Annotated in this window: 99 protein-coding genes and 2 tRNA genes (2 of these 101 cut by a window edge); 55 read left to right on the top strand and 46 right to left on the bottom strand. The window is 51.1% G+C overall.

The features are described 5' to 3' along the window. The 3 genes from IPM52_07975 to IPM52_07985 form a co-directional block, all read left to right on the top strand. Window positions 1–1,078 carry the end of a T9SS type A sorting domain-containing protein gene (locus IPM52_07975; GenBank protein ID MBK9291548.1) on the top strand. The gene continues 2,621 nt to the left of window position 1, outside the view, so only the last 1,078 of its 3,699 coding nucleotides appear in the window; its start codon lies off the left edge, out of view; the stop codon is at window positions 1,076–1,078. Window positions 1,079–1,173: 95 nt separating this feature from the next. After that, window positions 1,174–2,925, top strand: coding sequence for a lysine--tRNA ligase (gene lysS, locus IPM52_07980; protein ID MBK9291549.1), 1,752 nt, complete (start codon window positions 1,174–1,176; stop codon window positions 2,923–2,925). Between the two features lie 205 nt (window positions 2,926–3,130). After that, on the top strand, window positions 3,131–4,363 hold the full coding sequence (locus IPM52_07985) for a hypothetical protein (GenBank protein MBK9291550.1): 1,233 nt from the start codon (window positions 3,131–3,133) through the stop codon (window positions 4,361–4,363). 208 nt (window positions 4,364–4,571) lie between these two features. Here IPM52_07985 and IPM52_07990 read toward each other — a convergent pair whose 3' ends face one another. Next, window positions 4,572–6,569, bottom strand: a complete 1,998-nt coding sequence (locus tag IPM52_07990; protein ID MBK9291551.1) for an agmatine deiminase family protein — start codon at window positions 6,567–6,569, stop codon at window positions 4,572–4,574. A gap of 102 nt (window positions 6,570–6,671) precedes the next feature. Here IPM52_07990 and tatA point away from each other — a divergent pair, with 102 nt between their 5' ends. The 3 genes from tatA to IPM52_08005 all read left to right on the top strand — a co-directional run bounded on the left by tatA (window position 6,672) and on the right by IPM52_08005 (window position 9,830). Further along, window positions 6,672–6,866 carry a twin-arginine translocase TatA/TatE family subunit gene (tatA, locus tag IPM52_07995; protein ID MBK9291552.1) on the top strand — a complete coding sequence of 65 codons (195 nt, stop codon included), beginning with the start codon at window positions 6,672–6,674 and terminating at the stop codon, window positions 6,864–6,866. A 183-nt stretch (window positions 6,867–7,049) separates the two neighbouring features. After that, window positions 7,050–8,783, top strand: a complete 1,734-nt coding sequence (locus IPM52_08000) for a LysM peptidoglycan-binding domain-containing protein (GenBank protein MBK9291553.1) — start codon at window positions 7,050–7,052, stop codon at window positions 8,781–8,783. A gap of 6 nt (window positions 8,784–8,789) precedes the next feature. Further along, the gene (locus tag IPM52_08005; GenBank protein ID MBK9291554.1) at window positions 8,790–9,830 is read left to right on the top strand and encodes a DUF4837 family protein; all 1,041 of its coding nucleotides are present in this window, start codon (window positions 8,790–8,792) and stop codon (window positions 9,828–9,830) included. Here IPM52_08005 and IPM52_08010 read toward each other — a convergent pair whose 3' ends face one another. Both IPM52_08010 and IPM52_08015 read right to left on the bottom strand, forming a co-directional pair. After that, window positions 9,831–10,241 (bottom strand): hypothetical protein, encoded by a 411-nt coding sequence (locus IPM52_08010; GenBank protein MBK9291555.1) that lies wholly within the window; start codon window positions 10,239–10,241, stop codon window positions 9,831–9,833. It lies immediately after the preceding gene. Beyond that, complete coding sequence (locus IPM52_08015; protein ID MBK9291556.1) at window positions 10,235–11,533, bottom strand: cysteate synthase; 1,299 nt, start codon at window positions 11,531–11,533, stop codon at window positions 10,235–10,237. The genes IPM52_08010 and IPM52_08015 overlap by 7 nt, the downstream gene beginning before the upstream one ends. Before the next feature lie 109 nt (window positions 11,534–11,642). Between IPM52_08015 and IPM52_08020 the strand changes: the two genes are divergently transcribed. The 4 genes from IPM52_08020 to IPM52_08035 all read left to right on the top strand — a co-directional run bounded on the left by IPM52_08020 (window position 11,643) and on the right by IPM52_08035 (window position 14,033). After that, window positions 11,643–12,236 carry a DUF2179 domain-containing protein gene (locus IPM52_08020; protein MBK9291557.1) on the top strand — a complete coding sequence of 198 codons (594 nt, stop codon included), beginning with the start codon at window positions 11,643–11,645 and terminating at the stop codon, window positions 12,234–12,236. A 51-nt stretch (window positions 12,237–12,287) separates the two neighbouring features. Then, window positions 12,288–12,689: a hypothetical protein gene (locus IPM52_08025; protein ID MBK9291558.1), complete on the top strand. Its 402-nt coding sequence runs from the start codon at window positions 12,288–12,290 to the stop codon at window positions 12,687–12,689. Continuing rightward, entirely contained in the window at window positions 12,686–13,306 is a 621-nt protein-coding gene (locus IPM52_08030) for a redoxin domain-containing protein (GenBank protein ID MBK9291559.1), read from the top strand. Before IPM52_08025 ends, IPM52_08030 begins: the two co-directional genes overlap by 4 nt. A 61-nt stretch (window positions 13,307–13,367) precedes the next feature. Continuing rightward, window positions 13,368–14,033 carry an outer membrane beta-barrel protein gene (locus tag IPM52_08035; protein ID MBK9291560.1) on the top strand — a complete coding sequence of 222 codons (666 nt, stop codon included), beginning with the start codon at window positions 13,368–13,370 and terminating at the stop codon, window positions 14,031–14,033. A gap of 31 nt (window positions 14,034–14,064) precedes the next feature. On the opposite strand, the gene IPM52_08040 is transcribed toward IPM52_08035, so the two are convergent. The 3 genes from IPM52_08040 to asnS form a co-directional block, all read right to left on the bottom strand. Further along, on the bottom strand, window positions 14,065–14,688 hold the full coding sequence (locus tag IPM52_08040; protein MBK9291561.1) for a hypothetical protein: 624 nt from the start codon (window positions 14,686–14,688) through the stop codon (window positions 14,065–14,067). Window positions 14,689–14,694: 6 nt separating this feature from the next. Continuing rightward, window positions 14,695–16,188 (bottom strand): RNA polymerase factor sigma-54, encoded by a 1,494-nt coding sequence (rpoN, locus tag IPM52_08045; protein MBK9291562.1) that lies wholly within the window; start codon window positions 16,186–16,188, stop codon window positions 14,695–14,697. Window positions 16,189–16,316: 128 nt separating this feature from the next. Then, window positions 16,317–17,756, bottom strand: coding sequence for an asparagine--tRNA ligase (gene asnS, locus IPM52_08050; GenBank protein MBK9291563.1), 1,440 nt, complete (start codon window positions 17,754–17,756; stop codon window positions 16,317–16,319). A 180-nt stretch (window positions 17,757–17,936) separates the two neighbouring features. On the opposite strand from asnS, the gene IPM52_08055 reads away from it, so the two are divergent. Next, complete coding sequence (locus tag IPM52_08055; GenBank protein MBK9291564.1) at window positions 17,937–19,052, top strand: bifunctional 3-deoxy-7-phosphoheptulonate synthase/chorismate mutase type II; 1,116 nt, start codon at window positions 17,937–17,939, stop codon at window positions 19,050–19,052. Window positions 19,053–19,082: 30 nt separating this feature from the next. On the opposite strand, the gene IPM52_08060 is transcribed toward IPM52_08055, so the two are convergent. From IPM52_08060 to mutY, 5 genes are all read right to left on the bottom strand, one after another. After that, window positions 19,083–21,428 carry an immune inhibitor A gene (locus tag IPM52_08060; GenBank protein MBK9291565.1) on the bottom strand — a complete coding sequence of 782 codons (2,346 nt, stop codon included), beginning with the start codon at window positions 21,426–21,428 and terminating at the stop codon, window positions 19,083–19,085. A gap of 133 nt (window positions 21,429–21,561) precedes the next feature. After that, on the bottom strand, window positions 21,562–22,149 hold the full coding sequence (locus IPM52_08065; GenBank protein ID MBK9291566.1) for a gliding motility lipoprotein GldD: 588 nt from the start codon (window positions 22,147–22,149) through the stop codon (window positions 21,562–21,564). After that, entirely contained in the window at window positions 22,136–23,374 is a 1,239-nt protein-coding gene (gldE, locus tag IPM52_08070; GenBank protein MBK9291567.1) for a gliding motility-associated protein GldE, read from the bottom strand. Before gldE ends, IPM52_08065 begins: the two co-directional genes overlap by 14 nt. 191 nt (window positions 23,375–23,565) lie before the next feature. Then, window positions 23,566–24,048, bottom strand: a complete 483-nt coding sequence (gene ssb, locus IPM52_08075; protein ID MBK9291568.1) for a single-stranded DNA-binding protein — start codon at window positions 24,046–24,048, stop codon at window positions 23,566–23,568. Window positions 24,049–24,072: 24 nt separating this feature from the next. Then, window positions 24,073–25,152, bottom strand: a complete 1,080-nt coding sequence (gene mutY, locus IPM52_08080; GenBank protein ID MBK9291569.1) for an A/G-specific adenine glycosylase — start codon at window positions 25,150–25,152, stop codon at window positions 24,073–24,075. A gap of 131 nt (window positions 25,153–25,283) precedes the next feature. Here mutY and IPM52_08085 point away from each other — a divergent pair, with 131 nt between their 5' ends. The 15 genes from IPM52_08085 to IPM52_08155 all read left to right on the top strand — a co-directional run bounded on the left by IPM52_08085 (window position 25,284) and on the right by IPM52_08155 (window position 41,109). Continuing rightward, complete coding sequence (locus IPM52_08085; protein ID MBK9291570.1) at window positions 25,284–25,565, top strand: integration host factor subunit beta; 282 nt, start codon at window positions 25,284–25,286, stop codon at window positions 25,563–25,565. A 248-nt stretch (window positions 25,566–25,813) separates the two neighbouring features. Further along, window positions 25,814–27,367: an Rne/Rng family ribonuclease gene (locus IPM52_08090; protein MBK9291571.1), complete on the top strand. Its 1,554-nt coding sequence runs from the start codon at window positions 25,814–25,816 to the stop codon at window positions 27,365–27,367. A gap of 67 nt (window positions 27,368–27,434) precedes the next feature. Continuing rightward, window positions 27,435–28,430 (top strand): tryptophan--tRNA ligase, encoded by a 996-nt coding sequence (gene trpS / locus IPM52_08095; GenBank protein ID MBK9291572.1) that lies wholly within the window; start codon window positions 27,435–27,437, stop codon window positions 28,428–28,430. Between the two features lie 23 nt (window positions 28,431–28,453). Next, window positions 28,454–28,834: a hypothetical protein gene (locus tag IPM52_08100; protein ID MBK9291573.1), complete on the top strand. Its 381-nt coding sequence runs from the start codon at window positions 28,454–28,456 to the stop codon at window positions 28,832–28,834. 13 nt (window positions 28,835–28,847) lie between these two features. Further along, on the top strand, window positions 28,848–30,041 hold the full coding sequence (gene hflX, locus IPM52_08105; protein MBK9291574.1) for a GTPase HflX: 1,194 nt from the start codon (window positions 28,848–28,850) through the stop codon (window positions 30,039–30,041). A gap of 90 nt (window positions 30,042–30,131) precedes the next feature. After that, window positions 30,132–31,757: an apolipoprotein N-acyltransferase gene (lnt, locus tag IPM52_08110; protein MBK9291575.1), complete on the top strand. Its 1,626-nt coding sequence runs from the start codon at window positions 30,132–30,134 to the stop codon at window positions 31,755–31,757. A gap of 4 nt (window positions 31,758–31,761) precedes the next feature. After that, a complete protein-coding gene (locus IPM52_08115; protein MBK9291576.1) occupies window positions 31,762–32,763 on the top strand; it encodes a tRNA-dihydrouridine synthase family protein in 1,002 nt (333 codons plus the stop codon). A gap of 59 nt (window positions 32,764–32,822) precedes the next feature. Next, entirely contained in the window at window positions 32,823–34,334 is a 1,512-nt protein-coding gene (locus IPM52_08120; protein MBK9291577.1) for a hypothetical protein, read from the top strand. Between the two features lies 1 nt (window position 34,335). After that, on the top strand, window positions 34,336–35,751 hold the full coding sequence (locus IPM52_08125) for a sigma-54-dependent Fis family transcriptional regulator (GenBank protein MBK9291578.1): 1,416 nt from the start codon (window positions 34,336–34,338) through the stop codon (window positions 35,749–35,751). A 183-nt stretch (window positions 35,752–35,934) separates the two neighbouring features. Then, window positions 35,935–36,534, top strand: a complete 600-nt coding sequence (locus IPM52_08130) for a hypothetical protein (protein MBK9291579.1) — start codon at window positions 35,935–35,937, stop codon at window positions 36,532–36,534. A 205-nt stretch (window positions 36,535–36,739) separates the two neighbouring features. Beyond that, a complete protein-coding gene (locus IPM52_08135) occupies window positions 36,740–37,840 on the top strand; it encodes a L,D-transpeptidase (GenBank protein ID MBK9291580.1) in 1,101 nt (366 codons plus the stop codon). A gap of 133 nt (window positions 37,841–37,973) precedes the next feature. Continuing rightward, a complete protein-coding gene (locus tag IPM52_08140; GenBank protein MBK9291581.1) occupies window positions 37,974–38,561 on the top strand; it encodes a L,D-transpeptidase in 588 nt (195 codons plus the stop codon). Window positions 38,562–38,571: 10 nt separating this feature from the next. Continuing rightward, entirely contained in the window at window positions 38,572–39,456 is an 885-nt protein-coding gene (locus tag IPM52_08145) for a hypothetical protein (GenBank protein MBK9291582.1), read from the top strand. Window positions 39,457–39,478: 22 nt separating this feature from the next. Further along, complete coding sequence (locus IPM52_08150) at window positions 39,479–40,492, top strand: NAD-dependent epimerase/dehydratase family protein (GenBank protein MBK9291583.1); 1,014 nt, start codon at window positions 39,479–39,481, stop codon at window positions 40,490–40,492. 92 nt (window positions 40,493–40,584) lie between these two features. Then, the gene (locus tag IPM52_08155; protein ID MBK9291584.1) at window positions 40,585–41,109 is read left to right on the top strand and encodes a flavodoxin domain-containing protein; all 525 of its coding nucleotides are present in this window, start codon (window positions 40,585–40,587) and stop codon (window positions 41,107–41,109) included. 13 nt (window positions 41,110–41,122) lie between these two features. Here the strand turns inward: IPM52_08155 and IPM52_08160 are convergent, their stop codons facing one another. Next, entirely contained in the window at window positions 41,123–42,574 is a 1,452-nt protein-coding gene (locus IPM52_08160) for a transporter substrate-binding domain-containing protein (GenBank protein ID MBK9291585.1), read from the bottom strand. A gap of 242 nt (window positions 42,575–42,816) precedes the next feature. Here IPM52_08160 and IPM52_08165 point away from each other — a divergent pair, with 242 nt between their 5' ends. From IPM52_08165 to IPM52_08175, 3 genes are read left to right on the top strand one after another with little or no spacing between them, the layout of a single operon-like run. Further along, window positions 42,817–43,512, top strand: coding sequence for a hypothetical protein (locus IPM52_08165; GenBank protein ID MBK9291586.1), 696 nt, complete (start codon window positions 42,817–42,819; stop codon window positions 43,510–43,512). A 19-nt stretch (window positions 43,513–43,531) separates the two neighbouring features. Continuing rightward, entirely contained in the window at window positions 43,532–45,184 is a 1,653-nt protein-coding gene (locus tag IPM52_08170; GenBank protein MBK9291587.1) for a hypothetical protein, read from the top strand. A gap of 59 nt (window positions 45,185–45,243) precedes the next feature. Further along, on the top strand, window positions 45,244–47,367 hold the full coding sequence (locus IPM52_08175) for a tetratricopeptide repeat-containing sensor histidine kinase (GenBank protein ID MBK9291588.1): 2,124 nt from the start codon (window positions 45,244–45,246) through the stop codon (window positions 47,365–47,367). 47 nt (window positions 47,368–47,414) lie between these two features. Here the strand turns inward: IPM52_08175 and IPM52_08180 are convergent, their stop codons facing one another. Together IPM52_08180 and lnt (IPM52_08185) are read right to left on the bottom strand one after the other, a co-directional pair. Further along, window positions 47,415–47,858 carry a DUF2147 domain-containing protein gene (locus IPM52_08180; GenBank protein MBK9291589.1) on the bottom strand — a complete coding sequence of 148 codons (444 nt, stop codon included), beginning with the start codon at window positions 47,856–47,858 and terminating at the stop codon, window positions 47,415–47,417. A 68-nt stretch (window positions 47,859–47,926) separates the two neighbouring features. Then, complete coding sequence (gene lnt / locus IPM52_08185) at window positions 47,927–49,519, bottom strand: apolipoprotein N-acyltransferase (GenBank protein ID MBK9291590.1); 1,593 nt, start codon at window positions 49,517–49,519, stop codon at window positions 47,927–47,929. 69 nt (window positions 49,520–49,588) lie between these two features. On the opposite strand from lnt (IPM52_08185), the gene IPM52_08190 reads away from it, so the two are divergent. Both IPM52_08190 and IPM52_08195 read left to right on the top strand, forming a co-directional pair. Continuing rightward, window positions 49,589–50,890 carry a tyrosine--tRNA ligase gene (locus IPM52_08190; protein ID MBK9291591.1) on the top strand — a complete coding sequence of 434 codons (1,302 nt, stop codon included), beginning with the start codon at window positions 49,589–49,591 and terminating at the stop codon, window positions 50,888–50,890. A 71-nt stretch (window positions 50,891–50,961) separates the two neighbouring features. After that, window positions 50,962–51,597 (top strand): outer membrane beta-barrel protein, encoded by a 636-nt coding sequence (locus IPM52_08195; protein MBK9291592.1) that lies wholly within the window; start codon window positions 50,962–50,964, stop codon window positions 51,595–51,597. Between the two features lie 11 nt (window positions 51,598–51,608). Here IPM52_08195 and IPM52_08200 read toward each other — a convergent pair whose 3' ends face one another. The 3 genes from IPM52_08200 to ruvB are packed head-to-tail and all read right to left on the bottom strand — an operon-like array spanning window position 51,609 to window position 54,196. Beyond that, window positions 51,609–52,163, bottom strand: coding sequence for a thioredoxin family protein (locus IPM52_08200; protein MBK9291593.1), 555 nt, complete (start codon window positions 52,161–52,163; stop codon window positions 51,609–51,611). Window positions 52,164–52,165: 2 nt separating this feature from the next. Next, window positions 52,166–53,140 (bottom strand): tRNA epoxyqueuosine(34) reductase QueG, encoded by a 975-nt coding sequence (queG, locus tag IPM52_08205; GenBank protein ID MBK9291594.1) that lies wholly within the window; start codon window positions 53,138–53,140, stop codon window positions 52,166–52,168. Window positions 53,141–53,158: 18 nt separating this feature from the next. Then, window positions 53,159–54,196, bottom strand: coding sequence for a Holliday junction branch migration DNA helicase RuvB (ruvB, locus tag IPM52_08210; protein ID MBK9291595.1), 1,038 nt, complete (start codon window positions 54,194–54,196; stop codon window positions 53,159–53,161). Window positions 54,197–54,376: 180 nt separating this feature from the next. On the opposite strand from ruvB, the gene IPM52_08215 reads away from it, so the two are divergent. The 4 genes from IPM52_08215 to IPM52_08230 all read left to right on the top strand — a co-directional run bounded on the left by IPM52_08215 (window position 54,377) and on the right by IPM52_08230 (window position 59,929). Beyond that, window positions 54,377–55,207 carry a universal stress protein gene (locus IPM52_08215; protein ID MBK9291596.1) on the top strand — a complete coding sequence of 277 codons (831 nt, stop codon included), beginning with the start codon at window positions 54,377–54,379 and terminating at the stop codon, window positions 55,205–55,207. A 4-nt stretch (window positions 55,208–55,211) separates the two neighbouring features. After that, on the top strand, window positions 55,212–55,640 hold the full coding sequence (locus tag IPM52_08220; GenBank protein MBK9291597.1) for an SPOR domain-containing protein: 429 nt from the start codon (window positions 55,212–55,214) through the stop codon (window positions 55,638–55,640). After that, the gene (locus IPM52_08225) at window positions 55,637–56,488 is read left to right on the top strand and encodes a universal stress protein (protein ID MBK9291598.1); all 852 of its coding nucleotides are present in this window, start codon (window positions 55,637–55,639) and stop codon (window positions 56,486–56,488) included. The genes IPM52_08220 and IPM52_08225 overlap by 4 nt, the downstream gene beginning before the upstream one ends. Window positions 56,489–56,638: 150 nt before the next feature. Continuing rightward, complete coding sequence (locus tag IPM52_08230) at window positions 56,639–59,929, top strand: PD40 domain-containing protein (GenBank protein MBK9291599.1); 3,291 nt, start codon at window positions 56,639–56,641, stop codon at window positions 59,927–59,929. An 80-nt stretch (window positions 59,930–60,009) separates the two neighbouring features. On the opposite strand, the gene IPM52_08235 is transcribed toward IPM52_08230, so the two are convergent. From IPM52_08235 to IPM52_08250, 4 genes are read right to left on the bottom strand one after another with little or no spacing between them, the layout of a single operon-like run. After that, complete coding sequence (locus tag IPM52_08235) at window positions 60,010–60,690, bottom strand: lycopene cyclase domain-containing protein (GenBank protein ID MBK9291600.1); 681 nt, start codon at window positions 60,688–60,690, stop codon at window positions 60,010–60,012. A 21-nt stretch (window positions 60,691–60,711) separates the two neighbouring features. Next, entirely contained in the window at window positions 60,712–61,365 is a 654-nt protein-coding gene (locus IPM52_08240; GenBank protein MBK9291601.1) for a carotenoid biosynthesis protein, read from the bottom strand. After that, on the bottom strand, window positions 61,362–62,876 hold the full coding sequence (gene crtI, locus IPM52_08245; protein ID MBK9291602.1) for a phytoene desaturase: 1,515 nt from the start codon (window positions 62,874–62,876) through the stop codon (window positions 61,362–61,364). The genes IPM52_08240 and crtI overlap by 4 nt, the downstream gene beginning before the upstream one ends. Then, window positions 62,854–63,222 carry a DUF2237 domain-containing protein gene (locus tag IPM52_08250; GenBank protein MBK9291603.1) on the bottom strand — a complete coding sequence of 123 codons (369 nt, stop codon included), beginning with the start codon at window positions 63,220–63,222 and terminating at the stop codon, window positions 62,854–62,856. The genes crtI and IPM52_08250 overlap by 23 nt, the downstream gene beginning before the upstream one ends. A gap of 184 nt (window positions 63,223–63,406) precedes the next feature. On the opposite strand from IPM52_08250, the gene IPM52_08255 reads away from it, so the two are divergent. From IPM52_08255 to IPM52_08265, 3 genes are all read left to right on the top strand, one after another. After that, entirely contained in the window at window positions 63,407–64,096 is a 690-nt protein-coding gene (locus IPM52_08255) for a response regulator transcription factor (protein ID MBK9291604.1), read from the top strand. A 9-nt stretch (window positions 64,097–64,105) separates the two neighbouring features. Continuing rightward, the gene (locus IPM52_08260; GenBank protein ID MBK9291605.1) at window positions 64,106–65,161 is read left to right on the top strand and encodes a sensor histidine kinase; all 1,056 of its coding nucleotides are present in this window, start codon (window positions 64,106–64,108) and stop codon (window positions 65,159–65,161) included. A 103-nt stretch (window positions 65,162–65,264) separates the two neighbouring features. After that, window positions 65,265–66,551 carry a T9SS type A sorting domain-containing protein gene (locus IPM52_08265; GenBank protein MBK9291606.1) on the top strand — a complete coding sequence of 429 codons (1,287 nt, stop codon included), beginning with the start codon at window positions 65,265–65,267 and terminating at the stop codon, window positions 66,549–66,551. Between the two features lie 23 nt (window positions 66,552–66,574). On the opposite strand, the gene IPM52_08270 is transcribed toward IPM52_08265, so the two are convergent. The 7 genes from IPM52_08270 to IPM52_08300 all read right to left on the bottom strand — a co-directional run bounded on the left by IPM52_08270 (window position 66,575) and on the right by IPM52_08300 (window position 71,454). Beyond that, on the bottom strand, window positions 66,575–67,276 hold the full coding sequence (locus IPM52_08270; GenBank protein ID MBK9291607.1) for an SOS response-associated peptidase: 702 nt from the start codon (window positions 67,274–67,276) through the stop codon (window positions 66,575–66,577). Between the two features lie 4 nt (window positions 67,277–67,280). Continuing rightward, a complete protein-coding gene (locus tag IPM52_08275; GenBank protein MBK9291608.1) occupies window positions 67,281–67,730 on the bottom strand; it encodes an NUDIX hydrolase in 450 nt (149 codons plus the stop codon). Between the two features lie 196 nt (window positions 67,731–67,926). Then, window positions 67,927–68,250: a hypothetical protein gene (locus tag IPM52_08280; protein ID MBK9291609.1), complete on the bottom strand. Its 324-nt coding sequence runs from the start codon at window positions 68,248–68,250 to the stop codon at window positions 67,927–67,929. A 432-nt stretch (window positions 68,251–68,682) separates the two neighbouring features. Beyond that, window positions 68,683–69,684, bottom strand: coding sequence for a ketoacyl-ACP synthase III (locus IPM52_08285; GenBank protein MBK9291610.1), 1,002 nt, complete (start codon window positions 69,682–69,684; stop codon window positions 68,683–68,685). A 2-nt stretch (window positions 69,685–69,686) separates the two neighbouring features. Continuing rightward, window positions 69,687–70,661, bottom strand: coding sequence for a phosphate acyltransferase (locus tag IPM52_08290; GenBank protein MBK9291611.1), 975 nt, complete (start codon window positions 70,659–70,661; stop codon window positions 69,687–69,689). A gap of 37 nt (window positions 70,662–70,698) precedes the next feature. After that, window positions 70,699–70,887, bottom strand: coding sequence for a 50S ribosomal protein L32 (gene rpmF / locus IPM52_08295; protein MBK9291612.1), 189 nt, complete (start codon window positions 70,885–70,887; stop codon window positions 70,699–70,701). Window positions 70,888–70,914: 27 nt separating this feature from the next. Beyond that, window positions 70,915–71,454 carry a DUF177 domain-containing protein gene (locus IPM52_08300; protein MBK9291613.1) on the bottom strand — a complete coding sequence of 180 codons (540 nt, stop codon included), beginning with the start codon at window positions 71,452–71,454 and terminating at the stop codon, window positions 70,915–70,917. Window positions 71,455–71,792: 338 nt separating this feature from the next. Here IPM52_08300 and IPM52_08305 point away from each other — a divergent pair, with 338 nt between their 5' ends. The 4 genes from IPM52_08305 (at window position 71,793) to glmS (ending at window position 76,868) form a co-directional block, all read left to right on the top strand. Then, window positions 71,793–72,668 carry a proline dehydrogenase family protein gene (locus IPM52_08305; protein MBK9291614.1) on the top strand — a complete coding sequence of 292 codons (876 nt, stop codon included), beginning with the start codon at window positions 71,793–71,795 and terminating at the stop codon, window positions 72,666–72,668. 146 nt (window positions 72,669–72,814) lie between these two features. Continuing rightward, window positions 72,815–73,627 (top strand): glycogen/starch synthase, encoded by an 813-nt coding sequence (locus IPM52_08310; GenBank protein ID MBK9291615.1) that lies wholly within the window; start codon window positions 72,815–72,817, stop codon window positions 73,625–73,627. Window positions 73,628–73,641: 14 nt separating this feature from the next. Next, window positions 73,642–74,997, top strand: a complete 1,356-nt coding sequence (locus IPM52_08315) for a DUF4270 domain-containing protein (protein ID MBK9291616.1) — start codon at window positions 73,642–73,644, stop codon at window positions 74,995–74,997. Window positions 74,998–75,026: 29 nt separating this feature from the next. Then, window positions 75,027–76,868: a glutamine--fructose-6-phosphate transaminase (isomerizing) gene (glmS, locus tag IPM52_08320; protein ID MBK9291617.1), complete on the top strand. Its 1,842-nt coding sequence runs from the start codon at window positions 75,027–75,029 to the stop codon at window positions 76,866–76,868. Window positions 76,869–76,900: 32 nt separating this feature from the next. Here the strand turns inward: glmS and IPM52_08325 are convergent. Then, window positions 76,901–76,974, bottom strand: a tRNA-Ile gene (locus tag IPM52_08325). A gap of 100 nt (window positions 76,975–77,074) precedes the next feature. Between IPM52_08325 and IPM52_08330 the strand changes: the two genes are divergently transcribed. Further along, on the top strand, window positions 77,075–77,731 hold the full coding sequence (locus tag IPM52_08330; GenBank protein ID MBK9291618.1) for an HAD family phosphatase: 657 nt from the start codon (window positions 77,075–77,077) through the stop codon (window positions 77,729–77,731). On the opposite strand, the gene dusB is transcribed toward IPM52_08330, so the two are convergent. Further along, window positions 77,691–78,749 (bottom strand): tRNA dihydrouridine synthase DusB, encoded by a 1,059-nt coding sequence (gene dusB / locus IPM52_08335; GenBank protein ID MBK9291619.1) that lies wholly within the window; start codon window positions 78,747–78,749, stop codon window positions 77,691–77,693. The two genes, IPM52_08330 and dusB, sit on opposite strands and share 41 nt — an antisense overlap. Before the next feature lie 94 nt (window positions 78,750–78,843). On the opposite strand from dusB, the gene IPM52_08340 reads away from it, so the two are divergent. Further along, entirely contained in the window at window positions 78,844–79,734 is an 891-nt protein-coding gene (locus IPM52_08340; GenBank protein ID MBK9291620.1) for a CPBP family intramembrane metalloprotease, read from the top strand. Between the two features lie 297 nt (window positions 79,735–80,031). Here IPM52_08340 and IPM52_08345 read toward each other — a convergent pair whose 3' ends face one another. From IPM52_08345 to IPM52_08380, 8 genes are all read right to left on the bottom strand, one after another. Then, window positions 80,032–80,499: a biopolymer transporter ExbD gene (locus IPM52_08345; GenBank protein ID MBK9291621.1), complete on the bottom strand. Its 468-nt coding sequence runs from the start codon at window positions 80,497–80,499 to the stop codon at window positions 80,032–80,034. Window position 80,500: 1 nt separating this feature from the next. Beyond that, entirely contained in the window at window positions 80,501–81,076 is a 576-nt protein-coding gene (locus IPM52_08350) for a biopolymer transporter ExbD (GenBank protein MBK9291622.1), read from the bottom strand. A 6-nt stretch (window positions 81,077–81,082) separates the two neighbouring features. Beyond that, on the bottom strand, window positions 81,083–81,499 hold the full coding sequence (locus IPM52_08355; protein ID MBK9291623.1) for a hypothetical protein: 417 nt from the start codon (window positions 81,497–81,499) through the stop codon (window positions 81,083–81,085). A gap of 6 nt (window positions 81,500–81,505) precedes the next feature. Beyond that, window positions 81,506–82,312, bottom strand: coding sequence for a MotA/TolQ/ExbB proton channel family protein (locus IPM52_08360; protein ID MBK9291624.1), 807 nt, complete (start codon window positions 82,310–82,312; stop codon window positions 81,506–81,508). Between the two features lie 88 nt (window positions 82,313–82,400). Next, window positions 82,401–82,488 (bottom strand) — tRNA-Ser (locus IPM52_08365). Between the two features lie 155 nt (window positions 82,489–82,643). After that, window positions 82,644–85,751, bottom strand: a complete 3,108-nt coding sequence (locus IPM52_08370) for a M28 family peptidase (GenBank protein ID MBK9291625.1) — start codon at window positions 85,749–85,751, stop codon at window positions 82,644–82,646. Between the two features lie 115 nt (window positions 85,752–85,866). After that, a complete protein-coding gene (locus IPM52_08375) occupies window positions 85,867–86,901 on the bottom strand; it encodes a type I asparaginase (protein ID MBK9291626.1) in 1,035 nt (344 codons plus the stop codon). After that, the gene (locus IPM52_08380; protein ID MBK9291627.1) at window positions 86,898–87,680 is read right to left on the bottom strand and encodes a TatD family hydrolase; all 783 of its coding nucleotides are present in this window, start codon (window positions 87,678–87,680) and stop codon (window positions 86,898–86,900) included. The genes IPM52_08375 and IPM52_08380 overlap by 4 nt, the downstream gene beginning before the upstream one ends. Before the next feature lie 51 nt (window positions 87,681–87,731). Between IPM52_08380 and IPM52_08385 the strand changes: the two genes are divergently transcribed. After that, window positions 87,732–88,739: a glycosyltransferase family 9 protein gene (locus IPM52_08385; GenBank protein ID MBK9291628.1), complete on the top strand. Its 1,008-nt coding sequence runs from the start codon at window positions 87,732–87,734 to the stop codon at window positions 88,737–88,739. Here IPM52_08385 and IPM52_08390 read toward each other — a convergent pair. Continuing rightward, complete coding sequence (locus IPM52_08390; protein ID MBK9291629.1) at window positions 88,736–89,380, bottom strand: MBL fold metallo-hydrolase; 645 nt, start codon at window positions 89,378–89,380, stop codon at window positions 88,736–88,738. The genes IPM52_08385 and IPM52_08390 overlap by 4 nt on opposite strands. 157 nt (window positions 89,381–89,537) lie before the next feature. Here IPM52_08390 and IPM52_08395 point away from each other — a divergent pair, with 157 nt between their 5' ends. From IPM52_08395 to IPM52_08405, 3 genes are all read left to right on the top strand, one after another. Then, window positions 89,538–92,819 carry a PD40 domain-containing protein gene (locus IPM52_08395; GenBank protein MBK9291630.1) on the top strand — a complete coding sequence of 1,094 codons (3,282 nt, stop codon included), beginning with the start codon at window positions 89,538–89,540 and terminating at the stop codon, window positions 92,817–92,819. Window positions 92,820–92,837: 18 nt separating this feature from the next. Continuing rightward, window positions 92,838–93,197: a sulfite exporter TauE/SafE family protein gene (locus IPM52_08400; GenBank protein MBK9291631.1), complete on the top strand. Its 360-nt coding sequence runs from the start codon at window positions 92,838–92,840 to the stop codon at window positions 93,195–93,197. Between the two features lie 348 nt (window positions 93,198–93,545). After that, window positions 93,546–96,176 (top strand): adenosylcobalamin-dependent ribonucleoside-diphosphate reductase, encoded by a 2,631-nt coding sequence (locus IPM52_08405; protein MBK9291632.1) that lies wholly within the window; start codon window positions 93,546–93,548, stop codon window positions 96,174–96,176. Window positions 96,177–96,221: 45 nt separating this feature from the next. Here the strand turns inward: IPM52_08405 and IPM52_08410 are convergent, their stop codons facing one another. Further along, the gene (locus tag IPM52_08410) at window positions 96,222–97,802 is read right to left on the bottom strand and encodes a glycosyltransferase family 39 protein (GenBank protein MBK9291633.1); all 1,581 of its coding nucleotides are present in this window, start codon (window positions 97,800–97,802) and stop codon (window positions 96,222–96,224) included. Between the two features lie 258 nt (window positions 97,803–98,060). On the opposite strand from IPM52_08410, the gene IPM52_08415 reads away from it, so the two are divergent. The 3 genes from IPM52_08415 (at window position 98,061) to IPM52_08425 (ending at window position 101,200) form a co-directional block, all read left to right on the top strand. Further along, window positions 98,061–99,404, top strand: coding sequence for a sigma-54-dependent Fis family transcriptional regulator (locus tag IPM52_08415; protein ID MBK9291634.1), 1,344 nt, complete (start codon window positions 98,061–98,063; stop codon window positions 99,402–99,404). Further along, entirely contained in the window at window positions 99,404–99,763 is a 360-nt protein-coding gene (locus IPM52_08420) for an Hpt domain-containing protein (GenBank protein ID MBK9291635.1), read from the top strand. The genes IPM52_08415 and IPM52_08420 overlap by 1 nt, the downstream gene beginning before the upstream one ends. 129 nt (window positions 99,764–99,892) lie before the next feature. Then, on the top strand, window positions 99,893–101,200 hold the full coding sequence (locus IPM52_08425; GenBank protein ID MBK9291636.1) for an MFS transporter: 1,308 nt from the start codon (window positions 99,893–99,895) through the stop codon (window positions 101,198–101,200). Here the strand turns inward: IPM52_08425 and IPM52_08430 are convergent. From IPM52_08430 to IPM52_08455, 6 genes are all read right to left on the bottom strand, one after another. Beyond that, window positions 101,197–104,496: an exo-alpha-sialidase gene (locus tag IPM52_08430; protein MBK9291637.1), complete on the bottom strand. Its 3,300-nt coding sequence runs from the start codon at window positions 104,494–104,496 to the stop codon at window positions 101,197–101,199. The two genes, IPM52_08425 and IPM52_08430, sit on opposite strands and share 4 nt — an antisense overlap. 152 nt (window positions 104,497–104,648) lie before the next feature. Then, a complete protein-coding gene (gene uvrC / locus IPM52_08435) occupies window positions 104,649–106,466 on the bottom strand; it encodes an excinuclease ABC subunit UvrC (GenBank protein ID MBK9291638.1) in 1,818 nt (605 codons plus the stop codon). A 7-nt stretch (window positions 106,467–106,473) separates the two neighbouring features. Then, complete coding sequence (gene thiL / locus IPM52_08440; protein ID MBK9291639.1) at window positions 106,474–107,526, bottom strand: thiamine-phosphate kinase; 1,053 nt, start codon at window positions 107,524–107,526, stop codon at window positions 106,474–106,476. Window positions 107,527–107,604: 78 nt separating this feature from the next. Continuing rightward, the gene (locus IPM52_08445) at window positions 107,605–108,042 is read right to left on the bottom strand and encodes a nuclear transport factor 2 family protein (GenBank protein ID MBK9291640.1); all 438 of its coding nucleotides are present in this window, start codon (window positions 108,040–108,042) and stop codon (window positions 107,605–107,607) included. A gap of 24 nt (window positions 108,043–108,066) precedes the next feature. Beyond that, the gene (locus tag IPM52_08450; protein ID MBK9291641.1) at window positions 108,067–110,493 is read right to left on the bottom strand and encodes an ABC transporter permease; all 2,427 of its coding nucleotides are present in this window, start codon (window positions 110,491–110,493) and stop codon (window positions 108,067–108,069) included. A 67-nt stretch (window positions 110,494–110,560) separates the two neighbouring features. Then, a complete protein-coding gene (locus tag IPM52_08455) occupies window positions 110,561–111,253 on the bottom strand; it encodes an ABC transporter ATP-binding protein (protein MBK9291642.1) in 693 nt (230 codons plus the stop codon). 261 nt (window positions 111,254–111,514) lie between these two features. On the opposite strand from IPM52_08455, the gene IPM52_08460 reads away from it, so the two are divergent. The 4 genes from IPM52_08460 to aspS all read left to right on the top strand — a co-directional run. After that, window positions 111,515–112,891, top strand: coding sequence for a sigma-54-dependent Fis family transcriptional regulator (locus IPM52_08460; protein MBK9291643.1), 1,377 nt, complete (start codon window positions 111,515–111,517; stop codon window positions 112,889–112,891). After that, window positions 112,881–114,236 carry a GHKL domain-containing protein gene (locus IPM52_08465; protein MBK9291644.1) on the top strand — a complete coding sequence of 452 codons (1,356 nt, stop codon included), beginning with the start codon at window positions 112,881–112,883 and terminating at the stop codon, window positions 114,234–114,236. The genes IPM52_08460 and IPM52_08465 overlap by 11 nt, the downstream gene beginning before the upstream one ends. 119 nt (window positions 114,237–114,355) lie before the next feature. Then, window positions 114,356–115,021: a methyltransferase domain-containing protein gene (locus IPM52_08470; GenBank protein MBK9291645.1), complete on the top strand. Its 666-nt coding sequence runs from the start codon at window positions 114,356–114,358 to the stop codon at window positions 115,019–115,021. A 98-nt stretch (window positions 115,022–115,119) separates the two neighbouring features. After that, a protein-coding gene (gene aspS / locus IPM52_08475) for an aspartate--tRNA ligase (protein MBK9291646.1) crosses the window boundary here: on the top strand, window positions 115,120–115,343 show its start. 1,543 nt of this gene lie beyond the right edge of the window; the window shows 224 of its 1,767 coding nt (coding positions 1–224); the start codon lies at window positions 115,120–115,122; its stop codon lies beyond the right edge, outside the window.

The following is a 115,343-nucleotide window of genomic DNA, read 5'->3' on the forward strand; positions in this document are numbered from 1 at the left end:
TCAAACCCAAAATCTGACCATAATACCCGATATTACAGATAGTTATACCCTTACCGCCTTCCGACAAAACGACTCACTCACCAGTAATCCTGTGAATGTGGTGGTGCACGCCTTGCCGGAAGTGGCCCTCGGTGAGAACTTAAGTTTATGTGGCCACCATACCCTTGAGTTTGATGTGTTTAACGAAGGCGCATCCTATCTTTGGTCAACAGGCGACACAACTGCGCAGCTGAACCTTTCTACCGAAGCCTTTGGTTGGGGAACCCATCAGATCTGGGTGCAGGTGACCAGTGCCAACGGTTGTGTGGTGATCGATTCACTTGAAGTCACATTAAAAGAACCACCCGTGGTCGCACTTTCGGGTCCTCTGACTGCCTGTGGCAGCGATGCGCTCACCTTCGATGCCGGCAATGCCGGTGCCCAGTTCCTGTGGTCAACAGGCGATACCACCCAGATAATTCAGGTAGGATCGGCCCAGCTGGGCTTTGGTACACACCAAATCCAGGTGCTGGTGACCAGTCCGAACGGCTGTCAGGCCTCCGACAGCGTGCAGGTGAGTCTGTTCGAAGCCCCACCGCAGATCAGCCTCGGAGCGGATACAGTGATGTGCGCCGGAGCCATCAAAACCTTGCGCGCCAATGTCCAGGGATATACCTTCAACTGGTCAACCGGGGCAAGCACTTCCGAAATCACTGCCGATACCCTTGGTTATGGGGTAGGTTTCCGGACCTATTGGGTCGAACTGATAAGTGCCGACGGCTGTGTAACCCGCTCGCAGGAAATCACCATTGAGTTTCGCGACTGTACCGGCCTGAACGAAAGCGCCCTGACCGCACTGCAGGTGATGCCCAATCCCGGCGATGGTCGGTTCAACCTGGTCTTCCCGATAGGAACCACCGAAAAGGTGAATATTGCTGTGCTCAATTCAGCCGGCAAAATGGTTTATCAGCAACGTGGATTCCAGCTCGACGGACGAAGCAACTACCCGCTCGACCTGAGCAACCTGCCTCCAGGCAATTATACCTTGGTGGTTGACGGGCGAAGCAGAGTAAGTAAAAAACTGATTATCAACAGATAACACACATTGTATCGCAAACAGGGAGGCCACACAAGCCTCCCTGTTTGTTTTAGTACACGCTGCATCATGTGGATTGGGTATCTTTGCAAAAATTTTTGAACCGCATGATACTCAGCGAGCAGGAAATTGTACGGCGCAATGCACTGGCCGAACTCCAACAACTTGGCATCAACCCCTATCCGCAGGAAGGATACCCGGTAACCGTCACCACTATGCAGATTCATAACGAATTTGATCAGCAGCCAGATGCCTTTCAGAACGTCAGCATTGCCGGGCGAATCATGAGCCGGCGCATCATGGGTGCAGCCTCCTTCATGGAACTGCAGGACTCCGAAGGTCGCATACAGCTCTATTTCAAACGCGACGACCTTTGCCCGGGTGAGGACAAAACCCTTTACAATACCGTCGTAAAACGCCTGCTCGACATAGGCGACATCATTGGCGTGACCGGCTTTGTGTTTCGCACCCAGATGGGCGAAATCACCATTCATGTAACCAGCATGAAAGTGCTTGCCAAATCGCTCCGCCCGCTCCCCATTGTCAAGGAAAAAGACGGGCAGGTTTATGATGCATTCACCGACCCCGAGCTGCGCTACAGAATGCGTTATGTGGACCTGATTGTGAACCCGCAGGTGCGCGAAACATTCATCAAACGCACCAAAACCATCAACGCTATGCGGCAATTTTTCAACGAACAGGGCTACCTCGAAGTTGAAACCCCCATCCTGCAACCCATTCCTGGTGGCGCCGCAGCACGGCCATTCATCACCCACCACAACGCCCTCGACATTCCGTTGTACCTGCGCATAGCCAACGAGCTTTATCTCAAAAGGTTGATTGTCGGTGGTTTCAGCGGGGTATATGAATTTGCCAAAGACTTCCGTAACGAAGGCATGGACCGCACCCACAACCCGGAGTTCACGGTCATGGAAATCTATGTGGCCTACAAGGACTACAAATGGATGATGGACTTCACCGAAGAAATGCTCGAACGGGTAGTAACCGAAGTGACCGGAGGCACCACCATTCAGGTCAATGGCGTGGATATCAGCTTCAAACGTCCGTTTGAAAGGGTGCCCATTCTTGAAGCCATCAAAAAACACACAGGCTTCGATCTCAGCGGAATGACCGAAAAAGAGTTGCTCGAAGTGTGCCGGAAGCTCGAAATTGAAGTAGATGCCAGCATGGGCAAGGGCAAGCTGATCGATGCCATATTCGGTGAAAAATGCGAGCACCACTACATCCAGCCAACCTTCATCACCGATTATCCTGTGGAGATGTCGCCCCTGTGCAAAAGGCACCGCGACAACCCGGAGCTCACCGAACGCTTCGAACTCATGATCAACGGCAAGGAAATTGCCAATGCCTACACCGAGCTCAACGACCCCATCGACCAGCGGGCACGGTTCGAAGAACAGCTCAGGCTTTCGGAAAGAGGCGACGACGAAGCCATGTTTATCGATTACGACTTTTTGCGTGCACTCGAATTTGGCATGCCTCCCACAGCAGGCATGGGCATTGGCATCGACCGTCTAGTGATGCTGCTCACCAATCAGGCCTCCATTCAGGAAGTACTTTTCTTCCCCCAGATGCGGCCCGAAAAATTCCGCAAACCTTTTAGCCCTCAGGAACTTATCGAAAAAGGCGTGAGCGAGGCCTGGGCCGAACACCTGGTGAAAGCCGGTTACACCTCAGCCGATGAAGTGATGAACGAAAAACCTCAGGTGCTGCAACAAAAATTGAACGGATACCGCAAAAAAAATAAACTCGATCTGCCTGCGCTTCAGCTTGAGGAAATCGAACAATGGCAGGAACAATTGCGAAATGCGGCTAACAACGAAGCTTAGTCTTTTGTCCTGGCCTTGTATCTGTTTGTGCCTAATATTGTAACAATTTTCTGTTTTTCATGGTAAAAGTTGGGTGTCAGGCCCGCATAGCGATCTCTGACACTTTATATTTTTGTCGTCTTGAACAGATTTTTCTCCCTAAATAGTTGAAATGTGGTACTTTAGTGATTATTTTCGCACATTGGACCGTAAAACAACAACCAAAATGAACGTTCGGCATCTCTCAAAGGTTCTTGCAACATTGATGATGGGCTTGTTTTTTTGTGCAACAGTAAATGCCCAATCCACGGAAGAAAGCATGGAGGCTGGCGGTGACAACCGGGGCTGGAATGTTTCGGCTGCGGTGGGAACTTCCGTGTTTCTTGGCGATGTGAAAACAAACCCCTTGCTGCCCACATTACGCGACAGAGGCGAACTGCGTTACGTCGCCGCACTTGGCGGTGAGCGACGTGTTAACGACTGGTTAGCTGCGCGGGCACATCTCGCATACACCCATGTGGTGGGCACACGCAAGGCCTGGGATGTGCATTTTCAATCGTTTATCTGGGAATCCGGACTCACAGCACTTATCTATCCCGTCAACATTTTCACCGGCTACGACAACACCCGGTTTGCCGATTTCTTTGTGGTTGCGGGGATTGGCGCCATAAACTACAACACGACCCTCTACCAATACAGCACCGGCAATGTGCTTGCCAAGCGCGGATATGGCAACGGACGTGGCATTGGCGGCACAACCCTTTCAGGTATCCTGCTGGGCGGACTGGGTGCCGACTTCCGGCTTTCGGACAAGCTTGACTTTCGGGTAGAAATAACCAATAAAGGCATCGACAACGACTTGCTGGACACCTGGAAATCTAAATTCCGCTATGATGTATATAACCACTTTACGCTGGGGGTTGTTTACAAATTCGGGCAACGCGGTGGAGGTGACGATCTGGCATGGGCGTCGGATAACAACCAGGCCGGACTTGATTTATGGTCGAATCTGCCACCTAAAAAAGAAGAAGAAGAACCTCAGGAGAAGAAAGATGTGACCGACAATATCCAGTTTACTCCCGTGCTCGAACTTCCTGCTGAGACCCCGCAACCTGAACCGGTTACCATAGTCACTCCGGAACAGTCACAGCCTGAAACTATAACCGAAATACCTGTAGCTCAGCCAGTAGCATCAGTTCCAGCAAGCGAATTCAGGGTGCAGATTTTTGCCTCTAATCGTCCATTCAGCAAGGCCACACTGGCAAAACGGTTCAAACTGAACGAAAATGAGATTACCGAAGACCGCTTTGAGCAATTTTATGTCTATTCGGTTGGTTCGTTTTCTACCATGGAAGAAGCAATGGCCATGCGCGACAAATTGCGGCGTGAAAATGGTGTAAGCGATGCTTTTGTCACAATATGGGAAAACGGAAGGCGCACGGGTCCTCGTTTCAGATAATAACTTTAACTATATGAAAAACAGCGAATTCGACTATCAACCCGAAAAAGACGACCTGCCACGCACACTCACATTCTGGATCATCGTGGCTGCGCTGGCTGCTGCCGTCTATCTTTCGCAAGTGCTGGTCTGAGCTGTTCTCACAACGCAAAAGCCCGTCAGACATTTCGTCTGACGGGCTTTTGTGTTTAGAGGAAGGTATAGTGCGTTATTTCCGGATAATCCTGCCTGTTAACACCCCGCTCGCTCCGAGCATTCTGTAAAAGTAAATCCCGGCAGGCAAGGTGGAAGTCTGTATGGTAAATCTGTTTCCGTTGTCAACCACCAAAAAGCGATCCTCCAGCATAAGCGTACCGCGAAGGTCGAACAACTGCAGCTGCATTACGCCCTTCATGCCATATAAGGTAAAACTGAGCTCGCCTTCAAATGGATTGGGATACACCACAACCCTGCCTTGCTGTTCTGCAACCAGTCCGGAAACCAGGTCCTCGTTGACCATGATGGTCACCTGGTAAGTTCCTGCGGAGGAAACAATATCCAGCGTGCCTGTGGCATAGCCCCCGGGATGCTGTGTTGCTACCGGCACTTGCAAATGCACCTCAACAAGCAGGGAATCCAGATGAGAAAGTGAAACCGGAGCCACGCTCCCCTCGAGGTAGGTGTAGGCAAAGTTGTTTTCAACCGAAGTGATGCTGACATTTCCGCCGGTGCGGTTGGTAATTTTTACGGTTTTAAATGGTTCATAAACGTCCCACACCAAGGTATCGGGTTCGATGAGCAGGTTGGCAAACAGCTGCTCCGACATCACAAACTGATGCGGATCGAGGGCGCCCATGTAAGGATGTTTTATGCGCCTGCCAGATGCATCAGCTGCCGAAAGGTAGTAGCGAATGGTATCGAAACTGCTGTAATTTTTAATGAATCCGGTGTACAAATCGCCAATGCCGGGCAGCAGTTTAGCAGTGTAAGGCCCGGAATTGTTGACGGTGTAATGGATCAGCAGGGAGTCGGCGTACAGTTCCTGGCCGGAATAAGGAATAATGCGAGCACCAATGGCTACCGAATCTTGCCAGGCCAGGGTGCCGTATTTTGGACGGTGATCAACGAACAGCATGCCTTTGTCGGCAATCTCGTGGGTGCGGCAATGCAGGGCATCCGTATTCTGCCAGCTGTTGTACTGGATAGGTATGATCTGGTAGCCCGGCATGGCCTGCTGATATACCTGAATGGCCTGGGCATCGTGTGGGCTGCCAGTGGTGGGCACAAACACCTTGTTATTTAAAATGAGTGAGTTGGTATAAGGTGTGGCAGGATTACCTCCAGGGGTAAAAACCCTGTAAACCTTGTAAGGATAGCCCCACGAGCTGGGCGTGGTGGCAAAGTAGTTTGCAACAGCTTCGTAGGCATTGTAACGCGGATCGGTGGGCGCTACCCTACCGATGAGAACTTTGTCGGGAGCCAGGTACTTCCCCCAGCAATCAATGTGCTTGATGTAGTCGCCCAGGGGGTCAGGAAGCACGTCGTAGCGTGAAATGCCAAGATAATCGAGAAACTTCTGCCGGATTTGCGCCTGTGTCAGGTTGGTATTCTCCTCCCACACCAGATCGGTACTGGCGCCTATGCCCAGCCCGTCGGCCATCATATTGCCTCCGGTATGCTTCACATTCATCCCAAACAAATTGATCCCCATATGATTGGCCACCACCGGAGGTATATTGTTATCGTTAGGGCGGGGCCGGTTGTAAGGAAAGTCAACAATACCGGGCTGGTTGTTGCCGTCGAACACAAACCAGGGGCCATAGTCGCGCGTCCAGTAACTGTCGGTCGGAGCGATTAAGAAGCTGCAATTGAGGGTGTTCACATTGTTTTGCTGATACAGGTTGAGCACGGTGTTGGCCTGGCTCTGGCTGGAAACAAGGGTGATGACATTTGTGTAGGCTGCCATTTCGCGTATCAGGCTGTAGGGGATGCCGAAAGGATAGCGGATGAGCACCCCCTGCGCAGGTTCGAATTCGGCCGCCATGCGTACAGGACCCACCGGCGGCGGAGTCTCGACAAAATTGACGTTTGTTGTGACAGGCAGTTCCATTTCCTCGGCCGAGAGGTAATGCAAAGCCCTGAAATCGCGTTCAGTGGCATAGGGCACCTGAGCTGCCGAGAAAAACGGAATGAAAAAAACGATGAACAGTAAAACCCTGGAAATCATTGGCCAAAAGGTTAAGAAAACATAAATATAACTGCCCAAAGGTAAATAAAGCCCCTCGACCCCCGAACGAAATTATTGTATATTTGCCCATAAATCATGCATATGAGTTTAGCTATTCTTCTTGGAATGCTTGGGCCTACCGAGATTATTCTGATTGTGCTTGTGGTACTGCTTCTTTTTGGTGGCCGCAAAATTCCGGAGCTGATGCGTGGCCTGGGCCGTGGAATTAAAGAATTCAAGGATGGCATGAACAGCGACAGCCCAGGTAAGGGAGACAACACCAAAACGGAAAAATGACGGGACCGTCAACCTTTCGCGTGCCTGCAAAGTTCATTTTTTTCGGAGGCCCGGCCTCCGGATCACAACATTTACCTTACTTGTTGCGTTTGCCTGCGGGTTTTGACCTGACAACAAATATTCACTAATATCTTTATGCGCTGAAATCCAATGTGGTTTCAGGCAAAACTTTTGTTTGAAAGGATGATCAAAAAGTTACTCTTTGCTTTTTATCTGGCCATCTGCCTGATGGTGGCGGCCATTGCACAATCGGAATTTGAAGAAATAGAGCCTGATACCTCCAATTTCATCGTAGGCGATACCACAATCAATATTGAAGAAAACTTCCTTGATGAGCAGGCTAAGGTGATTTTTCTCGACGAATCGCCCATTGTGCGCATGCTTGATAGTCTTTACAGAATAAGATATTTCAACGACAGCCTGTATTGGGTTGATCCTTCGACACTTAACCGTTACGGCTATGCTCCGGACGAAGTTCCTACCTTCTCCGACAGTGTCTATCGCGCACGCATCGAGGCGCTCGACCGTCAGACGCCTATCCCGCTCACCTATAACCAGCATGTGCGCAGCTTCATCGACTTGTATGCCGTGCGAAAGCGCGGCCTGACCAGCAGAATGCTCGGTTTGTCGTACGTGTATTTTCCAATGTTTGAGGAGATGCTCGACAGGTACAACATTCCACTGGAAATGAAATACCTGGCCATGGTGGAGTCGGCACTCAATCCCACGGCAGGTTCCCCCATGGGTGCAAAAGGCCTGTGGCAGTTCATGTATGGCACCGGCAAGGTATATGGGCTGAAAGTGAGTTCTTTGGTGGACGATCGCTTCGATCCGCTCAAATCCACTGAGGCCGCCTGCCAGCACATGGTCGATCTATACAACATTTACGAAGACTGGCTGCTGGTTATGGCAGCATACAATGCCGGCGCGGGTAATGTAAACCGGGCCATCCGCAGGGCCGGCGGAGTTAAGAATTACTGGGCCATCTGGCCTTATCTCCCGCGCGAAACCAGGGGCTATGTGCCTGCATTCATCGCAGTTACCTACGTGATCAACTATGCCTCGGAACACAACATTTACCCCGCGCATCCGGGCATGATGATGTATGGCACCGACACGGTGACGGTGCGCGACCTTATTTCGTTCGAGCAGCTCAACGAATTGCTTGGCATACCCATGGCCGACCTCAGGTTTTTTAACCCCCAGTTCAAAGCAGGCATCATCCCTGCCACGCCTGATCAGCCTTATGTGCTGCGTATCCCCTCGCAATATGTGGGCGCATTTTTGGACAACGAACAGCAGCTTTATGCCTATGTAACCCGTAAAGGCGTTCAGCAACAGACACTTATCGAAGAAGTTAAAAAAGTCAGCGAGCAAAGGGTACATACCGTCAAAAGTGGAGAAAACCTGGGTTTGATTGCCAAAAGGTACGGGGTAACCGTGAAACAACTCCAGACATGGAATAACCTGAAATCCACCAACCTGAGGGTCGGACAACGCCTGACAATCTATACCAGCGGAGGTACGGCGCCGAATCCCGGACAAGCACCTGTGGCACGTTCCACACGCACCACCACACACATTGTCCAGAAAGGCGAAAACCTGAGCAGCATTGCCAACAAATACAAATGCAGCGTAACTGACCTCAGGGAATGGAACAACCTGAAATCCAATAACCTTCAAGTCGGTCAGAAGCTTCGTGTCTATCCGCCGGAGCCCTCGCAATCAGCCTCCGCTGCTACAGCCAAAAGCAACGGAAAATTCGTTTACTACACTGTAAAACCGGGCGATACCCTTTGGGACATTGCCCGCCGCTTCGACGGAGTAACCGTAGAACAAATAAAAAAGCTCAACAACCTGAGAGGAAACGCACGCATCGTGCCCGGACAACGCCTGAAAATAAGCTCCGTAACCTGATAGCCCATGAACATCGACAGCATGCACCGCAATTCGATTGCTACGCTACTTACCGTTGTAGTGTTTGCAATGCTCACGGCCGCCTGCAGCCGTAATGAAAACCGCGAACGCTTGTCCAGATCGGTAGGTGCCGGCAGCGAGATTCTGGTTGTCACGCAAAACTCAGCACAGTGGGAAGGAAACATTGGTGAGACACTGAGGGCCTTTTTCGGTCAACCGCAATACGGTCTGCCTCAGGAAGAACCTATCTACCGTTTGTCGAACATCAACCTGGACAAACTTTCGGACATGTTCAAAAAGCACCGCAATATTTTAGCGGTGGAAATTAATCCTTCGCTCAAAGAAGCCGAGGTTGAAACACGGAGCGACCTTTGGGCCAAGCCACAGCGTGTTGTAAAAATCATCGCTCCGGATGCCGATGCATGGGTCGAAGCTTTTCAAAAAAACCAGGATGGCATCAAACTGCTGTACGACAAAACCGAGCGTGAACGTTTGCTCAACATCATCCGACCCACTGCCAATGCGAAAATCGTAGAGCAGATCGCGCGCACTTTTGCCATCAAACTCATTGTACCTGACGGATTCTTTATCGCCAAGCAGGAGCCTAACTTCATGTGGATCAGGCGCGAAACCTCCGAAATGAGCTATGGCCTGGTCATCTACAGCCTGCCCTACCGCGACACCCTCGATCTGGATCCCCGCTTTCTGATCGGAAGGCGCGACTCGATCATGCAACGGCATATTCCGGGGCCGGTACAAGGTTCGTTCATGTCGACCGAAAAAGAATTTTTCCCCCCACGGGTGGTCAATACCACTAATTATGTAACCCCATTTGCTGCCGAAATGCGAGGCATGTGGAATGTGGTGGGCGATTTCATGGCCGGCCCTTTTCTGTCGTACACTTTCCCGGATGACCGTATTGGCCGGCTAATTACTGTGGAAGGTTTTGTTTATTTGCCCAACAAGCCCAAACGCGACCACCTCCGCCAGCTCGAAGCCATACTTTACACCATGAGCTTTGTGGATCCGGAATCTGCAGTCAACTAACTAGTTATCCTGCTTAGTAAACACCAGCACCACCTGACCCAAAGGTGACTGTTCGGTGGTTTGCATGCGGTTGCCACTCAGGCTTAAGGTAATGAAAACGGCATCATCGCCCTCAATAATCACTGCCCTGTCCCCTTGATCTAAATACCATTTTAGCTTATCCTTCCTGCCCGCACGTTCGTAAACCACCACGCTGTCGTTTTCAAAAACCAGGCGTGTTTTTTTCAGATAAGCCATCACCTGATTGAAGGTTTGCGGATTCACCCTGCGCTCGTCGAACTTAGCCTCCAATCCGGTCACCTTCCACTCCCCGGCCAGCCTGACTGAGTCCCTGTTTCCGCAGGAGAATAATGTCAGACCTATGAGAAAACCCAGGGCTTGGGCAAGACTCGAACCAACCCTAACTACCATGACAAACCGCGGATTTGACCTGCAATTTCTGCCTCACCCAGGCCGGGCGACAATATCAATTCCGGCTTAAGAAAATGTGCATGAATCTGCTTCCTGAAAAGCTTCTCTCCCCCACCGGTAATGTTGAGCATGATCAGCGCGTCCTTTTCTATCATGCCCTGTTCCACGGCCTGGATGAGGGAAGCCGCAGCCACAGCAGCAGCCGGATGAATATCAATGCCTTCCAGCTTTTCGAACAAGGCAGCTGCTGCAAAAGCCTGATCGTTCGATACCTTCAGCACCTCACCTCGGCTATCGGCGAGGGCATCAAAAAGTCCGCCTGCCAGTCCGTAGGGTGGCTTGCGGTTCGAGAGCACAGCTGCCATTATCTCGGATGTCTGCCTGCGAAGGGTATCATCATCTGCCTGAGGCAATTGCCTCGATTGGGCTTTCCACGCCTGGTACATGGGAAGAAAAGGTTCGTTCTGCGACACCATGAGGCGGGTCTTGTTGTTTCCGTATCTGCCATCGGCAATCAACCGCAGGTTGGCTTCCCAGGCTGCAATTGCCCCGGTGCCGCTGCCAACGGCCTGAAAGTAATAATCCGGAATGGCCCCAATGGAAGTGACCGCCGAAAGGAATGTTGTTCCCATCCCGTCGCGCCGGGCCACATTGCGTGCCCCGCCTTCGGGGAAAAAGCCGTCGAGCGAAGCTATGATGTTCGACAGATGAATGGCATCGAAATAATCGGAACCGGCTGGTGTGGCAACCAGTTTGACGTTGGGCCTGAGTTGAGATTCGAACCAGAGTGCATCGAGGTTGTCTTGTGGCACACACAACAGCAAAGGTATTCCGTTATCGGAACACACCTGGGCAAACGAACGCGCAGTGTTACCTGCCGATGCCACCACAAGCACACCTTCGTCCGCCGAGCCGGTGAGGCGCCCGCCAACCACATAAGCCTCCGTTTCTTTGAAAGAACAGGTACGCATTAAGGCGCCCCTGTCGGGCCACCATCCACTGAAGGTGATATACAGATTGTTCAATCCCAGGTGTTTACCAAACTCCTTGCTCTGCCAGGTAACCGGAGCCGATGAGCCTGCGAGCATTCTTTTTACAGGGAGCCAGTCAGCAAAGGTGTATAACCCATAATCGCTACCCCTGAGTTGCAGCGTTTTAGATGCATAAACTGCCCTGAGCAATGCGGGTCTGTCTTCGCCCGGTGGGTCGAGCAACCAGCCGGTATCGTCGTATATATTGCCAGTGGCCTGCGACTGAAGGCGATATGAGGTGGGGACAAAATCTTTCTCCATATCTTCTTTATCAAGCTGCAAAGATAAGCAGGCCATTCCAGATCCCCCGCATATACCGGCACAGCCCAATTGATGGTATATTTGTGCAGGCCCTTCAAATTGCGAGAAGATGCAGGATTTTTTTCAGACCGACTTGTACAATTGGGTGGTGCTGCCTTTGCTCATTGCCCTTGCACGGATTGTGGACGTAACTGTGGGCACAATACGTGTGATCATGGTATCGCGCGGATACAAAAACATTGCCCCTATACTGGGTTTTGGCGAGGTGATCATCTGGTTGCTTGCCATCGGTCAGATCATGCAGCAACTCGATAACGTGATGAGCTACATTGGCTATGGGGCGGGCTTTGCTGCCGGCAATTACATCGGAATTCAGCTGGCTGAAAAAATGAGTCTGGGCACGGTGGTCATCCGCATCATCCCCAAAAAAGACTCCACCCCGCTGATAACAGCCCTGCGCGATGCCGGATATGGCGTAACTGCCGTGAATGCCGAGGGCAAAAGCGGCCCCGTGCAGATCATTTTCAGCATCGTGAAAAAGAAAGACCTCGAAGGTGCATTGTCCATCATCAACACCCACAACCCTAATGCATTCTATACAGTTGAAGAGGTGCAAAAGGTAAACGAAGGCTATTTCAAACAACAGGAAAAAAAACACAGATTTTTTGGCGGGATTTTTGCTACAACCCACCTACGAAAATAATTGACACACCAGCTGTCAGTTTTTCATGAATCTTAACAGGAGAACATCATTATGGAAGACAACGATTTCCGCAAACAGATAGAAGAACTCTTCAGGCTTTTCAATAAGCTGATGGACCGTTATCCGGTGGACGAACTGCCGGGCATCAACCGCATGCAGTTCGAACAGATGAAGATCTTTCTGAAGAACTACGAACAGATGAAAGACCAGATTTCGTTTGAAATGATGGGGCAGATCAACGAACCGATGCGCCAGATGATCAGCTTGTTTATCAAGCAATTGCGCGAAGAGCTTGGGGAAGATGAGCCCATTCAGGACGTAATTGAGGAAGAAAACAAGCAAGGGCTGACCATTCAGGAGATCGACGCACGCCTCAGCCGCGGAGGCCTCAGCCAGGAAGAAATTGACAGCCTGCTCGACGAGCGTGCCAGACTTCAACAACAAAGCCAATGATTAAACCCGGTGCTTACCTAAAAAAACGCCTGAACGACTGGAAGTCGAAGAGCCTGTTTTCACGCATCAGCGATGTGGCTTTCATACTGCTGCTTATTGGCATGCTCATCCCTGCCACAAGGAAAGAAATAGCAGCGTTTGTGAACAAACTGCTGGCGCCCAAACCCTCAACCCTTTCAAGCGAAAAACAATTTGTTGTGCCTGAAGAGGCATGGAACTGGAGCGTGCAGGACCAGCACGGCCAATGGATTCCATTGGCCAGCCACAAAGGCAAACCGGTGTTTCTGAACTTCTGGGCCACATGGTGCCCGCCTTGTATAGCAGAAATGCCTGATATACAAGATCTTTACAACGACTACGGTGCCAAGGTGGCCTTTTTGCTCATCACCGATGAAGACCCTTCAGTAGTGGATGCTTTTATGAAACGACGAAATTTTGATATGCCTGTGCATTACCACCGCTATGCCGTGCCACCCGCCTTTGCAACCAACAGCATCCCTACCACATGGATCATAAGCCCTGAGGGTAAAGTGCTGATGCACAAAACGGGAGCGGCCAAATGGAATAGCACCAGCATGCGAAGTTTCCTTGATCAGCTTCTGGCAAATACTCCCTGAACCTGTTTAACAGTCCAAATGCTTACCTTTGCCCTGTCATTCATACCAAAATAATCAGCAAATGAAAAAAGTCCTTGTCTTCCTGCTCGTCATGTTTGCAATTGCTCCCGGCTTTGCCCAGGTGGTGGTGACCGGAAAAAGTGCCAAAGTGTCAGCCGGCTTTGACCTCTTCACGGATTTTGCAACCAAAACCCCTGCAAACATGAAAAGCAGGTCAATCAATCAGGGCTTCAATACCTTTCTGACCTACAATTTCCAAATGGGTGAAACACCCCATGTGTTTGCCATTGGCGCCGGATTGCGTACCCACAACTTCTACACCAATACCCGCATCGCGAATACACAGGCCGACACCATCGTTTTCCGGCCCATCGACAGCAAATTATCCTACAAACGTGCAAAACTCAATGTCACTTACCTCGATTTCCCGGCAGAGTTCCGTTTCCGCTTCGACGATAAGTGGAAGGTTGGCCTGGGTTTCAGGTTTGGCGTACTCATCGACAGCAAGGAGAAATATATTGGACAACTTGTACAAAACGGCCCCACAATGCACCTCAAGACCAAGAAAATCAACTCCTTGGAGAAATACACTTTCGGACCAACCTTGCGTGTCGGATACAAGGTGGTCAGCCTTTATGGTTATTTCCAGCCAGCTCCGGTATTTCGCAACGATCTCGGTCCGGAGTTTATGCCAGTTTCGGTTGGTATCACACTGACTCCTTTCTGATTGTTAAGTCCGTTTTTTCGCTTGAGCCTGGTTAGCTCACCAGTGCAAACAAAAGAAACATCCAGACGAATCCGAGGACAAATCCCAGATAAACCTCTATCGGGCGGTGTGCGCCCAACAGCAGGCGCGATGTGCCTGCGCTGCCGGCTGCTATAGTTGCAGCAAGGGTAGCGGACAGGTAGTGCTCGTCCACAATTTTTGTAAACACAGCCATCGAACCTGTAAGTGCGCCCAAAGCCACCATGTGCAGGCTTATCTTCATCCAATAGTTAAAGCCAAGCGCCAGCAACGAAAGCATGGATGCAGCCAGCATATATAAACCAAACAAGGGCGCTATCCCCAAAAAGCTCAGCAACTGATAGGTGAGGTAAAACAGCAGTGCAGTAACCAGGATAGGTACGTTGCGCTCCTGCCTGTGAGGCATCTGCAATGAAGACACCATTTCCATCCGCAGCATGATGTAGAAAATGATTGAGGGCACAAGCGCAGTGAGCAACAACACAATCCCTCCGGTTGACCATTGCAGATTGGCAGGTATCTGCAGCCGTTCGTGCCCGTTGATGCTCAGGGCAATCATATAAGCATAGCTCGGGATAAGCAGGGGATGCAAAAAATATGAAATGAGCCGGGCAATAGGAATAAAGCGTTCGGACATGTTGATTCAGAGCTCTTTGCGTAATCTGGCTACCGGTATGCCCAGTTGCTCGCGATACTTGGCCACGGTGCGCCTTGCAATGTTGTAGCCTTTGTCGTTGAGTATTTTGGTGAGCTGTTCGTCGGTCAGGGGTTTATCTTTTGATTCGGCGGCAATGCAGTCGCTCAGGATTTTTTTGATCTCCCGTGTCGAAACTTCCTCCCCGTCGTCGGTTTGCATCGATTCGCTGAAGAAACTCTTAAGCAGGAATGTGCCAAATGGTGTTTGTACGTATTTGCTGTTGGCCACGCGCGAAACGGTCGAGATGTCGAGGTTGACCATTTCGGCTATATCCTTGAGGATCATTGGCCTGAGCCTGGTTTCGTCGCCCGTGAGAAAATATTCCCGCTGGTATTCCATGATGGCTTTCATGGTGTTGTAGAGGGTATTTTGTCTTTGGTTGATGGCATCGATAAACCACCTGGCAGCATCAATTTTTTGCTTCACAAACATCAATGCCTCTTTTTCGGAGCGGCTCTTTTTGCTTTCGCTGAACATCTGAAGCATTTCCATATAGTTTCGCGAAACACGCAGCTCCGGGGTATTCCGGCTTGTCAGGCTGAGCTCAAGCTCCCCATCGTTGTTGGTGATGATAAAGTCGGGGATCACATAATGCCCGACATTATGCGAATCGGTGATGGAGTCGCCGGGCTTGGGGTTGAGCTTCAGTATGATGTTCAGTGCTTCTTTGAGTTGTTCCTCGCTTATGTTGCCGCGTTTGAGGATTTTTTCGTAGTGTTTCTTGGTAAACTCCTCAAAAAACCTGTCGATGATGAGGATCGGGAGGCGATAATCAGTTTCGGGGTCTTCGGCAGCTAGGCGGCGCAGCTGAATGAGCAGACACTCCTGCAGGTTGCGGGCGCCTACTCCGGGCGGATCAAATTCCTGTATCACCTGAAGCACCTCGAGCACTTCCTTGCGCGAGGTTTTGATGTTTTGTGTGAACAGCAGGTCGTCAACAATGGCATCTACCGGTCTGGCAAGATAACCTGCATCATCCAGATTTCCAATGATATAGAGTCCAATTTTGTGTTTTTGTTCATCGAGCTTGCGGTAGCCCAGCTGCTCAATGAGCATTTCCTGGAAACTTATGCCACTGGCAAAGGGGATATCAACCGCCTTTTCGTCGGGGCTGTTGTTGTTCACCGAAGTCCGGTAATCAGGAATGTCATCGTCTTCCAGGTAGTCGTCGAAGGTGAATTCGTCATCCCGGCTGTCGTATTCCTCATCATCGTCCCCATCGTAATCATCGCCGTCCTGGTCGTTGTCGTCGTAGTTAAGATCATCTTCCTGTTCAAAATTGTCGCTGTCCTCCTCCATTTCGAGGGCAGGATTTTCTTCAATTTCCTGTTTGATGCGTTGTTCCAGCGCGGTAGTGGGAATCTGCAACAGCTTCATCAGCAGGATTTGCTGGGGCGAAAGCTTTTGCAGCAGCTTTTGTTGTAGTCTCTGATTAAGCATAGTCCCTCAATGCAGGCGTATTCGCGCTGGTTTGTTGCACGAATTTACAACAAAAAACGGGATGCACTCAAGCCCCCGTTTTGGTGTTTTTTTAAGCATGTATGATTTTTATTTTTCCTGCTTCGCTCCTAAAACTCACAATTGAGCGGGGTTCGCGGGAAAGGAATGACGTCGCGAATGTTGCTCATACCGCTCACAAAAAGCATAAGACGCTCAAAACCAAGGCCAAAGCCTGCATGTGGCACAGTTCCGAATTTACGGGTTTCCAGATACCACCACATGGTTTCGACAGGGATATGCATTTCGTGCATCCGCCTGAGCAGCTTTTCATACACTTCCTCACGCTGCGATCCGCCAATGATTTCGCCAATACCGGGGAAGAGCACATCCATGGCACGTACTGTTTTGCCGTCGTCGTTCTGCTTCATATAGAAGGCTTTGATCTCGCGCGGATAGTCGGTAAGAATGACGGGCTTTTTGAAGTGTTTCTCCACAAGGTACCGCTCATGCTCCGATTGCAGGTCGGCACCCCAGTGGTTGATGGGATAGGCGAATTTGCCCTTTTTGTTGTAGTTGCTGTTGCGCAGAATTTCGATGGCTTCGGTGTAGGTAATGCGCTCAAAGGGATGAGCCAGCACAAACCGCAGTTTTTCAATAAGTTCCATCGACTTTTCGTCGGGCTTTTTATTCTTTTCCTCTTCCTGCTGGCGTTTGCTCAAAAACTGCAGTTCATCAGCACAGTGGTCCAGGGCATAATTGATGAGATACTTGAGCATTTCTTCCGCCAGGTCCATATTGTCGTGGATGTCGTAGAAAGCCACCTCGGGTTCGATCATCCAGAACTCGGCCAGATGCCGGCTGGTATTGGAGTTCTCGGCCCTGAAGGTGGGACCAAAAGTGTACACCTTGCTCATGGCCAGGGCAGCCAGCTCAGCCTCAAGCTGACCCGAAACCGTAAGGTTAGCCTTCCGGCCGAAAAAGTCCTGACGGTAATCTATCTCACCTTGCTCGGTTTTAGGCAGGTTTTCGAGTTTCAGTGTGGTTACCTGGAACATCTCTCCTGCGCCCTCGGCATCGGATGCGGTGATGATGGGCGAATGAATATTGTAGAACCCCCTGTCGTTGAAAAACTTATGGATGGCAAAGATCATGGCATGCCTCAGGCGCGTAATTGCACTGAAAGTGCGCGTGCGGAAACGCAGGTGGGCCTTTTCGCGTAAAAACTCCAGTGAGTGCTTCTTGGGTTGCAAAGGATACTCGTCCGGATTGGCCTCGCCCAACAGTTCGATCTGCGCTACGGCAAGCTCCACGCGTTGCCCGCTGCCAATAGAAGGCACCAGCCTGCCGGTGGCAGCCACCGAGGCGCCAGTGTGCATCAAAGCCAGATGCTCCTCCGGGATTTTCTCCAGATCAACAACTAATTGCAGGTCGTGCATCACCGAACCATCGTTCAAGGCAATGAACGATACATTCTTGCTCGTGCGTCGGGTACGCACCCATCCCATCACCCGGATCTCTTTGTCCAGATCCTCGCTCAGCAAGGCATCCTTGATTTCTGTACGTTTCACCTTATTAAATGGTTTTGTTTAAAAAGAAGTGCAAAAAAACAAAAAATCCGGGCCTGACACGCGATTTACACCTTATATTATTTGTATCTGTCTGATCATCAGCGCTCTTCAACCATACCCCTGACCAAAACAATCTCAAGCTGATGATTGTTATGCTTGTGTTAACTTTGCAAACCCGATATGACGCCCGAACCGCAACTGCTGACGCACAACGACTGGTGGCCTGCTACCGGCCGGCCGCTGATCATCTCAGGGCCTTGCAGTGCCGAAACAGCGCCACAGGTGCTCGCTACTGCCCGTGCGCTGGCAGCCACGGGCAAGGTAGATGTGTTCCGGGCCGGTGTCTGGAAACCACGCACCCGCCCCGGTGGGTTCGAGGGTAAAGGCGAAGCCGCCCTGCCCTGGCTCAGCGAGGTCAAAGCCGAAACAGGTTTGCGCATCACTGTCGAGGTAGCCAACCCGACGCACATCGAACAAGCTTTACGCCACGGCGTAGATATGTTGTGGATTGGCGCACGCACTGTGGTAAATCCGTTTTCAGTCGAAGAACTTGCACAAGCCCTTCAGGGCGTTGATGTGCCGGTGCTGGTAAAAAATCCGCTTACCCCCGACCTCAAGCTTTGGATGGGTGCCCTGGAACGCATCAACAAAGCCGGCATCACCAAACTTGCAGCCATCCACAGGGGATTTCACTATTTCCAGAAGTCACCCTACCGGAATGCCCCCATGTGGGAAATCCCCATCGAGCTCAAACGCCTTGTTCCGCATCTCCCGCTGATCACCGACATCAGTCACATTTGCGGACGCCGCGACATCCTGGCCGAAGTGGCCCAAAAAGCTATCGACCTCGAAACCAACGGCCTGATGATCGAAAGCCATATTGACCCCGACCATGCCAAAACGGATGCTGCACAACAAATTACCCCCGACGAACTGAACGCGTTGCTTTCGAACCTAGTGCTGCGCACTCCCACCGGCACACCAGTTTTTGAATACCTGCTCGAAACCCTGCGCACCGAAATTGATAAAATTGACGGCGAGCTGCTGCAGCTTCTGGCCCGGAGAATGGAAGTGGTGGACGAAATAGGCCGATATAAGCTCGAAAACAACATCACCATCCTCCAGCTCAAACGCTGGAAACACATCATCGACGACCGGCTCTCCATTGGCACACATCTGGGGCTCGACCAGAAATTTCTGCTGCAACTGCTTGAACTGGTGCACGATGCCTCCATTCAGCGTCAGCAGCAAATCTTCGAGAGTGAAGGCAAGGAACTGCCTCCGGCAAAAAACTAAAAAAGCGCTGAAAACCAGCGCTTTTAATTTTTATTCGACCACTATCCTGTGCCTTAATTCACCCTGCGGACTGAGCAACTGATATATTCCAGGCGAAAGAGCCGAAAGGTCGAGCTCGATGCGTCTCGTTCCAGCTTCCACTTTCCACGCACGCACCATTTGCCCGCTTTGGTTGATCAGCTCAAGGCGCATCTGCTTTTCAACCGGCCGATCGAAAACCACGTTGGTAGTGTTGCGTGCCGGGTTCGGGAAGATCCTGACATTGCGTGGCTCCTGTGCTGCCTCAGCTGAAGTTTCAACATCCAAGACGGTGATTTTAATATCGTCGAAATAAAAGCCATCTGCATTCACGGCACCATCGCTCCTGAAGGTAAAGCGCAAGAGCACATCCTTTCCGGCCCAGGGAGTCAGGTCAATATCTTCAAGCACCCAGTCGGAAATACCGTCGTAGAGCGGCTGGCCGGGCAATTGGTTGCTGCCTCCGGGCTTGGTATATTTTCCCTGCAGCGGAATCCAGTTGAACGAGTTGGTGGGTCGGATCAGCACCTGGGTATAGTCCCATCCTGCCTCTATGTTCCACCTGGCCCAGAAATTAAGCCTGGCGTAGGTGGTGTTTGGGATGCTCACAGGCTGCGAAAGCGTGATGCTGGTGTTTTGGTTGCCTTGATAGTTGCCACCGGGCGAATCGGTTATGGAAGTCGGAGCGCTGATAAAGCTTTGGGTGGTAAGGCCCCAGGTACCGGTGGCTGACCAATTCTGCATGCTGCTGCAATTGTCCGAAAAAATCACCGAAGTCACACCATAACGCTTTGTGATGGTGTCGGTTTTGGTGTAAAGGCCATTGTTCACGCTGAGCAAAAACCTGAACACCGTTCCGCTTGTGATTTCAGGAGCAAGCGTCATGGCAATGCTGTCGGTGATGGTCTGCATATGCGCCAGCCCGTTGAAGACCCTGGGCTGCCCATGCTGAATCAGATTTCCGTCGAGCGGCTGCACACTCACCGTGAACTGGCTGGCATTGGTCAGTCCAAGTCGTTGGATATCAAATTTGAAGTAAAAGTCTTTGGTTCCGACAATGGCATCGGTGCGATCGCTGACATTGGCATAAGGTCCGCTGAGCAGGGCAGCATACACGTTCTGAATCATGTTTTCCTGGCAAAGGGGGATGATGCGGCTGATGGCCGGCCAGAAGCCATCCGAAGCGCTCCCCACTTCGGGCGTATAGGCAAAAATGGCGTTCTTGCCCACAGTGTCGCCATACATATAGTCGTCCGAGCTGCCATTGGTGGCATAAATAGTGGTATTGGCTGGTCCCATGGTATAGTTGTTGTCGCGGGTCATGAGGGCAGCAAATGCCGCAAAAGTGTTTTGATCGGGTGTGAGATCGGAAGTATAACCCCAGGGCCAAAGCAGTAAGTTACTGTAGGAGTGATAGTTGAGTGCAATTTTGAAATCGTGGGTCTCGCAAAAGATTTTAAGGTTAGTGGTTTCAGGCTCGCTGAAAGGGCCGGTGCCCCGATAGGTCTCACTGCTTGGTGTGGGCGAGGATCCGGAATTGTCCAGACCCCATTTGTATCCAAAATTACGGTTGATATCCACTCCGAACGAGCCTCCGTTGTTGCGACGGTTTTTGCGCCACATGCCGCCTCCCTGTGGCGAATTGGCCTCGTTGAAAAGGTAACCGTCGGGGTTGACAACAGGTACAAAGTAGAGTTGAAAATTATCTACTATAAGCGTGGCCATGGGGTTGGTCTGGTAGTTTTCGAGCAGCCAGAGCATAAAGTAAATCATTTGCTGCACGCCTATGCCTTCGCGGGCATGAATGAGGGAGGTGTAAAGCACCTTGGGTTTGTCTTCGTTTACATTGGGGTTGTTGCTGATCTTGACCCACCAGATCGGGTTGCCTTCGATGGAGGGCTGGAACGGGCTGATGGCTTGTCGTGCCGTGATGAGGTTGGGCCAGGTGGCAGCCATGAAGTCGAGCTTTTCGAGCACCTGCTGATAGGTGTAGAAACCTCCCATGCTGCCGTATCCCCAGTTTTGAGGCACCGGAAATTCATCGCCGGGATTGCGCAGAATGGGTATATCTGCCTCGGCCTGAGCGCGTTGTGCATAAAAAGCCGACACATCGGCAATAAGCGTCTGCACATCGAAACCTGCTGCTTCCACAGCCTGTATTTCACTGCTGCTCAGGTCAGTTTCCAGATAAGCTCCCTTTCTGAGGTATCCCTCGGTTACGTCTATTCCTGTTTGGGCAAGCGTTTCGATTGATTTTCCGGCAAGGTCGATGCGCACCCGCGACCAGGTTTCACCGGACTGTTGCCCAATGGTAATGACAGGCAACAGAAAAAATAAAATACGTAGAAGGTATTTCATGATAAATGAGGTAATTGTATCCGAAGGCGTAAAGGTATATATTGCCGCACAATGATGGGTGAAGCAAAAATGAGAAAAACTGCGAAGGAAAGCTATTTATCTGATATACAACTTTTTGTTGTTCTGTGAAGATTCACCTATTTTCTTTCCAACCGAAAGTTTCGATCATATGGATCACATCTGAGCGCAGAAACCTGATAACAGGTTCGATGGAGTCGTTGTTTGGCCGGAAATTGAAATAGAGCGAAGCCCGGACAAAATGCCTGGTGGAGTCGGTGAGGTAAAACTGAAGCGGCGAAGCCACACCCCTGCCTCCAATCTCGTAAACAAGGCCGTAAACCTTTGCTTCCGGCCTGATAATCAGACTGTCGCGAATCATGCTGGCCTTTGGCAGATGCTTCATGGCCATGGTGTGGGCGTCGTCGATGTAGTCTTTGAGGTTGCCCTTCACCTGCTTGTAGCTCACATGGAGGGTCGCATTCATGGCCGGAAACTCCATATTGAACCAGTCTGTCTGGTCGGGCCGGTCAAGGTCGGGGACAATGCGGGCATAGGCAGGTTTGGCAAAGCTGAAGTTGCGCAGCGAATCATAATTATCACAAGCCTTCTGAGGCAACTCCAGGCGCATCCATCCTCTGGGTTTGGGGCTTTGATAGGGCTGCTGGCAAGCAAAAGCACTCAACAAAAATAAGTAAGTCCAGAACCACTTACTGTTTAGCATCGGGGACAATGATTTTGATTTGTTTGATGCGCCTGTTGTCGGCTTCGGCCACTTCGAAGACAAAATCCTTGCACTTAATCTGCGTTCCAACCGGCGGGATCTGGCCCTGCAATTCGAGGATCAGTCCGGCAAGCGTATCCGAATCGCCCTGTACGTCTTCAAAATAATGGCTGTCGATTTCCATCAGCTTGCAAAAATCAAGCAAACTCACCTTGCCGTCGAAGAGCCACGTAGAGGGGTCAAGCTTGCGGTAGTGGCTGCTTTCGGTGTCTTTGTCGAATTCGTCGGATATGTCACCAACAATTTCTTCGATGATGTCCTCCAGGGTAAGCAATCCGGCCGTACCTCCGTATTCGTCCACCACAATGGCCATATGGATCTTCTTCTCGCGAAACTCCTGCAACAGGTCGTTGATGCGTTTGTTTTCGGGCACAAAAAAGGCTGGCCTGATGAGTTGCTGCCAGGTAAAATGCTGTTCGCCAAGGTGTGGCAGAAGATCCTTGATATACAGGATACCAAGCACCTGATCGAGGCTTTCTTCGTACACTGGTATGCGCGAATATCCGCTTTTCAGGATCAGGCTGATCAGCTCGTCGGATGGCGTATTCACCTCAACGGCAGTGATGTCCATCCGGGATTTCATGATGCTGCGGGCATCCTTTTCGCCAAAGGTGGCAATGCCTTTGAGCATTTTGCGCTCCTCCGGTGGGGTACTTTCGTCGGTAGTGATATCAATGGCTGCCGACAATTCGCTCATATCGAGCTGGTTATGCCTTTGGGCAAGGCGTTTATCGATGATGCCAGTGGTATGTACAAGCAGGCCCGAAAGTGGTTTGAGCAGGTTGACCGCTGCCGATAGCGGACGTGCCACAAAATTGGCAACGGCCAGAGGACGCAGGTTTGCGTAAATTTTTGGCACGATCTCGCCAAAAATGAGGATGATGGAGGTGGTGATCACTACCTGAAAGAGGAATTCCAACACGGGATTTTGTCCGAAGCTGAAAAGTGCTGTCATAAAATAGGTGCTCACAATCACTATGGCCACATTAATCATGTTGTTGAGTATGAGAATGGTGGCCAGCAAATGTTTGTGCTTTTCACGCAAGCTGAGGATAAGCTTCGACAGAATGGTTTCGCGGCTCTCGAGCTGGTTGAGGTCGGCCGGCTTAAGTGAAAAAAATGATGTTTCGCTGGCCGAAACCAGGCCTGAAAGCAAAATCAGCAAAGTGAGCACAATAAGGGTGCTGAGGGCTTGCAGGTCGAATCCGTGAAAATTGAAGGAGAGCAGCGAGAAGAATGATAATATCCCCGCAGAAGGGTCAGGATCAGGAGTTTCCAAAACTCAATAGTTTAGAATTTCGGCACAAAAATAGCATAAAAACACTTATATCAGCCAACTCAATGCTTTATCAGTTGTCAGAAAGGCAGGTCGTCCGGGCTGTCGTGGGGAGGAATGGCTGAAAAATCCTCATGTTCTGATGCTGGCATGCTGCCTGCAGGTGGCTGTACCGGAGGGGCCTGCCGTGCCGATGGGTCGGCCATGTATTGGGTGGGGCCGCCACTTTTTGAGATCAGGTTCATCTTTTCGGCCACCACCTCGGTGATGGTCCGGTTGACGCCCTGTCCGTCGGTATATTGTCTGGTTTTGATGCGCCCTTCCACATAGAGCAGGTCACCCTTGACATAGTTTCTGCGCTTTTCGGCAATATCCATTGCCAGGTTGCCCCAGGCAACCACATTATGCCATTCGGTTTGGTCCTGCCAGTTGCCATCGCGGTCGCGATAGCGTTCGCTGGTGGCCAGGGTCACAGTCATCTTTTTTCCACCGTTCTCGAAATGAATCACTTCCGGGTCGCGCCCCAGGCGTCCAATGAGCATTACTTTGTTCAATCCGGCCATAGTTTCAAGCTTTTAAATTGTTTTTCAAGCGTTTAGAATTTCAGACTCCTTCAAATACCCCTCAATCAACCTTGGCAAAGGCAAACGACTAAGGGTTTGAAGGTCAGCCAAAGATAAGCCATTTGGCAGGTTGATGTCAACATGGGTGTGCAATTCGAACTCAAAAAAGGCTGGCATGATGCGTTGGTGCGTAAGTTGATGTGGCCTGGTGCGCAGGCAACGCAGGTAGTGCCACCGTCCGGGCAGGTCGAGCTGGGTTTCGACAAGCTGATGAAGTTCTGCTTCGTCAATTTCGTGTTCGCTCTCAATCAGCGGAAACTCATACAGTCCTTTCCAGATGTCGTCGGCAGTGCGCTTTTGCATCAGCAGGCCTGCGCTGCCCCGAGCCGTTTGGACGCGCACTACCAGATAGTTGAACCATCGGGTGCGCACTGGTTTGCGGGGCAATTTTACCGGAAGGTTTGCCTGAATGTTTTTTTGACGAGCCAGGCAGTGGTGGTTAAGCACGCATTCGTTGCACGAAGGGTTGCGCGGAGTGCACACGAGTGCGCCAAGTTCCATCATGGCCTGATTGTGCCTTCCGGGATTGGAGGTATCAAGCAGTTCTGCAGCCGCTTCGCGGAGCAGGCGCTCGCCCGAAGAGGTGTTTACTGCCTGATCTATGGCAAAAAGTCGCGAGATCACCCTGGCAACATTTCCATCCACCACAGCCACCGGACGATCAAATGCAATGGAAGCAATTGCAGCAGCAGTGTAAGGCCCTATGCCTTTGATTTTTATCAGTTTATCGTATTCCGAAGGCACCACCCCCCCGTACTCACTAACTACCTGACGGGCACCGGCCAGCAGGTTTCGGGCACGGGAGTAATACCCAAGCCCCTGCCACATACGGAGCACTTCGTCCTCGTTGGCCGAAGCCAGCGATTGCAGGTCGGGCCATTTTTCCACAAAGCGTAAAAAGTATTCAAGCCCTTGATCCACACGAGTTTGCTGCAGAATTACCTCCGAAACCCAGATGATGTATGGATCAGTGCTTTGCCGCCATGGAAGAGGTCGGTGATGTTCGAGGTACCACTGGGCCAGAAGCGACGAAATCGGGTTCATCAGATTTGAAAACGTTAAATTAGAGGAGTTTAGGTTAAAAAAAGTTTTGCGGGAAGATTTGATATTGAAAATGTTGTTACTTTTGCAAGCTCATAAAATACCACAGTATTAACCATTTAAAGAATAAAGGTATGACGAAAGCTGAAATTGTAGCAGAAGTTGCTAACAAAACAGGAGTAGAAAAAGTTGCCGTACAGGCCGTGGTCGAATCCTTCATGGAAGTTGTAAAGTCGTCGCTCGTTAATGGCGAGAACGTTTACCTCAGGGGTTTTGGCAGCTTCACCATCAAACGCAGGGCAGAAAAAACCGGAAGGAACATCTCCAAGAACACCACCATCATCATCCCCGCGCACAACATTCCTGCTTTCAAACCCGCCAAATCGTTTGTAAATCAGGTTAAAAGCGGAAAATAATTTTATCAACGCCTAAAAATAGAAGCCATGCCCAGCGGAAAGAAGAGAAAGAGACATAAAATGGCAACCCACAAGCGCAAAAAACGCTTGAGAAAGAACAGGCATAAGAAGAAATAAAATCTATTGCATGTTGGCACGGATAACACAATGCCACCAAAAGGCATTGTGTTATTCCGTTTAATAAGACGGGTAAACCTCCAACCCCGAAACTTATCTTCTACAAATCCTAAAAATCAATGTCAGAAAACATCAACAGAGAACTCATCATCGATTCTCGTGCTTCGGAGGTTGACATTGCGCTGCTGGAAGACAAACTTCTGGTCGAATTACACAAGGAAAAGACCAACAATAACTTTGCTGTTGGCGACATTCACCTGGGCAAGGTCAAAAAGATCATGCCCGGCCTCAATGCTGCCTTTGTGGATGTAGGCTACGAAAAAGATGCTTTTCTGCATTACCTCGATCTCGGGCCACAAATTCGGTCGCTCAACAAATACGTGAAGCTGGCCCTGAACGGCAAGCCGGAAAATATTACGATGGAGAACTTCCGCAACGAGCCGGACATCGAGAAGACGGGAAAGATCAATCAGGTTTTGGCCTCGGGTGCCCAGATCATGGTACAGATTGCCAAAGAACCCATCTCTACCAAAGGTCCGCGCATTTCGTCCGAAATTTCTCTGGCAGGGCGCTATCTGGTGCTGGTGCCCTTTTCGAACCGCATTTCGGTATCGCAAAAAATCAGATCGAACGAAGAGCGCAACAGGCTCAAACGCCTGATCCAGAGCATCAAACCCAACAATTTCGGAGTCATTATCCGCACCGTGGCCGAAAACAAAAAGGTGGCCGAGCTTGATGCCGATCTGCGCCAGCTTGTGGAGAAATGGGACAAGGTAACCGCCAAGCTCAACGGAGCCAAAGCACCCATGAAACTGCTCAGCGAGCTCGACCGCACTTCGGCCATCCTGCGCGACCTGCTCAACGAGTCGTTCAACAGCGTGCACGTAAACGACCCCAACCTTTATGAAGAGGTGCGCAGTTTCATCCAGACCATTACCCCGCAAAAGGTCGATATCGTCAAACTCTACAAAGGCAAAGCCCCCATCTTCGAACATTTCGGGGTGGACAAGCAAATCAAAGGTCTTTTTGGTCGAACAGTGACCATCCGCAGCGGTGTTTATCTCATCATCGAACACACCGAAGCCATGCACGTGATTGACGTCAACAGCGGTCATCGCGTGAACAAAGAAAACAGCCAGGAAGAAAACGCGCTGGAAGTCAATCTGGAAGCCGCAACAGAAATCGCCCGCCAGCTCAGGCTGCGCGACATGGGCGGCATCATTGTGGTCGATTTTATCGACATGCACGACAGCAAGCACAAACGCGAACTCTATCAGCGGCTGAAAGCCGAAATGAGTAAAGACCACGCCAAACACACCATCCTGCCACCCAGTAAATTTGGATTGGTGCAGATCACCCGCCAGCGCGTGCGTCCGCAAATGAGTGTCGAAATCCTGGAAAAATGCCCGGCCTGCGAAGGCACAGGAAAAATTAAACCCAGCATCCTGTTTACCGACGAAATAGAAAGCAACCTGAAGTACCTGCTCCTGGAGCAGAACGAGAAAAACATTACCCTGGTCGTTCATCCCTATCTGCATGCCTACCTCACCAAAGGATGGTGGCCCATCTGGTGGAAATGGATGCTCAAATACAAACGATTGTTCAAAATCAGAGCAAACAAAAGCTTTCATGTGCTGGAATATAAGTTCCTGAATCAAAGCAACATAGAGCTGAGCATCTCATAAAACTTATGCCAAAGCCTCCAAACCGGGGGCTTTGGTGCTTTTAACAGCAAATACCTAATTTTGCAACATGGAAATTGTACTTAGCGGAATACGCCCCACCGGCAACCTCCACCTTGGAAACTACTTTGGCGCTGTGCGCAACTTTGTGCGCATGCAGGAGCAAAACAAATGCTTCTTTTTCATAGCCGATTATCATTCGCTCACCACCCACCCCAAGCCGACCGACCTGCACGGCAATGTGAAACAAGTGCTGGCCGAATACCTTGCCGCCGGTCTCGACCCCGAAAAGTCGACCCTGTATGTGCAAAGCGACCTCCCGGAAGTGGCCGAGCTCTACCTCATCCTGAACATGAATGCCTATGTGGGCGAACTCGAACGGGTGACCACCTTCAAGGAAAAAGTGCGCAAACAACCCGATAATGTGAATGCCGGATTGCTCACCTACCCTACCCTCATGGCAGCCGACATCCTGATTCACAAAGCCCACAAAGTGCCCGTTGGAAAAGACCAGGAACAGCACCTCGAAATGACGCGCACCTTCGCAAGGCGTTTCAACAGGATGTATCAGGAAGACTTCTTCCCCATCCCCCAGGCCTACAATTTTGGCGCTGAACTGGTAAAAATACCCGGACTTGACGGCAGTGGAAAAATGGGCAAGTCGGAAGGCGAGGGCAATGCCATCTTCCTGATCGACGACCCCAAAACAATCCGTAAAAAGGTGATGCGCGCAGTGACCGACACCGGCCCCACCGAACCCAACCAGCCCATGTCGGACGGGGTGCAAAACCTGTTTACCCTGCTGAGCGTGGTTTCTACCCACGACACCGTCGAATACTTCAAGGAACAATACAACAACTGCAGCATCCGCTACGGCGACCTGAAAAAACAGCTTGCCGAAGACATCATTGCCTTCACCGAACCCATCCGCCAGCGCATTCTCGAAATCTCGGCCGACGACGACTACATCAGCCGTGTGGCCCGCCTGGGTGCCGAAAAAGCACGCGCAAGCGGAGCGGCCACGGTGAAAGAAGTTCGCGAAATCATTGGATTCCGGCATTTTTAGCTATGGGGAACGCCGGTATTTATGTGACAAGGTTTGTAACCTTCCTGCTCAAACTCTCGGTTGTCGCTTACATGTTTGCCGTGGTGTTTCCTTACATCAGCGACCCGGGCTTCGAAAGCACCTTTGGCACCTGGTCGGTGCGATGGCTGCTCATCATCCTGCTGGGGGCCATCACCCTGGGAGTGTTTGTTGTGTCGCGTACCGACTTTTACCTTTATGGATTCTTTCTGGTAGCCATTGCAGCGGTTTACAAACTTTTCAATATCATGCTCACGCCCCTGGCCATTGGCGAACTCATGCTGCACTTTTACGTCCTCTCGACTGCCATTTATTTTCTTACACGCGACCTGCGTCATCATCGTTCTTACAAGAAGCGGCGCTCCGGCAAGCCCGCCGAATGGTAAGCGATCTCAGCCTATGTCCAAAAACATCTCAACCGCACTAAAACCCGAGCGTGCCGTGGTGGTGGGGATCATCACCCCCGAGCAGCCACGCAGCAAAGTGGAAGACTACCTGACTGAGCTGGAGTTTCTGGTTGATACGGCCGGAGGTATTCCCGTGAGGCGTTTTACACAAACTTTGCCTGCTGCAAACAGCAAAACCTATGTGGGCTCGGGCAAGCTGGAGGAAATAGTGCAATACGTCAAGGCCGAAAACATTGATATGGTGGTGTTCGACGACGAATTGGGCGCTTCGCAGATTCGCAATCTCGAAAAAGCACTCGGCTGCAAAGTGCTCGACCGAACTACCCTCATCCTCGACATTTTTGCAAAACGCGCACGCACCGCTCATGCGAAAGCCCAGGTAGAACTTGCACAATACCAATATCTTCTGCCACGGCTTACCAGGATGTGGACCCACCTTGAACGCCAGCGTGGAGGCATCGGACTTCGAGGCCCCGGTGAAACCGAAATTGAAACCGACCGCCGGGTGATCCGCGATAAAATTGCCCAACTCAAAGAAAAGCTGCGCGAGATAGACACCCAAAAGGCTGTGCAACGCAAAAACCGCGGCAAGCTCATCCGCGTTGCCCTGGTTGGCTACACCAACGTGGGCAAATCCACCATCATGAATATGCTCAGCAAGAGCGATGTGTTTGCCGAAAACAAACTATTTGCCACACTCGATACCACAGTGCGCAAAGTGGTGGTGGACAATCTGCCATTCCTGCTGTCCGACACCGTCGGCTTTATCCGCAAGCTCCCGCACGACCTGATTGAGTCGTTCAAATCGACACTCGATGAGGTGCGCGAATCGGATATCCTGCTTCATGTGGTGGACGTGTCTCATCCGGAGTTTGAAGAACAAATCGGCATCGTCAACCAAACCCTCGCCGAACTGGGTGCAGCCGAAAAAAAAACGATTCTGATTTTCAATAAGATAGATGCTTACGCTCATCCGGTTATGGACGAAGACGAGTTCGACCTTACCCGTCCGGAAAGGCCCAGCCTGGAAACTTTGAAACAACAATGGGAACAAAAAACCAACCAGCCGGTGATTTTTATCTCGGCACTGCATCGCGAAAATTATGCAGCACTGCGCGAACTGCTTTACCGGGAAATCAGGGATATGCATGCCATCCGCTATCCGTATGATGACTTCCTTTACTAAAAGGTTAAACCAAACCGGCTAGCCCTGAGGTAAACCAGAACGGAGCGCTTAATTGGTTAATTTTGTCCCACAGGCAAAGCCCCGTATCCCATGAAAAAAATTCATCTTATTGCCTTGACTGTGCTCAGCGGAATCTTGCTTAGCGCTGCCTGGCCTGCCAGAGGATTGAGTTTTGTTATTTTTTTCGCCTGGGTTCCCCTGCTCTATGTGCAGCAGGAACTGGGCAACCGCAAGCAAAGAGGTATGTTCAGGCTGGCCTGGCTCAGCTTTTTGGTATGGAACACCCTGACTACCTGGTGGATATGGAACTCCACCGAGATAGGCGCAATCGCAGCCATTGGTCTGAACAGCCTTTTTATGGCACTGGTATTCAAGGCGTTTCACTTTACAAAGACGCACCTTTACGACAATAAAAAGGGCAATCTGGTACTGGTATTTTTATGGCTGGCGTGGGAGTGGTTTCACCTGCACTGGGACCTCAGCTGGCCCTGGCTCAATCTGGGGCATGTGTTCAGTGGACAAACCCGGTGGATACAGTGGTACGAATACACCGGAGTGGCCGGAGGCTCCGCCTGGGTGTTATTGGTCAACATATTGTTTTTCAACGCTTTAAAACAATTTCAAGAGGAGAATTATCGCATAAATACGGCTATCCGACGCTTGCTGCCGGTTATGTTGCTGGTGCTTCTGCCAATCGTAATCTCCCAATTCATCTACTTCAGATATGAAGAAACCGAAGATCCGGTTGATGTGGTGGTTGTTCAGCCCAACCTGGATCCATATTCCGAACAATACAATCTGTCGCCCTCCGAAGTCATTGAACGCAATCTTAGCCTTGCCCTGCGGGCCATGGGGCCGCAGACCGATTATGTCATAGCCCCTGAGTCGGCCATTCAGGAAGAAATCTGGGAAGAGCAGCTGCACCTTTCACCAAGTTTGCAGCAACTGCAGGCTTTCATCGATCAGCACCCGCACACGGCCTTGGTCATTGGTGCCAGCACATTCAGTTTTGTGCCCCGGGGCGAGGAAAACGATCCCGCTGCCCGAAAGTTTCGCACCATGGAGGGCTATTATTATGCTTATAACACAGCTTTTCATCTTGACAGCAGCGGACGGCGCCAGCTTTACCATAAATCGAAACTCACGCCAGGGGTCGAAAAAATGCCTTCGTGGACCATACTGAAACCCCTGCGCAACTATGCCATTGACCTGGGTGGAACCGTGGGCACACTCAAAACCGACAACTACCGCAAGGTATTCTCGCATCCGCAAGGCCGGATCAAGCCTGCTCCGGTGATCTGCTACGAAAGTGTGTATGGCGAGTTTGTGGCCGGATATATGCGCAATGGCGCCAATGTAATCTTTATCATTACCAACGACGGCTGGTGGGGCCACACCCCCGGGCACCGGCAACACCTGCTTTTTGCACCTCTGCGGGCAATCGAAACCCGACGCAGCATAGCCAGATCAGCCAATACCGGCATTTCGGCATTTGTGGATCAACGCGGCGACCTGTACCAAAAAACACCCTATTGGGAGGAAGCGGTGATCCGCCAGAAAATCAACCTCAACCAGAAGATCACATTTTACGTGCGATACGGAGACTTCATCTCTCGCATATCTGCCTTCCTCGCAGTGGTCTTTCTGGTATATGCCACATTGCGCGCCTACCTGAAAACGACCGGTTACTTTAAATTGCGCCAACCAAGGCCGTAAAGGCATGACCACTCACCTCGGACCTTTTCAGGGAATCACCGATGTGTGGTTCCGGCAAATATTTGCGCAACATTTTGAGGGTGTGGATAAATTTTATACACCTTTTTTCGGAAGCATTCACAGTTCAACCAGCCGCCATTTCCGTTCCGACGAACTCGACCCCAGGCTGAACGAGGAACAGAACCTTGTGCCACAATTACTTACAAATCAGGCCGGGGAGCTTGAGCGGTTTGCCATCCAGTGCCACACCCTTGGATACAACGAAATCAATATCAACATGGGCTGCCCCTGGCCTCAGGTAAGCTCAAAAAAGCGCGGATGCGGATTGATGCCCCATCCCTCCATGGTGGCCGAATTGTTGCAACCGGTTAGAAACCTGCCGGTGAAGGTATCGGTGAAATGCCGGTTGGGCTTGCATGATGCCAGCGAACTCAGCGCACTTATGCCTGTATTTGAGCAATCAGGGATCAGTACCCTCATTGTGCATGCCCGAACGGGGGTGCAACTATACAAAGGAAAGGCATTTCCCGAAGTGTTGAGCCGCATGTTGGGTGAGACCAGAATACCGATCGTTTACAATGGTGACATATTCCAGCCCGATGATCTTAAATATCTCAACGAACTTTTTCCGAAGCTCGAGGGCATCATGCTGGGCCGTGGTTTGCTGGCCGATCCTTTTCTGGCGGGCGACATCAAGGGCAGCACAAAATATCCCGGCATGGACCAGCGCTTGCTGGCAGTAAGAAAATTCACCGAAACCCTCTATTTACGCCGTACAGCCCGCCGAAGCCGGTTGCAGGCCATTCCCGGCCCGATGAAAGAGCTGTGGTGGTACCTGAGCCGTTCGTTCGATCAGCCAGCCGAAGTTTGGCGTTTGATACGAAAAGCCCGTACGGCCGACAGCTTCCTGGAAGCACAGGCAGTAATATTCAGGCAATTTGCCTGGCTGGGCAGGGGATTTGCCCGTTGTTCGTCGGACATGATTGAGCAAAAACAGCAAGAATAAATATTCTTCATCCACAAGTATTTTCGGAAAACCATTCAATGTTATACTTTTGATGTCTCATGCTCAAGGTTTTTCGCATGTCGCTGCCACGCTTCAGGTTTCATTTAAGCTACAACATGATCATCTGGTCGCTGGTGAGCATTGCCCTGATGCTGGGGGCCGGATTTCTGATCATCTCGTATATCTATCAGCTTCAGGACAATACAAAGCAACTGATTCGCGAAAATGCGCTGAGCACCGACGATGCCCGCGAGCTGCGGCTGGCCTTGTACAGGGTGAGAGCCGCGTCGCTCTCGAATGTTTTCGATCGCAGCGAAGAAAAAATTCAGCAACTCGAAAACGAACAACGAAACTACCTCGCCCTGTTGAGCAAAGCCGGCAATTCGGCCACCACCCCTGATCAGATCAGGCTGGTGCAACAAATATCCGCGCTGTTTACCAACTACCAGCAAACACTGATCAATACCAACCAGATGCAGCGTCAGGGCAGGCTCAGCCAGCCTGCCACAGTGATTGTGATGTCGAGCCAGGACCTAATCAATACCATAGAGGAAAAAACCAATCAGCTCATCGAGGCCAAACAGGCCGAGCAAGCCCTGCTCGAACAAAGCATCAACAGAAACGAAACGATCATAACCACAGCCATTTACGCCTTAGGCATCAGTGGTATTATCCTTGGCCTGATACTTGGCTGGCTGGTTGCACGCATTGTGCTCAATCCCATTTATCGCCTGGTAGTCAAGGTGCGCGATGCAGCCGGGGGCGAGCTGGTGGAACACATCCAGATGCATCCGGGAAAGGAACTCGAAGAGCTCGACATGCACATCAGCAGGCTCATCAACCGCATCAACAAAGCCAACGAAGACCTGCGAAAAAACCGCGAGCTGCTCGAGCAATCCATCCGACTGGCTGCCATTGGCAAGATAGCTCCGGCCCTGGCACACGAAATCCGAAACCCGCTTACCTCCATTAAGATACTCGTTCACAGCATGATGGACAGTTTTCCGGAAGGCAGCGAACAACGACACGACCTGCAGATCATTCAGGGCGAGGTCATCCGCATGGAAGAGTTTCTGCAAAACTTTATGAAATATGCCCGGCCACCACGGCCAAAAATGGAGATTATCAGCCCGGCAGAAATCATCGAACAAGTGATCAGGCTGATGGATGCACGCCTCAAAAAACAACATATCGACATAGAGACCCTTCACCAAAACCCTTCGCTGAGGCTTAAAGCCGACCCTTCGATGTTCCGTCAGGTACTCATCAACCTGCTCAACAATGCGATAGATGCGCTTGAAAACGGGGGAAAAATCCGGGTTCAAACCGGTTTGATTCAGGAAGAGGATTCTGAACACTTTTTTGTCAGCATCACCGACAATGGCCCGGGCATACCCGCCGAGATAGCCGAAACACTGTGGGAACCTTTTGTCAAAGGAAAAGATCAAGGCACCGGGCTGGGACTTGCCATTTCGCAACGCATAGCCGAGATGCACCATGGCAGGCTTAAAGCCTTAAACAACAGCCAGGGCGGGGCTACCTTTACATTTTATATGCCGCTCGAAGCATAATATGGACCAAATCAGACAAATACTCATTGTGGACGACGAGGAGCATGTGCGCTATTCGCTCCGAAAACTCCTCAAAAAACCCGGGTTCGAGATAATGGAAGCCACCAATGGCCTGGATGCCTTGCGGAAACTCGAATCGAACGAACCCGACCTGATGCTGATGGATATCGAAATGCCCGGAATGAACGGACTGGAAGCAATTCAAAAAATAAAAGCACTGTATCCATCGCTGCCTGTGATTATCATCACTGCCTACGGCACAACCGAACGCGTGATAGCTGCCATGAAATACGGGGCATTCGAATACCTCGAAAAACCCTTCGACATTATGCGGCTCCAGGCGCTTGTATCGGAAGCGCTCGAAATCAGGCGACTGGCCAGGGCACACCAACCATCAGAAAAAACCGGAAACATAGCCGTACCGGGTACCATGATTGGCGAAAGCCCGGCCATGAAAGAAGTATTCAAGATGATCGGAAGAGTAGCCGCCAGCGATGTGAGTGTGTTGATTACAGGCGAGAGCGGCACCGGTAAGGAGCTGGTTGCCAAGGCTATCCACCAGTATAGCGACCGTTCGTCCAAACCCTTTGTTGCCATCAATTGTGCAGCCATACCCGAAAATCTGCTCGAAAGCGAACTCTTTGGCCACGAAAAAGGCGCATTCACCGATGCCCACCAGGCCAAGGCCGGAAAGTTCGAACAAGCCGAAGGGGGCACCCTGTTTCTCGACGAAATAGGCGACATGAGTCTTTCGCTTCAGGCCAAACTGCTCAGGGTGTTGCAGGACAACACCTTTCAACGGCTTGGAAGCAATAAGATTCTCCATTCTTCGACCCGTATCATCTCTGCCACAAACAAAAACCTGGAAAATGCCATCGCTCAGGGAAAGTTTCGCGAAGACCTCTTCTACCGGCTGAAAGTGATTGCCATCAACATCCCTCCACTCAGGGTGCGCCGCGACGACATCGCTCCGCTCACATTTCATTTCCTCAACCGATACAGCGCCGAAATGAAAAAGACCCCTCCCACCCTCCCGGCCGAAAGCATGGATCTGCTGCTAAACCATCATTGGCCGGGCAACGTGCGCGAGCTTGAAAACCTTATGAAACGCCTCATCCTGCTCAGCAAGGCCAACGTCATCACCCCGGAACAAATTTCGGCCGAGCTGAGTCAGTCAGCCGCCGAAATCGCACAACCAAAATCTGATGCAGAAGCTTTTAATCCTGCCGATGCAGAAGGAAAACTCTACGACCTCGTTATCGGTAAAGCAGAAGAGGAGCTTATCCGCAAAACCCTCACCTGGTGCAAGGGCAACCTTTCAAAAACATCCAAAATGCTCGGTATCTCCAGAGCCATGCTCTATGAGCGGATGAATAAATACGGGATCAACACCCCGGATGATCACCAACCCAACTGATTCTTTTTTTTACAAGGCTGTAAGAAAAACAAACAACACCAGCAATCAGCTGGTCAGAATGTTTATATTCATCTACTTATATTTTGCTGTATTACAGCACTTTAGCCCGTCCTTAAATTAGTTTGGCATGGTTATTGACAAAATGGGGCAGATAATTTTTGTCCAACTAAAAAAATCAGAGCCATGAAAAACATCATGAAAGCCTTTCTTGGAGTTGCCGTTGCAGCCGTAATGTTTACCAGCTGCGCCAAGGCACCCGAAGTAGAAATCAACAATGCCAAAGCTGCTGTTGAAGCCGTAAAAGCTATCGAAGCTGAACGTTATGTACCTGCTGAATTCAGCGCACTGCAGGATTCGCTGAACGCTGCTCTTCTGGAAGTTGAAAACCAGAATGCAAAATTTGCCCTTTTCAGAAGCTACAAGAAAGCTACTGCCACCCTTGCCAACGTAATGACCATGTCGGAAACTGTTAAAGCCAATACCGAAACCCGCAAGGAAGAAGTAAAAGCTGAAGCACAGCAGGCGCTTGCAGAAGTTACTACAGTTGTAACCGAAGTGAAAGAACTTCTCACTAAAGCTCCTAAAGGAAAAGAAGGCAAGGAAGCTCTCGAAGCCATTCAGGGGGATGTGGTTTTGGTAGAGTCTTTCCTTGCCGAAGTTTCCACCCTCATCAACAATGGCGATTACCTCACTGCACTCGACAAGGTTAAAGCTGCCGGCGAAAAGGCCAATGGTCTGAAAACCGAACTCGAAGCTGCTATCGCCAAAACTAAGCGCAGGTAAGAAACTGCTGTACTAAACCTCAACCTTCGTTGAATACAAGGTAAAAGGGATGCCCCGGAGGATGCAAACCTCCGGGGTTTTTTGTTTCCGTCCCAGGCCGGGCCTGTCGCAAATGGAGTCCGTATGCTCATTTGCATTATTTTTGCCCGGGATTTCAGCCTTTCATTTTGTTTAATCCGTAATGAATATCCACAGGAAATCACGCATGAAGAAGGCGCTTGTTCTTGTTACTGCTCTGCTTTTGATTACTTTTTCCACCCTTGCTGCCCTGCATTTTTTTTCAGCTAAACCTCCTGTAGGGTTGCTCGAACAAACCCATCGCGACATTGCCGCCGCACGCGAATCGGAGGCCAGAGCATATGAACTTGCCCTGATAACCGAAGCTGAGAAACTATACGAACTGGCACAGGAAGAACTCCGCAAGGAAAATGAGAAGCTCTTTTTTACTCGCGACTACAAAGCCGTGATCGATCTGGCACACAGGGCTTCATCCAAAGCTTCAGAAGCAGTGGACAAAACCAATAGCCGAAAGCTGGAGCTGAGCACCAACCAGAAAGCCAGAATCGAAGAAGTGCGCGAAAAACTTGCACATTTCGAGCAGTACTATGCCAACCTGCCACTGAATAAACGTGCCAGGCAGGACTATACCACAGCCAAACTGAAATTCCTTGAATCGGAAAAAGCCTACGATCGCCAGGCGTATCTGGTGGTCGAAAACAACCTCAATGAAGCGAAAAAGCTCATCAGTAAATCGGTTACAGCAGCACATAATCACCTGAGCGATTATTTTTCTAACCTCCCCAACTGGAAACGATGGGTGGACGAAACCATCAGCTGGTCGCTAAAAAACAATGCTACTGCCATCGTGGTTGACAAGTTTGCCCACAAATGCTACGTGTATCACGACGGAAAACTGGTCAGGGAATTCGATGCCGAACTTGGCCCAAACTGGATTGGAGATAAAAATTACAGAGGCGACAAGGCCACACCTGAGGGTAAGTATCACGTTACCAAGCTTAAAACCGGAAAAAATACCATCTACTACAAAGCGCTGCTCATCAATTACCCTAACGATGAGGATAAAGCCAGATACCGCCAGAATGTGCGTAATGGCAAAGTACCAAACCGCGGCCCGGGCAACCTGATCGAAATACACGGAGGAGGAGGAAGAGGCGTCAACTGGACTGATGGATGTGTGGCACTGAGCAACGATGATATGGACAAGCTCTGGCGGTATGTGTCGGTTGGCACGCCCGTCACCATCGTCGGTTCGACAAGAAGTCTGCAGGAAATTAACGGTCATTGACTTTGTACAAAAAATGCACAACACCCCTCAGCAAATTCTTTACTATAAAAAACAGGTCTGGACGATTTCAATCCTCCTGGCCCTGATTTTTAGTGTACTATCCGGATTCTGGGTAATTAACCATCTGGAAGGAATGCAGGAAAAGGCAATTGGCCTGATACGGAGCAAAAGCTATGATGACCTTGCACTGAGAATGTCGCAGACAGAACCGGAATCCTATCTTGCGAAACTCGAAAAAGACATCAGGGAATACAGAAAAAAAATCAACTCGTTCTTGCCTGTTCAACCGTATATTCTCATCAACACCACGCTCAACCGGTTCAGACTTTTCGACAAAAATGGCAGCCTCATCCGCGAAGGGCTGGTATCGACCGGGAGCTATACTTTGCTCAGGGGCAACAACCGGCAATGGATGTTTAAAACCCCGCGCGGACAACTGAAAGTGCTTGGTAAAACCAAAAATCCTGTTTGGGTAAGGCCCGATTGGGCATTCATCGAAGAAGGTTTGAAAGTTCCGCCGGCCGGTCACCCCTCGCGTTTTGAATATGGCACCCTCGGCGATTACTCACTCAACCTCGGCAACGGCTACCTTATCCATGGCACGCTATACAAGCGTTTTCTCGGACTGCCTGTCACCCACGGTTGCGTGCGCATGGGCGACGAAGATCTCGAGGCAACTTTTAAGACCTTGCAGCTGGGTTCAAGGGTATATATTTACTAAGTTATTGTAAATGAGTAATCTGGATAATAATAATTCCAACGGCCAAACTGAAAAGATCAGCTTTTATACCTGGATAATCGGCTGGCTTCCACGTCAGCGTGGCTTATTCGTTTTGTTTTTCCTGCTATTGATCAGCATACCGCTCGCCCTCACAGTTTTTTTGGTTGTTCTGCCGGTGATCAATGCGCCACTATTGCCTACGGAAGCTGAACTCAATGAGGCCGATACCAACGACCGGCATCTGGCGTCCACCTGGGACAAAGCCTCACTACGTATGATTGCGGCCAAAGAACTCGAACAGCTGATGATGAAAAACCGGCTTGCCCTGGCTTCGAGAGATTCCATTTATCTGATACTCGACCTGAACGACAGTACAGTGACGGTTGAAATTAAAGGCTTGCCTGTGCATAAAGTACGTGCAGAAGCGATGTATGTCAGCAATCGCATCCGTAAGGCAAGTCACAGCGCCCTGCTCCGCTGGTTGGATCAGCCGTTCTCGCTGCAGCAGGAACTGGCAACCATTGCCAGGACACCTATCCTCATCATCGATGCCCCTAAGGACACTTCAGAGGCAGCCCGCCTGCCCCGCAAACCGCTCGAACCTGAAAAAGATTTTGTGCAATATAGCCTGCTGTTCGACCGGCAACTGCTCCTGGAGATCCGACAATCCGAACCCCCACTGCCGGAAGATGCCGACAGCCTCGCAAACTACCGGTATCGCTACGACACCACTTTCAATCGCCCTTTGCTGCAACGATTTATCAATCCTTTTCCGGCCGATGGGCTGATTAAAATCAAACTATCTGTACCTCAGGAAGATGCCAGAACCATTTACAGGGCCATGCCACACTCGGTGTATGCCCGCCTGATTGTGATCCCTCCACTGGAGAAGTAAACATGAAGCATTCAACAACGAGATGATATTTGTTACAGGCGGAACCGGAATGCTGGGAGCACAGTTGCTTGTGCAGCTTACGGCACAGGGCTTCCATGTTAAAGCCCTGAAACGGGCAAATTCGGACATGCATCTTGTCAGAAAAATGTTCGGATGGTACAGCCCGGATCCGGAAAATCATTTCCAAAAAGTGAAATGGGTGGAGGGCGACCTGCTCGACAATTTTTTTCTTGAAGAACAGCTCGTTGGTGTTACTACCGTATATCACTGTGCAGCAATGGTTTCGTTCGATCCTGCCGACAGGCAGCAGATGAAACTTGTCAACGCGGAAGGCACAGCCAGGCTGGTGAATGCTATGCTTCGCATTCCGGGTATCAGGCTTTGCCATGTGAGCTCTATCGCAGCCATTGGTTCGAACGATAACGGCAGTGAGGCAGATGAAAACAGCTTGTGGAAATATGATTCGCAAACTTCTGCGTATTCCCTGTCGAAGTACGAGGCCGAGCGGGAAGTGTGGCGGGGAATAGCCGAAGGTCTCAATGCAGTTATTGTCAATCCCTCCGTCATCCTGGGGCCGGGCAACTGGCAGAAAGGCAGCAGCGCGTTGTTTTCGCTTGCTTACAAAGGGATGCCATTCTACACCAACGGGACAACAGGCTACGTGGACGTGCGCGATGTGGCAGCGGTGATGATCCTGCTCACCAATTCGCCCGTGGAGGGAGAACGCTACATCGTTTCGGCCGGCAACCTCAGTTACCGGGAATTTTTCACACAGGCAGCGCTGGCACTGGGCAGCAAGCCCCCGCGTATAGCTATCACACCCTGGATGGGCGAAGTTGCCTGGCGACTGTATGCCCTCAAAGGGCTTATCAGCGGAAAACGCACTGCTGTCACCCGCGAAACTGCCCGCAATGCCCAGAAAAAGAAGAGCTATACCTCCGCAAAGCTTATTGCGCAAACAGGCTACAAATTCATCCCTCCAGAAGAAAGCATCAGGCACTATGCCGCACTTTTCCTTAGCGACCATGCCGGCTGAGGTGCCAATTTAAACTGCTTCTAAACAGCGCCCTGCGTGCATGTCCGCATGGTTTTTTGGCTACTTTTACCCCACGAAAAACCATTTTCCAAATGAAAAAGACTTTGATTCTGTACTGGGCGCCGGGTGGTAGTGTCGAAAAAGCAGCCCGGATGCTTCAGCAAGTCATCGGAACCGATAAAGCCGAGCTTAGCGATGTGGCTTCCTTTCAGGTTGAACGCCTTCCGGAATTCGACAACCTGATCCTCGGCACAGCTACCATCGGGGCTGAAACCTGGCGCGAAGCCAACGACAACAACAAGTGGATGGAGTTTTTCGAAAAAACCCGGCAATTTGATTACTCAAAACTCAAGGTTGCCACCTTTGCCCTTGGAAATCAGATCTTTTACCCCGATCATTTTGTGGACAGCCTTGGCATTATCAGGCAGGAAATAGAGCAACTGGGCGGAAAGCTTCTGGGCGCCTGGCCGGTTAAAGGTTATGAGTTCACCGACTCAATGGGCTACGACGGAGATTATTTCTTTGGGCTTGCCCTGGATGAGGACACCCAGCCGGAGCTTACGGAGGAACGCATCCGGACATGGGTTGAGCTTCTTGCAAAAGATATGACATTTTAAACAGCGCTCATTTTCAGCGCTTTTTCTTATCGGGCAGCAGGTTTTTGTAGTGCTCAAACCTTTCCATGACCTGCTCGACGAACAGGAAGGTCTCCTCACCGCGCACATATCCGTAATACGAAACCGGATCGTTGTAGAATGCCGGTCTTGATTTGTTGCGCATAAAGAAATCCACATTTCCGGTCCAGACATCAGGATTTTTATTGTATTTAACAGCCAGCCTGCGCGCATCGAGCACATGGCCCACCCCGCTGTTGTAGGCTGCCAGCACAAATTTTACACGCTCTACAGGATCGGTGATCGTTTCAGGAATTTGTTTGTCCAGATAAAGAATATATTTTCCCCCAACCTTGATCTGTTGCTCAGGTGTGGCGGTCTGATCGATGCCGTAGAGCTCCATCACCGGCGGCATCAGTTGCATCAGGCCAAAAGCCCCCGCCCAGCTAACGACCGAAGGCTTAAATTCCGACTCCTGATAGATGAGCGAAGCCAACAGGCGCCAGTCCCAACCAATCTCTGCCGCCACATCCCGGATGATATCATCGTATGGAGACAATTTGCCCTTTTCATGAAACGAATGGTATTCGCTCTGCAATTTTATTCTGAACCCCGGTCCGAAATATTTATCATACAACATGCGCGATTCGGCAGATGCCATAAAAGCCCGAAGCCAACTGTTGACCTCCTCAAGCAATTCGTTATCCTGCTCTTTGCGAAGCGCCCAGGCAATACGTTGCTGAAAACTGACGGGGGTTTTGATGTCGATGTTCGGGTAATCGCGAATAAATGCTGTAGCCATATGCTCGTCAACAACGGCCAGAGGAATCTCACCTTTTGAGACCGCTTTTATAAGTGCCTCGGGGCTGCGCTCATCGTCAACAATGTAAATCGTGTCGCCTATCTCATCCGACAATACTTCCAGCCTGCGGCGGTGCACTGTGCCCGATTGCACATGCACGGTCTTGCCGGCAAGCTCAAGGCTCGTTCGTATCATGTTATTTTCCAGCTCATTTCGGGTTTGCATCAACTGCCAGTTGCGGGGCAACCTTTGCACCAGTACCTGTCGGGTAATGAATATCGGCTCAGTAAAGTCGAATTCTTTCTGCCGGCCGGAAGTTACCGTCAGGTCCATGGCCAGTAGGTGGGCTTCACCTGAAGCAAGCTTGCGAAATGCTTCGTCAATATCCCGTTCCACCGACAATTCGAGCCTCAACCCGAGCGAGGAGGCAAGCGATTTTACCATCTCGTATTGGTAGCCAACAGGCTCGCCACGATAGATGTAGTAATTGATTGCGCTGTAGTTGGTGAGCACTTTTATCCGGCCTTCAGCCGCAATCTGCTGCAGTGCCGATGGCAGGCTGTCGGTTGTGATGGTATTTTCCGGAGCTTGTTTTGGCGAATGGCATGAAACCAGCAGTGCCCCAAGTGTAAAAACTATGAATGGCAGGTGCAACTTAATCTTCATGTTTCCGCTCTTTCTTTCGTCAAATGTAATCTTTCCGTAAAAAAACCACTGCCCAGATCAAAGACGAAATTTCTTTGAATAATTTTAACAGCCTATACATCAATGTGTTGAGATATATCTTTCAAATTTTTCTTCTGGACAAAAGCAAACAGCAAAAGTAATTTAACGTTTGTTTTATATGTTTTCGCATACCATGAACCTTATATTTGCATTATAAACCTTTCTTAGCCAACCCAATAATCATGAAAAGAAACCTGATTCTCGCATTTATTTTGCTCATGATTACTTTTTCCTCGGTGGGACAGGAATCGCAGCAGCAAAGCATGGATGAGCCGGCCGATGGAAAGAAGATTGGATTAAGCTTCGGCGCAAAAGCTGGTACCACCGGTTTTGGCGGCGAACTGGGATTTGCAGTCACACCCTCGGTGCACCTCAGGCTAGGCGGTTCGTACTTTCGCTATGATATTGAGCTCGAGGCCTTTCAAAGTGAAGTTGAGGGTTCAAGTTTTGTAAAGGTGGGAGCCATCAGCCTGCTGGCCAACCTGCACCCGGCCAGGTATTTTTATGTGAGTGCAGGCGTGTTGTATAATTTGTTCGAGGCTGGGATATACGGAATCCCTGCCAATCCAATCACCATCGGCAACATCCAGGCAACTCCGGATGAGGTTGGCTACCTGGAAGCCAATTTTAAACCAGGCATGACAATCAATCCTTATGCCGGTATTGGCTTTGGACGAGCTGTTTCGAAAAACCGCAGGCTTTCGTTCAATATCGACCTGGGTGCAGCCTTCATGGACTCTCCAAAAGCCGATCTGATAAGCACCGGAATGCTTACACCCACCTCAAGCGAAGAGCAGAAACGGCAGCTCAACGAAAACATTGCGTGGCTTCAGTTTTATCCGATTTTAAACTTTCAGTTGAATTTCAGAATATTATAAACAATAAATGGAAACCGTCATGAAAACCATAAGCGTATTAAGGCAAATCAGCTGGATGGCATTGCTGCTCATTCTGATGTCTGTTCCTCCGGCCTGCAAAAAAATCACCAATCCGCTTGAAAATCTCAAGCTGATTATTGATTACAACCTCATCAAGACAACCATTGATTTTCATATCAAAGATGCGGCCACTGGTGAGTTTCTGGGATCTGATGCCAGCCGTGATGCCATTATCATCATTTCCGGAAAAGATGCACAAGGCGTGCTCGACCCTGTGGGTGGTAGGCTTAAAGACAATACCGTGAAGGTGAACCGTGGCATGGCGGCCATCGGCATTTCGCCGGCACCTGCCTATACCCCTTCGGCCGACAAACCAGTGCAGTTTTCGATAGTTGTAATGGCGCCCGGATACCTGACCATGACCCGGCAAATCAGCATCACGCAAACAGGCCGCCACTTTGTTGAGGTGACTATGGTGAAGCTCAACAACACGCCCAATGGTGTGACTGCCACCCAGCAAAGCGGTGCAGCCAATGTCCAGAATGGGACGGTAACCGCAAGCTCAACGGTGACTTTACCCCAGGTGAATACCAACCTCAGCATTCCTCAGGGATTGGTGATGAAAGATGCCAACGGCAATCCTCTCCAAGGCGACATCAATGTGACTATGGTGCACTTCGATCCCACGGAAGCTCAGGCACTCAACTCCTTTCCCGGGGGGCTGATGCCTACTGTCAAGCGCAGCAATGGACAGGTGCAGCAGGGAATGTTCTATACAGCCAGTTTTGTGGCAATTGAAATCATCGACCAGTACGGGCGCGTAGCTGCTACGTTTGAAAACGGCACACTCTTGTTAACGACACCTGTCAACAGCCAGGTATTCAATCCTGAGGTGAACGGTGCAGTTGCTCCAGGCCAGACTGTAGGCATATGGAGCCTGAACGAAAACACGGGCCAATGGCAGGAAGAAGGCAGTACGACAATTTTCAGCCAAGATGGCATGTTGAAAGTTTCGGCCAACCTGACACATCTTTCTTACTATGCATTCAACTGGTTTACAGGAAATATCTGTGAGCAGGGTTCGCCTTTTGTATTCAACATCAGCCCGGCCATGCAGGGATCGTTCCTGATTGGCGCCAAAATTTTCAGGCAAGCGGACAATGTGATGCTCACCCGCGCCATGGTGTGGGTTTCGAACGGACAACCGGTTTTCATGACCAATATGCCAAGAAATACCCCCGTCCGCATTGAATGGGACACCGAAAATTCTCCTTTCCTTTCCGTTGATCCTGGCTCGCAAAACCTCCTGCTCAATGAAATTTGTGGCAGCAGTCCTGTCCAGGTAAACCTGATTGCCAACAGCAGCGGGCAGTTTACTACAATCACTTTCCAGGCATCGGTTTATTGTGCCGATAAGCCCGAAGTTGTGATTTATCCTTCGTTTACGGCTTATTGTCAGGCTGTTACCGGCGGTCCGGTGATTCCAATCGAGATGGTTCAAGGTCAGGCCGTTGTATCGGGCATCGTGCTCGGTCAGGAATACAATATCTGGGTAATATACGACGGAAAAGAGTATTCTACAGTGGCCACTGCCACCCAGAACTCATACTCATGGCTAGATTTTGAAATTCCGGCCAATGTGTGCGAAGAGGTCTTTGGCGGAGGAAATTAATCTCAAAAAAAACTTGCTTCACTGTCCCTCAAGTTTTAAATTTGAGGGACAGTTTTTTTATGAAGACCAACAATATCTCCCGACTACTGCCAATCATCATTTTGGTAATGCTGTGTGTGGCTGCCTTTCCAGCCAACAATCCGGATAGTTTAAGGAAGGTATATCAGCAAGCCAAACCCTCCGAGAAAAGACTCCTGGCTTTAAATCTGGCCCGTGCACTCATTCCCGACAGCATGGAAACCGCAAAAGAAATTCTCCACCATGCAGGTAAGGAATTATCGCAAATGAAGCCGGCTGAGAAAGCAGAGTATTATAATGTACAAGCGCTTTGGTATTGGTTCAGCCGAAATTATGACAGTGCAGTCAATTTTGCCATACGTACCACCCTGCTCGACACTACTGCCGTGCCTGCCCAGCTGCGCGCTGAAGCCCTGAACAATGCCGGCACCCTCCATAATATTCTGGGCAACCTTGATTCTTCGATACACTATGCCAAGCTGGCATTAAAGCTTGATGAACAGCGTAATAACAAAGTTGGGATGGCAAAATCGCATTACGACCTAGCAGCGCGCTACAGAAAACTTGGGCACTTTGAGCTTGCGGCCAGGCACGGGATACAGAGTGTTAAGCTACACGAAGAAATTGGCAACAATGAAAGACTGTTTCACAGCCTGAATGCTTTGGGAAACATCTTCATTGATCTTGAGGATACCGCAAATGCATTGAAAACATTCTACAAGGCTATTGATGTAGCGAATCAAATCGGAAAGCCAAGGTTGATTGCTTTGGTTCACAACAACATTTCCGGAGCAATGATTGAATTCAACAAACCCAGAAACGCTTACAGCCATGCCAAAGAAGCCATTCGCATTGCTGAGGAAAACAAGATTGATGAATTTCTTTTCCAGTCATACTTAAATGCCGCCAAATCTGGTGCTGCATTAGGATTTAAAAAGGAGGCCGAAACATACGTGTTGAAGGCTTTTCAGCAACAACCCGCACGCTACAAACTAGACTACAGCGAGGGTTATCTGATCAAGTCCCAGCTTATGTTGGATTGGGGGCAAACTGACTCAGCAGATTTTTATGCAAAACACGCATTGATGCTGGCCAGGGAAAATGAGCAGAAAAACCCAATGTATAAAACACTCCTTCTGCAATCAAAAATTGACAGCATTAAAGGCAACCACTATGAAGCACTGAAAAATTATAAGCTTGCCATTGACTTAAAAGATAAAATTCTCAGCAACCAGCACAAATCCCGTATTGAAGAATTGATGCTGGTTTACGAAACAGAAAAGATGGAGGCTGAAAATTCGCACCTGGCCTCATTGAATCTGTTCAAAAACAAAGTTATCCTCAATCAAAAGATTGTGATCGTAATTATTGTGCTGCTGTTGTTGTTTGCTGTTTATCTGATGTGGAAGCTAAACAGCATGCGCCTGGTGCTCAAACATCAGAACGAAGTGATCAGCCGGTCGAACGATCAACTTACTGAGCTGAACAAAACCAAAGACAAATTTCTTTCTGTAATTGCACACGACCTGAAAGGTCCATTTAACGCCTTGCTCGGATTACTGGACATTTTGACCAATGAGTATCATAGTGTGACAGATGAAGAAAGACTTGAATTGCTGAAAAGCCTTGAAAAAACAAGCCAAAACACTTACGCCCTCCTTGTCAACCTCCTGGATTGGGCCAAAGGACAGCGCGAAGGCTTCAAATTTAATCCTTCACAATTCGAGGTATCGTCGGCAGTGCAAGAAGTTTTCGAAGTTCTGCAATACAGGGCAAAACAGAAGCAACATAAGTTGATCAATGCCGTTCCGGAGAACTCACAATGCTTTTTCGACCGCAATGTAATGATCAGTGTGTTGATCAACCTTGTGAACAATTCCATCAAGTTCACTCCCCACGGAGGCACGATCAGCGTAACATGGCACACCAACGATGATGGCAAGCATGTCATTTGCGTGGAAGACAACGGTATTGGTATTCCGGCTGATAAGATTGAAAGGCTGTTTGAGCTCGACAACCAGTTAAAGCGAAAAGGCACTGACCAGGAGTCGGGTACGGGGCTGGGTCTGGTGCTCGTCAAAGAGTTTCTCGAGGTTGGTGGTGCGCACATCAGTGTGCAAAGCACCGAGGGCAAGGGAAGCAGGTTTTGCATCATCCTGCCCTGAAAGAAAAAAACCGGACTTGTGTCCGGTTTTCATCAATTCTTTTGCGGCTATTTTACCCTCGTCCAGGTGGCGGTGCGGCCAATGAGCGAAATGCCGATGTAGCCCCGAAGTTTGAGCACGTTTTTATTTTGACCGTCGAAATTCATATAGCTGCTGTAGGTTTTGCCACTCTTTGGATCGTAAATTTCACCCCCCGACCACTCTGATTTTCCATTGAAAGTGAATCCCTTAAGAATCTCCAAACCAAGTGAAGGCCGCGAGCGCAGCGCCGGATCGGGATTGTGCTTGTCCACTTTGGGCTTGCCCGTATCAGGATCGATGGGTTCTTTCAGCCATACCACTTTACCATAAACTTTACCGTCGCGCTTAAAAAGCTCAATGTGTGCATCTTTATCCTGATTCAGCCAGACGCCGAGGATATCGTCGGCCTTGAATTGTGCCCTGATTTCCGAACCGGGCAGAAGCAGCAGGCTGCCCAGCATGATGAGCATGAATGAAAGTGCCTTTCTGGTCATAACTGTTGTTTTTTGGTGGAATGAATTTTGCAACTAAATCACGGCTAAAATAATTTTTTTTGCCATAATGACTGCATTCGTGCAAAAAAGCTTACCCCCATGCCTGCCAACAGGATCAAAAATGCAATTAAACGTATCGCATTTTGCACAACGCATGAAATCGTGCTGGCCGACCTGAAACCCACTTCACCCACCAACACTCCATCTTCTTCATAATTCAGGCTGGCCACCAGTTGTCCTTCAGGGCTGATCAGGCCTGATACTCCGGTGTTGGCTGCCCGCACTATCCATTGTCCACGTTCGATGGCACGAATACGGGCCAGATTAAGGTGCTGCAGATACCCACCGGAACTCGACCACCAGCCGTCGTTGGTGACCAGCGCCACAAAACCGGGCCTGGCGTCGTGGGAAGGATGACATGAGAACGCCGACTCAAAACAGATCATCGGCACAACGATATTGTTGTTTTCGAGCATAAAATGACCTGACACATTGTGCGTGCCATAGCTTCCGAAAAAACCACCACTGCGCTCGACAAACTCACGAAATGGCCCGATGAGCCAGAGCAGGGGCTGCTTTTCGACCAGCGGAACCAACTTTTCTTTATGATAAATTTTAATGCTATCGCTGCCAATGTATAGCAGACTGTTGTAGCGCACTTCCTTTTGGTGCAAACCCATTGCTTTGTTAGCGTCAGCAGGATGCCAGCTGCCTTGCCGGCTTGTGAAAGCACCAGTAAGCACTGCCCTGACCTGAAGCGAATCCAGCAGATTTTCAATACGCCGGATATGCTGGTTTTCGTGCAGTCTGTCCTCATCCACCGGTTCAACGATCATGGTTTCCGGGAAAACCACATAATCCACTGATTTCAACGCGACTCTCCCGAGCAGCTGCAATGCCTTCTGCAACTGTGCTGCAGCATCCATGCCGTTGAATTTTTCTCTGGCAGGATGAATATTCGGTTGAACCACAGCCACCCTGGTAACTTCAGGACTTTCCTCATTCGTACGCAACGCCCCTGAAACCAGTACTGGAATCGTAACAACCATCAGGCTTACGAACAATAGCATCGGCCGCGCACGAAAATTTGCATTTAACAAGCTGAATAACAAATAGTTTGTGATTAAGACCCAAAGCGACCCCCCGCTCGAGGAAGTAAACCTGTACCACTGAACCCATTCGGGTCTTTCGCCAAAAACATGGCCAAGCTGGAACCATGGCCACGCAAACATCCAGATGGCATTGAGCCATTCCATCGAGAGCCATATCCCTATAAACAGTAGTGCCCTGGTAACCGGCTGCAAACGTCCGTTCGTCAGGCTGGCCCAGAGGGTCAGGGCAGCGGCAGGCAGAAAGGCATTCAGCAGATGCGCCAACAGGCTGCCAACCAGTGTGGAACTATACATCCACCATCCCGCCAGCAGGTGAAAAACGAAAAAACCAGCATAAAGTGCAGTAAAAACCTTAGCGGGCCGATCGTTGAAGCGCCTGGCAACCCAGAGGAAAGGTACAAGCGAAAAAAACACGAGAAAAGTGTAGCGGTGCGGTGCCCAGGCCAGGTTAAGCAAAACCCCGCCTGCCAGGCTAAGGCCAAACAAGTGCGCTATCTGGGGCACATTGAGGATCCGGTTTGCCATCCGGCAAAATTAAGACCAATTGGTCATGAGGCGAGTTTGTATCTTTGCAGGCAAATTCTATTGACCTTCATGCAGAAAAATTTCGTCGAAGAACTCCGTTGGAGGGGCATGATTCACGACCTGACACCGGGTACAGAAGATCAGCTCAACAAAGAAATGACCGCAGCCTATGTGGGCATCGACCCTACTGCCGACTCGCTGCACATCGGCCATCTGGTAAGCATCATGATGCTCAAGCATTTTCAGCTTTGCGGCCACAAACCCATTGCCCTGATCGGCGGCGCCACCGGCATGATTGGCGACCCTTCGGGCAAGTCGCATGAACGCAACCTGCTGGATGAGCAAACACTTCGCTACAACCAGGAGTGCCTCAAAAAACAGCTTGCCCGCTTTCTGGACTTCGAGAGCCAAGCTCCAAACAAAGCCGAGCTGGTGAACAACTACGACTGGATGAAAGATTACACCTTTCTGGGTTTCATCCGCGATATCGGCAAACACATCACTGTCAACTACATGATGTCGAAAGACTCTGTGAAAAAGCGCCTATCGGCCGAAAGTGGCAGTGGCATGTCGTTCACCGAGTTCACCTATCAGCTCGTTCAGGGGTACGACTTTCTTTACCTGTATCAGCACTACAACTGCAAGCTGCAGATGGGCGGAGCCGACCAATGGGGCAACATCACCACCGGCACCGAGCTGATCCGGCGTAAACTCGGCCACGAAAACGAGGCCTTTGCCCTCACCTGCCCGCTGATAACCAAGGCCGACGGAGGAAAATTCGGCAAAACCGAAACCGGAAATGTCTGGCTCGATGCCAACCGCACCAGCCCATATGCTTTTTACCAGTTCTGGCTCAATTGTTCGGATGAGGATGCCGAAAAATACATCCGGATATTCACCCTGCTCGAAAAACAGGAAATCGAAGCTTTGATCGAAACACATCGCAATGCCCCGCACATGAGGCAGTTGCAGAAGACTCTAGCATCGGAAGTGACCAAAATGGTGCATGGCGAAGCTGAGCTGCAAAAGGCCGAAGATGCCAGCCAGATCCTGTTCGGAAAAGGCACAACCGAAATGCTGCGCCAGCTCGACGAAGCCACCCTGCTCAGCGTGTTCGACGGCGTGCCTCTGAGCCACATTTCATCAGAAGTGTTTCAAAATGCCACCGACCTGGTTGACCTGCTCACCACACATGGGGCAGTGTTCAGCTCGAAAAGCGAAGCACGCCGGCTTATCAAGGAAAACGCCGTTTCGATCAACAAAGAAAAGGTGGCGGAGCAAACCCAACCGCACCCCGACATGCTGCTCAACGGCAAATACATCCTCGTACAAAAGGGCAAGAAACATTATCACCTGCTGGTAATACAGTAAGGTCGGCCAATTGGCAGTCTGTTTACTTCAAGAAGGCAGTTTTTTCAGGCTAAAGCAGTATTTTTGAGCTGATGAAAAAACTGTCTTTTGTTTTTGCTCTGATTTTCCTGCTGGCCATTCCACCTTCCTATGCTCAGCCTTTTGGCGGTGGATTAAGGGCCGGAATGAATGCCTCTCAGATTGCCGGCGATGGCATGTCGGGCTACCACAAGGCTGGTTTTTCGGGCGGATTTTTGCTTTACTATTACACCTCGGCTGATTTCAGGCTGCAGTTCGAACTGGGCTATACCCGTAAAGGCTCGGCCCGCCAACCCGACCCCGAAGACCCGGCCATCCGCCAGTTTTTGCGACAGCTCAACTATGTTGAGATGCCCTTACTGACGGTGTTTGGCTTAGGGAAACTGGAGGCTGAAGCCGGGCTTTCGGCCGACTGGCTCACCCATGCCGGCGAAAAGATTGACGGTTATCCGAACAACAATTTCAACCTTGCTGACTGGAGAAAGATATGCTTCAACAGCGTGTTGGGCCTGCGCTACCGGCTGTCGGAGCATTTCGTGGTTTTTACGCGTTCAACCAACTCACTTCATTCCATTCGGAAAAACAGCGTACCCGGAAACGTGCGCCGTTTCAGCCGCAAATTCGGAGAATACAACGATGTACTCAGCTTTGGCTTAAGCTGGGAGATGAACCGTCCGTCGGCAAAATGAGCCGGATCCGGTTATTTCCACTTGATATTGCAGCCCATTGAGGGCAGTTGTTCGGCAGGTACAGGCATGCCTGCCAGAAGCTGATCGAGCGCCCTGCGCATATCTTCGCCCGTTACCGGCACCTCGTTGCCCGGCCTGGCTCCGTCGAGCCGTCCGCGATAGACACACAGATCGTTGGCATCGAACAGGTCGAAATCGGGCGTGCACGCAGCTTCATAAGCCCGGGCTACATCCTGTGTTTCGTCGTAGAGGTATGGAAACGGAAACCCATGCCGGGCTGCAAACTCCTTCATGAGCTCGGGCGAGTCTTCGGGGTATTTCAGGGCGTCGTTGGAGTTAATAGCCACAAAACCAATGCCTTTAGGTAAATAATCTTTGCCCAGTCGGACCAGTTCATGAATTACATGCTTTACGTAGGGGCAGTGGTTGCAAATAAACATCACCAGTGTGCCTTTTTCGCCTTTGATATCCTGAAAGCTGAGCTTGCGTCCCGAAATCATATCGGGCAGCAAAAAATCAGGAGCCTTGAAGCCAAGTGGAATCTGCCTTGTGGGTGTCAGTGCCATAACTATTGATGTTTTTGTTGTGTTTCATGCAATGGGTTGAAGTTCTCACCGGAAACAAAACTTATGTTGCGTTTCAGTCCCTCATAACCCGTACGTTGAACAGCGCTGTCCTTAAAAAGTTCATCAAACTTTTGCTCATCAAGCTTCAGCCAGTCGTCGCGGCGCATTTGCCTGAGTTCGTCGCGCAGGGTAAACAAGGGTTCGCGATGAGGTTTGGCAAACCTGTTCCAGGGACAAACATCCTGACAGATGTCGCATCCAAAGATATATCCCGAGAACTTTTCGCGCAGGTTTCCAGGCAATTCGCCACGGTATTCGATGGTGAGGTATGAGATGCATTTGTTGGCGTCGAGCTGATGCGGTGCCACAAGCGCACCTGTGGGGCAGGCATCAATACAACGGCGGCAGGTGCCGCAATAATCGGTAATGGTTTCTGTTTTTTCCTCCACCTCGAGGGGCAGAAACAGGTGACCAATGAAAAAGAATGAGCCTTTGCGCGGATGAATCAGGCAGGTGTTTTTGCCGATGAATCCGAGTCCGCATTTTTCGGCCCAGGCGCGGTCGAGCACAGGCGCCGAATCGGTGAATGCCCTGGCCTTGAGCGGTCCGGTTTGCGCTTCGATGGCTTTGAGCATCAGCCGCAGCTTGTCGCGGATCACCTGATGGTAATCTTTGCCGAGGGCATACTTCGCTATTTTGAAATTATCCTGATTTTCAGGTTGTTCAGCGGGATAATAATTCTGAAGAACCGTTACAACGCTTATTGTACCCTCGTGCAGGAGTCGGGGATCGTAACGTTTTTCGCGGTTGCGCTCCAGGTAACTCATGGTTCCCTGATATCCTTTGCCAAGCCATTCTTCCATGTAGGCGGCGTGCGTGGGCAACATTTCTGCCCTGGCTATCCCCACATCGTCAAAACCCAGCAAATTTGCCTGTTCGACGATGATATCCCGGATATGTGCTGGCGTGCATGCCATGGCCGGTGAGCAAATTTTTCAAAAAAGGGTAGGTTGATCGGGACGGCGTGTCCTGCCCAGGTGCCTGTAAGCCAGGTCAGTGGCTTCGCGTCCGCGTGGGGTACGCATGATGTAGCCCTCCTTGATCAGAAATGGCTCATAAACCTCTTCGATGGTTCCGGCTTCTTCGCCCACGGCAGTGGCAATGGTATTGATACCAACCGGTCCGCCTTTAAATTTCTCGACAATGGCTTGCAGGATGCGGTTATCCATCTCGTCGAGGCCATGTTGGTCCACGTTGAGCGCCTGCAGGGCATATTGGGCTATGGGCATGTCGATGCGGCCATTGCCTTTGATTTGTGCAAAATCGCGCACCCGGCGCAGGAGCAGGTTTGCAATACGCGGCGTGCCCCGGCTTCGCCGGGCAATTTCAAAGGCAGCCTCCTCGCTGATGGGCACATTGAGGATGGAAGCCGAGCGGCGAATGATGCCCGAGAGGGTTTGGGCATCGTAATATTCCAGCCTCGACGAGATGCCAAACCTGCTGCGCAACGGACTGGTGAGCAGGCCCGAACGCGTGGTGGCACCTATAAGCGTAAAGCGATTCAGACCTATCTGCACACTGCGGGCATTCGGGCCGGTTTCGATCATGATATCGATGCGAAAATCCTCCATAGCCGAATAGAGGTACTCCTCCACAACGGGACTTAGCCTGTGGATTTCGTCAATAAAAAGCACATCATTCTCTTCGAGGTTGGTAAGCAAGCCGGCCAGGTCGCCGGGCTTGTCGAGCACAGGCCCTGAAGTAACTTTGATGTTGACACCCAGTTCGTTGGCAATGATGTGCGACAGGGTGGTTTTTCCAAGTCCGGGCGGGCCATGCAGCAACACATGGTCGAGGGCTTCGCCACGCTGGCGGGCTGCCTGCACAAACACCCTCAGGTTATCTGTCACCTTTTCCTGACCCACAAAACTGGCAAAAGCGTCGGGTCGCAGCGCCTTTTCGATCTCGCGCTCAGCCTGACTCATTGCAGCACCCTCGGCATCGAGGTGCTGATTGCGTGGGTTTTTGCTCATTGGCCAGAGTGTTTACCGGAAATGTAAGGAAACAAAAGTACGAAAATGACCGCAATAAGGCCTTATTCTCTTGCGATGGCCTGTTTTTCTCACTAACTTAGCTCCATAATGGCCCAAAGCCGCAAAGCTAAAGGCCGGATGCACAAAACGATGGTATAACCCATTGAAAACATTTTGGTTATGAAAAACCTGCTCATAGCCTTCGACTTTTCGAAAAACGCCCTGAAGACGCTCGAATATGCCCTCAGGGTAGCCAACAAGACACAGGCCAATCTGCATCTGGTGTGGGTTGACAGCAGCAGCACCCCCGACAATGTGCTGAATATTGACCAGGAGCTCCGCATCGAAACACGCAAGTTGCTCGACGAGATCATTCCCTCCTTCGAGGCAAGGCTGCACAACAAACACATCAACACCCTCCTGCGCAAAGGAAAAGTGTATCAGGAAGTGGCCAATGCAGCCAGGCTGATTGAAGCCGACATTGTTTTTGCCGGCACCCATGGGGTGAGCGGCTACGAGCAGTTCTGGATTGGCAGCAATGCCTACCGCATTGTAACAGGCTCGCCTTGTCCGGTGCTTACCGTGAGGGGAGACTACGAAATTGGCCCTGAGGTGATCAGCCGCATTGTGCTGCCGCTCGACAGTACGCCCGAGACCCGCCAGAAACTTCCGGTAGCTGCAAATATTGCTGCCCTGTTTGGTGCCGAGGTATTGCCGCTGCTCATTTACAACAGCCCCCTCAACAGCATCAGAAAACGCATGCGCTCATACGGCGACGAAGCCGTGAAATGCCTGAACGAACGCAACATACCCAACCGCCTGACCGAAGTTGAAGCCGACCAGATGGTGAGCACCATTCTCGATTTTGCTCGCAGCGAGCAGGCCGATCTGATTACCATTATGACCGAACAAAGCGGGACCTCGGGCAGCATGTTCCTCGGGCCTTACGCACAACAAATCATCAATTATTCGGTTATTCCTGTCCTGAGCATTCAATCCAAATCAGTCTGATCCTATGATGTTGCGCCTGATTATCACAGTTATTCTTGGCTTGGTGACTTTTGCAGCTGAAGCCCAGCAGGGAAATGTAAGGGTTTCGGCCCCGCCCCAGCTCGATACATTATTGAAAATCAGCCGCAACAACCCTCAGCTGCAGCCCATCGAAGGCTTCAGGATACAGATCTTCATGGAGTCGGGCAATGCCGCTGTGGATCGTGCCCAGGCTGCCATGGCCCGCTTCCAGGAGTTTTTTCCCAACGACCGCACTTACCTGAGTTTTGGTCAGCCCTACTACCGTGTCAGGGTGGGCGATTACCGCACCCGCCTCGAAGCCGAAGGTAAACTTCAGCAAATCAGCAAAATATTTAGTCAGGCCTTCATCACCAAAGAACTCATCGAACCGCCGCCATTATCCGAGTTCACAAACCAAAACCAACAGCCATGAAAAAAGTGATTGTAGTGGGCATCGATTTTTCGGATTGCTCCATCAACGCCCTCGATCATGCCATCGACATCGCCAACCGCGCCGGGGCTGACGTGATGATGGTTTGGGTGAACCGCCCGGAAACCGGGAAAGAAATTTACACTGTCGATCCAAAACAGATTATTGACGAAGCTACCAGGCGTTTCGAAACCCTCAAATCGTCGCGCCAGCCGCTGCTCAACGACGGTAAAATCTTTTATCAGATACGAAAAGGCAAGGTGTATAAGGAAATCACCGCTGCTGCCGACGAAGTGGATGCCTTTCTCATCGTGGTGGGCACCCATGGCGCCTCAGGTTTCGAAGAGTTTTGGATTGGCAGCAATGCCAACCGCATCGTAACGGCCGCCGAACGGCCCATCATCACCATCCGGGGTGGGGTGGACATGCATAAAACCATCAGACGCATCGTGATGCCCATCGACAGCACCGTCGAAAGCAGGCAGAAAGTTCCGTTTACTGCGCTGATTGCCAGGTATTACGATGCCGAGATACATGTGCTGGCCCTGTTTTCGTCACCCCTGGCTGAACTGCGCGATGTGGTCAGGGAGTACGTAAACCAGGTTAAAATCTACCTGTCGGAAAACAACATCCGACACACTGTGGTTGAACTTGAGGCTGACAACCTGACCGATGTCACAATTGCCTATGCCATCAAGGTAGAAGCCAACCTGATCTCGATCATGGACGAACAGGAAACCACCACAGCCAACATCTGGCTCGGACCGTATGCGCAGCAAATGATCAACCACTCCCCCATCCCCGTGCTGTGCATTCACGCCAAAGACCTGATTGCCGGAGCTGAAAATTAAGCCTTTCGGGACTTCAGTTTATTTTCTCTGCCCTTTCCGGCCGGGAGACTTCCGGGGTGTATCCGCCTGCTGATTCAAAACGTGCTTTTACCTGATTCCTCCGGTAAAAACCCATAATTTCGCTACTTTTCCGTCAAATTTCGAGAACACATGACACATCATCTGCTCAAAAAAACAGCTTTGCTGGCTTTGTGGCTTTTTCCTTTTCTGGTGCATGCCGGTGAAGATGCCAGGTTGATACGCCAACCCGATGTAAATCAGAATCTTATTGCTTTTGTGTATGCCGGAGACATATGGACGGTGCCGGCAACGGGTGGCGATGCCCGCAAGCTCACCTCGCACGAAGGCTATGAGTTGTTTCCAAAAATTTCGCCCGACGGCAAATGGATTGCTTTCTCGGCCGAATACAGCGGCAGCCGTCAGGTTTGGGTGATGCCGGCCGAAGGCGGACCGGCTAGACAGCTCACCTTCTACAATTCGGTTGGGGTGATGCCTCCGCGCGGTGGTTTCGACAATGTGGTACTGGGCTGGACTTCCGACAGCAGAAAGGTGCTCTTTAGGGGCAACCGCACCCCGTTTGGCGACCGCAACGGCAGGTACTTTCTGGTAGATATTGAAGGTGGCATGGAAGAACCACTCCCTATACTCAATGGCGGATTTGCAGCCCTTTCGCCCGACGATAGCAAGATCTGCTTCACCCCGGTGGACAGGGAATTCAGAACCTGGAAGCGCTACAAGGGCGGCCGTGCCACAGAGCTATGGATTTACGACCTGAAAAACAACAGCTCTGAACAAATCACCAAATGGTTGGGCAGCGACCAATGGCCGGTTTGGCATGGCAACAAAATATATTTTGCCAGCGACCGCGACCTCAAGCTGAACATTTACAGTTACGACCTGACCACCAGAAACATCCAGCAACTCACCTTTCACAAAGATTTCGATGTGATGTGGCCATCGGGCAAAAACGGTCAGATTGCCTACGAAAACGGTGGTGAGCTATGGCTGCTCAACCTGAATACAGGTGAAAACAAGCGCGTTAAGGTCAACATCAGGTACGACAACCCCAACCTGGTGCCTTACTTTAAAAACGTCAAAGACAATATTCACAGCTTCAGCCTGTCGCCCAGCGGCAAAAGAGCCCTGTTCGATGCCCGGGGCGATATCTTCAGCGTTCCTGCCGAGCACGGACAGATAGAAAATCTGACCAACACCCCGGGCATACGCGAAATCTTCCCCGTATGGTCGCCCGACGGACGCTACATTGCCTACTACAGCGATGCCACAGGAGAATACGAGGTATATCTGCTGGAAAACAAAAAAGGCGCAACACCCCGCCAGCTCACCTCCGGTTCGAAAGCGTGGAAATACGAGGCCGTGTGGTCTCCCGACAGTAAATACCTGGTTTACAGCGACCGCACCCTGCAACTTCTGCTGCTTGATGTGAATACCGGCAGGCAAACCACCATCGACCGTGCCACCTTCAACGAGATCAGGTCGTACGCCTTTTCGCCCGACTCGGAATGGGTCACCTACCACAAAGAATCCGAAAATGGCAACGCAGCCGTCTGGGTTTACCACATCCCCACAGGAAAAGCTACCCAGCTCACCGATGACCAGTTTGGCGACCGCAGTCCGGTGTTCAGCCGCGACGGAAAATTTATCTTCTTCGTCAGCAACCGCGATTTCAACCTTGCATTCTCGAGCTACGAGTTCGACTACCTGTACAATAACGCTACACGCATTTATGCCCTGCCATTGCGCAACGACGGCACCCGCCTGCGTCCCAGCCGAACAGACAATGAACCCATTCGTAATCAGGCAGAAAACAAATCAGACAAAAACAAGAAAGAACCTCCCAAAGCCCAAACCCCTGAAAACAAAAGCGAAACCAATACCCCAAAAGTGGTGATTGATTTCCAGGGAGCTTCGAACCGCGTGGAAGCCCTGCCCATGCCTGCCGGCAACTACAGGATCATCGAAGCTGTGGAAGGGGGGCTGTTGTATGCCGCCGACGGAAAAATAATGCGTTACAACATTCAGGAACAAAAAGCGGAAGAAATTCTTGACCGCGGAGCCACCGCCATTCCATCAGCCGACGGAAAGACCATGCTCTACCGATCGGGCAGCGACTACGGAATAGTGAAAATTGCCCCCAACCAGAAAGCCGGTAGCGGCAAACTGAATCTCGACGACATGACCATGCGCATCGAACCCCGCAAGGAATGGGAACAGCTTTACGTGGACGGGTGGCGTATCTTCAGGGATTATTTCTATGTAGACAATCTGCATGGGGTCGACTGGGTTGCACTGCGCGAACAGTATGCCAAACTCCTGCCGCATGTGGGCAGCCGTTTCGACCTCGACTATGTGCTGAACGAACTGGTCTCGGAGGTCAATGCCGGACATGCCTATGTGGACTGGGGCGACATCAAATGGCCCGACCGTGTGGAGGGCGGATTGCTTGGCGCATCGCTTGAGGCTGATTTTAAAGCCGGAAGACACCGCATTATGAAAATCTACCAGGGCGAAAACTGGAACCCCTCACGCCGTTCGCCACTCACCGAACCCGGCGTAAACGTCAGCGAAGGCGATTACCTGATTGCCATCAACGGGCAAAACATCACCGCCAACGACAACCCCTACAAGTTTCTGGAGAACCTTGCCGACAAGGAAATTGAAATCACTGTGAGCACCGATCCTTCGGGCAGCAAAGCACGAACCAGCACCGTGCGCACCATCAGCAGCGAGCTCGAACTGATGTATTACAACTGGGTGCTCGAGCGCCGGGCCATGGTGGATAAGCTCTCTGGCGGACGCATTGGATACATCCATGTGCCAAACACCGCCCAGGACGGCAACCGCGAACTGTTCCGCGGCATGTATTCGTTTCACAACAAGGAGGCCCTGATCATCGACGACCGCTACAATGGGGGCGGTTTCATACCCGACCGCATGGTGGACCTGCTAGACCGCCGCACCCTCACCTGGTGGCACCGCAACGGACTTTTGCCCAGCAAGGCGCCCGGCATTGCCCACGACGGACCAAAAGTTATGCTGATAAACGGCTACTCAAGCTCGGGTGGCGACGCATTTCCCTATTTCTTTAAAAAACTTGGGCTGGGCAAACTGATCGGCACGCGCACCTGGGGCGGACTCATCGGAATTTCGGGCAACGCCCGCCTGGCTGATGGCGGCTACATCTCCGTGCCCCGATTCGGCATCTTCGACGAAAACGAGCAATGGATCATCGAGGGTATTGGCGTTTATCCTGATATTGAAGTGGTTGACCGGCCCGAACATATGGCAAAAGGCGAAGATGCCTGCATCGAAATGGCTGTAAAAGTGCTGCTCGAAGAACTCGAACGCAACCCGGTACGCCGCATCAACCCCCCAACACCACCCGATCGAAGCAGATGGATCGAAGTGGAAATCAAATAGTAAAACTGAACGCGAGAAATAAAAACTGCCGGATGGGGAATCATCCGGCAGTTTTTTTGATTTATATCAAGACGCTTTTGTCAGTATTTCGTCCTGAACCATTCCATCAACTGCACAGTCATCAGAAACATCATCAGGTTATACACGGTGTCCTCGATGGGTATGGTAAAAATGCGGATGCCCAGGTTATGCGTGTTGTCGTACCACACAATAGGTTCGTCGAGCCAGCTGCCGGTGAGTATTCCATTGACCAGCAAAAAAGGAATCAGCGAAACGAAATAAGACAACATAAACATACTGAGCCAGGGCTGACGGCGGTAAACATTATAAAGCAGCAATGCTGCCGTAAGGATAAATATAATGGAGGTATAGAGCCGGTCGTAATAAACAACCCCCACCACCATCAGCATAACACTGATTCCGACTGCTAACTGGCGATGTATCTTCAGCAAGGGGTCGGTTTTCAGATAGGCCTTGAGGCAGGCATAGATAAATACAATGGCATAAGGCACCACTACAAAAAACATCCACTCTTCCACGGGCAAACCAAACCACCGGATGCCAATGAGGTACCTGTCGTTGAATCCCCAGATTTGCATGGCAGCATACCACACGTCTTTGGCAATGAAAAACGCACCCATGATGCCAATGGCCGGAAACAGGTATTTCCACTGCTTGTAAAAAGCCACCTTGCGGTCAAAACTCAGCACAAACGGAAAAAAAATCGTGAACAGATCAAGGTAAAGGTACACTGGGTTCATAATCAAATGTGTAAATAAAGATTAGAATATTCTGAGATCTTCGGTGATGATCAGGACTGCAAAGAATAGCGCCTGAATGACAATCACATACAGTGCAATTTTATTTTTCAGGGGCTTGACGAAGCGATTAACGCCAAGGTGCATCAGCAAGCCGATAACAAACCAGGCCAGGTAATTCTGCACTGGCACTACTCCGCCATCCCAATCCCAGAAATCAAAGCGCATGGCCACAGGTTCGAGCAGGAAATCGTAAAGCACCATGAGTAAAGCCCCTGAAATTGAACGCACTACCCAATGCATCCCCAGAGGCAGCAGAATGGCCGAGGTAGAATACACAAGCACGGGCCAGTTGATACCAATCATCAAAGGTACATCCAGAAGTTTGATACCCAGACCATTGCCGTAATGATAAGTGCCAAATATCACGCCGGTGGCCGTGCCAATGGCTTCGATAAAGAATCCTGCAAGCGCACACACAAAAAACCACAGGCCGTAGGCACGGTCAGGATTTTCGGCATTGTAAATGAGCAGTGCGCTTGCAAAAAGCAGGTTGTAGGGGGTGAGCAGCATGAGGCTGTCGGTATGCCCGAGCAGTATGGTCGTGAAGCCCACCGCATACACGGCCAGCAGCAGAAACATGCTCATCCTGAATTTGTTGGCAAAAAGATATTTCATGGATCAGGGATTAAACCAGACACAATTTTGGCCGATAGCAGGCAGAGCGGAATGCCTCCGCCCGGATGCACACTTCCACCACAGAAATAAAGGTTTTTTAGCCGGCGGCTGTTGTTGGCATGTCTTAAGAATGCCGCGAAGCGATTGTTCGAACTGTTGCCATAGAGCGAGCCTCCAAATGAGCTGGTGCGCAGCTCGATATCGAGCGGACTCAGGGTGTCTTCAACTTCAACCAGGGGTTCGATATTGGTTTTCAACACCTTGCTCAACTTTTGCAGGACGATGGTACGGTATTGCGGGATAAGCTTATTCCAGTCGAACGCCTGCCGGTGCGGAGGCACGTTGAGCATCACAAACCAGTTCTCGCAACCGGGGGGAGCATCCTGCGGAACACGTTTTGAGCTTACGCTGATATAAATTGTGGGATCGGGGTCGGGTACAATGCCCGAAAAAAGCCGCTCAAACTCGCCCTTGTAATCGTCGCCAAAGAACACATTGTGCAGTCCCAGCTCAGGGAAGTTGCGGCGGATTCCCCAGTAGAATATCAGCGCAGAAGTGGAACGCTCCTGACGCAGGATAAATTCCGGTGCCGGAATGTCGGTAAGCAAACGCCTGTAGGTGAGCATCACATCCATGTCGGACACCACAAGATCGGCATCGAATTGTCCGGTCGCGGTAATGATGCCGGTGACTTTACCTGCCTGGTGGACAATCTTTTCCACACGCTCTCCGAAACGGAATTTCACACCAAGCTCCAAAGCCAGCGTGTAGAGGCTTTCGGTGATCTGATGCATCCCCTTTTTTGGAATATAGGTGCCGAGGCTGTGCTCGAGATGCGGGATGACGTTCAGGGCAGCGGGGGCTTTGTATGGACTGGAACCGTTGTAGGTGGCGTACCGGTCGAAAAGCTGAACCAGTTTGGGATGGCGCAGGATTTTTTGGTTCTCGCTGTGCATGCTGCGCACGATGCCCATCCGGTGGATGTGCAAAAGGGCTTTGGCCACATCACGGTTGAGCCAGGTCGAGAGTTTGTTGAGCGGGTTGTGCAGGAAGATGCGCCCGGCAAGCTGGTACATTTGCTCGCTTCTGCGAAACCGCCTCAGCGTCCTCGGTGCTTCAACGCCCAATGCCTGTTCCACCTCGCGCACGAAGGTCTGCAGGTCGGCATGGGCCACCAGCCTTGTTCCATCGTTCCAGAAATACCTCCCCGACTCGCTTTCGCGCTCATAACCAAAGTAATCATCCACCTTGCGTCCGGCAAGTTGAAACAACTCTTCCACATATTCAGGCATGGTGAACAGCGAAGGGCCGGCATCGAAGCGGTAGTCGCCAAGGCGAATTTGTGTTAGCTTTCCTCCGGGATACGAGTTTGCTTCGAAGACAGTCACACGAAAGCCTCGGGCAGCCAGTCTGATGGCTGTGCCCAGGCCGCCAACACCTGCGCCGATCACAGCCACACTTTGCACGGGCTTTTGTCCGAAAGATTTATTATTTCTCTGTCTTCCAGGCATATTTTACAAGCTCTTCGAGCGGAACATAGTCTAATGTTTTTTCGTGGGTAGCCTCAAGCACCACCAAAGGCGCCTTACCGGCGCGCCAGGCCTCAACCCAACGCAGCGCACACAGGCACCACCGGTCGCCGGCTTTGAGCCCCGGAAACCTGAATATCGGCTGTGGGGTGATCAGGTCGTTGCCCATGCTGCGGCTGAATTCGAGAAACTCATCCGTCATTACGGCACAAACTGTATGCAAACCCCTGTCTTCCTCCCCGGTGTTGCAACATCCATCACGATAAAAACCTGTTAGCGGATCCAAGCTACAGCTGATCAGCGCTTCCCCAAATACATTCCTTGACATACGTTTTTTTTACTAACAAAGATGCATCAAACTTGTTTCCGACAGCATTCATTTGTATTGCATCTGCAGTGATCCTTTCGTTGTACCCGCAAAGGATACAAATTAAAGTTTACTTAAATTTAACATTGGTTTGCCGGGTATACGCTACCTTTGGCACGGGTTTAAATGCTTATCATTCAATCAGATGGATTTTTCCAAATACCGTATCCTGCTCGTTGACGACGAGGCCGATGTTTTAGAATTTCTCAGCTACAACCTCAAGCGCGAAGGCTTTCAGGTGAGTACGTGCACCAACGGGCACGATGCCATCAATAAAGCAAAGGCAGAAAACCCACACCTTATTGTGCTCGATGTGATGATGCCCGGCATGGATGGCATCGAAACCTGTGAAGAACTCAAAAAAATTCCCTCGCTCAAAAATACTTTCATTGTTTTTCTGACGGCCAGGGGTGAAGACTACTCCCAGATCTCGGGTTTCGAGGCCGGAGCCGACGATTATGTGACCAAACCCATCAAGCCTAAACTGCTGATCAGCAGGCTGAAAGCGCTTCTCCGACGCCTGCAGGATGCGCAATCCGAACCTGTGACCGAAACATTGCAGGTCAAAGACTTTATCATCGATTCCGAACGCTTCGTGGTTATCAACCGCGGACAGGAAATTGTGCTTCCCAAAAAAGAGTTCGAACTGCTGCGCCTGTTGGCCTCCAAACCCAACAAAGTATTCACCCGTGAAGAAATCTTCAGCAAAGTGTGGGGCGATAACGTGATTGTAGGCGACCGCACTATTGATGTACACATCCGGAAAATCAGAGAAAAAATCGGTCTCGAAAACATTCGCACAGTCAAAGGCGTAGGTTATAAATTTGAGGACTGATTTGTCCGCATGCCTGGCAGTTATCACGAAACCCGCAAAGTAGCTCTGAACTCGGCTGCAGTTGTAGCTTTTATACTGCTTGCTGTGCTTCTGACCGTTGTTTTCACCGGCATCAGCCTCAACATGTGGCTTGCCGCCGGCATTGCCTTATTGATATTCGCACTCTCTTACCTGGTGAGCTTCAGGTTTATTGACAATTTCATCTATAAGAAAATCAGGCTGATATACAAAGCCATACCCGGCTTCAAGTCGAGAGTGGAATCGAAATCGACCAGCAACAACGTTCAAACCGGTTCCATCGAAGGCATCAGGGAAGCCGTGATAGAATGGAGTGCACGCCAGAAACTGGAAATCGAAGAGCTGAGGAAAATGGCTGCTTACCGGCGCGAATTCCTGGGAAATATCTCGCACGAGCTTAAAACGCCCATCTTTAATATCCAGGGCTATGTGCTCACCCTGCTGGATGGCGGACTCGAAGACCCGAACATCAACAAAGACTACCTTCTGCGCACCGAAAAGAGCATCAACCGGTTGATTGCCATTGTGGAAGACCTTGAAGAAATCTCCAAGCTCGAGTCGGGTGAACTCAAACTCAACCTGATTTCGTTCGACATTGCCGAGCTTGCCCGCGATGTGGCAGAATTCCTCGAGATGAAGGCACGAAAAAACAATGCGGTGATTACCATCAGCAACGAGCTCCAACGTCCCCTCATGGTTTATGCCGACAAAAAACGCATCCGCCAGGTGTTGATCAACCTGATTGAAAACGCCGTTAAATACGGTGATAAGCCTGAGAACCAAATCCTTGTGAGGTTTTTCGACATGGATGAGCACTACCTCATCGAAGTCAAAGACAATGGCCCGGGCATCCCCGAAGAAAGTTTACCGCGGATTTTCGAGCGTTTTTACCGCACCGACAAAGGACGCTCGCGCGACCATGGCGGAAGCGGTCTCGGTCTGGCCATCGTGAAACATATCATCGAAGCGCATGGGCAGAGCATCAGGGTGCGCAGCAAACTTGGAAAAGGAACCGTATTTGCCTTCACCCTCCCCAAAAAAGGCTGATTTTGCCACATCCGGCTGCCTGATACGGGCCTGATCATACCTATACTTGACGCAATGCCTGACGCAATGCGCCAAATCCATAACTTTGGCCAAACTCTCAGATATGATCCGATTCTACTCACTTCTCCTTCTTACTTTTCTTATCCGTTTTACTGCCCAAACTCAGGACACCCTGACCGTGATGCAGTACAACCTGCTCTATTATGGCGAAATCACAGGCTTTTGCAACAACAGCAACAACAGCCTCGCCATGAAAGACCCTCACCTGCGCACCATCCTCGACTTTGTCAAGCCCGACATATTCACAGTAAACGAACTTTCGAAAGATGCACCCATTCATGAGCACCTGCTCAACAATGTGCTCAATGCCGGTGGCACAGGAAAGTACAGCAAGGCGCAGTTGCGCAACACTGCCAACTCGAACATCGTTAACATGATTTTCTTCGACAACCGCAAACTTGCGCTCAAAGCCCAATACACCGCACAAAACGTGCTTCGCGACATAGATGTGTACGAGCTGTATTATAAATCGAACGATCTGGCACAGGGCGACACCTCTTTCATTGTTTGCATTGTGGCACACCTTAAAGCCGGAAACACCACCTCGGATGCCAACTCCCGCAAAATCATGGCTGAAAATGTGATGCGTTTTGTTGAAAACAGGTTTGCCAACGAAAATGTGATGTTCATGGGCGATTTTAACCTGTACACTGCCTCGGAACCGGCATTTCAGACCATGATCAATTATCCGGCCAGCGTCCAGGCCAGGTTTCTTGACCCTGTGGGTCAGATGGGCGATTGGAACAACAACGCGTTTTATGCCGCCGTGCATACCCAAAGCACCAATGTGGTTTCGGGCGACTGCAAATCGGGAGGTGGGCTCGACGATCGCTTCGATTTCATCCTGATTTCGGACGAAATACGGTTTGGCACACGCAAGGTGCGTTACATTCAGGATACTTACAAGGCAGTCGGCCAGGACGGCCAACGCTTTAACAATGCCGTCAACTCCGCACCCCAAAACCTGTCGGTGCCTGCCAATGTTGCCGACGCCCTGTTTAACTTTTCCGACCACCTGCCTGTGACCTTAAAGCTTCGTGTTGATAAAGTGCTGGGCATCAACGAAACAGATCCGAATCCTTACCTTGCAACATTGGCTCCCAACCCGACCACCGCCAGCTCACAACTTTCAATCTACCTTGGTGCCGGCGAATCGGCTGAGGTGCAGCTGTATGATTTGTCGGGCAAACTGATGTGGACTTCCGAACCGGTGGTTCAGGCTGGCCGAAACACCATCCATATCCCCGGCGAAACATTGCAACCGGGCATTTACCTGGTTCGCATTTCAGGAAGCCGCAGGATACAGTCCTTAAAACTCCTCAGGCGCTGATGGTAAAGCAAATGCAGGCCTGATCAGCCGAATAGTGTCGGCTGCAAGGGCTCCGGCATGATGAGACGTTCATCATCGTTGCGCACATTGTTCACTGCGCGTGATACCGGGTACATATCCATTTCTTCACCGGGATACGGACATAACAGATCCAGCAGCTGCGCTTCGTCGTCCGACTGAAGCCATGTTTGTTCATTGCCGGGCTTCAATATTACCGGCATGCGGTGATGTATGCCCTCCATCAGCCCGTTGGCCTGCGTGGTCAGAATGGAGAAGGTGTGGATAAGTTCACCATTCGGGGATTTCCATACTTCCCAGATGCCTGCCATGGCAAAGATGGGTTCATTTTTCAGAAAGATGCGGTAGGGCTGCCCGGTTTCCTTTTTCCACTCATAAAATCCATTGGCCGGCACCAGGCATCTCCGTTGCCGGAAAGCCTGCCTGAAAGCCGGTTTTTCCTGCACTGTTTCGGCTCTGCTGTTGATCATTCGGGCAGCCCCCCACATATCTTTTGCCCACGATGGCACCAGCCCCCAGCGGTAATGACTGATGCGATGAGGGTTGCTGTTGCTGATCACAGGAAGCCATTGTGTGGGAGCACAATTGTAACCTTTTGGCACCGCTTTTCCATCGCCTTGTGGACGGTGCAACTCATCGAAAAGTTCGGTCATAAACCTTTCCGAAATTTCCTTTCCTTTCACCGAAAGCTGAAATCGTCCGCACATAATTCTATTCCTCGTGAAATGAGGCCAATACGTCTTCCAGGATGTCCCTGTGGTCGAATGCCATCTCGGGCAAGGCATCAATGCCAAACCAGGCAGCCCTGGCCGCATCATCTCCTGCCAGAGGCTGAGGTTTGAAGCCCAGAAGCGACATGAACACAACGGTAATAGTCCGGTGCCTCGGGTCGCGGTCGGGCTTGCTGTACACCCCGAAAAGCTCAAAACCGTCGTGTACGACTCCTGTTTCTTCGGCCGTCTCACGCTGAACGGCCTGCTCCACAGTCTCATTCTCATCCACAAAACCACCCGGAAATGCCCAGGCACCCTCGAACGGCGGATTGCTCCGGCGGATCAGCAGGACTTCGATGTTGCCTGTATCCGAGATGTAAAATACCACTGCATCAACCGTCACTGCCGGACGGGGATAGTCGTAACAATACCTGCCCTTGACCGCCATAACTCACCTGTTTTTTATGAATCGAAACGCCGGAAAACCATCAGTGTGAATAATCAACAAACCCGGGGGCAAACCGGCAACCGGAATCCGGCCGGCATCCACAAGCCCTGCGCCAAGCAACCTGCCCATGCCATCGAAAATGCGATAAGGCCTCTGATCACATAGTGCATCGCCATCTTGCATGAGATACACCGCATCACCCTTGTCTACAAGCCGTATGCCTGAAACAAGCTTTCCGCCGATCCCTGTTGTACAGTAAATCACCCTCAAGTGGCACCCCAAGCCATTGGATATAATCCGGACAGACCTCAGGGGCTGCGCTGACGCTGTACGAACCGTCCTGAGTCACTTTGAGCACATTCGAAACTGCTCCGGGAATGGGCTGCCCGTTGCGATACCAGGTGATATTGGTGTTGTAGGGCATTCCCAGCTCGAAGCTCAGGCTATCGCCAGGGCACCAGACAATCTCGCCTTCGGGGCCAATGGAAAACGTGCCATCGATGATGACAAAAGGGGGCAAAAAACATACCCGTCCACAAAAACTCCGGCGAGGTAGCGGTTTGTCCGCCCTGCGTCACAGTGACCGACACATAGGAGGCAGCAAAATTGTGGTAATCCATCACCAGTTGCTGAAACACCTGCCCGGGCAAGGACTGTGTCTGAGAACTGCCTAAATATCGCCGGTGCCACTGATACGTGTCGAAAACCTGTGTACTTACCACACCCGTGCCCTCAGGACACAGCATATTTTCGCCGGTCACTGTGGGATTGAGCGTTTGCGCATTTGCCGGATAAACCAGCATGAACAGCAGCATTGAAAACAAAAACTGACGCATGGAGGGTAGTTTTCGCCAAAGGTATAACAAGACCGTCGAAGCCGGGTACTATTTTTTCTAAAACAAAAAAGCCTCCTTGTGTGGAGGCTATTGATATCATAAGTAGTTACCCGGGTTTATTTGGGGTCGTAGGCCCACTTCAGCCATACCGAACCCCAGGTAAATCCACCGCCGAAAGCGGCAAGGATGAGGTTGTCGCCTTTGCGGAGCTTGTTTTCCCACTCATACAAACAGATGGGAATGGTTCCGTTGGTAGTATTTCCGTAGCGTTCAATATTCACCATCACCTTTTCGGCCGGCAATCCGACGCGCCTTGCTGTGGCGTCGATGATTCGCAGATTGGCCTGATGTGGCACCAGGTAAGCAATATCCTCGGGTTGCAGTCCGTTGCGTTCGACCACTGCTGCAGCAACATCGGCCATATTGGTTACAGCAAATTTGAATACTGCCTGGCCTTCCTGATAGACAAAATGCTCGCGTGCATCAACGGTCTGATGCGATGGCGGCTTAACCGACCCCCCAGCCTTCATGTGCAGGTGCGTCATGCCCGATCCATCCGATTGCAGCATGGCATCCATCACCCCGACGGGTTCGGCAGAAGGCTCAAGCAGCACAGCCCCTCCCCCGTCACCAAAAATAACACAGGTGGCACGGTCGGTATAGTCAACAATAGCCGACATCTTATCCGCGCCTACCACAACGATCTTTTTGTAGGTACCACTCTCGATGAACTTTGAGGCGGTAACCAGGGCATAGATAAAGCCCGAACAGGCCGCATTGAGGTCGTAACTGAAAGCGTTTTTGATGCCACAATTGTGGCTGATGATGTTGGCCGTTGCCGGGAAAAGCATATCGGGGGTAACTGTGGCGCAAATGAGCATATCTACCTCATCTGGCGAAGTGCCAGTTTTTTCGAGCAAGCCTTTTACGGCAGCAGTGCCAATCACCGAGGTTCCTTTGCCTTCGCCTTTCAGTATGTGTCGCTCCCTGATGCCTGTACGGGTGACAATCCACTCGTCGGTGGTATCCACCATTTTTTCAAGGTCGGCATTGGTGAGCAGATCTTCGGGCACCCAGGCATGAATGCCTGTTACGGCAGCATAGATTTTCTTCTCCATTGTCAAAAGTTGGTCCATTCAAACTTCTGGATGCCAAAGTTTTCCATGGCATCTTTGATTTTATCACTCAGACGCGATTCGGCCACCTCCCTCGAAAGCAGCATCATGTTTTTAATGGCGAGCGGACTGCTGATGCCGTGCCCGATGATGACATGCCCGTTTATGCCGATGATCGGAGTTCCTCCGTAATTCTCGTAATTGAATCGCGAAAAAAAATCGTCGAGCAGGCCGCGCTTTTCCATGATGCGGTAGATTGCCTGCAACTGTTTGATGACAATGTTGCCGGTGAAACCATCGCAAACAACCACATCGGCTTTGTCGTTGAACAGGTCGCGGCCTTCCACATTGCCAACAAAGTTGAAGTCGTTGGTGTCTTTCATCATCTGCCATGCGGATTGCACAAGCAGATTTCCCTTTTTTTCCTCTTCGCCTATGTTGAGCAAGGCCACCCTTGGGTTGTCAATACCCATGACCACCGATGCATAAATTGAGCCCAGAAAACCATACTGATAAAGTACGTCGGCCCGGGCATCGGGGTTGGTTCCCACATCGAGAATAATCTTGTAGGTGCCGTTTAGTTTAGGTATGGGTACAAGGCTGGCAGGCCGGATGATTCCGGGAATGGTACCCATGACACTGGTGGCTCCCACAAACATGGCACCACTGTTTCCGGCACTCGCAAACGCATCTATCTCTCCTTTTATGAGCCACTCAAAGCCCTTGACGATAGAAGAATTTTGCTTGGCTTTAAATGCTTTGATGGGCTTATCGGCCATGGTGATGACCTCGGTGCAATGCACAATTTCGATGCTGCCATTGTGCGGCGGCATGTCGCGCAGGCCATCTTTGATCTGCTGCTCATCACCGAAAAGTACAAGGGTACAACCCTCGCGCAGTTCGGGCGCAAGCAGTTTCAGGCCTTCCAAAGGGGATGCCGGAGCAAAATCGCCCCCAAAAACATCGAGGCCCAGTCGCATTACCTAGTTGTAAACGGATTGTTCAACCGGGCAAATATCAGGCTTTGGCGCCTTCCATTACCAGCTTGCCCTTGTAATACAGATCGCCGTCCACGTAATATGCCCTGTGGTAAACATGGATGGTGCCTGTAGTCGGACATTTGGCAAGCTGAGGCATCTGAGCTTTGTCGTGTGTTCTGCGTTTATCTCTTCTGGTTGCAGAATGTCTCCGTTTTGGATGTGGCATGGCTTTTTAGTTTTTTGGATTAATTAATCAGTTTGTCTGTGGTTCTTCATCAGGCTTGATGAGCGATTGCAGCTGGCTCCAACGGGGGTCAACCGAGGCTTCGGGCTTCAGCCGTTCGAGCAGGGCCAGAACCTCCGGATTGCAGGTAGCCTGGCCGTGGGCATCGGGCAAATGTACCTTGCGCATGGGAACGAGCAACATCAGGTACTCATAAACCAGCTGGAATACATCATATTCATGCAAATCCCTGGGGATGAGCATTACATCTTCCGATTCCTCCTCCAGGTGATCGCCATATTTGAGCAGATACCTGAAAGTTCCGTTGATTGGCTGTATGTAATCCTCAGCACAACGGTCGCAATTCAGCTTCAACCAGCCTTTGTAATTGAATTCCATGGCAATGAATGCCGGCTGCTTGTCGAGCACAAGGCTCAGGTGCACCTCGCCGGACTCAGCCTCCGGAAACTGACTGAATGCAAGGAATTCGCTACCCAGGTCGAAGTCGTAAGTCTTCGGCCCCAGGCTGCTCCCTGTGAGTGGCAAGATGAATTCCCTTTCGTATTTCACTGAATTGCTCCAAAAAATCGGGCGGCAAAGATAGGCATTTCTGCTTGTATATCAAAATGCAGCGAATTTATTGAAGCTGTGGCTATTCTGTACTTACCATCCTGTTCAGACACTTCCTGCACCTGGCGCCATTCCGGCTGTTTCAGCGCTCCAACAGGCCAAAACTGCCAGTTTCGCACATCCTGAATTCAGGCAAAAATCCATGAACGCAATCGTTTTAATTTTTGTTTGTGAAATCTGTAACAATAAGATGTGATTTGCTAATTTCGCAACCTAAAATCAGAAAATTAAGAACTATGATGTGGTTAAATAAGATCATTGCTTCGATGCTGCCCTACATGCCACGCGACCTGGTGTGGTTGTTTTCTAAACGCTACATCGCCGGCAGGCGCATCGAAGATGCCATCAGGATAAGCAAAGAACTGAATTCCAAAGGGATGATGGTGACTATCGACCTCCTGGGCGAATTTATCACCGAACTTAGCCAGGCCGAGCAAAATAAAAAGGAATACCTCGATATCATCGACACCATCCAGCGCCACAACATCAACGGCAACTATTCGCTCAAGCCTACCATGTTTGGTCTGCTCATCGACAAAGAGGTGTGCTATGCCAACATCCGCGAGATTGTTGCCAAGGCTGCCAGCTACAACAACTTTATCCGGATCGACATGGAAGACTCGCAGTGTGTTGACCTCGAGATAGAACTCTTTCGCAGGCTGAAAGCCGAATTTCCGAACAATGTGGGATTGGTGGTTCAGGCCTATCTGAAGCGTACGCTGAGCGATTTGCACAACATGCTCGACCTGCACACTCCCGAAACTCCCTTGAATTTCAGGTTGTGCAAAGGCATCTATGTTGAGCCTGAGCATATTGCATACAAAAAGTATCACGAAATCAACGAACATTTTCTCGAAGACCTTGAGTTTATGTTTAGCCATGGCATTTATCCCGGCATTGCCACGCACGACAAGCCGCTGGTGGAAGGCGCCTACAGGTTGATAGAAAAATACAAGGTTCCCCGCGAAAAATATGAGTTTCAGATGCTTTACGGGGTCACTCCCCAATTGCGCAACAGCATAGTCGAAGCCGGACACCGCATGCGCATCTATGTGCCTTTTGGTGAGCAGTGGTTTGCCTATTCCACACGAAGGCTGAAAGAAAATCCGAGAATGGCCTGGGATATTATCAAGGCTTTGTTTGTAAGGGGCTGACAAACAATACCTTAATCACAATTTGCCCGTAAAGGTCATTTACTGGCAAAAATATCCGGAGTTCACGCCAAAACTTAGTGTTTGGTGAAGGACTCTTTTTATATTACTTTTGTAGTTTGTATTCAGGGCATTCTTAAACGAAACGAATGGAAAAACCAAGAGTTCTCTTTGTTGCGCAATACATCACGCCTTTTGTGAAGGAATGTCAGATCAGCAATATTGGTCGTCGGCTTCCACAGGGCATTCAGGAGCGAGGCAAAGAAATCAGGACATTTATGCCGCGTTTCGGCAACATCAACGAACGGCGCAACCAATTGCACGAGGTCATACGCCTTTCGGGCATGAACCTCATTATCAACGATACAGATCATCCACTCATTATCAAGGTAGCTTCTATTCAACAAGCCAGAATGCAGGTCTATTTCATTGATAATGAGGACTTCTTCCACCGAAAATTCACCATCACCGACAAAAACGGTCACTTTTTCGACGACAATGATGAGCGCACCATTTTCTTTTCGCGCGGCGTAATTGAAACAGTGAAAAAACTTGGATGGCAACCTAACCTGATTCATTGCCACGGATGGATGTCGGCCCTCGTGCCCCTTTACATAAAAAAAGCCTACAAGGACAGTCCGCTGTTCAGCGATGTAAAAGTGGTGTATTCTCTTTATGATGACCATTTTACTGAAAGTTTCCGCCCGAACTTCGACAAAAAACTCAAGCTTCCGGGCATTGGCCCCAAAGACCTCAAATACTTTAAAGAGCCTAACTACGTTAACCTGACCAAAGCCGCCATCGAATATTCGGATGCCGTTATCGTTGCCGGCGAACAGGTCTTGCCCGAGCTGGTTGAGTTTGCCACCGAGAAAAAGAAACCCCTGCTTCATCATACTGAAGAGGGATATATCGATGCCTACAACCAATTCTACGACAGCCTGCTAGGTTTGAAGAAGTAAAAACGAATCACTGCATGTTGAAAATCCTCCCATTGAAAAAACCTGCATTATTTGCCGGAGCAATGCTCCTTTGTCTTGCCACGCTCTTTTCCTGCACAAAACGACCTGGCGAAATCGGCGCCGACCTGATTCCCGACGACGGGCTGATCAGCCCGATGTTTACGGATACCATCAGTGTGGTAGCCTACAGCATCATCGAAGATTCGCTGCGTACCGACGAGCCGGAAACCGCTTTGCTGGGCAGCATTTTCGACCCGGTGTTCGGTACCTCAACCGCAGGATTTTTCACCCAGATCAGCCTCTCCACAGCCAGCCACAACTTTGGCACAAATCCCCAGCTCGACTCGCTGGTGCTGCAGCTGGCCTACTCCGGTTTCTATGGCGACACCACAACCATGCAGCAGGTCAGGGTTTATGAAGTCATGGAGAAGCTCCATTACGATTCAGCCTATTATTCAAATCAGGTTAAGGAATACAACAGCTTCGATTTTGCCAACTTCAGCTTTACTCCCCGTCCCAAAAGCCGGGTAGTCTGGCAGGGCGATACCCTTGCACCCATTGTGCGCATTCGTCTAAGCGATGTTTCGCCAGCCCTGGGCAACAAACTGCTCACCGCCGGCGAGAATAACCTTTCATCGGTCACCAGGTTTCAGAATTTCTTCAAAGGCCTTTATGTCACTGCCGAGCCGCTCAACTCCGGCGGAGCAATCCTGGGCTTCGATCTTCCGAGCAACCTGTCGCGCCTGACCATTTATTACCGCAACGACGAGCAGGATTCGCTTCGCTATGAGTTTCTGATTACCAGCGACGAAGCCCGCTATAATGTATTCAACCACTACAACTACGCCAATGCTTCGCCCGAATTCAGGCAACAGGTTATTGAAGGCGACACCATGCTCGGGCGACAAACACTTTATGTTCAGGGTATGGGCGGAGTGAAAACCAAACTTCGTTTTCCCACACTCGCCCACCTCAAAAAAAGCCCTGACCAGAAAATTGTCATCAACGAAGCCAGGCTGCTGCTCAATGGCAAAGAGCTCGATACTACCATATTTTTTGCACCTGCCAACTTTGCCCTGGTGCAAGCCAATGGCGATGGCTCTTATTCCATACTCAAGGACCAGCTCGAGGGAAACAATTACTTCGGAGGCACACACAACAAAAAGGCCAACACAGTTCAGTTCCGGCTCACGAGGTATGTGCAGGACAAGGTGCTGCGAGGCGCCAATAAGACTGATCACGGCCTTTTCCTGTTTTCAATCGGCGCCTCATCACGGCCCCACCGTTGGGTAATCAATGGCACACACCCCGCTACCGACACCCTGCAACCCTTGAAGCTTTTGCTTCACTATAGCATTGTGAACGAATAGTTTAACCTAACCAACCAAAAACCAAAGATATGTGTGGTATAGTTGCTTACATAGGCCCCAAAGAAGCATACCCTATTCTCATCAACGGACTCAGGCGCCTTGAATACCGTGGCTACGACAGTGCAGGCATCGCACTTTACAACAATGGAATCAAGGTATTCAAAACCAAGGGAAAAGTTTCCGACCTGGAAAGCCATGCCAATGGCCACGACATTTCGGGCAACATGGGCATTGCCCACACACGCTGGGCAACTCACGGTGAACCCAATGATGTGAACGCTCACCCACACCTTTCGTATTCTAACCGTATTGCGCTGATTCACAATGGTATCATTGAAAATTATGCGCTCTTGCGAAAGGAACTTGAGGCCAGGGGATACAAATTCAGATCAAGCACAGATACCGAAGTGCTCACCAACCTGATTGAAGACATACAGCACAACGAGAAGGTGGACCTGTTCGAGGCCGTGCGCATCGCCCTCAATCAGGTAATTGGGGCTTATGCCATTGTGGTGATGGAAAACGACCATCCCGATATGCTCGTAGCAGCGCGAAAAGGCAGCCCCCTGGTGATTGGTATTGGCAACGGTGAGTTTTTCGTGGCCTCGGATGCCACACCCATTGTTGAGCATACCAAAAATGTGGTCTATCTCGATGATGAGGAAGTGGCCCTGCTTGACCGAAACAACGAGCTGAAAATCAAAACTATACGCAACAAAGAAAAAACCCCGTATATCCAGGAGCTCGAAATGAGCCTGAGCGCCCTCGAAAAAGGTGGTTTTGAACATTTCATGCTCAAAGAAATTTATGAGCAACCCACCTCGGTTCGCGACAGCATGCGCGGTCGCATCCATCCCGAAACAGGTACGGTCACCCTTGGTGGCATCATCGACTACGAACCGAAAATTCTCAATGCCGACTGCATCATCGTGGTGGCCTGCGGCACCTCGTGGCATGCAGGTCTGGTGGGAGAATACCTTATCGAAGACCTTGCCCGCATCCCGGTGGAAGTAGAGTATGCCTCGGAGTTTCGTTACCGCAACCCCATCATCAGCGAAAAAGACGTAGTAATCGCCATCAGCCAGTCGGGCGAAACAGCCGACACCTTGGCTGCCATAGAACTGGCAAAAAGCAAAGGCGCCACTATTCTTGGTATTTGCAATGTGGTGGGTTCCTCAATTGCACGTGCCACCCATGCAGGCAGTTACACCCATGCCGGACCTGAAATAGGTGTTGCATCAACCAAAGCATTTACGGCACAGGTTACCCTGCTCACCCTCTTTGCGCTTCGTTTTGCGCAACTCAAAGGAACCCTGAGCAGATCGCGGTTCAATCAGATTGTTACCGAACTCAGTCTGATTCCTGAAAAAATCGAGCGCACGCTGCAAACCAACAAAAATCTGGTGGTGGAAATTGCAGCCAAGTATAAAGATGTACGCAACTTCCTCTACCTGGGTCGTGGTTACAACTTCCCCGTGGCACTTGAAGGCGCCCTTAAGCTCAAAGAAATATCGTACATCCATGCCGAAGGTTATCCGGCTGCCGAAATGAAACACGGCCCCATTGCACTCATCGACGAAGATATGCCCGTGGTGTTCATCGCGCCCAAGCAAAGCATCTACGACAAAGTGGTGAGCAATATTCAGGAAGTCAAAGCCCGAAAAGGCAGAGTGATCGCTGTGGTCACCGAAGGCGACACCGTGGTGCGCGGCATGGCCGACTACGTCATCGAAATCCCGGATACTGAAGAAGCACTTGTGCCCCTGCTTGCGACCATCCCGTTGCAAAAACTGGCCTACCACATCGCCGTGATGCGCGGCTGCAACGTGGACCAACCCCGAAATCTTGCCAAATCAGTCACAGTAGAATAAAAAAAAGGCGCCATAAGGCGCCTTTTTCTTTGTGGGCCCACCAGGACTTGAACCTGGGACCGTCTGATTATGAGTCAGATGCTCTGACCGACTGAGCTATAGGCCCGAATTACATTTTTTTAACACCAAAAAAACGGCCCGTTTTTTGTTTTGGCAGCGCAAAGTTACAACTTTGTGCGTTTTAAAGGCAAATTTTTTGAACACTTATGAATGCAGCTTCAACCATTACCGACATTATTTTCGACTTTGGAGGAGTAATCATCGACATCGATCCGCAGCTCACCATCAAAGAACTGATTAATCTTGGAGTAAAGGATGTGGAGGTTTTTGCCTCAGCCGAATTCCAGGAAAAAGTTGTGGGTAAACTGGAGCGAGGTATCATCACGCCGGAAGTGTTTCGTGACAAAGTGCGTGAATTTGCCCGCCTCGACCTGAGCGATCAGGACATTGACGACGCATGGAATGCCTTGCTGCTCGATATCCCCAAAGAACGCATACAGGTCATTGAAGCAGCAAAACAGAAATACGGGATTTATCTGCTCAGCAATTCCAACGAGATCCACTACGAGCTATATGTGCGCGACCTTCAGCTTCGTTTTGGCTACCGTGAATTTGACCAGCTTTTCGATAAGGCCTATTTCTCGTTCGACCTGCATATGAGCAAGCCCAATCCGGAAATTTTTGAGTTTGTAATTCACCAGCACAAGCTCAATCCTGCCACCACATTATTTATTGACGATACCGCAGAGCACATTCAGGCTGCGGCACAGGTCGGTCTCAGGACATATCACTTGCAAAAACCCGAACGGCTCCGTGACCTGTTCACCGGGGGCAGCTTGAAGGCAGACCTTCTGATTCGTTGATTTCTGTTGCAGCTTTATCGCCCGAACCCACCGGTTCAACTCCGTCGAATTGCCTGGCTATCTCGTTGAGCAGCTCAATCATCCCACTCAGGGTTTCCTCTTCCATAAGCCTGATTCTGAAAGGCTTAAAATGAGGATATCCTTTAAAATAATAACTCCAGTGTTTGCGCATTTCCAGGATGGCCAGGCGCTCACCTTTCCAATCGACCGATTTTTCGAGGTGTATGCGGCTGATGCGTACCCGCTCATGGATATCGGGCAAGGGAGGCAAGGTACCTTCTGAGAGGTATTGTTTAACTTCCCTGAAAATCCACGGATTGCCGTAAGAACCGCGCGCAATCATCAAACCGTCAACCCCGTAGGTATCCTTGAAATGCTTTGCCGATGGCCCGTCCACCACATCCCCATTTCCAAAAACAGGTATGTGCATGCGCGGATTCCGTTTTACTTCACCAATAAGTGTCCAGTCGGCCGGCACACTCGATCGGGTGGTGCGCAGCCTTCCATGTATGGTAATAGCCTGTATGCCAACATCCTGCAGCCGCTCGGCTATTTCAACAATGTTCTTCATATTTTCGTCATAACCAAGACGAGTTTTAACGGTAACCGGCAGATTAACTGCTTTTACCACGGCTGCGGTCATTGCCACCATCTTGGGTACATTGTTCATTATGCCCGACCCGGCTCCTTTTGAGGCCACCTTTTTCACCGGACATCCATAGTTAATGTCAATGATATCAGGCTTTACCGATTCGGCAAACCGGGCTGCCTCCACCATGGAATCGATGTCGTGACCATAGATCTGAATCCCAATCGGGCGCTCAAAGTCGCTGAACTCGAGCTTTTTGACGCTTTTCTCGGCCTCGCGGATCAGCCCTTCCGACGAAATGAATTCGGTGTAGGTAACATCAGCCCCGAACATCTTGCATACATAACGGAAGGGCGGATCGCTCACGTCTTCCATGGGTGCAAGCAAAATGGGAAATTCGCCTATGTTGAGATTTCCAATCTTAACCATCTGTTTTAGTGCGTGTTATCGTTTTCTTCCTTAGGCAGGATAAAGGCTGCAAAAATAGTATTTTTGCCGAAGCTTCCTTTGTGATCACATACGAATGAACAACAACCCTTTTGCTGAGACCAGCAATGCCTTTCGCTGGCTGGCCCTGATTTTTCTGGTCCTGATGGGTGCATTGCTGGGTATGCTAGCCGGTTTAGGCCTTCAGCAGCTGTTTGGTGCAACCGGTCAGGAATCACTGAAAGCGATGCGCATCATGCAACTGAGCACGCAAATGGGTCTTTTTTTCCTGCCCCCTCTGGCCTGGGCGTGGACGTTTGGCAAAGAGGCCAGGTTTGCCCTGGGCATTGGAAATAAACCGGGATATCTTTTTTTACTGTCTGGTATCCTTTTGATGATTGCCGCACTGCCGTTGATTCACCAGCTTGCCGAATGGAACAATGCCATACGGTTGCCTGAGCGCTTGGCCGCGCTCGAATCAGCGCTCCGGATGCTGGAAGATCGGGCTGAAGCTCTGACAAATATGTTTTTGTCCGTGAGCACAATCCATGACCTGCTTTTCAACCTTTTCATGATTGCATTTGTGCCTGCTTTGGGCGAGGAGCTGCTTTTCAGGGGAGTGATTCAGCAGCAGCTGATCCGCTCGTTCAGGAATGTTCACATTGCTGTGATTTTTGGCGCAATGCTATTCAGCGCATTGCATTTTCAGTTTTATGGTTTGATTCCCAGGTTTGTGCTTGGGGTGTTTCTGGGCTACTTTTTTCTCTGGAGCCGCAGCCTGTGGGTTCCGGTGGCTATGCACCTTGTGAACAATGCCATGGCCGTTGTGGCATATTATCTGCATCACAACGGGTATACCAGCATCCCCATGGAGGAGTTGGGCGGCACCTCAGATTGGTGGATTGTGGCGCTCAGCGCTTTGCTGAGCTTTGGGTTTTTGATTGCAGCAAAACATTTCGCTTCTCCGGATCAGAAGGTGATGAATTGACAGAGGAATCCCCCGCATTCCGGAGTTGAGCAAACAGGATAATATCTGCTTTCCTTCCGAGGGTGGCTAAAGTTTTCCGGGCCATCACCATTCCGCTCGAAATAATTTCAATTTCCCCGGTTAATTCTTGCTGCATCACCTCAGTCATTATCTCCGGATGGCCACACCTCAGGCAAAAAAGCTGTGGAAAGGAGGGAATCCCGTTGTCCGCAATTTGATTTTTCCGTTTCGGCCTGGACAAATAAAAAACGGCTGTCCGGTAATTACGAACAGCCGTTTTTAAAAGACTGTTAAAGCTTATTTGCTGGCGGTTTGTCCTTTGAGTGTGGAGTAATTGATACGGAAGGCGCTGGCTTTACGCAGTTCCTGCTTCACGTCGGTAACAATACCCATTTTGGTTTCTTTGTGCACCTTGAGTGAAGTTGTAATCAGACCGCGGTCGGCTTCGTTACGGGCTTCGCGTTCGCGGGCCACAAACTCCTGGATATCACGCACACGGGCAAACTGGTCGTTGAGCTGAATACGCGATTCCGTACCCAGCGCCACATTGGTAGGAGGTCCGATGTAGATATAGCTGACAAGGGATTTTTTTTCAAGCTTTTGCACCTCAGTGGCTTGTGGCAACTTCACCTTTACCTTCAGTGTAACCTCGCGCATCACCGTGGTTACCATGAAGAAAAACAGAAGCATAAAGATGATGTCGGGGAGCGAAGAGGTATTGATAGCCTGGGCCCCTTTGGTTTTCTTTGTTTTGAATTTCGACATATCAGTTTCCTCCGATGTTTTCAGGTTCAGCTTCGCTGATACGCATGGGTACCGCTTCGTTGATGGCTTTGATCTGGTCCTCGTCGGTGAGGGCGCTATACCCGACTCCGAATCTGCGCCTCGACAGTTCGTCGCGCAGTTCATTGAAAGCACGGGCCAATTCGTTTTGCACCTTGATATACATATCGTAGGAGGTACCCCGGTCGTTTTTGAGCGAGATAACGCCCTTTGACACATAAACATCACCCAGAAGCGGGATATTTATCACTTCAGTTTCAGGATGATTCGGGTCGTCGGGATATACTGGTGTAATAAAACGTTTGGCCACATCTTTCAGCGTGCGGAGATCACCGGGCTTTCCATCTACGAGCAAGCGGTCGTTCTTATTTACAAGCACATTGAGCACGTTACGCTCCTTAATTTTGATGTCTTCCGGGGTTTCCACAGGCGGAGGCAAACGGCGGGTAATGCCCGAGTCCACGTCCATGGTTGTGGTCACCAGAAAGAATATCAGCAACAGGAAGGCGATGTCGGCCATTGAGCCTGCGTTGATTTCCGGTGTTCCTCTTCTTGCCATGACAGATTATTTGAAGATTTTAATCACACTGGAATAAAGAATGGTGAGCAAGGAGAGTGCAGCCAGAATATAAGTGAACAGCAGCCCTGTGCCCACCCAGCGGGAGGTTTCGGCGGTGATATTGAGCGTTTGCAGCTTGACTTCGCTGAAAGTATTTGCGGATAATGAATAGGAAACGATGGCAATCACAGCCACCAGGCCCAAGCTTACGAGCAGTTTGACCACCCCTTTGGGATTGCTGGCGAAGCCGATGATGGGCGATGCAAGTGCAATGATTACTCCGGCAATAAGCAGCACATAACCCCACCGGAGCAAGGTGTCCGATTCAATAGAGCCCGAATAAAACAGTAGGGCCAGCACAGCCGAAACTGCCATCAGGGCATATAGAACCAGACTCGCGTATTTCGAGATCTTGTCCGTCATGGTGAATTACTTTTTGCTGTATTTGTTAATCATGTCGATGAAGGTAATGGTGCTGTCCTCCATATCGTTGACCAGGTTGTCAATCTTGCTGATGATGTAGTTGTAGAAGATCTGCAGGATGATGGCTACGATAAGACCGAACACCGTGGTAAGAAGGGCCACCTTGATACCTGTTGCTACAATCTGGGGGCTGATGTCGCCGGCAGCAGCGATATCGTCGAAGGCCTGGATCATACCGATTACTGTACCCATAAACCCGAGCATGGGGGCAAGAGCAATGAAGAGCGAAATCCAGCTCACACCGCTTTCGAGACGTCCGGTAATTACCGAACCATAGGAAACGATGGATTTTTCGACTTCTTCAACACCCTGGTCATAGCGCAGCAGGCCCTGATAGAAAATGCTTGCTACTGGTCCGCGGGTATTGCGGCAGATTTCCTTGGCTTTCTCAACACCACCATTTTCGAGGGCGTCGCTTACCTGGCTGAGCAGCTTTTTGGTGTTGGTGGAGCTCAGGGTGAGATAGATAATCCTCTCAATGGCAATGGCCAGACCGAAAATGAGGGTAAGCAAAACGATACCCATGAATTCGGGACCACCTTCAATAAATTTTTCCTTGATGGTTTCGTGGAAGGTAAGTGGCTCGTCTGCAGCAGCCTCCATATCGAGGGTAGCAGCTTCCTCAGCCGGAGCTTCGGCAACCTGTTCAGTTTCGGGTTGTGCGGCAGCGGCAGTGTCCTGAGCCAGAACTGTTTGGCTTACACCAAAAAACATCAAGCCGGCAATGGCCCAAAAAGCGATTAATTTTTTCATAGTTTGATGATGTTGATTACTACTTTGAACTCTGTTTGTGTTGATTATCGATTTTATTTGACAGCAGCAAATGTATAAATTTTCCTTGCGGAGAGAGCGGGATTCGAACCCGCGATACCCTTTTGAGGTATACACACTTTCCAGGCGTGCGCCTTCAACCACTCGGCCATCTCTCCAAAAACTTCAGCGTGAACGCACGCTTGTTGAAGTTGCGGCCAAAAGTACAAAAATATTTTTTCGCTCTCCAGCATTTTTTTAAAGCAGGCTTTGTTTTGATTATTTCTAAATTACTATGAATCAGCAGAAAATATTGAAACAAACGTTTTAGCGCCTACTTTTTCAGCATCAGCTTCAGGAGCGTTCGCCCCGGCTGGCCATCCAGATAAAGCAGATAAGTGCCCTCGGAATAAGCGCTCAGATCGAGGCTTTCACCAGCCGAAACCAGCCCTTGAATCAAAAGCTGCCCGCTCAGACTGTAAAGGCGGTAATGTGCAATTTTATCAATCCCGTCCAGGACAATCCGGCCGGAAGTGGGATTGGGAAACACCTGCATTTTCGCCACCAACTCCGGCTGGCCCAGCACCACACTCAGGCTGGTTGCCTTGCTCAGGCCCTGATGTACATAGGTGCCTGTTTGGGGGAAAGTTGGATCGTAGGTGGCTGCCAGGGCGGTCAACTCTGTGCCACGAAGTCGTTTGAGCAAGATGTGCTCTCCGGGATTAAACCCCTGGATTACAGGGCTTAGGGTGTCGGTTCCAAAGAGTGTGAGCACAAGTGGCTGATCGGTTGTATTTATTTCGATCGCTCCGGCAGGCAGTCCTCCGGCCGTAAATGCCATGATCATGTCGCCAGGCTCAAGGGCTTGCTGTAAAACGGTGGCAGGCAGAAGTACAAGGTGGCTGTCGCCCGTGGGAGCTATTGCATCAGCGCGTAGTTGTTGTTGGCCGTCAATGGGCGAACCCGGGGTTTTGCACGAGGGAAAGCTCAATTGCATGCTCTGCGGACTGTGGACATAGTAAGAACGGCCGGGCTGAAGCTCGGTGAGCGTGCCGATGTTTTGTTCCGGCCAGGCCACACCTGCCCTGGCAACCTCTTTGACGAGGAGGGATTGTGGCAGCCAATTCTGCAGGACGACCGGGCAGTTTACCGTGACGGGTATCAGGTTCCATCCAGCCTGCAGGTTGATGGTTGAAGGAGCCGGTTCAGGACCGGAGATTGTCATGACCGAGGGAGCTTCCATACGCACCTTGTAGCCCTTGCTGGCATCCCAGCTTCCGAGGGTATTCACCCCGCCGGCAGGATGATAAACACCTGCGTCGGATTGCACAGCAATCAGGTCGCCGGTGAGCGAACCAAAAAGCTGTTCAATGTTGCTTTGCAAAGGCACAACAGCGCTTCCCAGGCTGTTCCAGCCCGGACGCAGCAGGGCGTGCTGTACCTGATAGCCTCCGGTTGTAGCTATCTGAAAATCATCTATATATAAACCATCTTTGACAACAGACCCATCGCTGACAAACTTGAAACGGAATTGCACCCAGGGCTGGCCGAGGTATTGGTTGAGGTTGTAGGTGCGTTGCTGCCAGGTGTTTTGCAGCCCGTTGAACTGGGCGATCTGCGTCCAGCTGGTATTGTTGGTACTGACTTCGAAATAGACATAATCATAATTGGTTTCCAGATCGTAGCGTGTCCAGAAACTCACTGCTGCACTGGTGTAGCCCAGGCTCAGGTCGATGGGTCGCAGGTAGGCATAGCTGGTGGTATTGTTGGTGTAGTTGCCCACGGGGCTTTCGCTGATTGAATGGGTTGGAGAATAAGATTGCACTGTGCTGAGCCCCCATTGGTGCGTAAACTGCCAATAACCTGCGCCGTCTTCAAAATTCATTACAACCGGAAGGGTCATTGGTGGCATGGGCACTGCGCTTACTTCGTTGGACGGAGGCGATTCCTGTAATGTCTGCTGATAAACGGCTGTCACCTTATATTGATAGGTGTTTCCATTGGTTACTTCCAGGTCAAAGTAACGGTTGTTGGAAGTTGAGTCGATGGCCTGGCCGTTGCGGTAGATTTTGAAATATGCTGCATCGGGTAGGGGCGACCAATTGAGTCGTACATAGTTGCTACCGGCGGTGGCCGTCAGATTTTGTGGTGGGTTGAGCCGGTTGGCCAGCACAGCCAGCGAAGCCAGGGTGGCCCGGGTGAATATGGCAGCCTGTGCGGCATTGTTGTAGCTTGGACCCACACGGTCGTTGGAGGTATGAATAAATGGACTGTAATCGGGTACCGCTTCGAAAGGAAAGATACCCATGAAACCGTTGTTGTTGAACGAGGTATGGTCGCTATCGCCTCCGCTGAGGCTGCCGGGGGTTACAACGAACTCGGGGAGATAAGTAGCAGCTACCTCGGTGTAAAACTGTGCCAGCGGAGCGGCAGAAGGGGGATAAATGAGTGTGCTTTTTATGGTTGTGTTTCCCGGTTTGAGGTAACCAATCATGTCGAGATTAAAGTAGCCCTGGATGTTCATGCCCTGGTTTTTGGCCCGGAGGGCATAAGCCGCACTTCCATACAGCCCGTATTCTTCGCCCGAGAAGGCGCAAAAAACGATGCTCCGGTCGAAGGTGTAATTGCTCATGATGCGGGCTATTTCGAGCACTGCCGCTGTGCCGCTGGCATTGTCGTCGGCTCCGGGTGCGGTCGAACCGGTGCTGTACGAATCGTAATGCGCTCCGCAAATCACATATTCATCAGGATATTTTGTGCCTTGCAGTGTGGCAATGACATTGTCGCTGGCCGCTCCTCCGGGCATGGCAAAGTCCATCACTTCCACGCTCAGGCCATAACTCAGAAACTTGTCCTTGATCCAGTTTTGTGCTGATACACTTTGCGGCTGATAGGCATTGCGCGTGCCGTAATCTTCGAGGTGCTGGGTGCTGGCTGTGATGTTAAGCGGATTAACCTGTGCAATAAGCTGTTGCACAAATGGATCCGGGGTCTGACTGCGGCCCGAAAGAAACAGTTCGGCTTCTGGCAGGCTGACCGGTTCGGGCTGCAGGCGCACTATCCCATTATGGTGGTATGGTGTGATGGGGATAAGCGCATCGCTGACGCGCACCACCATCCAGCCCGGCCCGCTGTGAAGCACGGTGGCTTTTGATGCCACATCGTTTAATGCCTCATGTTTCTTTGGTTCAGGCACATGCAGATAATAATACCGTACACCCGGCTCCCAGGCCCGGACATCGAGCACCACATGAGGTTCTTTGGGAGTAAAATCGAGTGTTGCGATTACAAAATTGTCGCCGGTGTAGTGAACCTTAATCGCAGGGTTCTCTACAAGCTGCAGGTTGTGGCGCGCGCCACTGGTTTTGATATACACAAGCTGTCCGGCAATAAGCCATTGAAAACATAAAACCAGCAACGGCAGGATGATTACACGCTTCATGATAAAACTGATAAGGGTACGCCAAAGGTAGGCAATATCAAATAGGTAGGCTTGCGCTGAGGCAGTTCTTTTCGTGCCCTGATCAGCAAAATTGCAGTTGGAACACCCGCCTGGCTTACTCTATGGTCATCTCACCGCGCAGGGGTGTCTGGAGCAGGCGTACGAGTGCATCGCCCAGGTAACCCTCGCCAAGCAGATACATGAGTTTGGTGATGGCCGATTCGGTGGTGATGTCGTATCCGCTGATCAATCCAATCTGGCTGAGCCGCACACTGGTTTCGTATTTTCCGAGTTCCACTGCGCCTGCCTTGCATTGGGTCACGTTGAAAATGAGCAATCCGTTGCGTATGGCCTTGTCGAGCGCTTCGATAAACCAGTCGTCAGTAGGTGCATTGCCCGAACCGAAAGTTTCGAGGATGAGCGCCTTAAGTCCAGGGATGCCCAGTGTGCTGTTGACTACGGCCGGACTGATGCCGGGAAACAGTTTGAGGATGCTCACATTGTTGTCCAGACGTTTGTGTGCGCGCAGCCTTTTGAAGTTGGGCTTAAGGATGTTGGCTTTGTTGTACCGGATATGCACCCCCACTTCGGCAAGCAATGGATAATTGCCCGAAACAAATGCATTGAACCCCTCAGCGTTGAATTTTGTGGTCCGGTTTCCACGCATCAGCCTGTTTTCGAAATAGATGGCCACTTCGGGCACAAGAGCCACCCCATCTTCTTTGGCTGCGGCAATCTCGATGGCGGTCAGGAAATTTTCGCGGCCATCCGTACGTATCTCACCCATAGGCAGTTGCGATCCGGTGAGGATGACGGGCTTGTTCAGGTTTTCGAGCATGAAACTCAAGGCCGAAGCGGTGTAGGCCATGGTATCGCTACCATGGAGCACCACAAAACCATCGTACTTTTCATAGTTGTGCTCAATGGTTTCGACAAGCCTGACCCAGAAATCGGGTTTCACATTGCTGCTGTCGATAAGTGGCTCAAATCCAACGAAATCGATATGATAACCAAAGCTGCCAAGCATGGGCAGATGTTCGTACATATTGCTGAAGTCGAAGGGTACAAGCGCTCCTGTGGCAGGATCCTTGACCATTCCGATGGTACCGCCGGTGTAGATTACCAGCAAAGCTTTGGTTTCTTCGGTCATTGCAAGTTGAGGTTAAAAAGTTTTGATGCATTTTGGGTTGTCAGACGGGCCATTTCTTCCACGTCAGTTGCATACACCTGCGAAAGTTTGCTAACCACTTCCACAATGAAGGCGCTTTCGTTGCGCTTGCCACGGTGGGGCACCGGAGGCAAGTAGGGCGAATCGGTTTCGAGCACAATGCTTTCGGGGGGAATCTGACTGAGCACATGGGGTAAGTCCGAATTTTTGTAGGTGACTACACCGCCAATACCGAAATAAAATCCCAGGTCAAGGATGCGACGGGCTTCTTCTGCTCCGCCTGTAAAACAATGAAATACGCCTTTGAGCCGGCCGTCCTGCAATTTTTCAACTATCTTCAGGATTACCTCAAAGGCTTCGCGGGTATGAATGGCCACAGGAAAACCCAGCCTGGCTGCCCAACCAAGCTGCTCTTCAAAGGCTTCCTCCTGTGCCGCAGCATGGGTTTTGTCCCAATACAGGTCAATGCCGATTTCGCCTACACCTATGTATTGATTGGTGTTGTCGAACAACACCTGCCCGATGAGGTCGAGTTGCCTGCGGTAATCGTCTTTCACATACGTGGGGTGAAGGCCCATCATCGGCCTGCAGTTTTCCGGCCATTGGCGGCACATTTGCATCATAGGCCCGATGCTGGCCTGGTCGATGTTTGGAAGCAGCATAAGCTGAACCCCGGCCTGCAGCGCCCGCTGCATCACTTCGCGACGGTCGCCGTCAAACTCTTCAAGGTAAAGATGGGCGTGCGTATCGATGAGTTTCATGCCGCGAAATTACGCTTTTTGGATGGCTCGCTTTGTTTGTACTTTTGCTGCATGAACCAGGCAAAGAAAATCCTGCTCATCCGCTTCAGCTCCATTGGCGATATTGTGCTGACCAGCCCTGTGGTGAGGTGCATCAAAAAACAACTGCCCGATTGCAGCCTGCATGTGCTCACCAAAAAACAGAATGCAGAGCTTTTCGCCCACAACCCTTATGTGGACAAGGTGCATGTGTTGGACAAGGATTTGACGGAAGTGATTCGCCAGCTGAAAGAAGAACAGTTCGACTTTGTAGCCGACCTGCATTGCAACCTGCGCTCGATGCGGGTGAGGACAGCATTAGGTGTGCGCTCCGAAGGCTTCCCGAAACTGAACTTAAAGAAGTACGTGCTGGTAAGGTTCAAGTGGAACCTGATGCCTGCTGTTCATGTGGTGGACAGGTATTTTGAGGCCGTTAAGCCTTTGGGTGTGGTGAACGATGGTGCCGGCCTCGACTTTTTCGCCGGCGATGCCGGGATTCCTGAGGATGCCCCTTCGTGGATAAACACGGACTTTCTGGCAGTGGTGATCGGGGGCCAGCACAATACGAAAATTCTTCCGGCCAATAAAGTTGCCGAAGTTGTGCAAAAAGTTGATATGCCGGTAGTTTTGCTCGGTGGCCCTGCCGACAGGGAACGTGGTTCGCTTATTGAAGAACTTTCAGGAAAAGCAACGGTCTGGAATGCGTGCGGCCGGCTCAGCCTGATGCAATCGGCCAGGGTAGTCGGGCGCGCCTCGGTAGTGCTCAGCAACGATACGGGACTGATGCACATTGCGGCAGCCTATCGCAAGCCATTGGTTTCCGTTTGGGGAAATACCGTGCCTGCCCTTGGCATGTATCCTTACATGCCCGGAGACGAATCAAAGTCGGTTATTGTGGAAAACACCAAAGTTTCCTGCCGGCCCTGCTCCAAGATCGGTTTCGACAGCTGCCCCAAAAAGCATTTCGAATGCATGAACAGCCTCGATGCCGGTCATATTGTGGCATCGGCAAAGCGCCTGAAACAAATGTCCGGGGCTTAGACGCCAATGGCCACAAAAGGATTGGTCACCTTTTCGGTGCCAATGGTGGTCTCGGGGCCGTGTCCGGGATAAACCACAGTGGCATCGGGCAGGACAAAGAGCTTGCGCCATATGCTGTTTTTCAGCACATCGTAATCCCCACCCGGAAGATCGGTGCGACCAATGCTTTGATGAAAAAGCACATCGCCTGCAAACAGACTGCCGCTGGGCTGGTGATAATAACAAACACTGCCCAGCGCATGGCCGGGTGTATGTAGCACTTTTAGGGTGGTCAGGCCAAAGCTCACTTCGTCGGCATCGTCGATTATAATGGCGGGTTCAAAAGTTCCACTGAGCATCAAACCAAACATTTGTGCCTGATCCTCTGCATTTTGTAGGTAAAGCTTGCCGTCGGGGTGGGCAGTTGCCTGCAAACCAAAGGTATTCATGGCCCAGGCTACGCCGAGCACATGATCGATGTGTGTATGGGTGAGCAACAAGCGTGCAGGCTGAAGCTTGTGTTGTTGAACAAAACTGCTGAGCACGCGCTGTTCGTCGGGCGATGCACAGGCCGGATCGATGATGGCACATTGGCCGGTTTCGTCGAACAACACATAGGTATTTACCTGAAAAGGATTGAAAACGAATTTCTTGATTTGCATGGGCGGAAGTATTCGCATGTGGTATTTTGCAAATTAACACATTTTGGCCCAAACTGTTGCAGCTGCTCTGCAAGTGCCCTCTGTTGCAGTGCCGGTGCATCGGATGCAATGACCGATTTGTATTACTTTAGTGGCGCCATTTCAGGTTTATCACTGCATGCATTCTGCCCTTCGAGAAACCCGCTCAGCCAGCTGCACCTGCAACAGGTTTCGCCTGTTGATGCTGCTTATTGTGCTTTTGATCAAGGGATTGCCGGCGGTTGCACAGTTCTACAGCGGCTCGCAGATGGATTTCGGGAAAAACCGCATCCAGTGGGGCGAAACGATCTGGTCGTTCTATCAGTTCGACAAGTTCGACACCTATTTCTACCTCAATGGCAGCGAGCTTGCCCTTTACGCAGCACGTTATGCCGACCAACAGATTCCGCTGATGGAACGGCGGTTGCAAACCACACTCAGCGAAAAAATCCAGTTTGTGATATTCAACAACCTGGGCGATCTCAAGCAAAGCAATATTGGCCTGGCCTCGCAGCAAACTTATAATGTAGGTGGCATCACCCATATTGTGGGTAGCAAGGTGATTGTGTATTTCGATGGAAATTATGTCAATTTCGAGCGCCAGATCCGTGCCGGCATCGCAGACATTCTGATCAATCAGCTGATGTTTGGCGGCAGCCTGGGTTCACAAATCCGCAATGCCACCTTGCTCAGGTTGCCTCAATGGTACATGAAGGGCTTGCTGTCGTACCTTTCGGAAGACTGGAACACAGAGCTTGACGGCATTATGTTTCAGGGAATTACGTCGGGTCGTTTTCGGAAGCTCAATCGCATCGAAGGTCAGGATGCCCTTGTTGCCGGTCATTCGTTCTGGCGCTTCATCGAAAAGACCTATGGCGCATCGGCCATACCCGACGTGGTGCATCTTACCCAGTCCGGCCGAAACATCCAGAGTGGCTTTCAGGCAGTAACCGGGGTAAAATTCAAGCAGTTGGCAAAAGACTGGTTCAGTTTTTACGAACAATCGTACAAAGGTCACAACATACGCCTGCCTGGTCAGCCACTGCCACTGAAATACCGTACCTACCGCAGGTTTATCCGGCCAAGCTTTAGTCCCGACGGCAATTATCTGAGTTACGTGAGCAGCGACGAGGGCCGCATTCGCATGTACCTCCAGGACCTGCGCACAGGAAAACGTCGTGTGATGTTTCGCAGCGGATACAGCACCGATGAGAAAATCGACGATTCTTTTCCGCTGACTGCCTGGCACCCTTCGGGTAACATTCTGGCATTTGTGCTCGAGGAAAAAGGGCGGATCCACCTTTACCTGTACAATCTGGAAGACCGCAGCCTGGACAAACGCAACCTGTATGATTTTCAAAAAGTAACACACATCAGCTACTCGGGCGATGGCCGGCGGTTGGCCATGTCGGCCGTGCGCCAGGGCAAGCCGGACATTTACATCTTCGACCTGGCATCGAATTCATGGACACAGATCACCGACGATTTCTACACCGACCTATTTCCTGTTTTCACTGAACGCGACCAGCGGATTGTCTTCAGTTCGAACCGTCCGGAACCCCTGCTGCGATCAGAACGTGAGCCCGAAAACACCTTAAGACCAGCCACTTTCGATTTGTTTGCCTACGATGTCAGAAGGCGTTCGAACCAACTCATCCGGCTCACCGATACTCCTCTGGCCAACGAAACCCAGACCACCCTTGCCGGGCCGGGACTGATTTATTTCCTGAGCAACGAAACTGGCTTCAGCAACATATTCACCGGCCGATTCGACAGCGCCATTGCTTATGTGGATACCACCGTGCACTACCGCTACTTTCTGGAAACACAGCAGCTGACCAACTTCACCGCCAACCTTTCCTACTTCACCGGATCGGCTCTTGTGGGCGAATATATGGCCGTTGCACGCGACGGCAGGTATGATAAGATATTCAGGCTCAGGCCCGAAGAACTCGATCCGGGTGCCGAGGCACTAAGCCGCTCCGTTTTTATGCAAACAATCGTAGAGCAGCAGGAGCGCGAAACCATGCAAACCGGACAACAACAAAAAAGCCGCAAACATTTCAGAAGCGTGTTCCGACCGGCCGAAATGCCCTCCGACACCCTGGAAAGCCCCTCACCTGCACGTCAGGGCGCTTTTGGCATTTCGGGCAGCCAGCGACTGGCATTGCTCAACCAGGGCACCGAAGAACAACGTACCGACCAGTTCAGGCAGCCCAAGCGACGTATTTATCTGGTGGAATATTTCTACGATGCCCTCACCACACAGATCGACTTTTCCTACATCAACCGCAGCTACCAACCTTTTACCGGCGGGGGCAGCCCCATATTTCTCAACCCCGGATTCAATGTGCTCACCGGCATCAACCTCACCGACCTGCTCGAAGATTATCGCATCAGCGGAGGGGTGCGCCTGAATTCGAGCCTGATCAACAACGAATATGTTTTCATATTCAACAACCTGAAGCACAGGCTCGACCGCACAATCGTACTGCATCGCAATACCCTCGAAAACTTTGATGAGGAGGCTGACCAGTTTACCCGCACCCATATCCATCAGGGTGTCTATTCGCTTACCTGGCCGTTCAGCGAAATCCTCTCCTTCCGTGGAAGCGCATTCTACCGCAACGACATGACGGTATGGCTGGCCACCGATCAAACCTCGCTGAGCAAAAAGAACCAGTTTGACCATTGGGCAGGAATCAGGGCCGAGCTCACTTTCGACAATACCCGACAGCTGGGCATGAACCTGTTCACCGGCCGGCGATGGAAAATATTTGGGGAATATTACCAGATGGTGCTGCCCGAGCAGCGCAACTTCAGCGTCCTGGGATTCGACTACCGCCATTACGAGCGCATTCACCGCAATTTCATCTGGGCAGGACGCCTGGCCGGAAGCACTTCTTTCGGACAGGACAAGCTCATTTATTACATGGGCGGTGTGGACGGATGGCTCATTCCCCGCTTCGACCAGTCCACCCCCATCGACCGCAAACAAAACTACCGCTATCAGACACTGGCCACCAATATGCGCGGGTTTAACCAGAACATCCGGAACGGCAACAACTTTTTGCTGGCCAATACCGAGCTGCGCCTGCCGGTGTTCAGCTACCTGCTCAACAATCCGATCAGCTCCGACTTTGTGCGCAACTTCCAGCTCGTGGCCTTTGGCGATCTTGGCCTGGCCTGGGCAGGACTAAACCCGTACGATCCCTCCAACTCGCTATATACCAGCTATGTAACGAGTGGCCCGCTTAACATTTCGGTTCAGATTCAGAAAGAACCCCTGGTGGGCGGATTCGGATTTGGTGCCCGTACCACCTTGCTGGGCTATTTCGTGCGCGGCGATGTGGCCTGGGGTGTGGAAGACCGAAAACTGGGTAAGCCCCTGTTCTACCTGTCGTTTAACCTTGATTTCTAACCATTTCGAAGCATGACCCTGAGTACAGCGCTTTTATTGATAGCCATTGGCCTGTTTGCCGGAGTTTTCAGCGGCATGATCGGCCTGGGCGGTGGTTTGATCATCATCCCGGCGCTCATCTATCTCCTTCACCTCGACCAACATACCGCCCAGGGCACCTCCCTGGCCATCATGCTACCTCCCATCGGCCTGATGGCTGCAATCAACTATTACAAAGCAGGCGCACTCAACATCCGGTATGCCGCCCTGATCGCTATTGCCTTTTTCATCGGCGGATGGTTTGGTTCGAAGCTGGCCCTCAACATCTCCGGAGATATGCTTCGTAAAATATTCGCTATCAGCTTATTAGCCGTTGCAATCCGGATGTTGTTCGACTGAGCTTCCTCCGTCGCACCCCATGCCAAACATGCTTTGAAAAAATTAACATGCGTTCTGGGATAGCCTGAAGCGCTCATTTGGCCTGAATAAGCGAAGTTATCAACAAAATCCTGTTAAAATTTTGTCGGGCAGCCTGCGGCAAAACTGATATATATTGCGCTTCCTTTCGGGCAAAATCAACTGACAAGTAATAATTAAAAAACCTGCTGAATTACAGCGTATTCAAAAAGCAAACCTACCCTGGCCATGGAACGAAACCTCTTTTCGGATTTGGAAACTTCTGATATTCAGCAAAAAGAACAATCACAAAAAGATCAACCTTTCTACGAAAAACTAAAGGAACTGCGTATGAGAACTGAACTCAGGGAAGTGAAAGAGACCGTGGAGGCATCCACTTTGGCGGGATCCCCGGTTGCCGAAGCGCCGGCTCCCAAACCAAAGCCCAAAAAGACTTATACCCATGAAGAAGTGCTTCGTGCCGCCACAGAATATTTCAAAGGTGATGTGCTGGCTGCCAACGTATGGATGAACAAATATGCCCTCAAGGACAGCCTGGGCAATCTGTACGAGCTTACACCGGACGATATGCACAGGCGCCTGGCTGCCGAAATTCACCGTATCGAAAAGAAATATTCCAATCCCATGTCGGAGGATGAAATCTTTGAAGTGCTCAAAGATTTCCGCTACATCGTGCCTCAGGGAAGTCCGATGGCCGGCATTGGCAACGACTTTCAGGTGTCGTCCCTGTCCAACTGTTTCGTTATCGGCAACGACGGGCCATCCGATTCCTACGGAGGAATCATGAAGATTGACCAGGAGCAGGTTCAGCTGATGAAGCGCCGCGGAGGTGTAGGCCACGACCTTTCGCACATCAGGCCTACCGGAAGTCCTGTGAAAAACAGTGCACTTACCTCAACCGGTGTGGTACCTTTCATGGAACGCTACAGCAACAGCACGCGCGAAGTGGCTCAGGATGGCCGCCGGGGCGCCCTCATGCTTACCATAAGTGTAAAACACCCCGACGCTGAGCGGTTTATTGATGCCAAGATGGAAGCAGGCAAAGTTACCGGCGCCAATGTGTCGGTGCGCATCACCGACGAATTCATGTGGGCTGTGGTCGAAAACAAGCCATTCAGGCAGCAGTATCCCATCGATTCGGACAATCCTATGTTTGTGCAGGACATTGATGCACGCAAACTTTGGAACAAAATCATCCACAACGCCTGGGCATCGGCCGAGCCTGGCATTCTGTTCTGGGATACCGTGATCCGCGAGAGCATACCCGATTGCTATGCCGATCTCGGATTCCGCACCCTGAGCACCAACCCCTGCGGCGAAATCCCGCTTTGTGCCTACGACAGCTGCCGCCTGCTTGCCATCAATCTCTACAGTTATGTAGAAAAGCCTTTTACACCCGAAGCTTCTTTCAATGCCGAGCTCTTTGCCAAACACGCCCGCATTGCCCAGCGCATCATGGACGACATTGTGGATCTGGAAGTTGAGAAAGTTGATGCCATCATCCAAAAAATTCTTGATGACCCCGAGTCGCTCGAGGTGAAAGGCGTGGAGCTGAGATTGTGGGAAAACATCCGGAAGAAAGCGCTTCAGGGACGCCGCACAGGCATCGGCATAACCGCCGAAGGCGATATGCTGGCCGCGCTTGGACTGCGCTACGGTTCGCCCGAAGCCATCAGCTTCAGCACCGAAGTGCACAAGCTGCTGGCACTCGAAGTGTATCGCTCATCGGTTGACATGGCCGAAGAGCGCGGCGCATTTGAAATTTATGATGCCCAACGCGAAAAAGACAACCCTTTCATACGCAGGATTGCCGAAAGTGCACCCAAATTGTACGAAAAGATGACCCGGGTGGGCCGCCGCAACATCTCGATGCTCACCATCGCCCCGACAGGCAGCGTGAGCATCCTCACCCAAACCACCTCCGGCATCGAACCCGTGTTTATGGTGAGCTACAAACGCAGGCGCAAGGTGAACCCCAACGACCGCAACGTCACAGTGAGCTTTGTGGACGAAGTGGGCGACTCCTGGGAAGAATACAATGTGTTCCACCCGCGTTTCGAAACCTGGCTCGAAGTGAACGGATACGACGTAAACGCAGTAAAATCGTACCCCGATGACAAGCTCAAGGCCATCATCGCCAAGTCGCCTTATTACAAAGCCACTTCAAACGACATCGACTGGGTGAGTAAAGTGAAAATGCAGGGCGACATCCAGAAATGGGTTGACCATTCCATCAGCGTTACCGTGAACGTGCCCAGCGATGTGACCGAAGAACTGGTGAGCAAGATCTATCAGACGGCCTGGGAAAGTGGCTGCAAAGGCATGACCATTTACCGCGACGGCTCGCGCTCGGGCGTGCTGATCAGCAACGACGACAAGAAAAAGAAAAAAGAAGACGAAACCGAATTCAGGGAAACCAACGCCCCGCCGCGGCCCAAACGTCTCGAAGCCGACGTGGTACGCTTCCAGAACAATTACGAAAAATGGATTGCCGTGGTAGGTAAACTCAACGGACGACCCTACGAAATATTCACCGGTAAGGCCGACGACTTCTACCTGCCACCATGGGTGGAAACCGGCTGGGTGATCCGCGAAAAAAACAAAGGCGAAAAAGCACGCTACGACTTCCAGTTCGAAGACAAGCAGGGCTACAAAGTAACCATCGAAGGATTGTCGCGCTCGTTCAACAAAGAATTCTGGAACTACGCCAAACTGATTTCAGGAATCCTGCGCCACGGCATGCCGCTGCCTTATGTGATTGAACTGGTCGAAAACCTTACCCTCGATACCGACAACATCAACACCTGGAAAAACGGCGTAGTCAGGGCGCTCAAGCGCTACATCCCCGACGGAACCCGGGCCGAAGGCAAACTATGCCCCGAGTGTAACGACACCGACAGCCTGGTCTATCAGGATGGATGCCTCACCTGCAAGTCGTGCGGATATTCGAAGTGCGGTTGACATTTCCCTGAATAAATTTTCAAACCCGGCTTATCACCGGGTTTTTTATTTTTCCAGCGGATCTGGTGGCAGTTGCCTGAGATCTTTCAGTATGAAAACGAAATGCCGCTTTGCAGGCTTGCCGTTTCGCATGATGGTCACCGTATCCACGGCAATGATTTCGGAAAACATCGGGCCGTAGATTTCGGCCGGATGCTTGTAATCGCGGCTGTTGGTGAGGTACCAATAGTCGGCTCCCTGCCGGAGCCCACCTCGCAACCTGTTGATCCACATATATTTATGCAAACGATGAGGTTCACCTATTCCGAATGCCTGCAAACCCAGCGGCCTGGCAATGTAATAATCGTAATTGGCCAGCGGAAACCAGTTTTCGCCCACCAGTCCGGCTTCATTAGCCATACTGCCCGATTCGAGCTGTTCGACACGTATTCTTGAAAATTCGGGTAAAAGCTGACGATAACCGTACATATCCAAACCCGGGTCGTCTTTTCCCAGACGATGATAGGCCTCCTGCGTCCTGGTGGGCGAAAACAAACCATACCTCACATGAAAAGCCCCAAGCCACACCACAAGCAACAACAAAGCCGTTGCCACAAATACAATGCCGGGGAACTGAGGTTTGGCTGATTTGCTGTCGAGCCATGCTGCGGCAAGCGGAATGAGGCTCACATAGGCAGGCCCAGTCCAATGCGGCAAGGTGGCCCGGAACAGACTGATTGCCAGAAACAATACAACAGGCGGCAAAGCCACCAACGCAATGAGCCGTATTTTTTCGGATGCGGCAAATGAAACCTTTCTCAGCCAGGCCAGTATTGCTGCCCAGATGATACCCACAGTAACCGGGTTGTTGTAAAGCCACTGTCCGGCCAGTTCGCGTGCAAAAAATTGAGGCTTCAGGCCAGCCTGCGGGCTAACGCGGCCACCATGAAAACTCAGGCTGATGAAATCGTTCTGCCAGTTCCAGACCACAACCGGCAGGAACACTAAAAAACTAAGCGCCGCTGCCAGCCATGGCCAAGGCGTCCTGAGCCAGGCCGGCCGGTGGAGCAGGACAAAAAACGCTGCCCCTGACCACAGGAAGACCGAGGTGTATTTGGAAAGCATGCCCAGGCCGGCCATCAGGCCGAAAGCCAGCCACAGCCGGGCAAAAGACTTCTGCTCAGGCGAGCAAGACGACAACCTGAGCAAAAACAAGAGCGAAAGCAGCCAGAAAAAGTTCTGCGGCGTATCGGGCAGAATGAAAATTCCGGTAATCACAAAAGCATACACCGAGGTGTTGTAAAGCATTGCTGCGATGAGGCCGGCCCGCTCACCGCGCAACAAACGACCAATAGAAAAGACGGTCAGGGTGTTGACCGACATCAGTACAACCGACGATAGCCTGATAAACAGCTCATTGTCGTAAAGTAGATTCGCACTAAAAAGCTGGATCATCAGGCCGACCATGGGCGGATGGTCGAAATGGCTGAGGTCGGGATACAGGGCATAAGTCCAATAGTAAACCTCATCGTTGCCCAACTCGAGCCACCATGCCAGAAATGCCCTCATCGCAAAGCTAACGGCCAGCAGCAACCAAATCACGGCAGGAAAGTGCCGCCATACCGGCGCCCATATCTTGTTTTTCATCCCACTTCTCCCGGCTCCATTTTTCCGGTCAGGCAAAATTGGCAATTTCCGGAATATGGTGCATGGCCAATGTATCCTCACCATGTCTTATTTCCCTGAAAGTGCCGGTTGATCATATCCACCTGTGCATCAACGAAAAGATGAAAAAAAACATTAAAAAAATTTGCGTTCAGGAGAAACAGGGTTTACTTTTGTGAAAATTTCTCATTTTGAGAAAACCTATTCTTTTTGCCAGACCAATCAACCGAGTTGTGAAGCATGGAGCCATTTAAGATATTCTTAGTCGAAGACGACCTATTGTTCGGCGAAATGCTCAGGCATCATTTGTCGCACAATCCCGACAATGAAGTGCATTTGTTCCGCAGCGGAAGCGAGTGCCTCAAGAACCTTTACCACATGCCCAACCTTATTTCGCTCGACTACAACCTGCCCGACATGTCGGGCCTGGACGTGATGCGGAGCATTAAGCGGGAATATCCTGAGCTGCCTGTGGTGATTGTTTCAGGACAACGCGACGTTTCGACTGCCGTGCAGTTGCTGCGTGAAGGCGCCTATGATTATCTGGAGAAAGACGATGATGTGAAAGAACGATTGTGGAACATCATCAACAAGGTGCGCGAAACGCTGGAACTGAAAAGCGAGATCACCTACCTGAAGGAAGAAATCGGCAAGAAGTACGAGTTCCGGAATGTCATCAAAGGCAACAGCGCAGCCCTGAGTCCGGTGTTCGGCCTGATCGAAAAGGCCATCAAAACCAATATCACTGTTTCGATAACAGGCGAAACAGGTACTGGCAAGGAGTTGGTTGCCAAGGCGATACACTATAACTCACCACGCAGCAAGAAGCCTTTCATTGCCATCAATGTTTCGGCCATACCGGGCGAACTGATCGAAAGCGAACTTTTCGGACACGAACGCGGTGCTTTTACCGGAGCCGTAACCCGCAAGATCGGCAAGTTCGAACAGGCCCAGGGTGGCACGCTTTTTCTGGATGAAATAGCCGATATGGACCTGCACATGCAGACCAAACTGCTCAGGGTGCTGCAGGAACGCGAACTCACCCGAATAGGGGGCAATGAGACCATCAAGATCGACGTTCGCCTCATCGTGGCATCGAACCGCAACCTTGCCGAAGAGGTTCAGAAAGGCAGATTCCGCGAAGACCTCTACTACAGGCTGCTGGGACTTCCCATCGAGCTGCCGCCATTGCGTTACCGTGGCAACGATGTCATCCTGCTGGCCAAGCATTTTGTGGACGAGTTCTGCCGCGAGAACAAGCTGGGCAAAATCACCCTGACCGAAAGCGCCCAGCGCAAACTCATGGAATACCCTTTTCCGGGCAATGTGCGCGAACTTAAAGCTGTGGTCGAGCTGGCCGCGGTGCTCACCGACAGCAATAAAATTGAAGCACATCACATCTCGTTCAACGCCACCAATATATCGACCAATTTCCTGTTCGAAGAAAGCACACTCGACGAATACAACCGCAAGATCATCCGCTACTACCTCGACAAATACAACAACAATGTGATGCTGGTGGCCCAGAAGCTCGATATTGGGAAAAGCACCATATACCGTCTGCTTAAAGAAAACAAACTCTGATGGAAAGCCAGGGCGAAAACGGGAACAACATTTACGACCTGACGCGCCTTTTCGAATACGTGGGCACCGATCCGAAGGTTGTTAAAGACATGATATCCCTGTTTATCGTTGCGGTGAACCAAAGCCTGACACTTATACAAACCCATTTTGAGAAGGCAGACTATCAGAACCTGGCCAAAGAATCGCACAAAATAAAAACCTCGCTCCAGATTTTTGGTTTCGACGACCAGCTCGAAACCATTCACTTGCTGGAGCAGGCAGGCAAAGCACTGCCACCCGATGCAGCGCAACGCATTCAAAAACTCGTACAAAGGCTTCAACAAGGCATCGAAGCGCTGAAAAATGATTTTGGCCTCTAAACTCCCCTCCCCCGTTGCCAGCCAATATACCGGCAAATCAGATCGCCTTTTCACTCCTCCATAAATGAACATACCGGCCTGACAAAGATTTTTTCGTTTCTTGCGGCCACAATTTTCAAACGCAGAAGCATGAAAGAAAAAAGCGGAAAGAAATCCGGATTTGGTTCTTTTACAAAGAATTACTGGATAGCCATCCTGATGGAGTTTTTCGAGCGGGGCTCCTATTACGGTGTGATGTCGGTGCTTTCGGTTTACCTGGTGATGGGTCCAGGCGACGGAGGCCTGGGTTTCAGCAAGGAGAGTGTAGGAGTGATCAAGAGTACCATCACTCCCCTGCTTTATCTGCTTCCCATACTGGCCGGTGCTTTGGCCGATCGTTTTGGCTACCGCAGGCTGCTCATGCTGGCTTTTGCACTGATGAGTGCAGGATACCTGCTCACCAGCCAGCTGACAAGCTATACCGCTGTATTTGCCAGTCTTTTGCTGATGGCTGTAGGGGCAGGTATTTTCAAACCCATCATTTCGGGCACCATTGCCCGCGAAACCGACGAACACAACAGCAGCCTCGGCTTTGGTATATTTTACTGGTCGATCAATCTGGGCGCCTTTATCTTTCCGCTTATCCTGGTGCCTTACCTGAAAGGCATCGGCTGGAGCTGGATTTTCGTCATGGCTGCAGTGGGCACAGGCTGGCTGCTGCTGCTCAACCTTTTTGCATTCAAAGAACCCCCGCGACCTGAAAACACCCGCAGCCTGGCCGAAGTGTTGCAGGGTATTGTGCTGGTAATCAAGGATTACCGCTTTGTCACCATGATCGTCATCTATTCCATGTTCTGGATTCTGTACTTCCAGATGTTCGATACTGTGCTGTGGTACCTCACCGAAAAGGTGGACATGCAGCCAGTGAACGATGCCGTGAACGGACTACTTGCAGCAATAGGCCTGGATATCCATTGGCAATTCGATGCCGAGCATGTTACAGTTGTTAATGCCGGAACCATCATTGCCCTTCAGCTGGTTGTTTCGTCCATCGTAAAAAACACACGTGCCCTGCCCACCATGATTTTCGGCATTGCACTGGGCACGGCCGGAATGGCATTGCTGGCCGTGAGCATGCATGCGTGGGTGTTTGTAGCGGGGTTGATCCTGTTCTCCCTAGGCGAGATGACCGCCCACCCCAAGTTTATTTCGTATGTGGGTCTGATTGCGCCACCCGACAAGAAGGCGCTTTATCTGGGCTACTCCTTCCTGTATGGTGTGATTGGCAGCGGAGTGGGAGGCATTTTGGGCGCCTATCTGTATGTTTATTTTGTGGAGCAACGCAACCAGCCCGCCCAATTATGGCTGGTTTTCAGCCTGATAGGTGTGCTAACCATTGCAGGATTATATCTCTACGACAAACTGCTTGCGCCGGATAAGGTCAGGGATCAGGCTTAGGGCAAAACCACCAGCCGCTTCAGCCATTGCTTCCCGCCCACGGAAACCCGAAGCAGATAGACGCCCGGATTTCTGAGGTCGAACAGGTCAGTCAGGCGACCAGAACTGGCCGGAGGCGACTTCACAGCAATCAGCCTGCCACCTGCATCCAGTAGCATCAGGCTGGAGCGCATGTCCTGATCCGTGATTCGCCACTGGATCTGGTCGAATCTTCCGGGATTCGGGAAAAGCTCAAAAGCTCCATCTGCTTCTAATTGAAATAAATCGCTGATAATAAACAACACCTGGTTGGAGGGTTGCGACTCAAACTCGCCCCAGGCCGAGGTCACATAATACAGGCCGCCTCCCGACAAAATGTCGTCGTCGTAGATGGTTTGGCCGGCATCGACCGCGGCAATGAGCTGGGCATCGCGGTAAACGCGGTACTGGCTGAAAGCCGGGATGCGTTGCGGACCGCTGTTCGGACGAATTTCCGGTAATCCATAAGCCTGCCCGGGACTGTTGGTTTCGAGCACGGCAAATTTGGTCGAAGGACTGGATGTGCTTACCAGCATACCTTTGAGGTTCCAGTTGATGTTCCAGCCAAAATAGTCGCTCATGCTCACCCAGTTAGCCCCATAAAGCAGCATATCGCCTTTGTAGGCCACAGCCGGCCCGTTGTCCACACCAGCCGGGTAGCCGCCGGAGGTATTGATAACCCTGTAGCCGATCCAGAGTTCCTGGCTGGCATCAATCTGCACCGGATTTACCAGTTCAAACTCGTTCCAGCTGTTGCTGATCCAGCCGCTCACTGCCTGTTCCCTGAGCAAAGTTCCGGCGTAATACTGGTTGCCTCCCTGCCACACCCTGAGGAAGATCTGGCAATCCTGGGCAGCAAGGTAAGCAGCTATCCTGGTCAGGTACATGCCATGGTAGGTTTGCAGGTCGGAGGGTGTAAACCGGATGGCTGCATCAAATACCGGCACCGAGGGGCCACCCACCGCACTGAAATTTTGTTCACTTCCCCAGCTGAGCCACTCGCCCTGGCTGGCTGGAGCCTCCCAGCTAAGCCTGATGGCCTGGCTCCCATACAGGTCGGCTGTAAGGTTAAGCGGCGGAAAAAGCAAAGGTGCAGGCACCTCCAGCGCCAGGCTTGCCTGTGGCGATTCGCCTGTGGGATAAACAGCGCTCACCCCAATCTGATGCGTCTGGCCCACAGGCAATTCGTCGAACTGGTAAGTAAGTTGCGAAACAGGCGCACCCTGGGCCAGACCATTCAGATATACCTGATATCCAATAGGTTCAATGACCAGGTTGCTGCTTTTGTCCCCATCGGCCACACCAGCACGGATCATCAGGTCGGCATTGGGGATGCTGCTCCAGGGCGAAGCAGGACTATTTTTTACATACGAAAAACCATCGGGCTGGTTGAGGTCGCCGGCCAGCCGATAAGTGTTGCCGTTGTTCCACTGGCAGGCAATGTAGAAACGTGCTCCGGCAGGCACCGGGATGTTTACCGGGATGCGTTGCCAGCCATCTTCGTTGAGCTGAATAAGGTAGGGTCCACCCAGCACCGTTCCCGCATCGGGCAGTCCGTTGTTGTCGCCCAATACCCAGAACAAGACCGGCTGGCTTTGACCGTTGTTGATGAGGTAGGCTTTCAGCTGACGCAGCACAAGGTTTTGGCTTTGCTGAAACGCCACAGCCATCCATTCGTTGCCGGTGACCTGGCCCGGCCAGTAATAGCCGTTGGGTTCGCCATCATCGTAGCTGAGCTCCCTCGAGTTGAATCCGATCGGCGCTTCCCACTCCAGCACGGCCTGATTCAGATTGTGTAGGCTGGCTGTGAGCAGATGCGGGGGATAATTTCCCGGACTGAGTGGCTGAAGGGTAATATGAAGGATTGCGTTCTGATTCAAAACAAAGTTTGGATTGCCATAGGTCTGATAACCAGGGGCCATCACCTGCAGGTTATAGGTTCCGGCAGGCACCTGGGCAGCATAGCTGCCATCAGGCTGGGTAAAGTTAAGAAAACCACTTAGGGAAACCGTGGCTCCGGCAATGGGATTTTCCTGAGGGTCTTTGACAGTTCCACTCAAGGTAACGATCTGTGAGAGTGTATTTTCGGCCCGGCGCCCCCAGACCTCAAACACAAAAGTGCCGTCGTTGGGACGATTCCACACCAGGTAAAGCTTGTCCTTTTGTCCGTCGTTGAATGCGACAACTCCCGGCCAGGCAGCGTCTTCGGTGTCCTGAGAAAACTGTATCAGTTCCGACCAGCTGGCGCCATGGTCGTTCGAGAAACGCAGAAAAGCCCGCTCGTTTTGCGAATAAGTCTTATCCGACCAAACCACATAGATGCGGTGGTTTCCGGGGCTGTTTCGTTCGAGCCATAGTTCAGGCCGGCTCGAATTGCCGGTGTTCTGGCTCAGGTTGAGAGGCGTTTCCCAGGATTGACCCAGGTTGTGCGAGCGATAAAGGAAGATGTCCGATTGCAGGGGATCGCCCTTGGCCTGCACGGCCACATACAGCGACTGGTCAATTACCCTGGCCTTGATGCGTGCATTGTAGGCCTTGTTTTGCGAGAGGTTTGCTGCGGGGCTGAAAGTTTGGCCGAAATCGGTGCTTTTGGTAAACATCAGGTCGAGGTCGTCGTAATTGAGGCCGGTTTGTTCGTTGTAAAACAGGTAGATCTCCTGGCCGCGCATGGCCAAAGCCACCCAACGTGCTGCAGTACTGGTACTGGTAATCTGTATGGGCGCCGACCAGGTAATTCCGCCGTTTACCGAGCGGATGAGAAAGATCTGATACTTGTAATTGATATCGCGGTCTTCGTAGGCAATCACCACTGTGTCGCCACTTGCCGCTATCTGTGGCACAATGGCGCCGCGGATGGCATTGGTCACCTGGATCTCATTGCCAAAGCTCTGACCATTGTTGGTGCTGCGCACAAGAAAAATCTGGCTGTTGCCGGATGTGTTGCGGTAATAGGCCACATATACCTTGCCCTGGCTGGCCGCCACCACCGGATAGCTGGCGCCGTAATCTGTACCGGTGTAAAGTGTGAGCTTGCCCGACCAGTTGAGCCCGCCGTTGTCGCTTTTTCGAAAACGGATATCTCCCCAGTTGTTCCACACCAGATACAGGCTGTTGCCATCCCTGGCCAGCTGCTGCTCGCGCGATGGGCCATACTCATTCGACAGGTTCACCGGCTCGAACAGCTGCACCTGCCCCGTTAGAAACTGAGGCAGGAAAAGCAGCAGCATCAATGGAATTGCTGAAAGATGTGTCCACAAAAGGGTAGTTTTTATCTTCATGGCACCACTATTGAGGAATTCATGAATACACACTCATAGCCATCCCGCTGGGGAAGCCATCACAAAGATAGTTTCTTACATGGCTTAAAAAAGTGATTCTTACCCGGCTTTTCCACAGGGCATGCATCGCAAAGCAAAATAACGGAAAGGTCTCACCCGGCTTTGCTGCGGAAATAGGAATAAACAATCTCTGCCCTTGCCTTGCCAACAACGGCGGCTATTTCGTCCTTCGCGGCCATGCTGAGGTTTTTCACCGACTTGAAATGGCTGAGTAGTTTGTGTGCCGTTTGCTCGCCTATGCCTTTAATCTGGCTGAGTTCCGACTGCAGGAAGCCTTTCTGGAATTTTTTGCGGTGATGGGTGATGCCAAAACGGTGGGCTTCGTCGCGCAATTGCTGAATAAGCTTAAGCGACTCGGAGCGTTTGTCGATGTAAATGGGCACCTGGTCGCCGGGGAAAAAGATCTCCTCCAGCCGTTTAGCAATTCCGATGATGGTGATCTGCCCGCGCAGATTGAGTTTGTCGAGGGCTTCAACTGCAGCCGACAGTTGTCCTTTCCCCCCATCGATCACAATAAGCTGAGGAAGAGGCTTTTCCTCATTGAGCAGGCGGCTGTAACGCCGGGTTATAATCTCGCGCATGGAGGCAAAGTCGTCGGGGCCTTCCACGGTTTTGATGTTAAAGTGCCGGTATTCGGCCTTGTTTGGCCGGGCATTGACAAACTGCACCATGGCTGCTACGGCATAATCGCCCTGAAAATTGGAGTTGTCGAAACATTCGATCACTTCGGGCAACACGCTCATCCTGAGGTCTTTTTGCAATTGTTGCAAAATGCGTTTCTGGTGCCGCTCAGGATCCACGAGGCTGCGTTGCTGTTCGATTTCGAGCTTGTAGTGCCGGGCATTTTTTTCCGAAAGCTCCAGCAGGTCTCTTTTCTCGCCCCGCTGAGGCACCGTTACCTTGACGCCTTCCGGCAAAAATGCCGGGGTAAATGGCAGGATAAGTTCAGCAGCATCGGAATGGAAACGCGTGCGCAACTCGGCAATGGCCAGGCTGAGCAATTCATCGGCCGTTTCATCCAATTTCTTTTTCAATTCGATGGTGTGCGAATGCACGACCGCGCCCTCCACCACCCTCAGGTAGTTTACCCAGGCCGTTTCGGGTTCGTCCAGAATGGAAAACACATCCACATTGCTGATGTTCTGACTCACCACGGCCGAGCGGCTCTGGTAATTTTCAAGCAACTGCAGCTTCTCTTTGATGGCCTGGGCTTTTTCAAATTCCATGCTTTCGGCATGTGCCATCATGCGTGCCTTCATGTCGCGCAGGATCGGGCTGAGGTTTCCGCGGATGATCTGTCTGATTTCGCGAATCATGGCGTTGTAGTCGGCTTCGCTTTGTCTGCCCTCGCACGGACCCAGACAATTGCCAATATGGTATTCCAGACAAACCTTGTACTGCCCGCGGGCTATGGCTTTTTCCGACAGGTTGAGGCTGCAGCTCCGGATCGGATAAAGCTGGCGAATGAGCTCGAGCAGGGCATTTTTGGTGCGCCCCGAAGCATAAGGACCAAAATATTCCGATCCATCCTTCACCGGGTTTCGGGTGGAAAACACCCTTGGAAATGGTTCGTTCTTAATACAAATCCAGGGATAGGTCTTGTCGTCGCGCAGGAGCACATTGTAGCGCGGCTGCAGCGTTTTGATCAGGTTGTTTTCGAGCAGCAGGGCATCGGCCTCGGTTTCAACAACGATAAACCTGATGTCGCGGATGCGCCGCACCAGCACGCGCAGCTTGCCCGTCTGCACCTTAGTGAAATAGCTCGACACCCTTTTGCGCAGGTCTTTTGCCTTACCCACATAAATCACCTTCCCGCTTTCATCAATATACTGATACACACCGGGTTGGTGCGGAAGCGAAGCCACCAGCGCCTGCAAATTGCCGGGTATGTCAGCTTGCTGCTCCTGCATGGCTTGCTTAGCGCTTTCTCAAGGCATCCCAACCCTGTGCAGTAATCGGAATCACCTGCTGATCGGTGGTGATCAGGCTGGCCTGCCCCACCTCGGCCGTCATGTGGCCAATGATGGTCACATCCTTCACTTCGAGAATCTTCGGATAATCGGCCTGCCGGATGGTGAAAAGCAGCTCGTAGTCTTCGCCCCCGTTGAGTGCCGCCACGGCCGGCACCATGCGGAAATCCTGACACAAACTCAGCATGGCGGGGTCGAGCGGAAGTTTGTTTTCGTACACATGGCAACCTACTGCAGAAGCTTTGCACAGGTGAAGCACTTCCGAGGCCAGCCCGTCCGAGATGTCGATCATGGCGGTGGGTTTGATGCCAGCTTTGCGCAGGGCGTCCACTATGTCGGTGCGTGGTTCGGGCTTGAGCTGGCGTTGCAGCACATAGTCGTGCCCTTCGAGGTCGGGTTGCATGTTGGGGTTGGCCCGGAATTCGGCTTTTTCGCGCTCCAGGAGCAGCAAACCCATGTAAGCCGCACCCAGGTCGCCACTCACACAAAGCAGATCGCCCTGCGATGCGCCAGACCGGTAGGTAATCTGATCTTCCTCTGCCTCTCCGATCACTGTGATGGAAATCATAAGTCCGGAAGTACTCGAGGTGGTATCGCCGCCAACCAGGTCCACCTTATAGCGCTCGCAAGCCAGTCGCATGCCGGCATAGAGCTCATCGAGCGCCTCGACCGAAAAACGGTTCGAAACCGCCAGTCCGACCACAATCTGGGTGGCACGGCCATTCATGGCGGCAATATCCGAGATATTGACTGCAACTGCCTTATATCCAAGGTGTTTGAGGGGAGTATAGGTGAGATCGAAATGCACACCTTCCACAAGCAGATCTACAGAGAGCAGAATGCGTTGCGTACCAAAACCCAGCACCGCAGCATCGTCGCCCACAGCTTTGAGGGTGGAGGCATTGAAAACCGGCATAGCGGCCGTGAGCCGGTCGATCAGACCAAACTCGCCAAGACTGGATATTTCGGTGCGGGGTAACTCGTTATCGGATGTGTTCATGTACAAAAGATAAAATGAAAAATGCAGGCTAATTGCCTGCAAAATTAAGCTTTTCGGCTCTATGGAAGGTTTTGCGGCTCAATCGGGTATGCGGTAAAAAATCTTGGACACGATTTTCCAGCCTTCATCGAACCTGTACAGCGTCATGTAATCGGTGAAAATATGCTTTCCGTCGCGGAACAATTCCACCCGTGCCACGGCAGCATTGCCCGCCACATCCACCAGAGGAATCTCGGCCGTGGTAACAGCCGTGGGCTTCTGACCGGCTTCCATAGCCTTGCGGATATTCTCGAGCCAGGAATAGATCGGAAACTTAACCAGCAAATTGTTATTTACGCTCAGCATCTCGAACCCCGGGTGAAAACCCTTCTGGATGTTGGCTGTTTCGGTTCTGTTGTGTATGCCCTGCACATACGATTCCTGGATCAGTGCCCGGATAACGGCGGCATCGTCGGATTGCGCAAAACCTGTTGCTGCCAGCAACAGCATGATAACGGCAAGCAAAGTGTTTTTCATAGTTTCGATAAATTAAAATGTATTTTACTGGTATTTAAGTGCTTCCACAGGATTGAGCTGCGACGCCCTGAAAGCCTGAACCACTACACTGAAAAATGCCACCACCCAGGTAAGGAGGGTGGCCAGCATAAATTCTGCCACACTTAAGTCCACATGATAGGCAAATCCCTGCAGCCACCGGTTCATCATCCACCAGGCCAAAGGCCAGGCTATGAGGGCTGCAATGAGCACCCATCGGGTGAATTCGACGAGCAGCATGCGCACAATATAGCCGTTGCTGGCGCCAAGTATCTTGCGAATGCCCAACTCGCGGGTGCGGCTCTCAATGGTGTGCGTGGACAAGCCAAACAAGCCCAGGGCTGCAATAAGCAGAGCCAGCATACTGAAAATAGTATATACCTTACCCACAGTCTCTTCTCCTGAATACATGCTGCCTATCTGGGTATCCATGGTCGTAAACTCGAATGGTTGTCCGCTGTCCATTTCATCCCACAGACTGCGCACCCTGTCGAGCACGTCAGGCATATGGCCCCGTTCCACGTTGATGGCCATGCGGTTCATCCAATACCCCCTGCGCAGAAGGATGGCGATGGGATTCACCTTTTTGCGCAACGATTCGTAGTGAAAATCGTCCACCACACCCACAATTCGAAACGACTGGCTTTTGGTGTTCAGCGCGCCGTGAAGCTCGATCCGTTCTTTTGTCCAGTCCGTGATCTGCAATTGCTCCAGTGCGGCCCGGTTGATCACAATAGCCGCAGTGTCGGATGGTTCGTCGGGACTAAACCACCTTCCTTCCATGAGTCGCAGTTTCAGGGCATCGGCCAGGTGATAATCGGCCATCATGACCGCCATCAGCCTGACCTGGTCCACTGGGCGGCCTTCTATTCCCACACTGTTGGTGGAATGCTCGTCGCCGGGAAGATTCAGGGCATAACCTGCCTCAACTACCCCCTCCACCTGCTTTACTTTTTCCCGGAATTCATCAATACGCTCTCCCAGGCCATGCACCCTTTTGATCACCAGGACATCATGCAACTGAAAGCCCAGGTCTTTACTATGCACGAACTCAAGTTGCCGGTAAACCACAAATGAAGATATCATCAGCAGGATGGCTGACGAAAACTGAAACACAACGAGCAACCTTCGCAATCCGCCCATTCCCGAACGGGGCAACAACTGCCCTTTAAGCACCTGTGCCGGCTCGAATGCCGAGAGGTAAAGCGACGGATAAATGCCGGCAGCCAGTGTGCAAAGTGCAACCATGGCCACCATCACCAGCGGAAAATAACCCCCGAACAGCATGGTCACCCTGAGTTCTTTTGCAGCTATGTTGTTGAACCAGGGCAGGGCAAGCTCTACCATCAACAAGGCAAGTGCCAGTGCCAGAAGCAGATACAAAAATGTCTCGAACAAAAACTGCCAAACCAGCTCGGTGCGGTACGAACCCATCACCTTGCGTATGCCTACCTCGCGTGAGCGTGCAGCGGCCTTGGCTGTGGACAGATTCATAAAATTGATGCACGCCAGCAGCAAAATGATAAGCGCGATGGCCGAAAACAGCCACACCCGCGCCAGGTTGCCATTGCGCCGGAGCTCGCCATCGAGGTTGGAATGCAGATGGATATCAGCCAATGGTTGAAGTTCGTAGCGATACACCTGCCCGGTTGCCGCAAATTGCTCCAGATCAAGGCCAAGGCTCAATACGATTTCATCTTTGATGTGACGCATCAGGAAGGCATCCAGGCTATCGCTGATGTGCTGAATACCGGCACCCTCGCGCAGCTTGAAATAGGTGAGCGATCCCTGCATCAGCCAGCTTTGCTGCGCATGGTAAGGGATGCTCGTCATCGAGACCACCATATTGAACCGCATATGGCTGTTCGGAGGCGGATCGGCCATAATTCCGGTGACCGTATAGCGGTGCATCTCGTTTTCAATCAATACCTTGCCCATCGGGTCCTCGTCGCCAAACCACCGACGCGCTGCCGACTGGGTGAGCACAATGCTTTTTGGTCGGGTCAGCGCCTTTTTGGGATCGCCTGCAAGCAGTTTATACGAAAACACATCAAAGAACGATGAATCGGCATAGGCAAAATAGTCCTCGATCAGGCTCTGCTGGACCTCCTGACGTCGCAGGCTGTGTTGTGGCCGGATCATGAGCCTTGTGGCATATTCAATTTCCGGAAAATCGTTGAGCAAGGCACCCGGCAATGGAGCCGGTGTATATACCGTCCTGAAGTTCAAGCCGTTGAATTTTCCATTTACCGTCACGCGGTAAATCCGGTCGTAGCCTTCATGAAACTTGTCGTAACTAAGCTCGTCGGCCACCCAAAGCAGGATGATGAGGCAGGAGGCCAAACCAGTGGCCAGCCCAAGCGTATTGATAAAGCTGAACACCTTACGCCTGAGCATCAACCTGTTGCCAATCATCAAAAAATGCTTCAACATCGGAGCGGGCTTTTCAGAGCTTTCGGCTCGGTAAATGATAGTTTACATTTTGGCAAAACATCCGGAATCAGGTGCTTAGTTTTCGGAAATGCTCGTTGATGACTTTGCCGTCGAAAAGGCGCACCAGGCGTCGGGCGTAATCGGCATCGCGCTGCGAGTGGGTAACCATGACAATGGTGGTGCCCTGCGCATTGAGTTGTTCGAGCAGCATCATCACTTCCTCCCCATTGTGCGAGTCGAGGTTGCCCGTGGGCTCGTCGGCCAGAATCAGCAACGGGTTGCCCACCATGGCACGCGCCACAGCCACCCTTTGCTGCTGCCCGCCCAAGAGCTGTTGCGGAAAAAGATCGTGCTTGTGTGCAATCTGCAACCGGGCCAGGGTAGCCATGACACGCTCCCGGCGCGCCTTGGGAGGAACCCCCTGATAGACCAGCGGCAGCTCCACATTCTCAAACACATTGAGCTCATCAATGAGGTTGAAGTTTTGAAACACAAAACCAATGTTGTGCTTTCGAATGGCAGCCCGCTGTCGCTCGGACAATGGCGTAACATCCTGTCCCTGAAAGATGTATGTTCCAGATGTCGGGTTATCCAACAACCCAAGTATGTTCAGCAAGGTCGTCTTTCCACAACCCGAGGGACCCATGATGGCCACAAATTCGCCCTGCTCAATGCTGAGGCTGATGCCATCGAGCGCCCGGGTCTCGACCTCCCCGGCAACAAATGTGCGCCTGATATCTATGGTTTGTATGAGAGGCATCCTCAAATTTTCTTTCTTCTCCAAAGTCGGGTAAAGATACTCCATCCGGCAACAAGCCCGGGTTTTTTCCTGAATTTACCCAACAGTGGCAATTTATTGTTTTTTTGCACTTTCAATGCCATAAAATACAAAATACTGTTAATCAATATATTACAGAATATTTTTAAAAAAATGTAACCTTTTGTGTTCGAATGCGTCCATCATAACGTACAATATCGGACAGACTGATTACCTTTATCCGTTGCCAAACCACCAGCATCCATGGAAAAAATCAAAGCCCGCATCCTGATTGTGGACGACGATAATGATGTGTTGCTTGCCGCCCGGCTGTTTCTGCGGCAGCACATCGAAACCGTGCACACCGAAAAAAATCCGGCCAACATTCCCGATTTGTTGCGCAGCGAGACCTACGACCTCATTTTGCTCGATATGAACTTCACCCGCGATGCCACCAGCGGACAGGAAGGCTTTTTCTGGCTCAACAAAATACTCGAGATCGACCCCGCAGCCGCCGTGATTCTCATCACCGGCTATGGCGATATCGAACTGGCCGTGCAGGGCATCAAGGAAGGCGCCACCAACTTTTTGCTCAAACCCTGGGAAAACAAAAAACTCCTCGCCACCATCAGTGCCACCCTCGAGGTGCGCAAGTCGAAAGTGGAGTTGCAGGACCTTAAAGGCCGGCAGAAACTGCTCATTGCCGATCAGGATGCCGCTTACAGCCACATCATCGGCAACAGCCCTGCCATGATGAAGGTGCTGGCCACGGTAAGCAAAGTGGCACGTACCGATGCCAACGTATTGCTCCTGGGCGAAAACGGCACCGGCAAAGAAGTGATTGCCAGGGCCATACATCGTGCCTCGCCGCGCGCTGGCGAGGTGTTCATCAGCGTCGACCTGGGAGCCATCACCGAAAGCTTGTTCGAAAGCGAATTGTTCGGCTACCGCAAAGGCGCTTTCACCGATGCCCGCGAAGACCGCGCAGGCCGTTTTGAGGCTGCCCACAAAGGCACCATCTTTCTCGACGAGATAGGCAACCTCTCACAAAGCCTGCAATCCAAGCTGCTCACCGTGCTGCAGAACCGCACAGTGGTTCGCCTGGGCACCAACAAAGAAACCCCCATTGATGTGCGGGTGGTTTGCGCCACCAATATGCCCCTCTACCAGATGGTGAACGAAGGAAAGTTCAGGCAGGACCTCCTTTATCGCATCAACACGGTCGAGATTCACATCCCGCCCCTGCGCGAACGCATTGAAGATATTGAACCTCTGGCCGAACATTTTATTGAAATGTACTGCAAGCGCTACAAGCTGCCACGCAAACGGCTCAATGCCAGCACATTGAAGCGCCTGCAGATGCATCACTGGCCTGGCAACATCCGCGAGCTCCAACATGCCGTGGAACGCGCCGTCATCCTGAGCGAAGGCAACATCCTCGAACCCCACGACTTCTTCCTGGCCGAAAAAACACAGACTTCAGAACCTGGCATCCCAACCACCACGAATCTGGAAGAAACTGAAAAAATTCTCGTACGCAAGGTCATCGAAAAACATGGTGGCAACATCAGCCGGGCTGCCCGCGAACTTGGTCTGACCCGCGCCTCGCTCTACCGCAGAATGGAAAAGTATGGTTTTTAAGCATTTCCGACTGCAGGTTATCCTAAGGGTGTTGCTGCTCGCAGGCAGCCTGGTGGCCATTGCGGCCGTCTGGAAGCTCGAAGGCTACCTCATCTCCACCCTCCTGCTCGTCATCTTTGCCATACTGCAAACGGCCTCGCTCATTCTATACGTCGAAAAAACCAACAGCCGGCTGGCGCGTTTCCTGTCGAGCATCCGACATTCCGACTTCTCGGTCAGCTTTGCCGACGATGGCATGGGCAAAAGCTTCGCCGAACTCAACGACGAATTCAACAAAGTGATCGAAGCATTCAACTCGAACCGGGCCGAGAAAGAAGAACACTTCAACTACCTGCTCACCGTGGTGCAGCACATCAGCATCGGCATCATCGTCTTCAGGCGCGACGGAAAGGTGGACGTGTTCAACAATGCCATAAAAAAGATGCTGCGCATCAATCACTTACGCAATATAAACGAGCTGGCAAGCGTGAAAACCGATCTGCCTGAATTGCTCATGCAGATGCAGGCCGGCGACAAACTGCTGGTCAAAGTATTCCTGGAAGATGAGCTGATCCAGCTTTCCATCAATGCCACCGAATTCAGAATGCGCGGCGAAACGTATGTGCTGGTATCGCTACAAAACATCCATCCCGAGCTTGAAGACAAGGAAATTGAGAGCTGGCAGCGATTGATCCGTGTGCTCACCCACGAAATCATGAACTCCATCACCCCCATCAGCTCGCTCACCGCCACACTCGAAGAAATGCTTACCGACCCCGAAACGGGCGAAAGCCGTGTGCAACAACTCGACCGCGAAGACCTCGAAAGCATTACCGCTGCCATCAGCACCATCGGCGCGCGCAGCCGTGGCCTGCTCAACTTCGTGGAGGTGTACCGCAACCTTACCCGCATCCCACGGCCCAACTTCAGGCACTTTCCTGTAAATGAACTATTTGTCCGCGCCTCCGACCTCCTCCGGCCAAAACTCGAGCAACTCAACATCCGCTGCCATTGGCAGGTCTTTCCCGACGACCTGATGGTACTGGCCGATCCCGATCTGGTAGATCAGGTGATTATCAACCTGATGCTCAACGCCATAGACGCTGTCAAAAACCGCGAACAACCGCAAATCTCCATTGTGGCCAGCCAAAACGTGAACAACCGCATTGTGATCGACATTGCCGACAACGGTGAAGGCATCAAACCCGACCACATGGATAAAATTTTTATGCCCTTCTTCACCAGCAAAAAAGAAGGCTCAGGCATCGGCCTCAGCCTCTCGCGACAGATTATGCAGATGCATAAAGGCGCCATCTCGGTGAAGTCGAAGCCCGGCGAAGGCACCGTGTTTACGCTCATGTTCTGAGCATTCCGCCCTGATTCACTGCATATCAACCCCCAATAAACCAGCGCATTCAGCTATCTTTGAGCCGCTGTTTGCCTTTCGGTCTGTATCTTTCTGAAGCGCAGCCCCAAACCTGTCGTATGCCACGAACAAAATGGAAACTCGCACAATACCTCGAATCGCGCTGGTGGCGCTGGTATCTGCACAAGAAAGACCCTGAGGCCTACTACCGCTGGAAACTCAACTATTGGGAAAACTTTCTGAAAATACTGGAACCCCATCTTCACCTTTCCCCCCAAGGTAAGTACCTCGATCTGGGCTGCGGTCCGGCAGGGGTATTCATGGCCTTGCCCGGAAAACCCACTGCTGTGGATCCTCTGCTGGACAAATACAAGCGCCTGTTTCCCACGGCATTCGAAAAAACACATGGAAAAGTTGAATTTCATGCGGCCAAAGCTGAGGAATATGCTTCCGTAAGCAGGTTCGATGTGGTATTCTGCCTCAACGTAATCAACCATGTGGAACATATCGGCCTGGCACTGCACAATATGCGCCGGCTGATCAAAGCTGACGGCCTGCTTGTGATTTCGGTGGACGAACACCGCTGGAGGGTGTGCCATGCCATCTTCCGCTGGCTTCCCCTCGACGTGCTTCACCCCTATCAGCTTGTTCGTCAGGAGTTTGAAAAACTGCTCCACGACAATGGCTTTGAGGTGAAGCATGATATCGTGCTCAAAAAAGCGCCCATTTTCCAGTACAGGTTGTGGATAGCAAAACTCAGGCCGGAGAGCGACGGACAACTGTAAAGTGTCTTCCACATCGAAATGCCAAAGCTCAGGGCATTACGGCCGGGGCTGGCTCAGCTTTTTGTATCTTCGCGCCCCGAAACAAAATCACAACGACGATGCACTTTCGTACACACACCTGCGGCGAACTGCGGATCTCCGACACCGGCAAACAAGTGACACTCAGCGGATGGGTGCAGCGCATGCGCGACAAAGGTTCGCTCATCTGGATTGACCTGCGCGACCGTTACGGCCTCACGCAAATCATTCTCGAAGAAGGCATTACCGACCAGGAGCTGATGCTGGCTGCCCGCAGCCTGGGCCGCGAATTCGTGGTGCGGGT

The sequence above is a fragment of the Bacteroidota bacterium genome (assembly GCA_016715945.1).
In the GTDB taxonomy this organism is placed as follows: Bacteria; Bacteroidota; Bacteroidia; order Bacteroidales; family F082; genus JALNZU01.

Bases quoted from the DNA above. Each gene is read 5' to 3' on its own strand.
- IPM52_07985 (MBK9291550.1), top strand. From the start codon at position 3,131: ATGAACGTTCGGCATCTCTCAAAGGTTCTTGCAACATTGATGATGGGC.
- IPM52_07990 (MBK9291551.1), bottom strand. From the start codon at position 6,569: ATGATTTCCAGGGTTTTACTGTTCATCGTTTTTTTCATTCCGTTTTTC.
- tatA (MBK9291552.1), top strand. From the start codon at position 6,672: ATGAGTTTAGCTATTCTTCTTGGAATGCTTGGGCCTACCGAGATTATT.
- IPM52_08000 (MBK9291553.1), top strand. From the start codon at position 7,050: ATGATCAAAAAGTTACTCTTTGCTTTTTATCTGGCCATCTGCCTGATG.
- IPM52_08005 (MBK9291554.1), top strand. From the start codon at position 8,790: ATGAACATCGACAGCATGCACCGCAATTCGATTGCTACGCTACTTACC.
- IPM52_08010 (MBK9291555.1), bottom strand. From the start codon at position 10,241: ATGGTAGTTAGGGTTGGTTCGAGTCTTGCCCAAGCCCTGGGTTTTCTC.
- IPM52_08015 (MBK9291556.1), bottom strand. From the start codon at position 11,533: ATGGAGAAAGATTTTGTCCCCACCTCATATCGCCTTCAGTCGCAGGCC.
- IPM52_08020 (MBK9291557.1), top strand. From the start codon at position 11,643: ATGCAGGATTTTTTTCAGACCGACTTGTACAATTGGGTGGTGCTGCCT.
- IPM52_08025 (MBK9291558.1), top strand. From the start codon at position 12,288: ATGGAAGACAACGATTTCCGCAAACAGATAGAAGAACTCTTCAGGCTT.
- IPM52_08030 (MBK9291559.1), top strand. From the start codon at position 12,686: ATGATTAAACCCGGTGCTTACCTAAAAAAACGCCTGAACGACTGGAAG.
- IPM52_08035 (MBK9291560.1), top strand. From the start codon at position 13,368: ATGAAAAAAGTCCTTGTCTTCCTGCTCGTCATGTTTGCAATTGCTCCC.
- IPM52_08040 (MBK9291561.1), bottom strand. From the start codon at position 14,688: ATGTCCGAACGCTTTATTCCTATTGCCCGGCTCATTTCATATTTTTTG.
- rpoN (MBK9291562.1), bottom strand. From the start codon at position 16,188: ATGCTTAATCAGAGACTACAACAAAAGCTGCTGCAAAAGCTTTCGCCC.
- IPM52_08055 (MBK9291564.1), top strand. From the start codon at position 17,937: ATGACGCCCGAACCGCAACTGCTGACGCACAACGACTGGTGGCCTGCT.
- IPM52_08060 (MBK9291565.1), bottom strand. From the start codon at position 21,428: ATGAAATACCTTCTACGTATTTTATTTTTTCTGTTGCCTGTCATTACC.
- IPM52_08065 (MBK9291566.1), bottom strand. From the start codon at position 22,149: ATGCTAAACAGTAAGTGGTTCTGGACTTACTTATTTTTGTTGAGTGCT.
- ssb (MBK9291568.1), bottom strand. From the start codon at position 24,048: ATGGCCGGATTGAACAAAGTAATGCTCATTGGACGCCTGGGGCGCGAC.
- mutY (MBK9291569.1), bottom strand. From the start codon at position 25,152: ATGAACCCGATTTCGTCGCTTCTGGCCCAGTGGTACCTCGAACATCAC.
- IPM52_08085 (MBK9291570.1), top strand. From the start codon at position 25,284: ATGACGAAAGCTGAAATTGTAGCAGAAGTTGCTAACAAAACAGGAGTA.
- trpS (MBK9291572.1), top strand. From the start codon at position 27,435: ATGGAAATTGTACTTAGCGGAATACGCCCCACCGGCAACCTCCACCTT.
- hflX (MBK9291574.1), top strand. From the start codon at position 28,848: ATGTCCAAAAACATCTCAACCGCACTAAAACCCGAGCGTGCCGTGGTG.
- lnt (MBK9291575.1), top strand. From the start codon at position 30,132: ATGAAAAAAATTCATCTTATTGCCTTGACTGTGCTCAGCGGAATCTTG.
- IPM52_08115 (MBK9291576.1), top strand. From the start codon at position 31,762: ATGACCACTCACCTCGGACCTTTTCAGGGAATCACCGATGTGTGGTTC.
- IPM52_08120 (MBK9291577.1), top strand. From the start codon at position 32,823: ATGCTCAAGGTTTTTCGCATGTCGCTGCCACGCTTCAGGTTTCATTTA.
- IPM52_08125 (MBK9291578.1), top strand. From the start codon at position 34,336: ATGGACCAAATCAGACAAATACTCATTGTGGACGACGAGGAGCATGTG.
- IPM52_08130 (MBK9291579.1), top strand. From the start codon at position 35,935: ATGAAAAACATCATGAAAGCCTTTCTTGGAGTTGCCGTTGCAGCCGTA.
- IPM52_08135 (MBK9291580.1), top strand. From the start codon at position 36,740: ATGAAGAAGGCGCTTGTTCTTGTTACTGCTCTGCTTTTGATTACTTTT.
- IPM52_08140 (MBK9291581.1), top strand. From the start codon at position 37,974: ATGCAGGAAAAGGCAATTGGCCTGATACGGAGCAAAAGCTATGATGAC.
- IPM52_08145 (MBK9291582.1), top strand. From the start codon at position 38,572: ATGAGTAATCTGGATAATAATAATTCCAACGGCCAAACTGAAAAGATC.
- IPM52_08150 (MBK9291583.1), top strand. From the start codon at position 39,479: ATGATATTTGTTACAGGCGGAACCGGAATGCTGGGAGCACAGTTGCTT.
- IPM52_08155 (MBK9291584.1), top strand. From the start codon at position 40,585: ATGAAAAAGACTTTGATTCTGTACTGGGCGCCGGGTGGTAGTGTCGAA.
- IPM52_08160 (MBK9291585.1), bottom strand. From the start codon at position 42,574: ATGAAGATTAAGTTGCACCTGCCATTCATAGTTTTTACACTTGGGGCA.
- IPM52_08165 (MBK9291586.1), top strand. From the start codon at position 42,817: ATGAAAAGAAACCTGATTCTCGCATTTATTTTGCTCATGATTACTTTT.
- IPM52_08170 (MBK9291587.1), top strand. From the start codon at position 43,532: ATGAAAACCATAAGCGTATTAAGGCAAATCAGCTGGATGGCATTGCTG.
- IPM52_08175 (MBK9291588.1), top strand. From the start codon at position 45,244: ATGAAGACCAACAATATCTCCCGACTACTGCCAATCATCATTTTGGTA.
- IPM52_08180 (MBK9291589.1), bottom strand. From the start codon at position 47,858: ATGCTCATCATGCTGGGCAGCCTGCTGCTTCTGCCCGGTTCGGAAATC.
- lnt (MBK9291590.1), bottom strand. From the start codon at position 49,519: ATGGCAAACCGGATCCTCAATGTGCCCCAGATAGCGCACTTGTTTGGC.
- IPM52_08190 (MBK9291591.1), top strand. From the start codon at position 49,589: ATGCAGAAAAATTTCGTCGAAGAACTCCGTTGGAGGGGCATGATTCAC.
- IPM52_08195 (MBK9291592.1), top strand. From the start codon at position 50,962: ATGAAAAAACTGTCTTTTGTTTTTGCTCTGATTTTCCTGCTGGCCATT.
- IPM52_08200 (MBK9291593.1), bottom strand. From the start codon at position 52,163: ATGGCACTGACACCCACAAGGCAGATTCCACTTGGCTTCAAGGCTCCT.
- queG (MBK9291594.1), bottom strand. From the start codon at position 53,140: ATGGCATGCACGCCAGCACATATCCGGGATATCATCGTCGAACAGGCA.
- ruvB (MBK9291595.1), bottom strand. From the start codon at position 54,196: ATGAGCAAAAACCCACGCAATCAGCACCTCGATGCCGAGGGTGCTGCA.
- IPM52_08215 (MBK9291596.1), top strand. From the start codon at position 54,377: ATGAAAAACCTGCTCATAGCCTTCGACTTTTCGAAAAACGCCCTGAAG.
- IPM52_08220 (MBK9291597.1), top strand. From the start codon at position 55,212: ATGATGTTGCGCCTGATTATCACAGTTATTCTTGGCTTGGTGACTTTT.
- IPM52_08225 (MBK9291598.1), top strand. From the start codon at position 55,637: ATGAAAAAAGTGATTGTAGTGGGCATCGATTTTTCGGATTGCTCCATC.
- IPM52_08230 (MBK9291599.1), top strand. From the start codon at position 56,639: ATGACACATCATCTGCTCAAAAAAACAGCTTTGCTGGCTTTGTGGCTT.
- IPM52_08235 (MBK9291600.1), bottom strand. From the start codon at position 60,690: ATGAACCCAGTGTACCTTTACCTTGATCTGTTCACGATTTTTTTTCCG.
- IPM52_08240 (MBK9291601.1), bottom strand. From the start codon at position 61,365: ATGAAATATCTTTTTGCCAACAAATTCAGGATGAGCATGTTTCTGCTG.
- crtI (MBK9291602.1), bottom strand. From the start codon at position 62,876: ATGCCTGGAAGACAGAGAAATAATAAATCTTTCGGACAAAAGCCCGTG.
- IPM52_08250 (MBK9291603.1), bottom strand. From the start codon at position 63,222: ATGTCAAGGAATGTATTTGGGGAAGCGCTGATCAGCTGTAGCTTGGAT.
- IPM52_08255 (MBK9291604.1), top strand. From the start codon at position 63,407: ATGGATTTTTCCAAATACCGTATCCTGCTCGTTGACGACGAGGCCGAT.
- IPM52_08260 (MBK9291605.1), top strand. From the start codon at position 64,106: ATGCCTGGCAGTTATCACGAAACCCGCAAAGTAGCTCTGAACTCGGCT.
- IPM52_08265 (MBK9291606.1), top strand. From the start codon at position 65,265: ATGATCCGATTCTACTCACTTCTCCTTCTTACTTTTCTTATCCGTTTT.
- IPM52_08270 (MBK9291607.1), bottom strand. From the start codon at position 67,276: ATGTGCGGACGATTTCAGCTTTCGGTGAAAGGAAAGGAAATTTCGGAA.
- IPM52_08275 (MBK9291608.1), bottom strand. From the start codon at position 67,730: ATGGCGGTCAAGGGCAGGTATTGTTACGACTATCCCCGTCCGGCAGTG.
- IPM52_08285 (MBK9291610.1), bottom strand. From the start codon at position 69,684: ATGGAGAAGAAAATCTATGCTGCCGTAACAGGCATTCATGCCTGGGTG.
- IPM52_08290 (MBK9291611.1), bottom strand. From the start codon at position 70,661: ATGCGACTGGGCCTCGATGTTTTTGGGGGCGATTTTGCTCCGGCATCC.
- rpmF (MBK9291612.1), bottom strand. From the start codon at position 70,887: ATGCCACATCCAAAACGGAGACATTCTGCAACCAGAAGAGATAAACGC.
- IPM52_08305 (MBK9291614.1), top strand. From the start codon at position 71,793: ATGCCACGCGACCTGGTGTGGTTGTTTTCTAAACGCTACATCGCCGGC.
- IPM52_08310 (MBK9291615.1), top strand. From the start codon at position 72,815: ATGGAAAAACCAAGAGTTCTCTTTGTTGCGCAATACATCACGCCTTTT.
- IPM52_08315 (MBK9291616.1), top strand. From the start codon at position 73,642: ATGTTGAAAATCCTCCCATTGAAAAAACCTGCATTATTTGCCGGAGCA.
- glmS (MBK9291617.1), top strand. From the start codon at position 75,027: ATGTGTGGTATAGTTGCTTACATAGGCCCCAAAGAAGCATACCCTATT.
- IPM52_08330 (MBK9291618.1), top strand. From the start codon at position 77,075: ATGAATGCAGCTTCAACCATTACCGACATTATTTTCGACTTTGGAGGA.
- dusB (MBK9291619.1), bottom strand. From the start codon at position 78,749: ATGGTTAAGATTGGAAATCTCAACATAGGCGAATTTCCCATTTTGCTT.
- IPM52_08340 (MBK9291620.1), top strand. From the start codon at position 78,844: ATGAACAACAACCCTTTTGCTGAGACCAGCAATGCCTTTCGCTGGCTG.
- IPM52_08345 (MBK9291621.1), bottom strand. From the start codon at position 80,499: ATGTCGAAATTCAAAACAAAGAAAACCAAAGGGGCCCAGGCTATCAAT.
- IPM52_08350 (MBK9291622.1), bottom strand. From the start codon at position 81,076: ATGGCAAGAAGAGGAACACCGGAAATCAACGCAGGCTCAATGGCCGAC.
- IPM52_08355 (MBK9291623.1), bottom strand. From the start codon at position 81,499: ATGACGGACAAGATCTCGAAATACGCGAGTCTGGTTCTATATGCCCTG.
- IPM52_08360 (MBK9291624.1), bottom strand. From the start codon at position 82,312: ATGAAAAAATTAATCGCTTTTTGGGCCATTGCCGGCTTGATGTTTTTT.
- IPM52_08370 (MBK9291625.1), bottom strand. From the start codon at position 85,751: ATGAAGCGTGTAATCATCCTGCCGTTGCTGGTTTTATGTTTTCAATGG.
- IPM52_08375 (MBK9291626.1), bottom strand. From the start codon at position 86,901: ATGACCGAAGAAACCAAAGCTTTGCTGGTAATCTACACCGGCGGTACC.
- IPM52_08380 (MBK9291627.1), bottom strand. From the start codon at position 87,680: ATGAAACTCATCGATACGCACGCCCATCTTTACCTTGAAGAGTTTGAC.
- IPM52_08385 (MBK9291628.1), top strand. From the start codon at position 87,732: ATGAACCAGGCAAAGAAAATCCTGCTCATCCGCTTCAGCTCCATTGGC.
- IPM52_08390 (MBK9291629.1), bottom strand. From the start codon at position 89,380: ATGCAAATCAAGAAATTCGTTTTCAATCCTTTTCAGGTAAATACCTAT.
- IPM52_08395 (MBK9291630.1), top strand. From the start codon at position 89,538: ATGCATTCTGCCCTTCGAGAAACCCGCTCAGCCAGCTGCACCTGCAAC.
- IPM52_08405 (MBK9291632.1), top strand. From the start codon at position 93,546: ATGAGAACTGAACTCAGGGAAGTGAAAGAGACCGTGGAGGCATCCACT.
- IPM52_08410 (MBK9291633.1), bottom strand. From the start codon at position 97,802: ATGAAAAACAAGATATGGGCGCCGGTATGGCGGCACTTTCCTGCCGTG.
- IPM52_08415 (MBK9291634.1), top strand. From the start codon at position 98,061: ATGGAGCCATTTAAGATATTCTTAGTCGAAGACGACCTATTGTTCGGC.
- IPM52_08420 (MBK9291635.1), top strand. From the start codon at position 99,404: ATGGAAAGCCAGGGCGAAAACGGGAACAACATTTACGACCTGACGCGC.
- IPM52_08425 (MBK9291636.1), top strand. From the start codon at position 99,893: ATGAAAGAAAAAAGCGGAAAGAAATCCGGATTTGGTTCTTTTACAAAG.
- IPM52_08430 (MBK9291637.1), bottom strand. From the start codon at position 104,496: ATGAAGATAAAAACTACCCTTTTGTGGACACATCTTTCAGCAATTCCA.
- uvrC (MBK9291638.1), bottom strand. From the start codon at position 106,466: ATGCAGGAGCAGCAAGCTGACATACCCGGCAATTTGCAGGCGCTGGTG.
- thiL (MBK9291639.1), bottom strand. From the start codon at position 107,526: ATGAACACATCCGATAACGAGTTACCCCGCACCGAAATATCCAGTCTT.
- IPM52_08445 (MBK9291640.1), bottom strand. From the start codon at position 108,042: ATGAAAAACACTTTGCTTGCCGTTATCATGCTGTTGCTGGCAGCAACA.
- IPM52_08450 (MBK9291641.1), bottom strand. From the start codon at position 110,493: ATGTTGAAGCATTTTTTGATGATTGGCAACAGGTTGATGCTCAGGCGT.
- IPM52_08455 (MBK9291642.1), bottom strand. From the start codon at position 111,253: ATGCCTCTCATACAAACCATAGATATCAGGCGCACATTTGTTGCCGGG.
- IPM52_08460 (MBK9291643.1), top strand. From the start codon at position 111,515: ATGGAAAAAATCAAAGCCCGCATCCTGATTGTGGACGACGATAATGAT.
- IPM52_08465 (MBK9291644.1), top strand. From the start codon at position 112,881: ATGGTTTTTAAGCATTTCCGACTGCAGGTTATCCTAAGGGTGTTGCTG.
- IPM52_08470 (MBK9291645.1), top strand. From the start codon at position 114,356: ATGCCACGAACAAAATGGAAACTCGCACAATACCTCGAATCGCGCTGG.